Source organism: Pedobacter sp. ok626 (genome assembly GCF_900100435.1).
Lineage (GTDB): Bacteria > Bacteroidota > Bacteroidia > Sphingobacteriales > Sphingobacteriaceae > Pedobacter.
Genome location: NZ_FNEX01000003.1, coordinates 115,344 through 230,686, shown reverse-complemented (window position 1 = coordinate 230,686; position 115,343 = coordinate 115,344). Strand labels below are relative to the sequence as shown.

Annotated in this window: 98 protein-coding genes and 1 tRNA gene (2 of these 99 cut by a window edge); 59 read left to right on the top strand and 40 right to left on the bottom strand. The window is 39.3% G+C overall.

The genetic code is table 11. From position 1 onward, the window contains the following. The 3 genes in view from BLS35_RS05320 to BLS35_RS05310 are tightly spaced (at most 26 nt apart) and all read left to right on the top strand, a layout consistent with a single transcriptional unit that may run on beyond the window. On the top strand, nt 1–2,289 hold the 3' portion of the coding sequence (locus BLS35_RS05320; RefSeq protein ID WP_165973224.1) for a polysaccharide lyase 8 family protein. Its footprint begins 69 nt before the window's first position; the window shows 2,289 of its 2,358 coding nt (coding positions 70–2,358); the start codon falls outside the window, past its left edge; the stop codon is at nt 2,287–2,289. Nucleotides 2,290–2,304: 15 nt separating this feature from the next. Further along, entirely contained in the window at nt 2,305–3,207 is a 903-nt protein-coding gene (locus BLS35_RS05315; protein ID WP_090778538.1) for an alpha/beta hydrolase, read from the top strand. A gap of 26 nt (nt 3,208–3,233) precedes the next feature. After that, the gene (locus tag BLS35_RS05310; RefSeq protein ID WP_090778536.1) at nt 3,234–5,111 is read left to right on the top strand and encodes an FAD-dependent oxidoreductase; all 1,878 of its coding nucleotides are present in this window, start codon (nt 3,234–3,236) and stop codon (nt 5,109–5,111) included. A gap of 56 nt (nt 5,112–5,167) precedes the next feature. On the opposite strand, the gene BLS35_RS05305 is transcribed toward BLS35_RS05310, so the two are convergent. Continuing rightward, nucleotides 5,168–5,623 carry a GNAT family N-acetyltransferase gene (locus BLS35_RS05305; protein WP_090778534.1) on the bottom strand — a complete coding sequence of 152 codons (456 nt, stop codon included), beginning with the start codon at nt 5,621–5,623 and terminating at the stop codon, nt 5,168–5,170. Nucleotides 5,624–5,746: 123 nt separating this feature from the next. Here BLS35_RS05305 and BLS35_RS05300 point away from each other — a divergent pair, with 123 nt between their 5' ends. The 7 genes from BLS35_RS05300 (at nt 5,747) to BLS35_RS05270 (ending at nt 17,195) form a co-directional block, all read left to right on the top strand. Then, the gene (locus tag BLS35_RS05300) at nt 5,747–7,255 is read left to right on the top strand and encodes a MocR-like pyridoxine biosynthesis transcription factor PdxR (RefSeq protein WP_132225936.1); all 1,509 of its coding nucleotides are present in this window, start codon (nt 5,747–5,749) and stop codon (nt 7,253–7,255) included. 63 nt (nt 7,256–7,318) lie between these two features. Beyond that, on the top strand, nt 7,319–7,786 hold the full coding sequence (locus BLS35_RS05295; RefSeq protein WP_090778980.1) for a DinB family protein: 468 nt from the start codon (nt 7,319–7,321) through the stop codon (nt 7,784–7,786). 107 nt (nt 7,787–7,893) lie between these two features. Beyond that, a complete protein-coding gene (locus BLS35_RS05290) occupies nt 7,894–8,976 on the top strand; it encodes an efflux RND transporter periplasmic adaptor subunit (protein ID WP_090778529.1) in 1,083 nt (360 codons plus the stop codon). Between the two features lie 21 nt (nt 8,977–8,997). Next, on the top strand, nt 8,998–12,174 hold the full coding sequence (locus BLS35_RS05285; protein ID WP_090778528.1) for an efflux RND transporter permease subunit: 3,177 nt from the start codon (nt 8,998–9,000) through the stop codon (nt 12,172–12,174). Further along, nucleotides 12,161–13,594, top strand: a complete 1,434-nt coding sequence (locus BLS35_RS05280; protein WP_090778526.1) for a TolC family protein — start codon at nt 12,161–12,163, stop codon at nt 13,592–13,594. The genes BLS35_RS05285 and BLS35_RS05280 overlap by 14 nt, the downstream gene beginning before the upstream one ends. Nucleotides 13,595–14,044: 450 nt before the next feature. Next, the gene (locus tag BLS35_RS05275) at nt 14,045–16,732 is read left to right on the top strand and encodes a non-ribosomal peptide synthetase (RefSeq protein WP_090778524.1); all 2,688 of its coding nucleotides are present in this window, start codon (nt 14,045–14,047) and stop codon (nt 16,730–16,732) included. A 22-nt stretch (nt 16,733–16,754) separates the two neighbouring features. After that, entirely contained in the window at nt 16,755–17,195 is a 441-nt protein-coding gene (locus BLS35_RS05270; protein WP_090778522.1) for a GNAT family N-acetyltransferase, read from the top strand. On the opposite strand, the gene BLS35_RS05265 is transcribed toward BLS35_RS05270, so the two are convergent. From BLS35_RS05265 to BLS35_RS05245, 5 genes are all read right to left on the bottom strand, one after another. Next, nucleotides 17,159–18,952 carry an amidohydrolase gene (locus tag BLS35_RS05265; protein ID WP_090778520.1) on the bottom strand — a complete coding sequence of 598 codons (1,794 nt, stop codon included), beginning with the start codon at nt 18,950–18,952 and terminating at the stop codon, nt 17,159–17,161. The two genes, BLS35_RS05270 and BLS35_RS05265, sit on opposite strands and share 37 nt — an antisense overlap. Nucleotides 18,953–19,041: 89 nt before the next feature. After that, a tRNA-Thr gene (locus tag BLS35_RS05260) sits at nt 19,042–19,114 on the bottom strand. 334 nt (nt 19,115–19,448) lie between these two features. Beyond that, nucleotides 19,449–19,943: an SRPBCC family protein gene (locus BLS35_RS05255; RefSeq protein ID WP_090778518.1), complete on the bottom strand. Its 495-nt coding sequence runs from the start codon at nt 19,941–19,943 to the stop codon at nt 19,449–19,451. Nucleotides 19,944–20,065: 122 nt separating this feature from the next. Then, complete coding sequence (locus BLS35_RS05250; RefSeq protein WP_090778516.1) at nt 20,066–20,530, bottom strand: MarR family winged helix-turn-helix transcriptional regulator; 465 nt, start codon at nt 20,528–20,530, stop codon at nt 20,066–20,068. Beyond that, the gene (locus BLS35_RS05245; RefSeq protein WP_175459571.1) at nt 20,527–21,018 is read right to left on the bottom strand and encodes a GNAT family N-acetyltransferase; all 492 of its coding nucleotides are present in this window, start codon (nt 21,016–21,018) and stop codon (nt 20,527–20,529) included. Before BLS35_RS05245 ends, BLS35_RS05250 begins: the two co-directional genes overlap by 4 nt. A gap of 224 nt (nt 21,019–21,242) precedes the next feature. Here BLS35_RS05245 and BLS35_RS05240 point away from each other — a divergent pair, with 224 nt between their 5' ends. From BLS35_RS05240 to BLS35_RS05215, 6 genes are all read left to right on the top strand, one after another. After that, entirely contained in the window at nt 21,243–22,751 is a 1,509-nt protein-coding gene (locus BLS35_RS05240; RefSeq protein WP_090778514.1) for a malate:quinone oxidoreductase, read from the top strand. 92 nt (nt 22,752–22,843) lie between these two features. After that, nucleotides 22,844–25,282 carry an AsmA family protein gene (locus BLS35_RS05235; RefSeq protein ID WP_090778512.1) on the top strand — a complete coding sequence of 813 codons (2,439 nt, stop codon included), beginning with the start codon at nt 22,844–22,846 and terminating at the stop codon, nt 25,280–25,282. Between the two features lie 105 nt (nt 25,283–25,387). Continuing rightward, on the top strand, nt 25,388–26,422 hold the full coding sequence (gene proB, locus BLS35_RS05230; protein ID WP_090778511.1) for a glutamate 5-kinase: 1,035 nt from the start codon (nt 25,388–25,390) through the stop codon (nt 26,420–26,422). A gap of 3 nt (nt 26,423–26,425) precedes the next feature. Then, nucleotides 26,426–27,673, top strand: a complete 1,248-nt coding sequence (locus tag BLS35_RS05225) for a glutamate-5-semialdehyde dehydrogenase (protein WP_090778509.1) — start codon at nt 26,426–26,428, stop codon at nt 27,671–27,673. A gap of 182 nt (nt 27,674–27,855) precedes the next feature. After that, nucleotides 27,856–28,932, top strand: coding sequence for a sensor histidine kinase (locus BLS35_RS05220; RefSeq protein WP_254778684.1), 1,077 nt, complete (start codon nt 27,856–27,858; stop codon nt 28,930–28,932). A gap of 49 nt (nt 28,933–28,981) precedes the next feature. Then, nucleotides 28,982–29,422, top strand: coding sequence for a response regulator (locus BLS35_RS05215; RefSeq protein ID WP_090778506.1), 441 nt, complete (start codon nt 28,982–28,984; stop codon nt 29,420–29,422). Between the two features lie 11 nt (nt 29,423–29,433). Here BLS35_RS05215 and BLS35_RS05210 read toward each other — a convergent pair whose 3' ends face one another. Further along, nucleotides 29,434–31,167, bottom strand: a complete 1,734-nt coding sequence (locus BLS35_RS05210) for a phospho-sugar mutase (protein WP_090778504.1) — start codon at nt 31,165–31,167, stop codon at nt 29,434–29,436. Nucleotides 31,168–31,396: 229 nt separating this feature from the next. Between BLS35_RS05210 and BLS35_RS05205 the strand changes: the two genes are divergently transcribed. Then, nucleotides 31,397–32,710 (top strand): aspartate kinase, encoded by a 1,314-nt coding sequence (locus BLS35_RS05205; RefSeq protein ID WP_090778503.1) that lies wholly within the window; start codon nt 31,397–31,399, stop codon nt 32,708–32,710. A 190-nt stretch (nt 32,711–32,900) separates the two neighbouring features. Further along, a complete protein-coding gene (gene lysA / locus BLS35_RS05200) occupies nt 32,901–34,055 on the top strand; it encodes a diaminopimelate decarboxylase (RefSeq protein WP_090778501.1) in 1,155 nt (384 codons plus the stop codon). Nucleotides 34,056–34,120: 65 nt separating this feature from the next. Here the strand turns inward: lysA and BLS35_RS05195 are convergent, their stop codons facing one another. Both BLS35_RS05195 and BLS35_RS05190 read right to left on the bottom strand, forming a co-directional pair. Beyond that, entirely contained in the window at nt 34,121–34,501 is a 381-nt protein-coding gene (locus BLS35_RS05195) for an SRPBCC domain-containing protein (RefSeq protein ID WP_090778499.1), read from the bottom strand. A gap of 5 nt (nt 34,502–34,506) precedes the next feature. Continuing rightward, nucleotides 34,507–35,697 carry an acyl-CoA dehydrogenase family protein gene (locus BLS35_RS05190; protein WP_090778976.1) on the bottom strand — a complete coding sequence of 397 codons (1,191 nt, stop codon included), beginning with the start codon at nt 35,695–35,697 and terminating at the stop codon, nt 34,507–34,509. Nucleotides 35,698–35,795: 98 nt separating this feature from the next. Between BLS35_RS05190 and BLS35_RS05185 the strand changes: the two genes are divergently transcribed. Next, complete coding sequence (locus BLS35_RS05185) at nt 35,796–36,167, top strand: dihydroneopterin aldolase (RefSeq protein WP_090778497.1); 372 nt, start codon at nt 35,796–35,798, stop codon at nt 36,165–36,167. Between the two features lie 2 nt (nt 36,168–36,169). Here BLS35_RS05185 and BLS35_RS05180 read toward each other — a convergent pair whose 3' ends face one another. After that, entirely contained in the window at nt 36,170–36,652 is a 483-nt protein-coding gene (locus BLS35_RS05180) for an acyl-CoA thioesterase (protein ID WP_090778496.1), read from the bottom strand. An 87-nt stretch (nt 36,653–36,739) separates the two neighbouring features. Between BLS35_RS05180 and BLS35_RS05175 the strand changes: the two genes are divergently transcribed. Next, the gene (locus BLS35_RS05175; RefSeq protein ID WP_090778494.1) at nt 36,740–37,174 is read left to right on the top strand and encodes an Hsp20/alpha crystallin family protein; all 435 of its coding nucleotides are present in this window, start codon (nt 36,740–36,742) and stop codon (nt 37,172–37,174) included. A gap of 88 nt (nt 37,175–37,262) precedes the next feature. On the opposite strand, the gene BLS35_RS05170 is transcribed toward BLS35_RS05175, so the two are convergent. The 6 genes from BLS35_RS05170 to BLS35_RS05145 all read right to left on the bottom strand — a co-directional run bounded on the left by BLS35_RS05170 (nt 37,263) and on the right by BLS35_RS05145 (nt 47,762). Beyond that, on the bottom strand, nt 37,263–38,807 hold the full coding sequence (locus BLS35_RS05170) for a serine/threonine protein kinase (RefSeq protein ID WP_090778492.1): 1,545 nt from the start codon (nt 38,805–38,807) through the stop codon (nt 37,263–37,265). A 9-nt stretch (nt 38,808–38,816) separates the two neighbouring features. Beyond that, the gene (locus BLS35_RS05165; RefSeq protein ID WP_090778490.1) at nt 38,817–39,611 is read right to left on the bottom strand and encodes an FHA domain-containing protein; all 795 of its coding nucleotides are present in this window, start codon (nt 39,609–39,611) and stop codon (nt 38,817–38,819) included. A gap of 7 nt (nt 39,612–39,618) precedes the next feature. Then, nucleotides 39,619–43,614 (bottom strand): FtsW/RodA/SpoVE family cell cycle protein, encoded by a 3,996-nt coding sequence (locus tag BLS35_RS05160; protein ID WP_090778488.1) that lies wholly within the window; start codon nt 43,612–43,614, stop codon nt 39,619–39,621. Nucleotides 43,615–43,618: 4 nt separating this feature from the next. Beyond that, on the bottom strand, nt 43,619–44,998 hold the full coding sequence (locus tag BLS35_RS05155; protein ID WP_090778486.1) for a PP2C family protein-serine/threonine phosphatase: 1,380 nt from the start codon (nt 44,996–44,998) through the stop codon (nt 43,619–43,621). A gap of 94 nt (nt 44,999–45,092) precedes the next feature. Continuing rightward, nucleotides 45,093–46,043 (bottom strand): hypothetical protein, encoded by a 951-nt coding sequence (locus tag BLS35_RS05150; protein WP_090778484.1) that lies wholly within the window; start codon nt 46,041–46,043, stop codon nt 45,093–45,095. A gap of 327 nt (nt 46,044–46,370) precedes the next feature. Next, nucleotides 46,371–47,762 (bottom strand): arginine decarboxylase, encoded by a 1,392-nt coding sequence (locus tag BLS35_RS05145; RefSeq protein WP_008246064.1) that lies wholly within the window; start codon nt 47,760–47,762, stop codon nt 46,371–46,373. Nucleotides 47,763–47,864: 102 nt separating this feature from the next. Between BLS35_RS05145 and BLS35_RS05140 the strand changes: the two genes are divergently transcribed. Both BLS35_RS05140 and argS read left to right on the top strand, forming a co-directional pair. Further along, on the top strand, nt 47,865–48,815 hold the full coding sequence (locus BLS35_RS05140) for an arginase (protein ID WP_090778482.1): 951 nt from the start codon (nt 47,865–47,867) through the stop codon (nt 48,813–48,815). A gap of 22 nt (nt 48,816–48,837) precedes the next feature. Then, a complete protein-coding gene (gene argS, locus BLS35_RS05135; protein ID WP_090778481.1) occupies nt 48,838–50,619 on the top strand; it encodes an arginine--tRNA ligase in 1,782 nt (593 codons plus the stop codon). A 58-nt stretch (nt 50,620–50,677) separates the two neighbouring features. Here the strand turns inward: argS and BLS35_RS05130 are convergent, their stop codons facing one another. Next, nucleotides 50,678–51,811 carry an AI-2E family transporter gene (locus BLS35_RS05130; protein ID WP_090778479.1) on the bottom strand — a complete coding sequence of 378 codons (1,134 nt, stop codon included), beginning with the start codon at nt 51,809–51,811 and terminating at the stop codon, nt 50,678–50,680. Between the two features lie 94 nt (nt 51,812–51,905). Between BLS35_RS05130 and mnmE the strand changes: the two genes are divergently transcribed. The 7 genes from mnmE (at nt 51,906) to BLS35_RS05095 (ending at nt 59,149) form a co-directional block, all read left to right on the top strand. Beyond that, the gene (gene mnmE, locus BLS35_RS05125) at nt 51,906–53,276 is read left to right on the top strand and encodes a tRNA uridine-5-carboxymethylaminomethyl(34) synthesis GTPase MnmE (protein ID WP_090778477.1); all 1,371 of its coding nucleotides are present in this window, start codon (nt 51,906–51,908) and stop codon (nt 53,274–53,276) included. Nucleotides 53,277–53,376: 100 nt separating this feature from the next. After that, nucleotides 53,377–54,474, top strand: a complete 1,098-nt coding sequence (locus BLS35_RS05120) for a helix-turn-helix domain-containing protein (protein ID WP_090778475.1) — start codon at nt 53,377–53,379, stop codon at nt 54,472–54,474. Nucleotides 54,475–54,606: 132 nt separating this feature from the next. Beyond that, the gene (locus BLS35_RS05115; protein ID WP_207909086.1) at nt 54,607–55,785 is read left to right on the top strand and encodes a hypothetical protein; all 1,179 of its coding nucleotides are present in this window, start codon (nt 54,607–54,609) and stop codon (nt 55,783–55,785) included. Nucleotides 55,786–56,028: 243 nt separating this feature from the next. Beyond that, nucleotides 56,029–56,313, top strand: coding sequence for a hypothetical protein (locus BLS35_RS05110; RefSeq protein WP_090778473.1), 285 nt, complete (start codon nt 56,029–56,031; stop codon nt 56,311–56,313). Nucleotides 56,314–56,329: 16 nt separating this feature from the next. Continuing rightward, nucleotides 56,330–57,211, top strand: coding sequence for a hypothetical protein (locus tag BLS35_RS05105; protein WP_090778471.1), 882 nt, complete (start codon nt 56,330–56,332; stop codon nt 57,209–57,211). 144 nt (nt 57,212–57,355) lie between these two features. After that, on the top strand, nt 57,356–58,144 hold the full coding sequence (locus tag BLS35_RS05100) for a hypothetical protein (RefSeq protein WP_090778469.1): 789 nt from the start codon (nt 57,356–57,358) through the stop codon (nt 58,142–58,144). Nucleotides 58,145–58,147: 3 nt separating this feature from the next. Continuing rightward, nucleotides 58,148–59,149, top strand: a complete 1,002-nt coding sequence (locus BLS35_RS05095) for a hypothetical protein (RefSeq protein ID WP_090778467.1) — start codon at nt 58,148–58,150, stop codon at nt 59,147–59,149. Between the two features lie 129 nt (nt 59,150–59,278). On the opposite strand, the gene BLS35_RS05090 is transcribed toward BLS35_RS05095, so the two are convergent. Together BLS35_RS05090 and BLS35_RS05085 are read right to left on the bottom strand one after the other, a co-directional pair. After that, on the bottom strand, nt 59,279–59,674 hold the full coding sequence (locus tag BLS35_RS05090; protein ID WP_090778465.1) for a hypothetical protein: 396 nt from the start codon (nt 59,672–59,674) through the stop codon (nt 59,279–59,281). Nucleotides 59,675–59,764: 90 nt separating this feature from the next. Continuing rightward, nucleotides 59,765–60,439, bottom strand: coding sequence for a hypothetical protein (locus BLS35_RS05085; protein WP_090778463.1), 675 nt, complete (start codon nt 60,437–60,439; stop codon nt 59,765–59,767). 219 nt (nt 60,440–60,658) lie between these two features. On the opposite strand from BLS35_RS05085, the gene BLS35_RS05080 reads away from it, so the two are divergent. Then, a complete protein-coding gene (locus BLS35_RS05080) occupies nt 60,659–61,150 on the top strand; it encodes a hypothetical protein (RefSeq protein WP_090778461.1) in 492 nt (163 codons plus the stop codon). A gap of 274 nt (nt 61,151–61,424) precedes the next feature. Here BLS35_RS05080 and BLS35_RS05070 read toward each other — a convergent pair whose 3' ends face one another. Both BLS35_RS05070 and BLS35_RS05065 read right to left on the bottom strand, forming a co-directional pair. Beyond that, a complete protein-coding gene (locus BLS35_RS05070; RefSeq protein ID WP_090778457.1) occupies nt 61,425–62,369 on the bottom strand; it encodes a polysaccharide deacetylase family protein in 945 nt (314 codons plus the stop codon). Between the two features lie 6 nt (nt 62,370–62,375). Beyond that, nucleotides 62,376–62,768 (bottom strand): DoxX family membrane protein, encoded by a 393-nt coding sequence (locus tag BLS35_RS05065; protein WP_090778456.1) that lies wholly within the window; start codon nt 62,766–62,768, stop codon nt 62,376–62,378. A gap of 93 nt (nt 62,769–62,861) precedes the next feature. Here BLS35_RS05065 and BLS35_RS05060 point away from each other — a divergent pair, with 93 nt between their 5' ends. Next, the gene (locus BLS35_RS05060; RefSeq protein WP_090778454.1) at nt 62,862–63,686 is read left to right on the top strand and encodes an AraC family transcriptional regulator; all 825 of its coding nucleotides are present in this window, start codon (nt 62,862–62,864) and stop codon (nt 63,684–63,686) included. A 29-nt stretch (nt 63,687–63,715) separates the two neighbouring features. On the opposite strand, the gene BLS35_RS05055 is transcribed toward BLS35_RS05060, so the two are convergent. Beyond that, entirely contained in the window at nt 63,716–64,900 is a 1,185-nt protein-coding gene (locus tag BLS35_RS05055; RefSeq protein ID WP_090778452.1) for a GAF domain-containing sensor histidine kinase, read from the bottom strand. Between the two features lie 177 nt (nt 64,901–65,077). Here BLS35_RS05055 and BLS35_RS05050 point away from each other — a divergent pair, with 177 nt between their 5' ends. From BLS35_RS05050 to BLS35_RS05035, 4 genes are all read left to right on the top strand, one after another. Further along, nucleotides 65,078–65,893: an SDR family NAD(P)-dependent oxidoreductase gene (locus tag BLS35_RS05050; RefSeq protein WP_090778450.1), complete on the top strand. Its 816-nt coding sequence runs from the start codon at nt 65,078–65,080 to the stop codon at nt 65,891–65,893. Nucleotides 65,894–65,968: 75 nt separating this feature from the next. Then, nucleotides 65,969–66,865, top strand: coding sequence for a helix-turn-helix domain-containing protein (locus BLS35_RS05045; protein WP_090778448.1), 897 nt, complete (start codon nt 65,969–65,971; stop codon nt 66,863–66,865). Nucleotides 66,866–67,070: 205 nt separating this feature from the next. Then, on the top strand, nt 67,071–67,640 hold the full coding sequence (locus BLS35_RS05040; protein WP_090778446.1) for an HdeD family acid-resistance protein: 570 nt from the start codon (nt 67,071–67,073) through the stop codon (nt 67,638–67,640). Between the two features lie 17 nt (nt 67,641–67,657). After that, nucleotides 67,658–68,497 (top strand): universal stress protein, encoded by an 840-nt coding sequence (locus tag BLS35_RS05035; protein ID WP_132225935.1) that lies wholly within the window; start codon nt 67,658–67,660, stop codon nt 68,495–68,497. On the opposite strand, the gene BLS35_RS05030 is transcribed toward BLS35_RS05035, so the two are convergent. Further along, nucleotides 68,453–69,004 (bottom strand): hypothetical protein, encoded by a 552-nt coding sequence (locus BLS35_RS05030; RefSeq protein WP_090778442.1) that lies wholly within the window; start codon nt 69,002–69,004, stop codon nt 68,453–68,455. The genes BLS35_RS05035 and BLS35_RS05030 overlap by 45 nt on opposite strands. 149 nt (nt 69,005–69,153) lie before the next feature. Beyond that, nucleotides 69,154–70,197 carry an AI-2E family transporter gene (locus BLS35_RS05025; RefSeq protein ID WP_090778440.1) on the bottom strand — a complete coding sequence of 348 codons (1,044 nt, stop codon included), beginning with the start codon at nt 70,195–70,197 and terminating at the stop codon, nt 69,154–69,156. A gap of 145 nt (nt 70,198–70,342) precedes the next feature. On the opposite strand from BLS35_RS05025, the gene BLS35_RS05020 reads away from it, so the two are divergent. The 7 genes from BLS35_RS05020 to BLS35_RS04990 all read left to right on the top strand — a co-directional run bounded on the left by BLS35_RS05020 (nt 70,343) and on the right by BLS35_RS04990 (nt 82,592). Next, a complete protein-coding gene (locus BLS35_RS05020; RefSeq protein ID WP_090778438.1) occupies nt 70,343–72,934 on the top strand; it encodes a cation-translocating P-type ATPase in 2,592 nt (863 codons plus the stop codon). Nucleotides 72,935–73,143: 209 nt separating this feature from the next. Then, a complete protein-coding gene (locus tag BLS35_RS05015) occupies nt 73,144–73,725 on the top strand; it encodes an RNA polymerase sigma factor (protein WP_090778436.1) in 582 nt (193 codons plus the stop codon). A gap of 69 nt (nt 73,726–73,794) precedes the next feature. Then, complete coding sequence (locus tag BLS35_RS05010) at nt 73,795–74,922, top strand: FecR family protein (protein WP_090778434.1); 1,128 nt, start codon at nt 73,795–73,797, stop codon at nt 74,920–74,922. Between the two features lie 439 nt (nt 74,923–75,361). Then, nucleotides 75,362–78,832, top strand: coding sequence for a SusC/RagA family TonB-linked outer membrane protein (locus BLS35_RS05005; RefSeq protein ID WP_254778680.1), 3,471 nt, complete (start codon nt 75,362–75,364; stop codon nt 78,830–78,832). Between the two features lie 26 nt (nt 78,833–78,858). Next, nucleotides 78,859–80,235 (top strand): RagB/SusD family nutrient uptake outer membrane protein, encoded by a 1,377-nt coding sequence (locus BLS35_RS05000; protein ID WP_254778678.1) that lies wholly within the window; start codon nt 78,859–78,861, stop codon nt 80,233–80,235. Between the two features lie 38 nt (nt 80,236–80,273). After that, nucleotides 80,274–81,401 carry a TlpA disulfide reductase family protein gene (locus tag BLS35_RS04995; RefSeq protein WP_090778430.1) on the top strand — a complete coding sequence of 376 codons (1,128 nt, stop codon included), beginning with the start codon at nt 80,274–80,276 and terminating at the stop codon, nt 81,399–81,401. A gap of 33 nt (nt 81,402–81,434) precedes the next feature. Continuing rightward, nucleotides 81,435–82,592: a TlpA disulfide reductase family protein gene (locus tag BLS35_RS04990; RefSeq protein WP_090778428.1), complete on the top strand. Its 1,158-nt coding sequence runs from the start codon at nt 81,435–81,437 to the stop codon at nt 82,590–82,592. 122 nt (nt 82,593–82,714) lie between these two features. Here BLS35_RS04990 and BLS35_RS04985 read toward each other — a convergent pair whose 3' ends face one another. Together BLS35_RS04985 and BLS35_RS04980 are read right to left on the bottom strand one after the other, a co-directional pair. Further along, a complete protein-coding gene (locus tag BLS35_RS04985) occupies nt 82,715–84,901 on the bottom strand; it encodes a response regulator (RefSeq protein WP_165973223.1) in 2,187 nt (728 codons plus the stop codon). A 103-nt stretch (nt 84,902–85,004) separates the two neighbouring features. After that, a complete protein-coding gene (locus tag BLS35_RS04980) occupies nt 85,005–85,595 on the bottom strand; it encodes a TlpA family protein disulfide reductase (protein ID WP_090778424.1) in 591 nt (196 codons plus the stop codon). A gap of 182 nt (nt 85,596–85,777) precedes the next feature. Here BLS35_RS04980 and BLS35_RS04975 point away from each other — a divergent pair, with 182 nt between their 5' ends. The 7 genes from BLS35_RS04975 (at nt 85,778) to BLS35_RS04945 (ending at nt 96,334) form a co-directional block, all read left to right on the top strand. Further along, on the top strand, nt 85,778–86,377 hold the full coding sequence (locus BLS35_RS04975; RefSeq protein WP_090778422.1) for an RNA polymerase sigma factor: 600 nt from the start codon (nt 85,778–85,780) through the stop codon (nt 86,375–86,377). Nucleotides 86,378–86,473: 96 nt separating this feature from the next. Further along, nucleotides 86,474–87,646 (top strand): FecR family protein, encoded by a 1,173-nt coding sequence (locus BLS35_RS04970; RefSeq protein WP_090778420.1) that lies wholly within the window; start codon nt 86,474–86,476, stop codon nt 87,644–87,646. Between the two features lie 195 nt (nt 87,647–87,841). After that, nucleotides 87,842–91,288: a SusC/RagA family TonB-linked outer membrane protein gene (locus tag BLS35_RS04965; RefSeq protein WP_090778418.1), complete on the top strand. Its 3,447-nt coding sequence runs from the start codon at nt 87,842–87,844 to the stop codon at nt 91,286–91,288. Between the two features lie 14 nt (nt 91,289–91,302). Beyond that, nucleotides 91,303–92,721 carry a RagB/SusD family nutrient uptake outer membrane protein gene (locus BLS35_RS04960; protein ID WP_090778416.1) on the top strand — a complete coding sequence of 473 codons (1,419 nt, stop codon included), beginning with the start codon at nt 91,303–91,305 and terminating at the stop codon, nt 92,719–92,721. 75 nt (nt 92,722–92,796) lie between these two features. Then, complete coding sequence (locus tag BLS35_RS04955; RefSeq protein ID WP_165973222.1) at nt 92,797–93,867, top strand: TlpA disulfide reductase family protein; 1,071 nt, start codon at nt 92,797–92,799, stop codon at nt 93,865–93,867. Next, entirely contained in the window at nt 93,864–94,904 is a 1,041-nt protein-coding gene (locus tag BLS35_RS04950; RefSeq protein ID WP_090778414.1) for a TlpA disulfide reductase family protein, read from the top strand. The genes BLS35_RS04955 and BLS35_RS04950 overlap by 4 nt, the downstream gene beginning before the upstream one ends. 17 nt (nt 94,905–94,921) lie before the next feature. Continuing rightward, nucleotides 94,922–96,334: a M16 family metallopeptidase gene (locus tag BLS35_RS04945; RefSeq protein WP_090778412.1), complete on the top strand. Its 1,413-nt coding sequence runs from the start codon at nt 94,922–94,924 to the stop codon at nt 96,332–96,334. Between the two features lie 87 nt (nt 96,335–96,421). On the opposite strand, the gene BLS35_RS04940 is transcribed toward BLS35_RS04945, so the two are convergent. Next, entirely contained in the window at nt 96,422–97,447 is a 1,026-nt protein-coding gene (locus BLS35_RS04940) for a helix-turn-helix transcriptional regulator (protein WP_090778410.1), read from the bottom strand. A 932-nt stretch (nt 97,448–98,379) separates the two neighbouring features. Between BLS35_RS04940 and BLS35_RS04935 the strand changes: the two genes are divergently transcribed. The 6 genes from BLS35_RS04935 (at nt 98,380) to BLS35_RS04910 (ending at nt 103,727) form a co-directional block, all read left to right on the top strand. Beyond that, nucleotides 98,380–99,474, top strand: a complete 1,095-nt coding sequence (locus BLS35_RS04935; RefSeq protein ID WP_090778408.1) for a slipin family protein — start codon at nt 98,380–98,382, stop codon at nt 99,472–99,474. A 34-nt stretch (nt 99,475–99,508) separates the two neighbouring features. Further along, nucleotides 99,509–100,270: a nucleotidyltransferase domain-containing protein gene (locus BLS35_RS04930; RefSeq protein ID WP_090778406.1), complete on the top strand. Its 762-nt coding sequence runs from the start codon at nt 99,509–99,511 to the stop codon at nt 100,268–100,270. Next, nucleotides 100,260–101,315 (top strand): DNA polymerase beta superfamily protein, encoded by a 1,056-nt coding sequence (locus BLS35_RS04925; protein ID WP_090778404.1) that lies wholly within the window; start codon nt 100,260–100,262, stop codon nt 101,313–101,315. The genes BLS35_RS04930 and BLS35_RS04925 overlap by 11 nt, the downstream gene beginning before the upstream one ends. Nucleotides 101,316–101,322: 7 nt before the next feature. Continuing rightward, nucleotides 101,323–102,738: an RtcB family protein gene (locus BLS35_RS04920; protein ID WP_090778968.1), complete on the top strand. Its 1,416-nt coding sequence runs from the start codon at nt 101,323–101,325 to the stop codon at nt 102,736–102,738. Between the two features lie 72 nt (nt 102,739–102,810). Beyond that, nucleotides 102,811–103,272: a hypothetical protein gene (locus tag BLS35_RS04915; RefSeq protein ID WP_090778402.1), complete on the top strand. Its 462-nt coding sequence runs from the start codon at nt 102,811–102,813 to the stop codon at nt 103,270–103,272. Beyond that, nucleotides 103,269–103,727: a DUF4112 domain-containing protein gene (locus tag BLS35_RS04910; protein ID WP_090778400.1), complete on the top strand. Its 459-nt coding sequence runs from the start codon at nt 103,269–103,271 to the stop codon at nt 103,725–103,727. Before BLS35_RS04915 ends, BLS35_RS04910 begins: the two co-directional genes overlap by 4 nt. Here BLS35_RS04910 and BLS35_RS04905 read toward each other — a convergent pair whose 3' ends face one another. Then, nucleotides 103,728–104,792, bottom strand: a complete 1,065-nt coding sequence (locus tag BLS35_RS04905) for a DUF2652 domain-containing protein (protein WP_090778398.1) — start codon at nt 104,790–104,792, stop codon at nt 103,728–103,730. A gap of 147 nt (nt 104,793–104,939) precedes the next feature. Between BLS35_RS04905 and BLS35_RS04900 the strand changes: the two genes are divergently transcribed. Continuing rightward, entirely contained in the window at nt 104,940–105,299 is a 360-nt protein-coding gene (locus BLS35_RS04900) for a DUF1801 domain-containing protein (RefSeq protein WP_090778396.1), read from the top strand. Between the two features lie 100 nt (nt 105,300–105,399). Further along, on the top strand, nt 105,400–105,993 hold the full coding sequence (locus BLS35_RS04895) for a dihydrofolate reductase family protein (protein ID WP_090778394.1): 594 nt from the start codon (nt 105,400–105,402) through the stop codon (nt 105,991–105,993). 1 nt (nt 105,994) lies between these two features. Here the strand turns inward: BLS35_RS04895 and BLS35_RS04890 are convergent, their stop codons facing one another. After that, a complete protein-coding gene (locus BLS35_RS04890) occupies nt 105,995–106,483 on the bottom strand; it encodes a helix-turn-helix domain-containing protein (RefSeq protein WP_090778392.1) in 489 nt (162 codons plus the stop codon). Nucleotides 106,484–106,621: 138 nt separating this feature from the next. Here BLS35_RS04890 and BLS35_RS04885 point away from each other — a divergent pair, with 138 nt between their 5' ends. Then, nucleotides 106,622–107,209, top strand: coding sequence for a hypothetical protein (locus tag BLS35_RS04885; RefSeq protein WP_090778390.1), 588 nt, complete (start codon nt 106,622–106,624; stop codon nt 107,207–107,209). Between the two features lie 56 nt (nt 107,210–107,265). Here BLS35_RS04885 and BLS35_RS04880 read toward each other — a convergent pair whose 3' ends face one another. From BLS35_RS04880 to BLS35_RS04830, 11 genes are all read right to left on the bottom strand, one after another. Continuing rightward, the gene (locus BLS35_RS04880; RefSeq protein WP_139205881.1) at nt 107,266–107,604 is read right to left on the bottom strand and encodes a hypothetical protein; all 339 of its coding nucleotides are present in this window, start codon (nt 107,602–107,604) and stop codon (nt 107,266–107,268) included. 53 nt (nt 107,605–107,657) lie between these two features. After that, nucleotides 107,658–108,203: a C40 family peptidase gene (locus BLS35_RS04875; RefSeq protein ID WP_254778676.1), complete on the bottom strand. Its 546-nt coding sequence runs from the start codon at nt 108,201–108,203 to the stop codon at nt 107,658–107,660. Continuing rightward, nucleotides 108,122–108,493: a hypothetical protein gene (locus BLS35_RS04870; RefSeq protein WP_090778386.1), complete on the bottom strand. Its 372-nt coding sequence runs from the start codon at nt 108,491–108,493 to the stop codon at nt 108,122–108,124. The genes BLS35_RS04875 and BLS35_RS04870 overlap by 82 nt, the downstream gene beginning before the upstream one ends. An 83-nt stretch (nt 108,494–108,576) precedes the next feature. Beyond that, on the bottom strand, nt 108,577–109,224 hold the full coding sequence (locus tag BLS35_RS04865; RefSeq protein ID WP_090778384.1) for a DUF6266 family protein: 648 nt from the start codon (nt 109,222–109,224) through the stop codon (nt 108,577–108,579). 157 nt (nt 109,225–109,381) lie between these two features. After that, nucleotides 109,382–110,068: a lycopene cyclase domain-containing protein gene (locus tag BLS35_RS04860; protein WP_090778382.1), complete on the bottom strand. Its 687-nt coding sequence runs from the start codon at nt 110,066–110,068 to the stop codon at nt 109,382–109,384. After that, a complete protein-coding gene (locus BLS35_RS04855) occupies nt 110,068–110,523 on the bottom strand; it encodes a sterol desaturase family protein (protein ID WP_090778380.1) in 456 nt (151 codons plus the stop codon). The genes BLS35_RS04860 and BLS35_RS04855 overlap by 1 nt, the downstream gene beginning before the upstream one ends. A 2-nt stretch (nt 110,524–110,525) precedes the next feature. Next, nucleotides 110,526–110,993 carry an SRPBCC family protein gene (locus BLS35_RS04850; RefSeq protein WP_090778964.1) on the bottom strand — a complete coding sequence of 156 codons (468 nt, stop codon included), beginning with the start codon at nt 110,991–110,993 and terminating at the stop codon, nt 110,526–110,528. A gap of 9 nt (nt 110,994–111,002) precedes the next feature. Beyond that, nucleotides 111,003–111,461 (bottom strand): hypothetical protein, encoded by a 459-nt coding sequence (locus BLS35_RS04845; RefSeq protein ID WP_207909085.1) that lies wholly within the window; start codon nt 111,459–111,461, stop codon nt 111,003–111,005. Continuing rightward, nucleotides 111,458–112,294 (bottom strand): phytoene/squalene synthase family protein, encoded by an 837-nt coding sequence (locus BLS35_RS04840; protein WP_090778378.1) that lies wholly within the window; start codon nt 112,292–112,294, stop codon nt 111,458–111,460. The genes BLS35_RS04845 and BLS35_RS04840 overlap by 4 nt, the downstream gene beginning before the upstream one ends. Beyond that, nucleotides 112,278–113,786: a phytoene desaturase family protein gene (locus BLS35_RS04835; RefSeq protein ID WP_090778376.1), complete on the bottom strand. Its 1,509-nt coding sequence runs from the start codon at nt 113,784–113,786 to the stop codon at nt 112,278–112,280. Before BLS35_RS04835 ends, BLS35_RS04840 begins: the two co-directional genes overlap by 17 nt. Before the next feature lie 26 nt (nt 113,787–113,812). Continuing rightward, nucleotides 113,813–114,484: a MarR family winged helix-turn-helix transcriptional regulator gene (locus BLS35_RS04830; RefSeq protein WP_090778374.1), complete on the bottom strand. Its 672-nt coding sequence runs from the start codon at nt 114,482–114,484 to the stop codon at nt 113,813–113,815. Between the two features lie 192 nt (nt 114,485–114,676). Here BLS35_RS04830 and BLS35_RS04825 point away from each other — a divergent pair, with 192 nt between their 5' ends. Next, nucleotides 114,677–115,343: the 5' portion of a potassium channel family protein gene (locus tag BLS35_RS04825; RefSeq protein ID WP_090778372.1), read on the top strand. 17 nt of this gene lie beyond the right edge of the window; 667 of the gene's 684 nt are visible here — the first part of the coding sequence; the start codon lies at nt 114,677–114,679; the stop codon falls past the right edge of the window.

Sequence of the window (115,343 nt, the reverse complement as noted above, 5' to 3'; positions counted from 1 at the left end):
GATTCTTTCAGCAATAAACAATTTAATTGCGATTCTTTGCGGATAAAATGGAGCAATTTTTTAATTGGTGGAAAGTATAATCCAAACGATCCACCGATAAAAAATAAGCTTTCAATTATCAATAAGAATTCAGTTTCTTTCTGGAAAAATGGCTTTGTTAATGATACAGTTAACCGAAAAGCCTTATGGCTGGATCTGAAGTATGTCAAATCCGCCGACATTACTACAAGCTATACCAGGTTATATAGTATGGCGATTGCTTATTGCTCACCTGGAACTACTGGTTATCAAAATCAGCAACTGAAAGGTGACATCTTATCTGCACTGGAATGGCTCTATACCAAAAAATATAATGAAAGAACAATTATCCCCAAAACTGGGGGCAATAACAATTGGTGGGACTACCGCATTGGGAGTCCGGAAAAGTTAAACAACATTATCGTTTTACTTTATGATGATATCAGTCCAGAATGGCGGGCGGCATACGTCCGCGCGATACAACATGCCACCCCGAGTGTTGAAGGGTATACAGGTGCCAATTTGGTCTGGATCAGCCGGGTAATCGCCATCTCGTCGATTGTAGCTCAGAATCCGTCAAAAGTATCTTATGCCATTAATGCCTTAAGTCCGGTATTTAATTACGTTACAGAGGGTGATGGTTTTTACGCTGACGGATCATTCCTTCAACACAACAAGCACCCTTATTCGGGTGGCTATGGGGTTAACCTTTTATCTTCTCTCGCAGAATTAATGTACCTGTTTCCAGAAATACCACAGCTGATACCTCATGCAACTAATCTTTATAGTTGGGTTTATGATTCTTTTGAACCGATAGTATATCGTGGAGGAATAATGAGTTCGGTTATGGGGCGTGAAATTGCTCGTAGCAATATTAGCGAACACAGCAAAGGCAGAGCATTAACTGAAGCATTGATCTTGCTTGCCCATCAGGCACCCGAAAAAGAAGCTCAACGATTAAAGTCTGTTGTGAAAAGTTATCTACTGGAAGATGGGAGTAAGACTGGTTTTTCGTCCATTGTGCTTACGCAGATGGCAACTGAGCTAATGAATGATAAAACTATTGTACCGCGGCCAACCTATACTACTTGCCGGCAACTGGCTAACATGGATAGAGCAGTACAGCAAGCAGACCATTATGCCTTTATGCTGAGTATGCATTCCGCCCGCATTTACAATTTTGAATCGATTAATCAGGAGAACTTAAAGGGCTGGCACCTTTCAGATGGCATGACCTATCTTTATAACACTGATAAAAAGCAGTTTGAAGATGATTTTTGGAGCACTGTAAACTACCAGCATTTACCTGGAACCACTACAGAGGAGGACTTAACAGCTTTGCCTAATAAATCCAGCACCAAAAGTTGGGTGGGCGGTACTGCACTAGGCAAATACGGTGTAAGTGGGATGGATTTATCTCCTTTCGGAACTACTCTTTCGGCGAAAAAATCCTGGTTTATGTTAGCTGATGGAATTGTTTGTTTGGGTGCCGGTATTACCAACCAGGATAACAGAAATGTATTGACCACAATAGAACAGCGTAAGCTCAGTTTGGAAAACAGTAATACATTTACGCTGGATGGCAAAATTATACCGGGTGATTTTGATATTAGTGATCGGCCTAACGTAAAATGGGCCCATCTATCGGGGAATGTAAAGGGGGCAGACATTGGTTACTACTTTCCCGAAGGTATACAATTAAGCATGAAACGCATGCCTCAGAGCGGCAAATGGAGCGAGGTACGGACCGGGACCGACAGTACCCTACAAACACGGAATTACTTAACGCTATGGAAGGCGCAGGGCAATCATAGTATTGATGATAATAATGCTGAGAACAAATATGCTTACTTGCTGTTGCCAGGCTATAGTGCTGATCAAGTAAAACAGTATGCCAAATCTCCATCCATACAGATATTAGAAAATACAACGACAGTTCAAGCTGTAAAAGATATTAAGCTGGGATTAACTGCGGCTAACTTTTGGAAGGATACATTGAGTTCTGTTGTGCTGGACCAAAAAATATATCTAACCTGCGATAAAAAAGCAGCAGTAATGGTTCTGGAAAATGGAGCGGGTATAAATGTTTCGTTAGCTGATCCTACTATGCTTAATGAGGGGCTTATTCATATACAGATCAATAGAGCGGTTTCGGGTCTTGTGACTTCAGATCCTGAAATAACTGTAAAGCAATTAAAGCCTGTACTTCAGTTTTCTGTAAATACGAAGGGATTGAAAGGCAGATCTGTGTCTGCAGTGTTTAAACAATAAATTTAATCCATAGATATGAAGATTTGTATTTTAAATATTTTACTGTTCATTACCTGTATTCCATGTGGCTTTGCACAACAGCCGATTTTTCTGTATCCTGAGGGCGTACCAAATTCGAAAAAAACACCATCTACCTACCTTGAGATCAATGAAAATAATAAGGTTGGCTTTGTAAGTATTCCAACTTTAACACCCTTTTTTCCTGAAAAGGTCAAAGCGAATGGCGTTGCGGTTATCATTTGTCCGGGAGGCGGTTATGCCCGATTAATGATGAGCAATGAGGGCTATGATATCGCTCGAAAATTTAATGAGATAGGTATTACCGCATTTGTATTAAAGTATCGTTTGCCAAGTGATGAGGTTATGGTTGATAAAACCATAGGACCACTGCAGGACGCTCAGCGGGCTATACAATTGATTAGACTGCGATCAGCAGATTTGGGGATCAATCCGGCTAAGATTGGAATTATCGGTTTCTCGGCAGGTGGCCATCTGGCCTCAACTGCGGGAACTCATTTTAATCATCCTGTTATTGAGAATAAATTGAATGTTAATCTCCGACCTGATTTTATGATGTTGATCTATCCTGTGATCAGCTTTGGAGCGGCGGCACATCAGGGATCAAAGCATAATCTGATTGGCATGCATCCAAGTCAGGAATTGGTTGATCTGTATTCGAATGAGAAACAAGTTGGGGGCAATACCCCGGTTACTTTCATTGTGCAAGCGCAGGATGATAAGACGGTAGCTGTTCAAAATAGCCTTTTGTTTTATAGTGCTTTAACGGAAGCTAAAGTAAGGGCCGAAATGGTGTTGTACCCAACTGGCGGACATGGTTTTGGACTGTATAACAAAGCAACGAAAGATCAATGGTTTGATCATGCTACAAATTGGTTAGAAGCCAATGGAATTTTATAATTGTTTTAATTTAATAAGTAAGAAATATGAAAATATTTAAGTGCCTTTTTATTGCATTCCTTTTTCCTGCATCAGCAGCTTTTTCACAGTATAATCTTGTTATTGTAGGGGGGAATCCCGGGGGGATTATGTGTGCCATTTCTGCAGCTAAATTGGGGAAGACATCAGTTATTCTAGAGCGTACAGGGCATATAGGCGGCTTGCCTGCCAACGGACTTGGTGCTACAGATATCGCTACCAGAGGTGCTACAACGGGTTTGTTTACCGATTTTACCGGACGTATTAAAAAATATTATATAAAAAAATATGGTGAAAACGCTGAGCAGGTGAGAATGTGTAGTGATGGTTATCATTTTGAACCTTCTGTTGCTGAAATGATATTCGAACAAATGCTTGCGGAATATAGCGACAAAATAAAAGTTTATAAAATGCGCCAGTTTGATGCTGAGGAGAAAAATGTAAGCACACAAAATAATAAGATAACAAAAATTAAGGTTATCAATCGTTTAACAAAACAAACCGAAGAATATCAGGGCGATGTTTTTATTGACGGAACTTATGAAGGTGACCTGGCCGCGGCGGCTAAAGTTCCTTTTCGTATCGGTCGTGAGGGGAAAGATGAGTTTGCTGAAGAAGGAGCCGGCAGGACTTATAAATATTGGGACGGACCTGTAGCTGAGGGCACTACCTATCAAGCTGATAATGCTGTACAGGCTTATAATTACAGATTGTGCTTGACAGATAATGCAGCCAATAGGTTCGTCGTTACAAAACCGATAAAATATGATCGGGATGAGTTTAAATCACTGGTTGATGATGTATGGGATGGGCGCCACACGGGGGTTGAAATGTTGAATGTATCTAGGGAAATGATGGCTACCAATCGTAAAAATATGGCGAAGGGTGATACCACAGGAATACCCGGCGATAAATGGGGCATCGCTAAAATAACCAATCGGGTATTTTTGCCAAATCATAAAACCGATGCGAATAACCAGCATTTGGCGTTAATCTCCACCGATCTTCCTGAAGAGAATTGGCCCTGGCCAACATCAGGCTGGGACTGGCGCGATCAATTTGCGGAGCGCCTTAAAAGCTATACGCTCGGTTTAATCTATTTTGCTCAAAACGATCCGGAACTTCCGGCCAACTTTAGAAAGGCTTCGGGTAAATGGGGCCTGGCTAAAGATGAATATAAGGACAATGAAAATTTCCCAAGACAGGTTTATGTACGGGAAGGTAGACGTATGGAGGGGACTTATTTTTTCACTGCCCAGGATGCCATTGGCGTAACTCCTGGCTCGAGGCCTCCTTTACATGCCAACAGTATAACGGCAAGCCATTATGCGCTTGACTCTCATGCGGTTCGGAAACGTGAATCGGGAAAAATACATCTGGATGGCTTTATCAGTTATCTTTCAGATGTTTATACGGTTCCTTTTGGTGTAATGGTTCCTAAAGAATTGGATAACCTGTTGTTCCCTGTACCTGTTTCAGGCAGTCATATTGGTTTCTCGACACTCCGTATGGAGCCTTGCTGGATGGCATTGGGACAGGCGGCGGGTATTGCCGCTTCGCTGGCTATTGATTCGAAATTAAAATTGAAGAATTTGGACTTGAACAAATTGCAGGACATCTTGGTGGATCAAAAAGCAACTTTGATTTATTACAAAGATAGCGCACCTGATGATCATGATTTTAAAATGGTACAATACATTGGCTTACGTGGTTATTTGCCAGGTTGGGAAGCCCAGTTATCAGGAAAAATGGATATTGAAACGGTTAAACTTTGGAAAGCTCTGTCTGGCATTCAACTGAACAATGATATTAAACAAAATCGTGGTCAGGTATTGACACAGATTTACCAGGTATTAAATAAGCGTTCAGCGTCTGCAGGATTTTAGTTTTATCTTTCAGATTAAAAACCCACTTTATTCAAGTAATAGAGTGGGTTTCTTTGTTATTTAATCACATCCTTCCACCAATTGTAATAATTGTGTTCTGCATCAACTTCAAATCCACATCTTGGATAAAGTTGGTTGCCAATATCATTTGTCTTTTCGGTTTCCAGTAATAGGCCACATGCCCCGGTTTCATAACAAAGTGTTTTGCATTTATCTATCAGCATTACGGATAACCCGCGGCCACGATAGTTAGGAGAAACAAAAAGATCACTCAACAACCATTGGCGTTGCAGGGTTTTGTAATGGTATAACGAATAAAGTTGTGCAAATCCAACGGCCTTTCCATCCTCAATAGCTAGAAAAGTATGGGATTCCTCATTGATTATTCTATCTCTTAAAAAAGCTTTTCCTTTTTCTAAATTAGACTCCTGGCGATAGAAGATTCTATAGCTGTTAAACAATTCTGCAAACTCATCGAGGTGTTTGATTTCTGCTTTTATTATTTTTTCCATCTGATAAAAATTATTTGATTTAAATGTTCTGCAAAGATTCAAAAGAGATGGACTAGGTTATTCATCCAGTTTGGAGAATCTTATAGGGCCAGTTGGCTAGAACGATATAAAAATCAAGTAAATTTGGACATCGTACACAAGCAGTTTAAACAAAAGTATTGGTGGCATATGATCAGACCTTGGAAGACCATTTTCAACATATCTTTCGATTCAGAAAAAACAATTGTTGAAGAAATTGCCTCCTCCATTAGAGAGGAGATTCTTAAAGGAAGACTAGAACGGGGCGCTTCATTACCTGGGAGCAGGGCTTTGGCTAAAGATTTAGGGGTAAACCGTAAAACAGTCGTATTTGCCTATGATGCGCTTATTGCAGATGGTTGGCTCGAAACCAGATATAAATCTGGAACGTTTGTTTCTGAGCATCTACCTGAAATGAAATCGTTGAGTGCTGAAAAACTAAAGGATACTGAAAGTAATTTCAATGTCAGGGAATTTGTATCCGCGCCTTTAACGGAAAAACCATTCTCTGGGAATGTGATTTTCTTTAATGAGGGTTCGCCAGATACTCGCTTAGCGCCATTGAAAGAGCTATCTCGGGCTTATAGGAGAGTTTTGGATAGACAAGGGAAATGGGGACTTTTAGGTTATGGGGACGAACGTGGAGATTTAAAACTCAGAGAGATGTTGTCTATGTTTTTATCCCGTGATAGAGGCTTTTATGCGGATCCTGGTCAGATTTGTGTCACTAAGGGCAGTCAGATGGCATTGTACCTTGCTGCTATGGTATTGATCTGTCCCGGAGATACGGTTATTGTTGAGAATCCTGGCTACCCGGCAGTCAGAACACTCTTTACTGAAATTGGGGCAGAAGTTAAAGCCATTGAAGTAGATCAGGAAGGTATTGATATAGATGTGTTGGAATCGATGTGTAAGAAGGAGAAAATTAAGGCTCTTTATGTAACTCCGCATCATCAGTTTCCGACTACAGTAACAATGAAAGCAGGCCGCAGAATACGACTTCTTGAACTTTCAATTAAATATGGTTTTGCAATTATTGAAGACGATTATGATCATGAATATCATTTTGGTGCAGGCAATAATCTTGCGCTTTCAAGTAGCGAAATGGCCATTAATGTGATTTACATCAGTTCCTTTAGTAAACTTATTGCTCCTGCGATTCGAGTTGGTTATATCACCGGACCACAAAAATTCATGAGATCATTAATTAGTTTACGTGCCCAAATAGATCGTCAGGGTGACAATATACTTGAACATGCTATCGCTGATTTGATGGAAGATGGAACCATCGGAAGGCATTCCAGGAAAGTTGTTTCTATTTATCGTGCTAGGAGGGATTTAATGGCACAGTATTTAACTGAATCCCTTGGTCCAATGATCAGTCATCATACTCCAGTAGGGGGATTGGCTTCCTGGATTGAATTCAATAGAAAAATAGATTTTAATAAATACATGAACAATTTGCAGAAGAAGCAGGTGCAAATTGTACCGCCTGGAACTTTTTACCAGGATGGCCATTCAAGGTTTGGTATGCGTTTAGGCTACGGTTCTCTAAATGACCAGGAGTTAAAAGAGGGGATTAAACTGCTGGCTGATGGAATCAGTAAATTATAGAATAATGAATCTAACATTTGTGTGAACTGTTTGTTTATGGTTAAATTAAATGAAGGGTATCAAATGAAAACTTTAATCGAAGAACTTGAACAGCTATTAGATGGGGGAACTGCCCATGTAGGATTAAATGAAGCCACGGCAGATATTCCCTTTGACCTGCTTGGCGAAAAACCACATAATTTACCGTACAGTATTTGGCAGTTGGTGGAACACATCAGAATTGCCCAATGGGATATGCTGGAATTTAGCATAGATGGAAGTCATAAATCGCCTAAATGGCCCGATGCCTATTGGCCAGAAGAAACTGCTCCGGCAGATAAAAATATGTGGGATAAAACGCTGAGGCAGATTGAAGATGATTTAGAGGCATTTATTGAACTGATTCAGACGAAGGATCTATATGAGCCTATCCCGCATGGGACTGGACAGAATTTATTGAGGGAAGCACTTCAAATTGCAGACCATGCAACTTACCATATTGCAGAAATTGTAATTATGCGTCGTTTGCTGGGTATTTGGAAAAACAGCTAAATCTTCATCATAACTTCATAATTCTCTTCTTACTTCGCGTCCAAATTGAATTAATGGACAATAGTAGTCCATTAAAGGACAGAATCTAGTTAAATATATCGAAGAAGATGAACAGAAATGTTGTATGCTTTGGCTTGAGCGTTTTGTTTTGCGTAACAGCTTGTACACAAAAAAAAGAAGAGAAAAAAGAAGAAGTAACTTATGCAGTAACCAGCCCGATCAGAATTGATACCTCCGTGACTAAGGAATATGTCTCGCAGATCAAATCGGTTAGGAATATTGAGCTGAGGGCTCAGGAAAAAGGTTATTTGCAGAATATTTATGTGGATGAAGGCCAGCATGTTCAGGCTGGCCAGCTTCTATTTAGGATTATGCCAAAAATGTTCGAAGCTGAATTGTTAAAAGCACAGGCAGAAACCAAAGCGGCAGAAATAGAGTTTCAGAATACAAAATTACTTACAGACAAAAATGTAGTTTCCAAAAATGAGCTGGCAATGGCTAAGGCCAAGTTGCAACAGGCCAATGCGGAAACTAGTTTAGCTAAGCTTCATCTTTCATTTACTGAGATTAGGGCTCCCTTTAGTGGTGTGATTGACCGCATTCCATTGAAAATTGGGAGTCTGGTGGATGAAGGTGCGTTGTTGACCAGTCTGTCTGACAATGCCCAGGTGTTTGCTTATTTTAATGTTTCTGAACCAGAATATTTGGATTATCAATCTTCAGCAAAAGCCAGTAAGCAACAACAGGCCGGTTTACTGCTGGCAAATAACGAATTGCTGAAGGCTAAAGGCAAGGTAGAGGTTATTGAAAGTGAATTTAATAACGAGACGGGAAATATTGCATTTAGAGCCCGGTTTGATAATGCAGACAACTTATTGAGAAATGGACAGACCGGTAAGGTACAAATGGTGGTACCCCTGAAAAATGCATTGATCATTCCGCAAAAAGCAACCTATGACATTCAGGATAAGACCTATGTTTTTGTGGTAGATAGAAATAGTGTTGTTCATGCTCGCCCCGTTACCATAGCTACGGAGTTGGCAGATTTGTATGTACTGTCGGACGGTATTGCAACGGGCGATAAGATTTTACTTGAAGGCGTACAGAAGGTAAAAGATGATGATAAGATTACCTATAAATTCCAGCAGCCGCAGGATGTAATCAAACAATTAAGATTGAAAACCGAATAGTCAACCTCCTATATATATTTTATGTTTGGCAAGTTTATACAAAGGCCCGTCCTTTCTATAGTGATATCGCTTATAATTTTGTTTCTGGGTGGATTGGCCATCACTTACCTTCCTGTAACCCAGTTTCCTTCAATTTCTCCACCTAAAGTAAACATTACCGCAGAATATCCTGGAGCGAACAATGAGTTGCTGATCAAGTCAGTTGTAATTCCACTTGAGCGTGCGCTTAATGGCGTTCCCGGAATGAAATACATCGCCTCTGATGCAGGTAATGATGGCGAGGCATCCATCCAGGTCGTATTTAACCTTGGTACTGATCCAAATCAGGCCTCTCTCAACGTTCAAAACCGGGTTGCTGCTGTAACCAATAAGCTGCCTCCTTTGGTTGTGAGAGAAGGAGTTAAAATCAGTCGTGAAGAATCCAATATGTTGATGTACATCAACTTGTATAGTAAGGATCCTAAGATGAATGAAAACTTCCTGTACAACTTTGCAGATATCAATCTACTTTCAGAATTGAAAAGGGTAGATGGGGTAGGTTTTGCTGATATTTTGGGTAACCGTGAATATGCCATGCGGATTTGGTTAAAGCCAGATCGTATGCAGGCCTATAACATTTCTGCCGATGAGGTGATGAAGTCGCTTGATGAACAGAGTCTGGAAGCTTCGCCGGGAAAAACTGGTGAGAGCTCTGGTAAACGTTCGCAGTCGTTTGAATATGTATTGAAGTATCCGGGGAGATTTAGCACCAAAGATGGATATGAAAATATCGTACTACGGGCAAACCCGAAAGGAGAGTTACTACGTTTGAAAGATGTTGCAGATATTGAGTTTGGTAGTTCGATGTATGACCTATACTCTAATTTGAATGGACGGTCATCTGCTGCAATTGTATTGAAACAGTCGTACGGAAGTAACGCCAGTCAGGTTATTAAAGATGTTAAAGCTAAAATGGCTGAGATAAAGGAAAGTTCTTTTCCCAAGGGACTGGATTATGAAATCAGTTATGATGTGTCTAAGTTTCTTGATGCCTCGATTGAAAAGGTAATACATACATTGATAGAGGCCTTTATTCTCGTAGGATTGGTGGTGTTTCTATTCCTTGGGGATTGGCGCTCGACCGTAATTCCGGCTATTGCAGTTCCGGTATCCCTTATAGGAACATTTGTGTTTATGCAATTTTTTGGCATAACCCTTAACCTGATTACCTTGTTTGCCTTGGTTTTGGCGATTGGAGTTGTAGTGGATGATGCAATTGTTGTGATTGAAGCTGTACACGCAAAAATGGAAAGCAGGCCTAAGTTGTCGCCATTAAAAGCTACACAACTAGCTATGAAAGAGATTAGCGGTGCCATTATTGCGATTACCTTTTTAATGGCCTCTGTTTTTATTCCGGTTACTTTTATGTCCGGACCAGTAGGTATTTTTTACAGGCAATTTTCGATAACCATGGCAACCGCAATTATCCTTTCTGGTGTTGTGGCACTTACCTTAACACCTGCATTGTGTGCCATTATGTTAAAAAATAATCATGGTAAACATAAAAAGGAAACTGGTATAGATAAATTTCTGGGCGCTTTTAATCGCTGGTTTGGTAGGTTGACTGGTCAATATAGTAACCTACTCACTAAGATTGTTAGTCGCCGTATACTTACGTTTGGTGTATTAGTAGCATTTTGTTTTGGCATCTGGTTCTTAAGTGGAAGTGTGCCGACTGGTTTTATTCCGAATGAAGATCAGGGGATGGTGTATGCCATTATTCAAACTCCTCCGGGTTCTACTTTGGAGCGCACAAACGAGATTTCAGAAAAACTGCAGAAAGTGTCTGAAGGTATTGAAGGCGTAAAATCGGTTTCCTCTTTGGCTGGATATGAAATTCTTACCGAAGGTACAGGGGCAAATTCGGGCACTTGTCTGATTAATCTTAAAGAATGGAGTGAGCGTAAAAACTCTGCTCAGGATGTGATAGAGGAGTTGGAAAAAAAGGCCAAATCAATCCCAGGTGGTACCATTGAGTTTTTCCAGCCACCAGCAGTACCTGGTTATGGAGCTGCGGGTGGTTTTGAGCTGCGTCTTTTGGATAAGGCTGGAAGTGGCGACTATAAAAAGATGGAAACCGTTAGTAGGGATTTTGTAAGGGAGTTAAATAAGCGGCCTGAATTAGCCTCGGTATTTACCTTTTACAGCGCCAGTTTTCCCCAGTATATGTTGCGTATAGACAACGATATTGCTCAGCAAAAGGGGGTAACGATTGATAACGCCATGAGTACGCTCTCTACCTTTGTAGGTAGTAATTATGAAACCAGTTTTATTAAATACGATCGACAGTATAAGGTAATGGTGCAGGCGCTCCCACAATATCGTGCTTTGCCCATGGATATTTTAAAACTATCTGTTAAAAATAGCCGTGATGAAATGGTTCCTTTCTCTGCTTTTATGCGAATGGAAAAGGTTTATGGTTTATCTGAAATTACCCGGCATAATATGTACAATGCTTCAGAAATTAGCGGGCAGTCGGCACCAGGTTATAGTTCTGGCGAGGCTATTAAGGCGATTAATGAGGTGGCAAAGGAAAAATTGCCGCGTGGATTTGGTATCGATTGGGCAGGGATCTCTAAAGACGAGGTATCGAGAGGTAATGAAGCAATCTATATTTTTCTCATCTGTTTAGGCTTCGTTTATCTTGTCCTTGCAGCGCAATATGAGAGCTTTATATTGCCTCTCTCGGTAATTCTATCACTGCCTGCTGGACTTTTCGGTGCATTCCTTTTTCTTAAAGTTTTAGGATTGGAGAATAACATTTATGCTCAGGTTGCGATGGTGATGCTGATTGGTTTGCTTGGAAAAAATGCGGTGCTTATTGTAGAATTTGCGGCACAACGCCACAGTCAGGGTGTGTCGGTGCTAAACGCTGCCCTTGAAGGAGCTAAAATCCGTTTCCGTCCGATTCTGATGACCTCTTTTGCATTTATTGCTGGGTTAATTCCACTAATGATTGCTACGGGACCAGGAAAGATTGGTAACAGAACAATTGGTTCTGCGGCTGCCGGAGGTATGTTGTTTGGTACCATTTTCGGGGTGGTAATTATTCCCGGTTTGTATTTTGTTTTTGGCAAAATAGCAGAAAAGCATAAGCTCATAAAAATTGAAGAAGAACATCCGTTAACTGAAGAAATTGAACACAATGTTAAAAAATAGTATCTATAAAAGCATAGGCTTTGTATTGATATGCACTGCTTACACGGCTTGTAAATTGCCTCAGCTAGCTGGACGTGCCGAAAATAAGGAGATTCCTTTAAGTTTTGCCGGATCAAAGGATACATTAAATAGTACCCAAATCAAATGGCAGGATTTTTTTAAAGATCAATATTTGGTCAACTTGATTGATACGGCTTTAAAGAACAATCAAGAACTGAATATTACACTTCAGGAAATTGAAATTGCCCGGAATGAGATTCGGATAAAAAAGGGAGAACTATTGCCTGTTGTAAACTACAAGCTAGGAGCAGGGATAGAAAAAGTTGGGCGTTATACCAGTTCAGGTGCTGGTGATGCTTCAACTGATATTACACCGGGTAGGGAAGTTCCTGATCCATTGCCTGATTACAATTTTGGTTTGCAAGCTAGCTGGGAAGCGGATATCTGGCACAAGCTGCGTAATGGTAAGCAAGCGGCTGTAAACCGTTATTTAGGCACTGTTGAAGGTAAGAACTTTGTGGTAAGTAACCTGATTGCCGAGATTGCCAATTCCTATTATGAGTTGCTAGCTCAGGATAATGAGTTGGAAATTGTAAGGAAAAATATTGCTTTGCAAAGCAATGCCTTGGAGTTGATGAAAATACAGAAGCAGGCTACAAGAGTGACCGAACTGGCTGTTAGAAAATTTGAAGCCGAGGTTTTGAACTCCAAAAGCCTTGAATTCGATATCCAGCAAAAGGTTATTGAAACAGAGAATAGAATTAATTTATTATTGGGTCGCTATCCACAGGCGATTGCGAGAGATAAAGGGAAATTTACTGATTTGGTTCCTCCAGTGGTTCAGGTAGGAATTCCATCTCAGTTGCTCGCCAATCGTCCCGATATTAAACAGGCAGAGTTCGAATTGTCAGCGGCTAAATTAGATGTTAAAATAGCAAAAGCACAATTTTATCCTTCATTAGGTATTTCGGCAAACCTTGGTTTTCAGGCTTTTAATCCGAGCTACTTATTGAGAACCCCAGAATCATTAGCCTATTCGTTGGCTGGTGATCTGGTTGGACCACTCATTAACAGAAATGGAATTAAGGCTGAGTATTTAAATGCCAATGCCAAACAGCTGCAAGCCGTTTACAACTACGAACGTAGCATTTTAACCGGTTATCTTGAGGTCGCTAACCAGTTGTCTAGCATCAGTAACTTACAGAAAAGTTATGAACTAAAAGCTAAACAGGTTAAAGCACTTACGGAGTCTATCGATATTTCTAATGATCTGTTTAAATCCGCCAGAGCAGACTATTTTGAAGTGTTAATGACACAACGTGATGCGCTTCAATCCAGACTAGAACTGATTGAAACAAAAAAACAGCAGCTAAATGCAGTTGTAAATGTTTACCGCGCATTGGGTGGTGGTTGGAATTAAGAACCATAATTATATAAAAAAGCGACCGGTTATTTTAAATAATCAGTCGCTTTTTTGTTAATTAATCGTATCTTACTGTCATAATCCATAGGCGGTGGCGCTAGTCAAGAGCAGCTTACGATCCCATTCAAAATTCAAATCTTTTTCGAGTATAAATTAGACTGGTAGCGTCGCTCGTGACAACGTCGTACCCAAGTCCACTTTGGTTCGACTCTGGTTCGGACCTTGTTCGGTAAATTGCAATCCATAATAGACGACCAGTAATAGTCAAGTAGGGCCATAGGAAAGTTTGCATATCACCTCAATTTCAAGCTCATGAAAATCTGAAAAAAATCTCGGGTCTTATTATTGCAAAATAATCTTACTCAAAAAAAACAGTTTGCTACTACACGATGTTATAATGTAAAACTTGTCGATTATTTAGGTTTTTTCATCTCTAAAATTGAACAAATGTCTGATAAATCGTCTCACGCGCTTCCCAAGCTTACGGATGAAGAATTGCAGGAGCTTGCGGTGTTTAATAATACTGTAACTCCTTACCCTATATATAAAACACTAAACATTCTGTTTGAAGAACAAGTGTCGAAAGCTCCGGATCATGTCGCCTTGCAGTTAGGCAGTAAATTGTTAACCTATAAGGAGCTGAATGATAAGTCAAATCAGTTAGCAAGGCGGATTATTGAGTTAGGTGTAAAACCAGGTGATAACATCGGATTGCTGACTGCACGGAACTTTGAAATGGTTATAGGTATGTATGCCATACTTAAAGCGGGAGGAGCCTATGTACCTGTTGATCCCGAATATCCAATCGAGAGGCAGCAATATATACTTTCCGATGCTGCGGTAAGTTTATTGGTCACAGACATTTCCTATCCGATAAATGCGCTGATGCCTGATTTAAGGTCCTTAGCGATAGGCACTGTTGCATTTGAGAAATACAGTGCAAGTAATCTAAATATATCCATTGATAGTCGCCAATTGGCTTATATCATTTATACCTCAGGTTCGACCGGGAAACCTAAAGGGGTAATGATCGAACATCATTCTGCAGTAAATCTGGTATTATGGGTAAACAATCGTTTTGATATTGGATCAAATGATCGTCTGCTTTTTATCACCTCTATGTGTTTTGATCTTTCTGTTTATGATATATTTGGAATTTTAGCTGCTGGTGGATCCTTAGTGATTGCAGCGCAGGCGCAGGTAAATGATCTGAATGAACTGTTGCGTATGCTCCAACATTATCAGATTACCTTTTGGGATTCTGTACCTTCTACAATTGACTATCTGGTTAGAGAATTGGAGTCAACGAACAATGATTATAGACAGGAATATTTAAGACTGGTGTTTTTAAGTGGCGACTGGATCCCATTGGATTTGCCTGATAGGATTAAACACTTTTTCACCAAAGCGAAGGTAATTAGTTTGGGAGGCGCTACAGAAGCTACCGTATGGTCAAACTATTTCCCAATCGAAAAAATAGAGGCCAATTGGAAGAGTATTCCTTATGGTCGGCCTATAGCAAATAACTTCTTTTATATTCTTAATGAGCAACTACTGCCCGTACCAAAAGGGGAAGTAGGTGAGTTGTTTATTGGGGGCGTAGGCGTAGCACGCGGTTATGCAAATAGTGCGGAAAAAACTGCCGATGCTTTCTTAGCCGATCCCTTTAATAAGAACTATGACGGTAAAATGTATCGGACAGGGGATCAGGGACGAATGCTGCCAGAAATGAATATGGAATTCATCGGTAGAAAAGATGATCAGGTTAAAATCCACGGATTTAGAGTAGAGCTTGGTGAAATTGAGTATTTACTGAATAAATCCCTGCATTTAAAGAGCGCTGTAGTGCTTGCAAAGAAGAATAAGAACGGACAGAAGGATTTGATTGGTTTTGTGGTTCCTTTCGAAAAATTTGATAAGGCTGTAATCATAGAGGATTTAAAACACGGTCTACCAGATTATATGATTCCATCCGTATGGGTAGTTATGGAAAAGTTTCCCCTCAATATTAACGGTAAAATTGATAGGAAAGCTTTATTGGAAATGGAATTACAAGAGGAGGTGGCTCGATCACATACCCAAGCCGTTACTCCAGTCGAAAAAACAATGGCAGCTATATGGGAAGAAGTATTTGGTATAGCGGATATTGGTATTGAAGATAATTTCTTTGAGCTTGGTGGACACTCCCTGATGGCCCTTCAGATTATGTCTCACTTTGAAAAACAAACAGGCACCAAGCTCCCTGCGGTAAGGTTATTTAAAAATCCAACCATTTTATCCTTACTGGCCTCTATAAGTGATACGGATGAAGTTCGAAAATCGCAATCGCTTATTCCGATCAAACCTACAGGAAATAAGATGCCCTTATATATCATACACGGAGATGGTCTGTATGTGTTGAGTTTTAATGATCTGGCTAAATATGTAGATGCCGAACAGCCATTATATGGCTTACAGCCTGCAGATCTGAATGGAGTGCAGCAGGATATTAAAACCATGGGCGATATTGCTGGTCATTATGTAGATGAAATTATAGAACATAATCCTAATGGCCCTTATGCCATAGCTGGCTATTCGTTTGGGGGCTATGTGGCGATCGAAATGGCCAGGCAACTGACTGCGCTTGGAAAAGAAGTGAAGATGCTGGGAATTTTTGATACAGATGCAGAAAATGCTTTTTACAACAAGTCATGGCGTGTAAAGCTACCAAGGAAAATTAAACGACAGATCCCCAAGCTACTCTGGATTTTGAAATCCTTCTTTAAAGATCCTTTAGACACTTTAAGTTACCAGTATAACTTGTTCTTAAATAGGATATATAAGGTTTTTTATAAGTTGGGTTTAAAAAAGGATCCCAAAAATGAGGGTGTTTACAGCCATATCAATGCAATTAATCAAAAGCATCAGGAAGCATTTAAAGCTTATTATATGGAACCATTTAACAATCGAATCTATCTCTTTAAAGCTGAAAAACGCGTCTATTTTGTGGATGATTTTAAATACCTGAGCTGGCATAAATATGCGAAAAATGGAGTGAAAGTCTTTGATGTTCCAGGAGACCATGCTACTATGCTACATCAGCCTCATGTTCGGGAATTTGGGAAAAAACTCCAGGAAGCGCTAAATAATTGTTAATTGATTACCCTAAATTGAGGTTATGACCATCCAGCCGATAACAGAAAAAGATATTGAAAATTGCGCAGAAATATTTGTTCAGACCTATAATGAAGCGCCATGGAATTATCATTGGGAACTTAAAGATGCTTTGATGTATTTGAAGGAATACTATTCTTCGCCTCAATTTAAAGGCTTTCTTTTATACGATGATGATGTTTTTGCAGGTGCAATGTTTGCGCATACGAAGACTTGGTGGACAGGCGGACAACTTTATATTGATGAGTTATTTATTGCGCCATATTCGCAAAAGAAAGGATATGGCAGAACTTTGATGAAATATGCAGAGCAATATGCACTTGAAAATGGGATAGGTACAATCACGTTAATGACCCACAAGTTTATGCCATCAATGAAATTCTATGAAGGTATTGATTATATGCATGCTCAACCGCTTGTTGTTTTATTTAAACCCCTTTTATAAAGGGATTTCCCTTCCTTTATGGTTTCTAATACCTTAATCTCTCTTATTTTTTCAGGATTTATGGTTAATGGATCTTGATCGAGAATTACCATATCGGCAAACTTGCCAACTTTTAGTGATCCTTTAGTGTCTTCTTCGTGGTATTGATAAGCTGCGTTAATGGTAATCGCTTTAAGCGCTTCTATCGGCTTAATTCGTTCGTTGGGACCAAGTATCCTTCCTGAACGAGTTTTTCTATTTACGGCAGCGTATACAGATGTAAGCAGATCCGGAGGGGTAACTGGTGAATCATGATGCATTGTGAAAATTATACCAGCTTTTAGTGCAGAATTTGCGGGGCTGATAAAAGCTGCTCTTTCAGGACCAAAAACGCTAGAATAATGCCAATCTCCCCATAAATAGACCTGCGTTGAAAAATAGGAAGGAATCACTCCGATGTCTTTGATTTTTTGAATATGGTCTGGGCGACTATTTTGAACGTGAATTAATGCTGCTCGCAGTTCAGGCTTATAGATGCCTTCATCTTTTAATTTTTTAATTACCCTGATCGCCTGATCTATCGCTGCATCGCCATTGACATGTAGCTGAGCGGTTATGCCGTTTGAAAAAAGTATTTTTAAGTCATTATACAAAACTGAATCTGTAAATATCGGGAATCCTTTGTAATCTGGTCTCTGGCCTGCAGGTGGAATCAGGTAAGGTATAGTTAACCAGGCAGTTTTACCTTGGGGGGATCCATCGTCGGAGAACTTAAAGCCACCAAGTTTTAAGCGGTTATTATACTTCATGTATTCCGGTTTGAATTTGTCAAAGTCTTTCTTGAAATATTCAAAATCAGGAAAATAAACAAGATCTGCTTTTAGCAGTTTTTTGGCTGCCGCTTCTTTTAAAAGGGAAACACTTTCACCCATTGTTCTACCGTCGCAAATTGTAGTTTGACCATAGCTTAACCATTCGTCCTGGGCAATCATCAGGTTTTTCATGGATTGAGTAAGATTGGTGTCTCCATCTAAAACATAAGTATCTTCCATCTTAGCTATTTTAGCACCCTGATCTTTGCTCATTTTTTTTGTCAGCGTTAGCAATGCTGTAAAACAGGCGTTCTCTTCTAATTTTCCATTTAATTTCCCTGTTTTTTGATCCCGGCCATAATGTCCACCTGCAGGGTCGTTAGCATTTTCTTCAATGCCAACAAATTTAAGCATAGCTGAATTCGCAACGGCGGCATGACCAGATGCATGTATAGTAATGATTGGGTTGGTTTCGCTGATGGCATCCAGTTCCTGCCGGGTTGGATGTCTATGCTTTATCATAATGGCATCATCATAACCATTGCCAATAAGGGGAAGGCCTGCTGGAATTTTATGGTCTTTGATGTATTTTTTTACTGTGTTTTGTAAATCCGGAATAGAATTTACTGTACCATAAGGGCTTGGTGACAAGTCGATAGCCTGAATCATTCCCGCGCGGGAAGTGATGTGGCCATGTGCATCAATAAAGCCAGGTAAAAGCGTTTTGCCTTTAAGGTCGTATGTTTTTGTTGAATCACCCAGATATTGGTCGGCTTCAGTTTTTTTTCCGGTAAATATGATTTTTCCGTCTTTTACAACAACGGCTTCTACAGTGGGATTTGCATCTTCCATGGTTATGATAGTTCCACCAAAATATATGGCATCGGCTTTATCTTTTTTTGTTTTGTTTTGACAGCTAAAAAGGAGAATGGCAACGATGAGCGGGAGCAAGTAGCCTGTTTTCATGGAGTCGCTTTTAGAGTATTTGGATAAGAACAACGTAGGCCGTCAATTGTTTGGATCAAGCGGAGTTCTTGGGGGGAAGAAAATTAAAGAGCCTCCTATCGGAATCGAACCAATGACCTACTGATTACAAGTCAGTTGCTCTACCAGCTGAGCTAAGGAGGCTTTTAATATTTTTGAGATTGCAAATGTATGACTTTATTGTTGCCCTGCAAATTATTTTCCATAAGTTTTTTAGGAAAGTAGGAGTGTCAACCCGTAATTTTCTAGCTATTAATATTTTGGCGTTTATTTTTTTTTTTAAAAATAATTAGAAGAACGATTAAAAGGTTGGCTTGTTCAAAAATACACATGGAAAGAGTTGAAAATAGTTACACGTTCTTCTGTACAGTTTGAAGAATGGCTACAGTTCTGGTATTTTGTGCAGATGTGTTTTTGTTGGCTTACTTTATTTCGGATATATTCAAAAGTCTTAAACTTGGCAGCTAGGATCAAATATTTAATTGTTTAGCATTGGTTTAAACCTGGTGTCTTTGTTTCTCAAATCAAGCCCCCCTTCATATACAGATTTTAAATTGATAAGGTAAAAAGACCAACCATTATGGCAACCTAATCTGGTATACTGTTTATTATAATCATCAGTAGGGATATCTTTTTGTGTCAGCTCTACTAAGACATACTCTTCCTGTTGCGTTAATGTAATTTCAACGAGGCAAGCACCAGCGAATGTAAATTGAATAAAGTCTTTTCCGTTGGCCTGATTGATATGGCCATGTTCTTTTTCTTCATAAATATGCCAAAGCCAGTCGTAAGTAAATCCTGGTTGTATTTGACTATCCCTTTCTACTTTTTTGCTATTGGTGTCGTGAAAAATGGCTTCCTTTAGAAACCATCTCTCAATTTCTGAGGGTCTTGTCCATGCGTCGTAAAGTGTTGGCATTTTCGCCTCTACCAATATTCTAATTGTAAATGATGTCCAGTCAAAATCTTTCATCAGTATATATTTTGTTATTTAAGAGTTTCATATTTATTGTAACTCAAATATAAATAAACCCTATGAAGGTGGGGTTTGTGTAAGCGGCAAAGGCTGGGGGTATATGCGACAAATGTGGATCTTTATTTTTTAGCCCTATCCATAAAGCTTTTGTGATTCAATTGCGCCTCTACTTCTTCGATAGCCTTCATGATGTTGTTGCTAGTATTCGTTAATTCCGTTAAAGCAACGACCATAGTTTGCCATACTGGCTGCATTTGTTGCAGTAGCTTTTTCCCTTTTTCCGTAAGTAATATTAGGCGTTTACGTTCGTCCTGTTTGTCTTTTTTTGAACGGATAAGCTTTTCCTTTTCAAGTTCTTTTAACAAGCTAATGGTGGATGGATGGGTGTAGCCAATTTCGGTAGCCAGTTCTACAACACTTAACACGGGTTTGAAATGAAGGGTGTAGATCACTGGAAACCATTTGGGTTCAAAGTCGATACCATTTGTTTTGTATATCTGGAAGCCATCTTTTCTCAATTGTTCGCTAAGGCGTTGAAGTCGTGTGGATATACCTAAAATACCCGACTCATTTATAACATTCATATGTGGAAATGATAAAATACATCATCGGCCTTCATTCTCGGAAAATAGGGCGGGAGCGCATCCGCGCTGATTTTAGTAAAGCCATTCTTTTCATAAAAACGATGAGCTGCTTTAAGCATAGTTACAGTTCCCAGATAAATATCGGTAATGTTATTTGCCGAGCAGAACTCAATCAGGTTATCTAACAACAGTTGCGCAATGCCATGTTCCTTTCCCCTGAACTCCTTTTTAACAAACATTTTTCGTAACGCACAGGCTTTATGGCCTGTATTGATCAGTGCGATAGTGCCTACCAGTTCATCTCCATGCTTTGCACCCAGGAAGCTGCCGCCATCCTGAAGATAATTTGTTTCAATATCCAAAAGGTCAGGCTGATCGGCTAAAGTTACGGGGACATTGAATTCAATTTGCTGTATCGGTAAAATCAGATTGATAATCTGTTCACAGTACGCATTATTTAATGGTTCTATAGTGATGTTGATGCTCATAATATATCTGGTTATGTACAAGTATACGTAGTTAGCTACATATATTAAATATTTAGTCCAAATATTTTTTAATCATATTTTTGTAATAAAATCGGCAGAAAAGAAGTACTTATTTCAAAACTAGCTAGTTGTTTTCAATAAAAATGTAAAAAATGTAGATTATATTTCGAGATTTCGTGCGAAATATAATTTTGTGTTGTACTTTTGCGGGAAATTTCAAATAAATGACTCGAAAAAATAGTAATCCGGATAAAACTGTGGATGTTGTGCTGATTGGGGCAGGTATAATGAGTGCTACTTTAGGTATGTTACTCAAGGAACTTCAGCCGGATATCACTATCGAAATTTTTGAAAGATTAGATGTTGCTGCAGCTGAGAGCTCAGATGCCTGGAACAATGCAGGTACAGGACATTCGGCCTTTTGTGAATTGAACTATACGCCACAATTGCCTGATGGGTCTGTCGATACTAAAAAGGCCGTTTCAATAGCAGAATCATTTGAGGTATCTAAACAGTTTTGGTCTTTCCTTGTGAAAAGTAAACTGGTAGATAAACCTGAAACATTTATAAAAAGCATCCCACATGTAAGTTTTGTATGGGGCGAAAAAAACGTTGATTTCTTACAAAAGCGTTTTGAAAAACTACAGCAAAGTGACTTGTTTAAAGGAATGATTTATTCTGAAGATACAGAGCTACTTAAAGAATGGATGCCTTTGGTAATGCAAGAGCGTAATTCGTCTGATAAAGTTGCTGCCACAAGAATGGAATTGGGAACCGATGTTAATTTTGGCGCCCTAACCAGGATGATGTTTAATAAACTTCAGACCAGACCTGACGTAAAGCTTCATTTTCATCACGATGTGAAAAAACTGAAGCAGAAAAATGGCTTATGGGATGTGAAGGTTAAGGATGAAACTACCGGGCAGAAAAGAGTAGTAAAAGCAAAATTTGTATTTATTGGTGCTGGTGGTGGTTCATTGCCATTGCTTGAAAAAGCAGGCATACCAGAAGGTAATGGTTTTGGTGGTTTCCCTGTAAGCGGACAATGGCTTAAGTGTGTAAACCCTGAAATTATTGAGCAACACAATGCAAAAGTATATGGTAAAGCTTCGGTAGGTGCGCCACCGATGTCTGTACCACACTTGGATACGAGAATGATCGACGGAAAGAAAGCTTTGCTTTTTGGACCATATGCAGGTTTTTCTACCCGCTTTTTAAAACACGGTTCATTGCTGGATCTTCCTTTGTCTATTAAAGCGAACAATATTCGTCCGATGATCTCTGCTGGATTAGATAATTTACCGTTAACCAAGTATCTGATCAATCAGGTTCGTCAATCTCCTGAAGATCGTATGGCTGCCTTGAGAGAATATTTCCCAGGTGCAAAAATGGAAGATTGGGAATTGGAAACAGCCGGTCAGCGTGTACAGGTAATTAAAAAGGATGAAAAACATGGTGGTATTCTTGAGTTTGGTACCGAAGTAGTAACTGCGGCAGATGGTTCTATCGCAGCGTTGCTAGGTGCTTCTCCGGGTGCTTCAACAGCAGTTTCAATTATGATTTCATTAATGGAACGTTGCTTTGCAGATCAAATCAATACACCTGAATGGCAGCAAAAACTTAAACAGATGATTCCTTCTTATGGTGAATCATTAGATGGTAATTCGCAATTAACCGATAACATCAGAGCTCAAACAACACATGCACTAGGATTAGACTACGGGTTAAACTAGTCCTCATCTTATACGGAAAGGCCATCTTGCAAAACAAGATGGCCTTTTTTATTGTATATTTAAGAGAAATGCTAAATCTTAAATAAAGCCGTATGCCCCGTTGGTCTAAAATTACACTCAAAGTTCTGGCAGCTCTTGTCGCACTAATCTTACTTATTTACGTTGGGTTGGCAATTTATGTAAGTGCCAATCAAAAAAAACTGTTGGCTACAATTACTGAGCAGCTCAATAAAAACATCAGTGGTACAATGACAATCGGTAGTATGAATCCTACCTTTCTTAAGGGCTTTCCGGGGGTGTCCTTGAGCCTTAAAAATGTAATTCTGAAGGATAGTCTCTGGGAAAATCATAAGCACAGTTTGCTGGAGGCTAAAGATTTCGATGTTTCCGTGAATGTAATTGGACTCTTAGGCGGTCATGTCGACATTGAAAAAATAGGCATTAACAATTCTACGATCTACTTATTTACAGATAGCAATGGCTATAGTAACACCGTAGCTTTGAAAAAGACATCGCAAAAAGATCAAGCTGCTAAAAAAGGATCAGTTCCTACTCAGATCGGACACATCATTTTGAACAATGTAAATTTTGTGGTCGACAATAAAAAAGGACATAAACTTTTTCATTTTGTAGTGGATGAACTGAGAGGGAAAATAGAATATCCATTACTCGGAGGCTGGGAAGCAAATATCAAAATGAAAACGCTAGCGAAAAGCTTAGCCTTTAATACAGCAAAGGGGAGTTTTGTTAAGGATAAGCTCTTGGATGGGACATTTGAGGTCAAGTATGATGATGGTACTCGTGTTTTTGATGTAGCACCTAATAAGTTGAACATTGGAGATGATTTATTTATCATCGGGGGCAGATTTGATACTTCAAAAGAAGGCACTGATTTTACTATAGATATTGAAGCTCCTAACATCCTATGGAAAAGCGCTGCAGGGCTCCTTGCTCAAAACATAACAACGAAGCTTAATATGTTTAATCTCGATAAACCTATCTATGTGCAATGTACCTTAAAGGGAAATATGGGGGCTGGGGGCGACCCACTGATAAATATTAAGACTTTAGTCAAGGATAATGTATTGACTACTCCTGGTGGAGTGGTTAAAGATTGCAGCTTTAACGGTACATTCAACAATAACTATGTAAACGGAAAGGGCTTAGGCGATGCGAATTCGATCATAAAGCTCTACCACTTTAAAGGTAGCTATGAAGAACTACCCTTTTTAATGGATACCGTATTTATCAATAACCTCGAAAAACCTATTGCCACAGGTATTTTTAAATCGCACTTTGATATTGCAAAATTAAACAAAGTAGTAGGTCAGGAAACTTTAAAGTTTGGCAAAGGAACCGCAGATGTAAATCTATCTTATGTTGCTGATGTTGTAGATTTTGAGTTGACAAAGCCTTTGGTTTCAGGATCGATAGCGATAAAAGATGCCGACATCAGTTATGTGCCTAGGAAGCTAAATTTTAGCAACACAGCTATTCAGCTAAACTTTGCAAATAATGATCTTTTTATAAAGAACATCCATTTGCAGAGTGGCAAAAGTGTTGTTTTAATGGATGGGGTAGTGCGTAATTTCTTAAACCTATACTATACCGCACCTGAAAAGATATTGCTGACCTGGCAGATTCGCAGTCCACAAATACATCTTGCAGAATTCCTGGGGTTCCTGGGAAGTAGAAATCGAGCGATAAAAGCAAGAGGTAAACATGGAAAGCGAACTACCTTGTCTGAAGATTTGAATACGGTATTCGAAAAGAGCAATGTGAATATGCATTTAAGCGTAGATAAAGTCTATTACAACAAGTTCTTGGCTACCAATGCTATAGCAGATTTACATCTTTCTGAATCTGGTATTGCTATTCAAAATGTGGGATTAAAACATGCAGGCGGGACGCTTAAACTCAATGGAAAGATTACCCAAAAAGGAAACCTGAACAGGTTTAATGTAAACACAGTTTTAAGCAATGTGGACATTAAACACTTCTTTTATTCTTTTGACAATTTTGGGATGAAGAGTCTTACTTCAAAGAATTTAAAGGGGTATCTCTTTTCTAAAGCAAGCATTTCTGGTGGCATTACTGATCAGGGTAAATTGGTAACCAGTTCCATGGTTGGTAACCTCGTATTTGACCTTAAGAAAGGGGCGCTCCTTGATTTTGAACCCATCATCAATGTGGGTAAGTTTGCTTTTCCTTTCAGGGACCTAAATCACATTACATTTGATAACCTGAATGGTAAATTTGATATCCGTGGACAAAAGATCACAATCAGCCCCATGCAGATTAACTCCAGTTTGCTAAATATGGATGTTGCCGGGGTTTATTCCCTGTCTACCGGCACAAATATAGCACTCGATGTGCCGCTCCGAAACCCAAAGAAAGATGCTGGTATTACCGATCCCGATGAGAAAAAAGCCAGACGTATGAAGGGGATTGTTTTACATTTATTGGCTACTGATGGGGAAGATGGAAAGATCAAAATTAAACTAAACAGGAACAGAGAACAAAGTAAGTAAGGTATTTTCTATAAAATCTATCAATTATCCTCCAGTTTATTTCACAGATAGGCGGATAATTGCCTATTTTCGGGTTTTCATTACAGATTTATAACCCGAACCACAATGAACAAGCCAATACTTGTTTTGAAATTAGGCACAGCCTCTATAACCACTGAAAAAGGAGAGCTTGATGAATTGGTAATTGCTGATGTTGCCAGACAGGTAGCAGATGTAGCAAAAGATTACCGGTTAATACTTGTTTCATCTGGCGCAGTAGGCGCCGGAAAAAAATACATCAAAAATTATAAAGGAAAGATTTCCGAGCGTAAAGCAGCGGCTTCAATCGGCAATCCGCTACTATTGAATACTTATTCCAAACATTTTCTACCCTATGGGATATGTATTGCTCAAAGTCTTTGTGAGCGTCAGCATTTCTCTAACAGGAAGCAATTTTTACAATTGAAAGAAACCTATGAAGAGCTTTGGAAAAATGACGTAATTCCCATTGCCAATGAAAATGATGTAGTCAGTAGTCTGGAATTAAAGTTTTCGGATAATGATGAACTGGCTACGCTGTTGGGAGTAGGTTTTGGTGCTTCATTAATTCTATTGGGAACTTCAGTTCCGGGGGTATTAGATAGAGAAGGTAAGGTGATAGATAAAATTGAAAGTATAAACAACGATATTTTCTCACTTGCTGATAAGAACAAATCAGATTTAGGCTTAGGGGGAATGATCTCTAAATTAACCTTTGCGCACCTGGCTTCGACTATGGGCATTAAGGTTGTCATATTTGGCGTACGCACTCCGGATGGTATCACCAAAGCCGTTCAGGAAAAAACGGGCACAGTTTGTATCCCTAAAGATTGCAGCATTTCGGCCAGAAATAAATGGCTGGCTAGCGGCAGTTTAGTTACGGGCCGCATTATGGTTGATGATGGTGCCTGTGAAGCCATTAGAAACCGCAAAAGTTTACTTGCGGTAGGTGTATTATCTGTTATCGAGCGATTTAGTGATGGAGAGATCTTTGAAATCACAGATGCTCAGGATAATATCGTCGCGGTTGCACGTGCTAAAACCTCGTCAGAAGCAATCGCTAAGGACTCAAAACAACGTAATCTGGAAATCGCAAACGCGAGTGATATTGTAATATTATAAATAATGGAATCGATTCAACAACAGTTAATTAATGCGAAAAAGGCTCAACACTCTATTTCTTCTTTAAGCGATAAAGGAAAGCAAGCCCTGCTCAATGATTTGTCTGTGCTGATTAAAGCGCAGTCTGCGGAAATTATTACCCAAAATCTAAAAGATTTAGAGAAAATGCCTGTATCAGACCCCAAATGGGATCGCCTGTTGTTGAACGAAGCCAGGATACTGGATCTTGCCACAAGTCTTATTGATGTTGCAAACCTTGACGATCCTACAAATAAAGTGCTTTCAGAAAATACATTGGCGAATGGCCTTTTTATTCAAAAGAAAACGGTCCCAATTGGTGTTGTAGGTGTGATTTACGAGTCGAGACCTAATGTAACTATTGATGTTGCAGCCTTGTGTATCAGGTCTGGCAATGTATGCTTATTGCGCGGTGGACAGGATGCTTATCATACCAATTTATTTATCGTTTCTTTAATTCAGCGTGTTTTAATTGCGCATGGTTTGGATAAGAATGTGGTACAGCAACTTCCAGGCGACAGAAAATATATCTTAGATATTTTACAGGCCGAAAAATATATTGATGTGATCATTCCGCGGGGCTCAAATCAGTTGATTGAGTTTGTGCGTAAAAATGCCCTGGTTCCCGTTATTGAAACCGGAGCTGGTGTTTGCCATACTTATGTCGAAAATACAGCAAAACTGGCGGAGGCAGCTGCTATTGTGGTCAACGCTAAAGTATCCAGACCATCGGTATGTAATGCATTAGATACCATTGTGGTGGATAAAGCTGTTGTGGAACCATTTCTAAATTTAGTAGCGCCTTTGCTATCTGGGTATAATGTAGAAATATTTGCCGATGAGCGTTCTTTTCCAATTCTGGAGCAATTGAATTATCCTCAGGTAAACAAAGCTACTGAAGAGGATTTCGGAAGAGAGTTCCTCGATTTCAAATGTTCGGTAAAGGTGGTGGATGATATGGATGAGGCTTTATCACATATTGCTAATTTCTCTTCAAAACATTCTGAAGCTATTGTTACAGAAGACCTGATTAAGGCTGAGCGGTTTTTAAATGAAGTTGATGCAGCGGTAGTTTATTTAAATGCTTCGACCAGGTTTACAGATGGACAAGTCTTTGGTTTAGGTGCTGAAATCGGTATATCTACGCAAAAGCTTCATGCCCGTGGACCTTTTGCACTTGAGAAACTGGTTACCGAGAAATGGGTAGTTAGGGGAGAAGGACAGGTTCGCTAATCTGCTAATTTTCAGTTGCATGCATGCGATATAATTCCCCTCTTTGGGAAATTTATGCATCGGTTAATTTGATGTTGTAACACGAAAATGCCTTAGTTTAATTGCTTTCAGCTGCCTTTGTTTGGCTTGAATTTTGAAAATACTTGTTGTGGATCCACCACAAATAAATTAAACACAAGTACTTGAGATCAGACAGCCTACTTAGAATGCTTGAAGTAATAGACGATTATGCTATTCTCTTTTTAGACAGGCATGGAAATGTTGAGAATTGGAATAAAGAAGCGGAGAAGATTAAAGGATACACGGCCGATGAAATTATCGGGCACAATATCAATGTGTTCTATAGTGAGGAAAGTCGAAGGAACAAATTACCTGAATTACTTATTGAAGAAGCCCGACTAAGAGGTAGAGCGCAACACGAAGGATGGCGCGTAAGAAAGGGCGGCGAGCTGTTTTGGGCATTCGTTACTATTTCTGCAATTTATGGGGACAAAAGTGAGGTGGTGGGTTATTCTAAATTCATCAGGGACCTTACTGCTAAGCGGCAGTTGGAAAAGACAACAGAAGAGTATGCCCGTGAATTGGAAATCAAAAACAAGGAACTAGAGCAGTTCGTATATATTGCTTCTCATGATTTACAGGAACCTTTGCTGACCGTTAAAAACTTCGTAGAGCTGTTTAAGGATGAGTATAAAGACGTTTTTGATGATAACGCAAGGTTGTACCTCCAATTTATAGATCGTTCTACAGAGCGGATGCGCAACCTGATCAAAGGTTTACTCGATTATGCAAGACTAGGAGGGCACCAGGTTAAAACACTTGTGGATTGCAACCTGCTTATGGATAGTTTACAGAATGATTTGTTTAGTAGTATAAATGCTGCTGGTGCTACAATTACGTACAAAAATCTGCCTATTGTTTATGGTTTTGAAACTGCGTTGAGACAGCTTTTTCAAAATCTATTGAGCAACTCTTTAAAATTTAAAATGCCAGGAATACCACCGCAAATTGACATCTCTGTAGCTGCTCATGATAACTTTTGGCATTTTGAATTTAAGGATAATGGAATCGGTATCGAGGCCTGCTATAAGGAGAAGGTGTTCGTTATGTTTCAGCGCTTACACAATGTAGCCGATTATGAAGGTTATGGTATTGGGCTGTCTCATTGTAAGAAGATTGTAGAATTGCATGGTGGCAGAATTTCAGTTGAATCAGTCTTAAACGAAGGAAGCACTTTCAGCTTCACGTTAAGGGTGTAAGAGAAAAGCAAGACAAAATAATTGATAAGAATAAAAGAAATATATATTAATGAAAAGATATAAAGATCTTGATTGTGTACTATTAGTTGATGATGATGTTTCTACCAATTTCATCCATAGGAGAATTGTGGAGAATACTAAGATAAATGTAGATGTGAAAGAAATTTCTTCTGCAAAAGAAGCATTGGATTATTTAACTTATTCCGGCAAGTATGAAAACATGGAACATGCACCAAAGGCAGGTATCATATTTTTAGACATCAATATGCCCGGTATGAACGGTTGGGATTTTATTGCGGAATACAAAAAACTGGATGAAAAGCATAAAGCCAGGATTGTGGTGGTGATGCTTACAACCTCTCTTAACCCAGATGATGAGCAACATGCTGCAAATGTTGAGGAGATTGCTACTTATCTGCATAAGCCCCTAAACATGGAGGCTTTTGCAAAAATCGCTGATAAGTATTTTGAAGTTATAAATGAAGAATGATCCTGAGGTAATTAAACCTCAAGATCATTCATTACTGCTTTAATTTTATCGCCAAGTTTGGCATCAGCTTCTTTAAAGCCTGCTTTATTTTCTAATGCTGCATTTACACTGCAATAGAACTTAATCTTAGGTTCTGTTCCAGAAGGTCTTGCAGAAACGATACTGCCATCCTCGGTTATAAACTGCAATACATCAGATTTAGGCAATTCCAAATCTGTTTTTACACCAGATTTAATATCTGTTTGCACACCAAGTTCATAATCTTTCAGGGTTTTAATTTTCGAACCACCTAAAGTAGCTGGAGGGTTATTTCTAAACTTCTCCATCATGGCTTTAATATCTTCCGCGCCCGTCTTACCTTTTTTAGTGATAGATACCAGTTCTTCTTTATACAATCCGTACTCTACGTACATGTCCAATAAGGCGTTGTATAGACTGCTACCTTTATCTTTATAGAAAGCGGTCATTTCCGCGATAAAAGCACAAGAAACTACTGCATCTTTATCTCTTACTAAATCACCAATCAGGTAGCCATAGCTTTCTTCACCTCCACCTATAAAGGTCTTTTTGCCTTCTAGCTGAGTCATCACCTGGCCAATCCATTTAAAACCAGTCAATGTGTTGTAGTAAGTCACATTTTTAGCTTCAGCAATGGCTTCGATTAAATTAGACGTGACAATGGTTTTTACAATGTATTCGTTACCTGTAAGTTTACCTTTTTCTTGCCATGCAGTTAGCAGGTAGTTAATCAGTAAGCTGCCGGTTTGGTTTCCGTTTAACAATACAAACTCGCCATCGTTATTTTTTACGGCTATACCTACGCGGTCGGCATCAGGATCTGTAGCCAATACTAAATCTGCATCTATTTCCTGCGCTTTTTTCAAAGCAAGGTTAAGTGCGTCTTTTTCTTCTGGATTAGGATAAACCACAGTAGGGAAATTACCATCTGGTTTACTTTGTTCCTCAACAACTGTTAAGTTGGTAAAGCCAAATTGCTCCAATGCTTTAGGCACCAGCGTAATTCCGGTTCCGTGAATAGGAGAGTATACAATTTTAAGGTCTTTCTGACGTGCAATTGCATCCGGAGATACAGATAGAGCAGTTATTTTGTCCAGGTATAATTGATCGATTTCTTCGCCAATCAATTCAACATTGCTATCCACACGGTCAAATTTAACAGCATCAATGCTTGTGATTTTTGCCACTTCATCCATTACCATGCTGTCGTCTGGCGAAGTAAACTGTCCACCATCTGCACCGTAGGCTTTATAGCCATTGTATTCTTTCGGATTGTGGGAAGCGGTAAGCATTACTCCACTCTTACAGCCTAAATGACGAATAGCGAAGGACAACTCTGGAGTAGGTCTTAAAGCCGAAAAGAAATAAACATGTATGCCATTTGCCGAAAATACATCAGCTGTGATCTTAGCGAAATAGTCAGAATTGTTACGACTGTCGTGCGCTATAGCTATTTTAATCTTTTCTCCTGGGTATTTATTGTTCAAGTAATTAGACAAGCCCTGTGTTGCAGTACCAATTGTATATTTATTGATTCTGTTTGATCCTGGGCCCATTATTCCTCTTAAACCACCAGTTCCAAATTCCAAACTTCTGTAAAAAGAGTCTGTAAGATCAGTAAAGGCTTCCTTGTCTAAAAGGCTCTTTATCTCTTCTTTGGTGTTTTTATCGTAATTACCGTTAAGCCATTCATTTATTGTGCTTAAAGTAGCTTGTTCTAACTGCATATGTTGTCGTTCCAAATTTTATTTTGTCTATTTTGCCTTTATTATGCGTGTTTTACTTAAATTCACGCCCAATTACAAGTATATGACCATTTTGGCTAAAATTAAAATACTTGAGGCAAATAAATATAGCTATTTATACAGCTTTTAACCTTTAAAAATTAAATAAACCGAAAATGAGACAGTTAGGCTTTGCCTGAGGTTTCAAAATTATTAACAACAACAACGAATTATGAAAGTATTAAAGTTTGGAGGTACTTCTGTAGGAAGCCCTGAGCGCATGAAAAAATTGCTGGATATCATCAATCCAGCAGAAGAACAAATTGTCGTATTGTCGGCCGTGTCCGGTACTACCAATAGTTTAGTAGAGATTTCAGCCAAACTTTTAAAGGAAGATAAACAGGTTGCGTTAAGCTTAATTAACGCATTACACCAAAAATATAATGAGTTTGTAATAGAACTTTTAACTGAAGGGGAGTTTCGTGAGCAAGGACAAGAAGTTGTAGATTACCACTTTAACTTTTTAAGCTCTTTAGCTAATGATATCTTTACACCAGTTGAAGAGAAAGTAGTATTGGCTCAAGGCGAATTGTTGTCTACCACCTTATATCACATCTATTTAAAGTCTATCGGCGTACCATCGGTATTGCTTCCTGCATTAGATTTCATGAAAATTGATGAGGATAACGAACCAGATGTACCTTATGCAACTAAACATTTGCAACCGATATTAGATCAGCATAAAGACAATAAATTATTCATTACCCAAGGTTTTATCTGTAGAAATAGCTTTGGCGAAGTAGATAACCTGCGTCGTGGTGGTAGTGATTATACAGCATCTTTAATCGGAGCTGCAATTTTAGCTGAAGAAGTCCAGATCTGGACAGACATTGATGGTATGCACAACAATGATCCCAGGATTGTAAAAGGGACCAAACCAATTTCACACCTTTCATTTGATGAGGCCGCTGAGTTGGCTTATTTCGGTGCTAAGATCTTGCATCCGCAATCGGTTTTCCCGGCACAGAAATACAAAATTCCGGTTAGGTTACTCAATACCATGGAGCCAGGCGCTGCTGGAACATTGATCTCAACAGAAAGTGAAAAAGGAAAGATCAAATCTATCGCTGCAAAAGATGGGATTACTGCTATTAAGATTCAGTCGAGCCGTATGTTATTAGCTTACGGATTTTTAAGAAAGGTATTTGAAATCTTCGAAAGATATAAAACGCCAATTGACATGATTACTACTTCTGAAGTAGCCATCTCATTAACGATTGATTTTACCGAGAATTTGGATAAGATCGTTGAGGAGCTGCATGACTTTGGGTCTGTGGAAATAGATACTGACCAGTCGATTGTTTGCGTGGTTGGTGATTTTAGTGCGGAGAAACATGGTTATGCTGCTCGTGTATTGGATGCGATTAAACACATCCCATTAAGAATGATCTCTTATGGTGGAAGTAACTATAACATTTCATTGCTGATCAATACCACCGATAAAACAGAGGCTTTAAAAAGTTTGCACAACAGGTTGTTTGAGTAAGAAAAGATAGGATTACCTTTTCTTTATCCATACCAGGATACCAATAGCAATAAAGATGAGTACGATAAAGAACCTGATTCTTCTGTCGTACTCTTTTTTACTGATCTTATTGTTGCGAAGATCTAAATTGTTACCGATGTAAATCAAGCTGAGTACAACTAAAAAAAAAATAACAAGATATTTGAACATTATGTTTTCTAATAAAGATATATCACAATTCGCAAATTTAGAGACACCTTTCTATTATTACGATTTGAATTTGCTGCAGGATACTTTAAACGCCTGCGCAGACACCGCTAAGTTATACAATTTTCATGTGCACTATGCCATGAAGGCGAATTTCAATCAAACCGTTTTACAAAAGATTAAGGCTGTTGGTTTTGGTGCCGACTGTGTAAGTGGTGGGGAAGTAACTAAAGCGATTGAACTAGGTTTTGGTAAGAACCAGATTGTTTTTGCTGGTGTTGGCAAGTCGGACAAGGAGATTAATTATGCTTTAGATCAGGATATATTCTGTTTTAATGTGGAATCTGTTCAGGAATTGGAAGTGGTCAATGAACTGGCGGCAAAAAAAGCTAAAGTAGCAAGAGTGGCCATCCGTATCAATCCAAATGTTGATGCACATACACATCATAACATTACTACCGGTTTAGATGAGAATAAGTTTGGTGTGAATGCCTGGGATTTGCCACAATGCGCGGAAACCTTGAGAGCTTCAGCAAATATCGAATTTATTGGTATACACTTTCATATAGGCTCTCAGATCACTAATCTTGATGTTTATAAAAACCTTTGTGTACGCGTAAACGAATTTGCGTTGTGGTTCGAAGAAAGGGGCTTCACCGTTAAGGTGTTAAATGTTGGCGGTGGTTTAGGTATCGACTATCATAACCCAGATCATCAAATCCCTGACTTTAAGAGTTATTTCAAAATATTCTCTGAATTTTTGGAAATTAAAGCTGGGCAGGAAGTTCATTTTGAACTGGGAAGAGCTTTGGTTGGTCAATGCGCTTCATTGATCAGCAGGGTTTTATACGTAAAGAACGGAAAGAAAAAGAACTTTGTGATCTTAGATGCAGGTATGACTGAATTGATGCGTCCAGCTTTATACCAGGCGTACCATAAAATTGAAAACCTAACCAGGGGTAACGTAACTGCTTTAAAATATGATATTGTAGGACCGATTTGCGAAAGTACGGACTGCTTTGGAAAAGAAGTAGAACAACCTGAAAGTTTTAGAGGCGATTTTTATGCCATTAGAAGTGCAGGTGCCTATGGAGAAGTTATGGCTTCAAAATATAATCTGCGTGATGAAATCAGATCGGTTTATAGCGAAGAGGCTTAATCTCCAGACATGAAAAAAAGCGAGCATTTCAATTAGAGATGCTCGCTTCTTTTATATGGTAAATTTTAGTCTTCAAAGAAATCAAGTAAGCCACCTAGGTAATACTCATCCAAACCTTGAGTAAAATCTTCGAAATCTTCGTCAGGAATATTGGTTTGTGCAAACTCCAATGATGTTCCTCTTTTATCCTCATGCAACTTGATGGTTACGATAGAAGGTTCGCTTTCTTCACCAAAATACCATTGTTGCACTATTTTCTTTCCGTATTCAAATTCCAGGTTCTTGCCCACAATATCGCCGTCCCAAAAAGAAAACTCCGTTCCCGGTTCTTCTGTAAATTCAACCTCAGCACCAGTCCACAACTTAATGCTTTGTGCCTTGGTCATCGCTAGATATACTTCTTCAGGACAAGCAGGGATCTGATAATATTTTTTAAAGTTCTTCATTAATCTTATTTAAACGCATTTAATCCGGTTACGTCCATTCCGGTTATTAGTAAATGTATATCATGTGTCCCTTCATAGGTCACTACTGATTCTAAGTTCATCATGTGGCGCATGATTGAGTATTCGCCTGTTATACCCATACCACCCAGCATTTGTCTGGCGTTTCTGGCAACATCCAAAGCAATTTCAACACTGTTTCTTTTAGCCATTGATATTTGTTCTGGTGTAGCCCTATTTTCACTTTTAAGCACACCTAAGCGCCACACTAAAAGCTGAGCTTTTGTAATTTCAGTGATCATCTCAGCCAGCTTTTTTTGCTGTAACTGAAAGCCGCCAATAGGCTTACCAAATTGTATACGCTCTTTAGAATAGCGTAAAGCCGTATCGTAGCAATCCATAGCCGCACCCAAGGCCCCCCAGGCAATACCATACCTTGCCTGATTTAAGCAACCTAATGGCCCCTTTAATCCAGTAATGTCTGGGAAGACGTTCTCTTTTGGAACCTTCACATTGTCAAACACCAGCTCGCCAGTAGCCGAAGCCCTTAAACTCCATTTGCCATGTGTTTCAGGTGTGGTAAAACCTTCCATGCCACGCTCTACAACCATTCCTCTTATTTTGCCCGACTCATCTTTTGCCCATACCACTGCGATATCAGCAAAAGGAGCATTAGAGATCCACATTTTTGCACCATTCAACAGATAGTGATCACCCTTATCTTTAATATTGGTTACCATTCCACTTGGGTTCGAGCCATGGTCAGGCTCAGTTAAGCCAAAACACCCCATCAGTTCACCTGTGGCCAGTTTTGGTAAGTATTTGCGACGTTGCTCTTCTGTACCATAAGCGAATATAGGGTACATCACCAACGAACCTTGTACAGAAGCAGTAGACCTGATTCCAGAGTCACCACGCTCAATTTCCTGCATCAATATACCGTAAGCCATATAATCTAAACCAGCGCCACCGTATTCAACAGGAATAGTGGGACCGAAGGCACCAATTTCTCCCAATCCATTGATGATATGTTTTGGAAACTCAGCTCTTTGGGCACAGTCCTCAATAATCGGACTTACTTCTTTTTTTACCCAATCTCTGGCTGTTGAACGAATGAGTTTATGCTCTTCAGATAGTAGCTCATCTATAAAATAGTAATCAGGGGCTTCGTAAAGATCTTTTTTCGCAGATTTGTTCATTGTTTCCTCTATATTTGGTTTAGTAACCGGCCATATATTCAAAGGTACTAATTTCAAGGTATGGCTGTTAATACCTTATTAAAATTAATATTTGCCATATGCCCCAAGATCGTAATTATATTCAGACTGTCGCACTTAAAGATGTTAAATGTTTTGCCTTACATGGCTACTATCCGGAAGAGCAGTTGACTGGTATTTATTTCATGGTTGATGCTGTGGTAGAATTTACACCTTTTGGCGATACCGAGAATTTGGAGCATACCGTAAATTATGAGGTGTTGAATACCATTATATTAGAAGAAATGGCCAATACGCAAAAAATGCTCGAAACAGTAATCAAAAACATAATCGATCGAACCATTGATGCATATCCATTTGTGCTAACTGCTACTGTAGGCATAAGAAAGTTAAATCCTCCTATGCCCGGGGAAGTAGGTCACTCATTTGTGCAGTTGAGTTATAAAGCTTAAGGCTACAGCTGTTCAAAAGAAATCATTCTTTCCCGTTCGTCTTTTGGTATTGGGAATGAGCTTTTGGTCGCATAATTGAAAGCTACGCAGGTTGTTTTACCTCGGTTACAGATTTCTTCTTTACCGTGTACCAGTTTTACGAGTATATATTCCAGGTCGAAACTACTGTTTCCAATTCTGGACGTCCGTACATACGTGCTGATTTTATCTTCTATAAAAACGGGTAAAATATAGTCTAACGAAGCCTGAGCGATTACAACTCCGGTTTTTTTCCAGTCCCACTGAATTGCATGGTTCCAGTATTTAGCTCTGGCTATTTCCATGTAGGTAAAGTATACCGCATTGTTCACATGGCCCATCATATCGAAATCTGCAAAACGGGTTTCCAATGCAGTTTTATACTTAAAACTGTCTAAAGTTTCGGCTAGCTCTGCCTTTTTGTCTTGATGTTTAGTTTTTTTACGCCAAAATGTCTTAAAAATCATAATAAATAGGGTTGGTACAGGAGTTGAATAAGGATTTATATATAAAAAACAAAAACTTATAAAAAGCTTAAGATAGGAGAAATAAACATGACACTAGTAAAATTTAATAACAGAACCAGAAACACCGCACCTTATTTTAACAATGTTTTCGATTCATTGTTTAGCGAAGCATTGAATAAAAACTTGACCGTTAATAAAGTGCCGGGAGTCAACATCTTAGAATCTGATGTTGATTACAAGATTGAATTAGCTGCACCAGGATTAACAAAAGAAGATTTTCAAATTAACTTGAAAAAAGATACGTTATCAGTTTGGGCAGAGAAAAAGGTTAGTGAAACCGAAGAGAAAAAAGACTACACAAGAAAAGAATTTGAATACTTTTCTTTCGCAAGATCATTTGTGTTGCCAGAAAGTGTAGATGGAGATAAAATTACAGCTGAGTATATCAATGGTATTTTAAACATTACCATCGGTAAAAAAGATGATTCACAATCAGCTGCTAAAGAAATAAAAGTTTCATAATTGGTTAGTTTGTTTTTAAGGTGATAAGGGCATGTCGAAAGACTGCCCTTATTTTTTGCTACATCCGTCATCACGACGACCGTACTATTTATTCCTTTACTTCTTTAAGATCATTTTTATTTAACCAGCCCTTAGTAACCTGACCATCTTTATTGGTATGTGTCACGTAAATAAAGCCGTTATCTTCTTCAATTACATTAAACTTCGCATTGTTCCATAAGCCCAATACACTATTTTTAGCGGAGGTACTATTCGCGGCTTCATAGAAAACAACTACTCCTTTAGGTAGTTGATATTTCTTTCCTTCACTCACAATTACAGTTCCTGCCTCTTTAGCTTTTGCTTCCGCCTGCTTAGCAGCAGCGGCCATTTGTGCTTCGTATTCCTTTTTCAGACTGTCTATCTCCGCTTTTTGTGCTGCTGTATCAATAGCCACAGGCTGAATCTGTGTAGTGGTATCGGTATGATGCTCTTGCACAATACTGCTGGTGTCTACTTTTGCAGGGGCTACTGTATCCAGCATGGCTTGATGTTTCTCACCATCGCTTTTCATAAATAATCCGTAGGCAGAAAGCATACCTAATATAACGATGGACAAGATCATGATGGCAAATACCGGTTTAGATAAGCTAACACTATCCGAAGCAGGTACAGGCGCTACCGCAAATTTGCCTTCTTTCTGATAAAAAGGGGTGGGAGCCGCAATCACGTCTGCAGGCGCTACTAAGTCTCCACCACGGTGGATAATGGCATCTTGCAAGGCTGCACCATTGGCATATCGCTTCTCAGGACTCTTCTCCAAACATTTCTTGATCACCTGCAACAACCATTGCGGAACGTTCATTTCTTTTTTCTTCTTTTCCGCATCCCAGCTTTCTGGTAAACGGTTTCTGCGTAAAGCCATCAAATCAGGAACTGCAGTTTCCATGTGCGAAAGCATAACCTGATTACGTGAGCTCTCGTTCTTATTGATTAGCGGGAAAGGAACGGTACCAGCAAGCAATTCATAAAGGATAATGCCATAGCTGTATATATCCGTCTGGAAAAACATTTCACCATCATGCTGTTCTGGAGCCATAAACTCTACAGCACCAGCATGTCGTAAGCTTGTTCTGCGTTGCTCATCAGACATAACAGCCAAACCAAAATCTAACAAAACATAATTGCCAGTATCGGTATTGAACTTTACATTGTTACTTTTTATATCACCATGTTTAATACCTACACGGTGACAATGGGCAAGTGCATTGGCCAATTGCTCGGCCAGCTTAATTACCTCATGGATGGTAAAGATAGGGCTGTGTGGCGGCATCAAAAGCTTTTCCAGGTCGGGGCCTTCAATGTATTCCATTTCTATAAAAGGGAAGGAGCCGCTCTCAGTAAGCCCCGAACCTAGTATTTTTACCACATTTGGATTGGGTACCTCATTTACCTTTTTCAGCTTCTCAACCTCATTTTTAAATTTGATGAAGTTCTTATCGTCCTCACTTTCTGTATGTATAGGGGTAGGCATAATCTTCACAGCTGTGATGATGGTACCCACACGTTTACCCTTATAAACAGAACCCTGACCACCTGTACTTAAAGCGCCAAGATTTTCTAATCCTTCCGTTATCGTAAAAACTTTACTCATTATACAATATTAATTATTATCAACGTCATTATAACTAAATTCTAAAACTGCAAGCTCACCCAGAATAATCTGATCACCTTCCAATAAGGTATGACCTAGTTCTACTACATTCAATTTCACAGGGTTATGGTCGCCCACTGATCTGATCTTTACCTTGTTTCTTGGCGGTATGCCACCTTCATCTGCGAATAAAAGAAAAGAACCAGTATTGCTGTCCCATTCAATATGTGCATGCTGCCTGCTAATGAATTTATTAGCTTCATTTGCACTCGCATCCGGAAAAGCAATGTGATTGATGCGGAAAAAGCCATCGCTCACCTGCACCTTATGCTCTCTGCCGATATTGATTTTACCGTTTTCCGGACCAATCTTATAAAGCATTTTCTCTGATTCGCCATTCAAAGTACGAATGTATGCAGTTTTTGATTTGGTAACCACTACGTGCTCGGGAGTTCTGATGTAAAGAGAAGCATTGATGCCGGTCAACTTTATAGCATCAGTAGGCAGCTCCTCCACAAAGTTGATTTGCATGGTCCAGTTTTGTGGCAGATCAATAGCGAAATCATCCACTATACGTTGGATTTCATTCTTAAACCTACCTTCATCTTCTGCAAACACAGCTGATTCATACATAAATTTTTCTGCCGGTAAACAAGCAATCAGCAATGCTAAGCCCTTAATATGTTTGCCTTCGCCACCTTCAAGCTTTTGCAATTCCTGTTTTATAGCCGTTAGCAATTGCTCCCTAATGGCCTTTACGTCCTGTAGTGGCTCTGGATTACGTTTGTTAAATAGATTAAACATATAATATCTACTTTAAAGTATTTACTTCTTTCTTTTCCTTACTCAAATACCCTAGTTTCAATAGGGCAGGGATCACGTGCTGCCCCGCTAGCTTTACTGCCTTACTGGATCCGCGTGTCGATTCTATCCGGATACAAACAACCACATTACCTTTTCCATTTGCTCTTGGTGCAAAGAAGGTATACCAGCCATCGTTGATCTTTTCATCTTTCCAGATTCTTTCCGGCGTTCCTGTCTTTCCAGCAACCTTTAGGCCAAGTGTGTAAGTTTTGTTTTCACTTTGCTTAAGCATATAACCAGAGATCAGCTCTGCATATTGTGGATCATTGGCAATTTTTATAACAGGATTAACAGCTGTAACTGAATCGCTGATTTTTAGTACGTATCGGTTGGCAATCATTTTACCTTTATTGGCTACGCCAGATATTAACCGGGCCATCGAAGCAGGAGTGGCAATCAGTTCGCCCTGTCCCCAGGCCATTCCCGATATTCCTTTGGCTCTTGTCCTACGAATACGCGCAGGATCATATTTAGGCTTGGTATTAAATTCCGTCTTCTCCCATAATGCTCTCCATTTCTCTTCCTGCTTAGCATTATTCGGATTTCTATCATAATAATAACCACCAACTCCCCTTAAAAACATACCTGTTTGCAAGTATAAAGTTGCCATTTCATTTTGAAGATGCTCCTCATTAGCAATTTTAATGAAATAGACATTGTTCGATTTTACCAATGCGCTTTCTAGATTAATACGACCAGTTTCATCAGGTTCAATCCCTTTAGTCCTGATACGCTCAGCCATACTTACCGTATACACCTTTTTAGCGGCATCAGGGCCTAATTTGTTAAATGCTGCCATTGCCGTCACTACTTTAGCCGTTGATCCCGGAGGAGTGGCTGTAGTAAAACCTAAATCTGCAGTAGTATACCAACCAGCCAATTTATTTTGCTCGGTGATGGGCATGTTCAGTAAATCCCAGTTTTTAATAGGAGGAAGGGGGTACACTGCCGAAGCCAATACGTCACCAGTTGCATCTTCCATAATCACTACCGATACTCTACTTTTTTGAATAGCTGTATCCTGAGCCATGGTATTTTGAATGCTGGTTTGCAAGCTAGCATCAATGGTCAGTTTTACATCTCTATTCCGTTTTTTAAATAACTCTACTTCAGTACTATTAATGCCTGATAGTAAAAGTGGTGCAAGAGCTCCATAATCCCTTTTGCTTACCGTCATTTCCTTTACCCCTCTAGGTAAGAAACGGTCTTCATGATACTTATTCGCATGGGTATTAAAGGAGACTGTTGGCGTTTTAAAACCCCTTAGTTCTGCGGCATGCTCATATTCTGCAAAGTAACCATTGGTGCTACCATTAAATACCCCCGTATTGTTGTCCCCAACCCAAAAGAAGAGTTGTTCTTCAAAAGGGTAATAGCGGTCAACACGCTTATGCTCGGCCGAATCCAGATCATAACTAACACCTGCTGCATGAAGCACTCTTTGTTGTTTTCTGATATGTTCGGGTTTGCTTGTTGCCAAAATACGCCCGTTTCTGTCGTATAAGTCACCTGCGGCTAGCTTGTTCATCAATATCGCAATACGTGGATTATAGCTAAACATACGGGCGCCACTTTTGTCGGCCACCAATGCAGGTTGAACTACCCATTTTTTATTGTCAACAATGTAGTTAGATACAGTTATACCAAGTAATACTATAGCTACAGTGGCTGCAAGTAAGGCCGGAACAAGGTTCTTATCTTGTTGCTTGGTGATATAGGCCATTTGCACTTCTGTGCCTTTAACCATAGATACCGCGAGTAAAAATCCTGCTGCCAACATATTGGCGACTAATGATGAACCGCCATAGCTGATAAATGGCAATGCAACACCAGATAGTGGTAACGCACCAGTTGAGCCCCCAGCAATCAATAAAAACTGTATAAACAAACTGATGCCTACACCTGCACTTAAATAGAATAGGAAAGGCATCCCCGTTTGTCGACCAATCAGAATGGATCGATGTAAAAATATCAGGAACAATATAAATATGCCTATAATGCCGGCGCCACCAAACTCTTCACCTATGGCTGGTAAAATCATATCGGTATGTGCTTCGGGAATGGTTTTCGCAAAAGCCTGACCAACACCCTGACCACTCATACCACCACTGGCCATTGCCCAGATACCATTAGCCACCTGATCTCCGCCATAAACCTCATTGTTCCAGGGATCTTGCCAAATTGACTTACGTTCAGTAAGTCTGTTTACAGGACCTGGAATTAGCTTACCAAGATAAGGCACCTGGTCGATCAATAAAAACGCAGCCATTACCATCACAATCATCATGGCCGATTCGCTGGTCTTTTTATTGATCACCATAATCAACGCTACCGATAAGGCAGTTACCAGCGTGGCAATCCAAACATTCAAGAACCAGGCACTAAATACATAAATGATGATAGCAGTAAGCATCATCATAAAATCGCCCCTTGAGAACGAGAACAGGATGATAAAAGTAAAACAAACCACCATAGCTGGTCCCAAATCGCCTAGTAGCAAATACATCAATATGGCAATCACCATTGCGATCAAAGCAAAGGAGAAAAAGAACCAACGCTTACGCCAGCTACTATATTCGGTGATAAAGCGTTCGTTGGAGGCAAAAAAGCCAGCCAGAAACAAGATAATTGAATATTTTACGATCTCACTGGGCTGCACACTAAACAAGTTTACTTTCACGCCGCTGCCTTCTGGTCCGGAGCCGAAAACAATGGTCAAGCCTAGAAGGCATAGCGCCATTATTGCCCATTGCCAGCCTTTAGCCTTGCTAAACACATTTTTTACCAGCAACATCCTGTACCAGCGCGAATCTACATTGAATTTGCGCATCGGAATAGCGAGCATGATGCAAATACTCAAAATTCCTAAGCCATAAAAAATAAGGCTGTCTCTGGCGAGGAAACGATCCCTTAAGGGGTCCTGCAGACTTAACAGGGTAAGGAAGGAGATGCCCGTCATCAGCATGATGATGGGTAGAATCAATTGATCGGCTTGTGGATATTTAGCAGTCATTAAGAAATGCAGGAAAAAGAAGCCTGCAAAAAAAGAAACAGCAATGATCCAATACCATTGGTTATAAACCTCTGGTGTCCGTACAATCAGCGATTTTTCTTTCTTAAGAATTTTAAAGTCTCTGGTCGAAAATAGCTTGATGCTATGCGGCGATTGTCGGAAGTTTAAGGTCGCATCTTTGTCCAATTCTTCTAATCCTTGAGATCTTCCGAACTGAAAGCCTGGCTTTAAGGGAAGTACGCCATAGGCTTTATTATCAGGTAGATGTTGGAAGTTAAAAGTGCCATTTACATCAGTTCGTAGATAGGCAATAAAATCATTAACCACTTCTACTTCGGTATATGCGGTGTCTTGTGGTAAGATCATTTGCAACCTTACCAATACGCCAGATACGGCCTTTCCTGCAGTATCAATAATCTTTCCGCTGATCCCGTAGCTACCTTTAGCAAAATCCTTTTGGGCAGGTAGTTGTTGCGGTCGCTTTTGTTCCTCTTTATATTTTAAAGAATCTGTTCCGGTAAAACCCAACAATAGGCGCGAAGCAATCACCCGTTCTTTAAAGTTCTTTCCACCTTCGGCAAAGGCAATGTCGGCAGGGACAAAAAACTTACGTTTATTTAGCTCGCCAATGTTGTCAATTTCGCCCTTATACAAGGGAATACCGTCAGTAACCACATCTTGAATCAGGTCGATATCCCTTTTATCTTCAAAATAATAACCCTTATTCAGCAGGTTTTTAATTTGTTTTCCGGGCTCAGCGTCATTAATGTTGACCATTGTACCATCAGCCAGTCGCTTATGTACATCCTCGAAGTTTTGCTGCTGAGCAAAGTATAGCGTAACAAACAAAGCACCCAATACCAGGGTAATGAGCAGTAAGAAAATACGCTCAACCTTTCTATTGGGGATGGTAATTGATTGTTTGTTCATATAGCTATTTAATTGGTTTTAATGCCACCGGAGCCTCTGTCCTGATGAATTGTACATTTTTTAGCAATATGCCTTTTCGTTGCAGCTCGCTCACATCATCAAAATTCTCTAAAGTAAAGTTCTCCAGTAAAGTGCTTTTATTGCCGGGCGCAATTAAAAAAGGCTGTCCATTATATCCAGAGTCACTTTTTATAGTGATGTTGCCAGTCGCTTTCAAATACAAGCTATCCCTGTTTATTTTGATCGGTTCGGTAATCAGTATGGGCGATTTAAAAACAGAAGTATCCAGGATCAAAATATTTCCTGTCAATTTGTTTAAGGTATCCTGCAATTTTATGGCTTGTGCATTTTTTGCATAAGCTGTAGAATCTACAGTTGGAGAAGGTTGGTTGCCCATATCTCCAGATGATTGCTTGAAGAAAAGATAAGCTATGGCTGCCAGCGCCACAAAAGCGATAAAAATAAGTAGAACGGTCTTGCCACTCATTTTCTTTGAGCCTGCTTGCTTAAGCTTTGCAACTTTACTTTCCTGCGCTGTGATTTGTTCTTCCCGAATTATTGTCTCTGGAACGGTTGGTATTACTTTCTTTTTTTTAGGAAGCGCTACAGGTTTGGTGACTTCATGCACAAATGATGCTTTATCATTTTTAACCAGCACGACCGTAATATTGTCCTTACCACCGTTATTGTTGGCCGCATCAATCAGCTCGACGCCTTTTACTTCTAGCTCAGTTTCTTTTAAGAGCAGCTCGGTGATGCTTTGTTTATTCACCATATCCGATAAGCCATCGCTACAAAGCAGGATCAGGTCACCGGGTAAAAATGGAGAGTTCCCTGTTTCTATGTAATCTTCCTGCAGGTTAATGTTTCCAGGAAAGCCTAAAGCTTTATTGATTTCATTGCGTTTTGGATGTTGCATGGCCTGTTCTTCGGTTAAGCGGCCCGAATCTTCCATAAAACCTACAAACGATTGATCTTTAGATATTTTGATTAAAGAGCTGTCGCGAAGCAAATACAAGCGCGTATCACCAACATGCGCATAGTGGAATTGGTTGTTTTTAAGGTCTGCTAGTGCCATTGTAAGTACGCAGGCCATATCTTCATGCTCCTTGTTCTGCTGCTTTGATGCAATGATCTGGTCATTCGCTTCGGTAATTGCAGTCCGCATTAATAACGATAAGTCGCCAGTAGGGTTGTCAATCAGCTTTAATATCGTATCTCTTGCAATGGCTGCAGCAACTTCACCGCCTGTATACCCACCAACCCCGTCTATTACGCAGGCAAGCACAAAATCTGTTCCTGCTATCTTTTTAGCAATAAAGGTATCTTCATTATTGCTACGTATTTTTCCAGTATCTGTTATTCCAAAATAATTTCTATCCATTCTTGCTGGTCGAATTTTTAATAGCCACAAAGTGAGCGATCAGTAAGATCACACAGATAAGCAATAACGCTACAGATAGGATTTGCGACATAGGTTAGGCTTTAAATATATTAACACCAATAATTCCGTTCAATATGATTCTTGAATTTACCGGCAGTTCAGTCCATTTTGGATCCTCTGGGGTACTTCTTTCTACCAGATTTTCGTTCAGGATTGTTTTCTCTCCGAAAGAAGCCAGGAAGAATTTCTCCTCTGTCTTACGATAGCGAATTTGAAGATGCGGTGAGTTTACCCATTCAGACGGGATTTTAAATACATTCGCATCCGTTCTTGTTTCCTCATTGCCAGAAATCGTGATGTCGTTACTCTTCATCAGGTATTCCAGCTTTTGCCCCGAGTAAGCTTTATCTGGCAGTGTGGTTTCAAATCTTGCCAATAATACATTTTCCTCAACCACTTCATTTTTCGCCTTAAACTTCAAATTAGCCAGATAGGGGATCTCATAGTATCCCTCGCTATAGAAGATGAAATCCTTCAGGACATCGTTGCTGATGTCAAATGTTTGTGCCATTCCGGTTTGTCGCGGTATAAAAGTAACCCTTAGGTTCTCCTGTTTTTGAGCGCCATCCGGCATTAATTTACCAATAAAACCCTTATCGCCGGATTTGTAATCAGGATGGGAGACAAAGCGAAAAACCCATTTGTTGCTTGATGGTTCTACGCTCTTGCCAGTAGCAGCATAGTCGCTCAATATTTCGTAGAATTTTTTTACAGATTCCTGGGCAATCAGACCGAATAGGCCGTTTTTATTGTCCATAAATGTACGGTAGTCATCGGTATTCAGGCAAATGATAAACTCATGGTAGAAAACGATACGCTCCGCAAATGAAAGCTCAGCAATAGATTCCTTAAATTTATCTATGATATATTTATAAACTGTATCTGGTGTAAGTGGTTGTGATTTAGCGGTTGGTGCAGATTCATTGCTGCTTAAAAACCAATCCTGTATTCCTATTCTTTGCCAAAAAGAAGGTTTTTCTTCCATCTATAAAAGGTTAATGTTCTTGAACGATTTCTATATAACGGTAAAGCTAGTTAATTCAATACAAAGATAACATTCTAATATAGCGAGAACAGCTGTTTGAATATGCTTAAAAAAAATAAAACATATTTATCATTTTACTGTTCACCATTGGATTTAATACAAAAAACAATTCGAATGGGATAAATCATCGCATTACAAATGCATTGGGGCACAAACTTTTATGTCAACCCCGAAAGATAATCGCCTCGCATTATGTGCCGGCGGTTAAAAAAGCAGCCCCGAAAGTGGCTAGACGATCGGGGCTGTAATTTTATAAGGTAGCTAATCCTAGGTATAACCCAGGATCTTCAATACTTGTTTACTGTTCTGCTCTTCACCAAACACCTCAAAGTTGAATGTCTCATCGCGATTACGACGTATGATCACATGTTTAGGACTAGGTAGCAAGCAATGGTGTATACCACCGTAACCACTCAATACCTCTTGATAAGCTCCAGTGTTGAAGAAACCTAAATATTGAACTTTACGGGTTTTAGGCATAAACACACTGTTCATATGCGCTTCCTGATTGTAGTAATCCTGTCCGTCGCAAGTAATACCACCAAGGTTTACCCTTTCGTACTCTGCGTCCCAGTTGTTGATCGGAAGAAGGATGTATTTTTGGTTCAATGCCCAAACATCTGGCAGATTGGTAATAAATGATCCATCAAGCATCAACCATTTCTCTCTGTCGTTCTGTTGTTTACGCCCCAATACTTTGTATAAGATACCAGAAGCCTCAGCAACAGTGTATTTACCAAATTCAGTAATGATATCCGGTTCTACAACATCATGCTCAGCACAGATTTCTTTAATCCTTTTTACAATTTCGTTTACCATGTATTCGTAATCGAAATCAAATACCAATGAATCTTTAAATGGCATACCACCACCGATATCCAAAGTATCCAATTCAGGATTGATCTTTTTAAATTTGCAATACAAGGTTACATATTTCTCTAGCTCATTCCAGTAGTACGGAGAATCTGTAATACCCGAGTTGATGAAGAAATGCAGTAGTTTAACCCTGAAATTAGGATTTGCAGAGATTTTATTGTTATAAAAGTCGATTACATCTTCCATACGGACACCTAAACGGGAAGTATAGAATTGTGAATCTGGTTGTTCCTCTGCTGCGATACGGATACCCAGATTACAAGGTGTGTCCATTTCTACCTCATCATCAAAAAGGTTAAACTCCTCTTTGTTGTCCAAAACCGGAATGATGTTTTTATAGCCATCATGCAACATATCAATGATATATTGTTTGTACTGATAAGTTTTAAAACCATTACAAATCACGGTAATATCCTTGGTTAGGGCACCTTTTTTTTCCAGGGCCTCAATCATCGGCATATCAAATGCTGAAGATGTTTCCAGGTGGATACCATTTTTAAGGGCCTCTTCAACAATATGTCTGAAGTGGGAACTCTTCGTACAATAGCAGTACTTGTAATCGCCACGGTAGTTGTTCTTGATGATTGCTGTCTGGAACAACAACTTGGCCTGCTGAATTTTCTTACTGATCATAGGAAGGTAAGTGAAACGCAATGGTGTGCCATAGGTTTCAATCATCTCCATCAGATTGAGGTCTTGAAAATATAATTCGTCGTCTATTACGCTGTAACCTTCCTGAGGGAAACCAACACTTAGATCAAGAAATTCGGAGTAACTCTGCATTTTTTTATTTTTGAACTATTATTTATAAGGTTTGGCAAATTAAAATAAGTTAATTTTGGGCTCAAAGATAAACACTTTATAAAATACACCCGTATTTTTTTTATGACTAAGACTTTAAAAATTATTGAAGTAAAATCTGAGATCGGCGCAGGCACACGTGGAGCGAGTTTAGGGGTGGATGCAATTAAGATTGCAGCGCTTGATTTTGGGAGCCGTTTTTTCAAAAAACATAAATCTGTAGAAGTACCTACGGAGAACCATTTGTTGCTTGAAAGTACCGGTAGCCCCTTTGCAAAGCGGATTTCAGGAATATTGACGATGGTGGAGCGGGTGAGTGACGAAGTGAGTTCGACCTTAGCAAAAGGTGAATTTCCCATCGTGTTGGCTGGCGATCACAGTACTGCGGCTGGTACAATTGCTGGTATAAAAGCGATGTATCCTAAGTCTAAATTAGGTGTAGTTTGGATCGATGCACATGCAGATTTACATTCACCTTACACAACTCCCTCGGGAAACATGCACGGAATGCCGCTTGCGATGGCGCTCGATGAAGACAATTTGGAGGCGAAAGTGAACAAGCTGGATCAGGAAACAATTAACTATTGGTATCAGCTTAAAAACGTAGGCAAGATTGCACCAAAGATCAGTTATCGCGATCTGGTGCTGATTTCGGCAAGGGATATGGAACGGCCGGAAGCAGCATTACTTAAAAAACATAAAGTACAAATATTTACTACTGCTGAATTGAGAAAAAGAGGAGTAGAGCGGACCGTAATCGAGACGCTTAAATATCTAGATCATTGTGACTTGATTTATGTCTCTTTTGACGTGGATTCACTGGATCCCACAGCTTCCAGAGGTACAGGTACACCAGTAGCGCAAGGCTTGACGGAAAGAGAGGCCGGCAAACTAATGTCGGGCTTGATTACCAACCAGAAAGTTTGCTGCTTTGAAATCGTAGAAGTGAACCCAACTTTAGACCGGGAAAACCAAATGGCAGAGCATGCTTTTGAAATTTTAATTAAAGCGACCAACGCTTTCAGAAACGAATAGTAGATTTGGGGATTATTAGCATATGAACATCGAACATAAGATTATCGCTGCAACTGTAGCGGCAGTAAAAGAGTTATATCAGCAGGATTTGCCTGAAAATCAGGTTAATTTACAGGATACAAGAGCTGAATTTGAAGGACAGATCACTATAGTGGTATTTCCTGTTGTACGTTTCTCAAAAAAATCGCCAGAGGCTACGGCTACCGATCTGGGCGAATATTTAGTAGCAAACATTGAAGAAGTTACGGCTTTTAACGTGGTTAAAGGCTTTTTAAACTTAAGTATTGCTGACGCTTATTGGGTAAATCTGTTTAATACAGACCTCCTAAATCCATCATTTGGTGTGTTTAGTCCGAATGGCAAAAAGGTAATGGTTGAGTATTCATCGCCAAACACGAATAAACCATTGCATTTAGGTCACGTAAGAAATAACTTATTGGGTTATTCGGTAGCGGAATTGCTTAAAGCGAGTGGCTATGATGTGGTAAAAGTGAATCTGGTAAACGACAGAGGTATTCATATCTGTAAATCCATGTTGGCCTGGCAGAAATGGGGTAATGGCGAAACGCCAGAAAGCTCGTTGATGAAAGGTGATCACCTTGTAGGTAAGTACTACGTAATTTTCGACAAGGAGTATAAGAAAGAAATTGAAGCCTTAAAGCTGGAAGGTCAGACTGAGGAAGAAGCCAAGAAAAATGCACCTTTAATTAAAGAAGCACAGAAAATGCTTCAAGATTGGGAAGCTGGTGTTCCGGAAGTGATTGAGCTTTGGAAGACCATGAACGGTTGGGTATATGATGGCTTTGCCGTTTCGTATAAAAACCTAGGTGTTGATTTTGATAAGTACTATTACGAAAGCAATACCTATTTGTTGGGTAAGGGTACTGTTGATGAAGGCTTGGAGAAAGGCGTGTTCTTTAAAAAGCCTGATGGTTCGGTATGGATTGACTTAACTGCTGATGGTTTAGATCAGAAGTTGGTTTTACGTGCGGATGGTACATCTGTATATATTACTCAGGATTTGGGTACTGCCCAAATGAAGTACGACGATTTTAAAATGGATGAGTCGATCTACGTGGTGGGTAACGAGCAGGATTATCACTTTAAAGTACTTTTCTTGATTTTGGAGAAGCTAGGTAAAAGCTGGGCTACTGGTCTGCACCATTTATCTTATGGTATGGTGGATTTGCCGAGTGGAAAAATGAAATCTCGTGAAGGGACTGTTGTAGATGCGGATGACCTGGTTGCAGAGATGATCGATACCGCTAAGGCAAAAACAGAAGCTTTAGGTAAGGTAAATGATTTCGACGAGGAAGAGAAAGAGCGTTTGTACTATAATATTGGTATGGGCGCATTAAAGTACTTCTTGTTGAAAGTAGAGCCTAAGAAAAGATTGTTATTTGATCCTGCAGAGTCTATCGATTTCCAGGGAAATACTGGTCCATTTATTCAATATACACATGCAAGGATTAAATCGTTATTGCTCAAAGCAGGTTATGATTTTGCGCATGCAGGTGTTGCTGATGCAGAGATTACCGCTACAGAGAAAGAAATGATTATGCTGTTGGCTAAGTATCCAAATGAGATTCAGTCGGCAGCGAAAACACATAGTCCGGCAGTTTTAGCCAATTACTTATACGAAGTGGCTAAGATGTTTAATAAGTTTTATCATGAGACTCCGCCGATTATTAAGGAGGAAAACGAGGCTGTTAAAAAGCACCGTTTGAACTTGAGTTTTGTAACGGCAGAAGTATTGAAAAGAGGGATGCGTATTTTAGGAATCGCGGTTCCTGAAAGAATGTAAGGTATGTAATCCTGAGTTTGTATCAGGATCTCGCACTACAAAAAACAAAAGAGAAGGATTAATCCTTCTCTTTTGTTTTTGATGTACCTGCCTTTACAGTTACCGCGCTCCTTTTCCTAAAGGAAGCAAATGTCAAAGGGCTTTTTTCAGGCCTTTCATCACCCAATAATACTCCCCATTGTCTAAAAGTATCCGTTCTATCAAAAATAACTTTTAGTACTGCAATAATAGGCAGCGCCAGGAACATTCCAGATACCCCAGCAATACTGCCACCTATAATTACTCCGAGAATGGCAAACAGCGCATTGATCTTTACTTTAGAGCCAACTATCCTTGGCATCAATATATTATTGTCCAGGAACTGAACTGCCGCTATAACACCTAAAACGGTAATCACTGGCCAAAGTTCTGTCGATGAGGTTAGTGTAAGCATTACCCCAATAATGTTTCCAATTAATGCGCCAACGTAGGGGATCAGGTTTAATATGGCGAAAATCACACCTATCAGTAGCGCATGTTTTATACCAATCAATAACAATATACCTCCTAATAAAATCGTCATGTAGCTCACTTGAATCAGTAATCCTACCAGGTAATTCTTAATGATGGCCTCTGTTTCAAAAATGGCCTCTTTCACTCTAGGATGGTGATCTGTTTTAAACCACATAAAAACGAAGCGCAGTAGGATATCCTTATAGAAAAGCATCAAATAGATGTAAATTGGTAATAGACCCATAAATACAAATACCGAGCTTAGCGTTACAGCGGCTCCACTGGCAGCTTTTCCGGCCATTCCCAGCAGATCGTTACTTTTATCGTTTATAAATTTTACTTGCTCTTTGGTAGAGAAATCACTGATGCTGTTGATCCAGGCACTTATTGAATTCAGGTGCGAGCTCACATTTTTCTTAATATCAGGGAAGTCGTTCACCAAAATTCCTATCTGGGCGGAAAAAAACCAAACAATGAGTCCTAATAAAATGGCTAATAATAGGATGGGCAATATGATTGCCGCGATCTCTGGGAATTTTTTTCTTATTAAAAAACGGTAGACTGGGAGTAGCACTATGGTAATAAAGAAGGCCATGATTACAGGCATAATGATGTCATTACCAATAACAAGGAGGGCGCCGAGCAATGCGATTCCCAGTAATTCAATAGACCGTCTAACGGTGAGTGGCATGTCTTTCATTCGCAATATGTTTGTTTTTGTGGTGGTAATAACTAAAAGGTACGGAATGTTTGGCTAATTTTGTGCCAGAAATCAAACTTAACAAAGATTGCCCATGATTACGAATGAGACTATAGTTGCCTTATCAACCCCACCGGGAATCGGTGCTATAGGTGTAATCCGCCTTTCCGGAAAAGATGCTATTGCCATTACCAACTCTGTTTTTAGTGGCAAAGATTTGCTTGCTCAAGACTCACATACCATACATTTTGGTTTAATTAAAGATGGAAATGTGGTTATAGATGAGGTGCTTGTCAGCTTATTTGTAGCGCCAAAGTCCTATACTAAGGAGAATGTGGTGGAGATCTCCTGTCATGGTTCTAATTATATCATTCAGCAGATTATTAGTTTGCTGATTAGAAAAGGAGCTTCTGCGGCAAAGCCCGGAGAGTTTACTTTAAGGGCGTTTTTAAATGGTGGCCTGGATCTTTCTCAGGCTGAGGCTGTGGCTGATTTGATTTCTTCGGATTCAGCAGCGGCGCATAGTGTAGCTATGAACCAGTTAAGGGGTGGTTTTAGTACGGAATTGAATGTCTTGCGCGAACAACTGATTCATTTCGCTTCGATGATTGAGCTAGAACTTGATTTTGCTGAGGAGGATGTAGAGTTTGCCAATAGAGATCAGTTACAGGCATTGATTGAGAAGATCACTGTTGTATTGAATAAGCTGATCCGCTCTTTTGAATTGGGTAACGTGATCAAGATGGGTATCAACACGGTAATTGCTGGCAGACCAAACGCAGGTAAGTCGACTTTGTTGAATGCTTTACTGAATGAAGATCGTGCTATTGTGAGTGAAATTGCAGGTACAACCAGAGATACGATCGAGGAGGTGCTAAATATCAATGGTATCAACTTCAGGCTGATTGATACTGCAGGTATTCGTGAAGCTACAGATACGATTGAAGCGATAGGTGTGGAGAAAACCATGCAGAAAATTAATCAGTCGGCAGTGTTGGTCTATTTGTTTGATGTGGTAAATCTTACCGCTGAAGAAATTAAAGAAGATATTTTACGTTTGCACAAACCGGGGATTGCATTTTTGGCTGTCGCCAATAAAATGGATCTTTCCTACAGTGACAGATTGAAAGAACTTAAATTACCTGCTGATATTAGTTTTATTGCTATTTCGGCAAAGGAACAACAACATATTGAGGAGCTGAAGCAGTTATTATACGATACAGCAGTAGGAGATAAACTGTCGGACAGCCATACCATGGTTACCAACATTAGACATGTAGAAGCACTACAAAGGACCAGGACGGCTTTAAATAGTGTTGCCGAAGGGTTGGTTAATCCAGTGACTTCTGACTTCCTAGCAATGGATATTAAGCAAGCGCTTCATTATCTGGGCGAGATCACAGGCCAGGTTACTACGGATGATTTGTTAGAGAACATTTTTAGTAAGTTCTGCATAGGCAAATAATCGGTGATAATTACTGCATCCTGTGAGACTCCATTGGGATCCCACTGATTTGATATGCCTGTTTCGAATACCTTAATTCCGGATAAGCCGGTATACAAATATGGAAAATCTGCAAAAATTGATTCTGGTGTTGTTATATGGTAGCCTGATCCTGCAATCGTTCATCGTTTTGGTGAACCCAATGAACGTCAACAAAAAAGCCAATCTGTTTTTCGGCCTGTTTCTATTCTTCTGGTCTACCTATTGGATTTTAGACATACTCGCGATATGCATGTTACCAGTAACTGAGCACGCCGCCAAATTTGTTTATTTTCTACAAATCTTCACACCGATATTGTTGTACGCAAGTGTCGTGCTTTTTATAAACCCGAATCGTAAGTTTAAAAAAATCGATTTGTGCTGTTGTGTTATTCCAGTTGTTTATCTGGTCTTGCTCCTGTTTTTCTGGGAAAATGAGGTTTGCCGTAAATTGGCTTTGTTTATCAATATTTCTCAGAATTTACTGTACCTGAGCTTTATCTATTATAAAATACGCAAGCACCAGAAAAGAATTGAAACCATATCCTCCAATACAGAAATCAACCTGCAATGGCTGATTAAACTGACCTTCTTGCTGTTGATCACCATTACGATTACGGTAGGCTACGAACTGTATAATATCTTTATCCAAAAAACTCAGGATAATTTTCTGATGGATCTGTTGTTTCTGTTCATTGTATACATCACCACTTATTATACCTTGAGACAGAAAGAAATCTATCCGCTGGATGAACAACAAAGAAAAGAGCTTTTAGCAGTTGAATTGGAGGAAGAGATGCCTGGAGATAAAAAGAAATTGTTAACGGATGCGGAATTTGAAGTTTTTAAAGAGAAGCTGCTTGCCCTTATGGAAGCTGAAAAGCCATACCTGGACGGGGAATTGAACCTGATTAAGCTGGCAAAGCAAATGAGCATGAACCCGCATCAGCTTTCTTACCTCATCAATAACGGTTTTAATGAAAACTTCTTCCAGTTTGTGAATAAATATAGGGTGGAACGCGCCAAAGCACTTTTATTGGACGAGAACGAGAACAAGTTCTCTTTGGTTGGCATTGCCTATGAAGCTGGTTTCAATTCCAAAACCTCTTTTAATACGATTTTCAAAAAAGTAACCCATCAAACTCCTTCCGAGTTTAGAAAAAAGCATTCGACTTTATAAGTTCGAATATTGTATTTCGGTTAATTGGTTGATTTTTAGTAGTTAAAAATTCACCAACAAAAAGGGTTCGACTCTATAACCTCGAACTTTCAGGCTATGTATTGCCCATATTTTTGTTTCAAACTTATTTTTATGGACAAGAATATGATAGGGAGAATGCATCTGCATGAGGTCAGCGGCAGGGCGGATGCGTCTTTGTTCCTGGATCTGCCAAATCGGATTCACAGTTCAAATCCGCAGTACATTCAACCTTTGAATAAGGACATAGCAGCTGTTTTTGACGAAAAGAAAAACAAATTCTTTCAGCATGGTAAATGTTCGCGCTGGTTGCTTTTTGATGAAAATAAAACTGTAATAGGCAGAATTGCAGCTTTTATCAATCACAACTATGAGCAGGATCAGCCCACAGGAGGGATCGGTTTTTTCGAGTGCATTGACAGTACCCATGCGGCAAACTTTATGTTCGATGAATGCAAACGCTGGTTGCAACGAGAAGGAATGCAGGCAATGGACGGGCCAATTAATTTTGGAGAACGGGTAAATTGGTGGGGCTTATTGATGGAGGGTTTTGATGCACCGTTGTACGGGATGAACTATCATCCACCTTATTATCAGCGTTTGTTTGAGCAGTATGGCTTTAAAGTATATTTTTATCAGGATTGTTATAGCATGAACCTGGCGCAGACACTTCCTGAGAAGTTTTATAGGATCAAAGATAAGATTGAATCTTATGATGGGTACCGGGTGATCCCGTTTTGCAAGCGCAGGCTAAAACAGTTTGCGCTGGATTTTACCAGCATTTACAATAAGTCCTGGGAGACCCATGGAGAGGGAAAGACCATGGAAGAAAATGAAGCCATAAAATTGTTTAGCGAAATGAAGGCGGTTATCGATGAAAAAGCCATCTGGTTTGCTTACCATCATGATCAGCCTATTGCCTGTTGGTTAAACCTTCCTGATCTCAATTACCATTTTAAATCATTGAAGGGGAAATTCAGCCTGCTGCATATATTGAGATTTTTATGGTTGAAGAAATTTCGGCCAAGTCCAAAGCTGGTGGGGATTTTGTTTGGGGTGATCCCGGAATATCAGGCCAAGGGGATAGATGCGTTTATGGTGGTCAGTGCGCTATCTGTCCTTAAGTCTCAAACCCGGTATAGCCATTATGAAATGCAGTGGATTGGAGATTTCAATCCTAAGATGATCAATTTTGCGAAAAATATGGGCGCAGAACGGACGCGTCGGTTGGCGACGTACCGTTATTTATTTGATCAGAACCAGATCTTTCATAGACATAGAATGCTCGGATAAGATGGTTATACTCTCGGCAGCATTTCCTGGTATCTCACCATATTCAACTAACTGCCGTCCGATTTTATTTCAAACTGGACTAAGGGTATGGTTCTGTTTTTTGGGACTATACCTACAGATCTGCTTGGAGATACAAGTTCATTTAGCAGGGCAGTTTAAGTAGAATGTTCTACTATTAGCAGTTTAAAATCACCGGTTTATCACGCCGATTAATGGCATAATTTTAGTAAACAAATTGAATATATGTCTGAACTAACCAAAATCATACTCGGACTCGCCATTGGATTGAGTTCAGTATACAGCCTGTTGATCTGGTCATCCCTTAAGGGGGGAAAGGACATCAGTATTTACCTCATCGGAATTGCGATAAATGTTTTGATTGCACTTTGGTTCTGGTACATGGCGACCAGAAGGACAGGCGATCCGCAGGATGGAATGGGCTTAGGGCCGATCATGCTGATCTGTGGATTGATCACGATCCTCATCCCACTGATCTGCGTGATTGTCTATTTCATCCGAAGATTTTAATTTGATAACCAATAAGATGACTAATTTAAAAGCAATGATCAGATTCTACTACATTTTATTACTGTTTATTATGGCACAAAATACCGTTTATAGCCAAGCCACAAGTGTAAAAACGAGTCAGACAAAACAAAACAAAGCAACTGGTAACAATGACCATTTAACCTATACGGTTAAAGTCTCTGAAGGGGATGCAAGATGTCAGATCTTAATTAATGATGTTCCTTTGATGTACTATGAGGGTAGAGGGGATAGGAGTTTTTATGCCAATGGTGCAATCCTGAATAGTGGTTCCCAAAGCATTAAAATCGTTACAGAGGGAAAAACACCTCTGGTAACCATCACTGAAACTAAGAATGTTCCAAGGGAGTACAGGCAAAAAGAGATATGGAAAAATGAAGGTTCATTGCAGGGTAGTTTTATTGCAGCCGTTCCATATGACATTGCGGGATGGAAGTATAATAAAGCACTTCCTAATGATAAAACCATACAAACCGAAGCTTTAAAGTGGTTTGAACAAATGGGGGAGCTTTTGAAAAATGGGAAGGGTAGCGAATTTATGAGCCAACTTGTGCCGGCTGAAAAAACAGCGGCTGTGCTTTATAACCTGAAAGAAGAAGAAATGACCCAATTTCATAATGGCTGGACTGGTTATATCAACAAGAAGAATTATACCATGATTCCTGTGTCTGAATGTAAGATCGAAATCGTTGGAAATGGGAAGTTGGTTCATCTTGTTAATAAATTAAAAGAAGGCGGATTTGTCTTAAAAGCCAACAATGGTCAAATGGTGTTTCTTGACATCTATTTACATCTTCCAGAGCATAAAACCAAACTGGAGCCAATCCTGGCAAACTTTAAAGAGATAACAACAGATTTTAAAAAAGCAAGGAATAATTAGATGAGAGCATGTCGATGTACCATTTTTCCAGTAGGTAAATACTTTGAATATGCGGCGGATGAAATTGTCGAGAAGATTTGGGGGCAGAGTATTTAGTGAGATAGTAGCTAGCCATTGAATTATAAAAAAACAAACGATATACTCATGAAAAAACTGGTATTTGCATTCCTATTAACCTTACTCGCTACATCAGGAGTACAGGCACAATTAAACGATTCTCTGGTAGCCTGTAGAAGAAACATCAGTTTGCTGGTGATCAAAACAGATCAGGCTAACTTTTTTAATCCGGAGAACACCGATGTGAAGGTGTCCTTTTATTCCGGGTTCAACGCTTTCAGGGCACATGATAACAACCGTTCAAGTACTACGGGTTTATTCAATACGAAATACCAAAGGCTGGAACTTAAGGATGAGCTTTCGATGAGCTTACCTGCATTGCGTTATTATCGGATTGTTTATAACAAGGTGGTGGTTTATGTGGGCAGTGATCAACTGAACGACTTTATTGCAGCGGTGTTGAAGAAACCCAAGGACATATCATTGACGCGGATCTTTAGCTCGGTTGCCTATCATCGCTTTGCTGCGGATTATAAGAAGGATCAGGATAATGTTGATAACAATTGTTGTTTTCAGGATTTGGTAGTGACGGCTAAGCCTGATATACAGGCTGCTGTGGCGCTGAAAAACATCCTTTTGCAGCTGCCTAATACTGGTAAAATCACAAAGGTGACAGGAAATAGCATTACGCTTTCGCCTATTGGTAAGGCTGATTTTATGGAGGATGTTGATTATTATATATTGGGAAAACCGGATTTGAGGGTGAAAATTACCAATGCTTCGGGAAGTAATTTTAGTGCTTTGGTGTACGATAGGAATGAGGGCAATGCCAGCGGTTTGACGGCTAAGGATGTGGTGACCAATTTAATTCAATAGCGTATGGAACTGGAATTGATTCGAAAAATAAACATTACGGCGAATGCTGATGTGCAATATCATCGATTGATGCTACTGCAGAGTGGGATGGTGGTTGCGTTTTATTCGGATGATAACGAAGGCTGTTATTACCTGGACTGGTATACGAATTCTGGTGTCGAAAATGTCCGGATCGCTGATTTTACTTATGATGTTTTTGATCCGCCAACGCTGTTTCAGTTTCCCGGTTATGTGGGCATATACGCTACTTCGGGGAATATGTTGTATCTGTTTACTGAAGAGGAGAAAACTCAGCCGATTAGGATTTCTATATCCAATATGCTTCCTGGCATTCAATATCCGGAGTTCAAGAAGGAATTGAGTAATTATGTTTATGCGGGTAGTACGGATTCGGATTTTATTCCTTTTCTGTTCAAGGATAGTGGTTTGCTGCCGGTGTATTTTGCGGAGCTGAAGATTGATGTTGCTGATCGGTCGGCTCAATGGCTTACCTTGAATCATTGGAATCACAGGCATGAGCTAAGTGATGGGGCAGAGGTATTGCAGAAGCCTTCTCAGAAGCCTTTTACCTTGTTGCATGCGCTGAATAAAAATGAACAGACCTATATTTTTAGTATTGGTGACCGGGATGGTGGTTACCTGAAATATGGAATGGATTATAGTGATTTGTGTTTACTTGGTGCCGATGGGAAGATTAAAGAAAAATTGTTCTCTTTGGGTGCCTTGAATAAGGGGGCAAAGAAAGGAGGGAAGGAATGTTTGTTTAGTTCTTCGGGATCTTATGCGATTCTTACGCCTGCTTTTGGTTCAGACGATTGGAAGGGTAGCCAGAAATTACTGGATATAGACCGTCGTGAACTGATTGATGTGGTACTGCCTAAAGGTTTGTCTGGTGACAAAATCATTGATCACCATAACGGATGTTTTCTGCTGATTGGTGGGATAAGTAACCAGATCACTACCGGCACAACAAGTTTTGTGATTTGTATAGAGAAGAGGACCTAATATATTATGTATCGGCCTACAGCGCGCGATCATTCAGATCTCCAAAATTCCTTGGTCATCGCAGGCTTGTACTTCTATCCTGACGATGTGGTAATCATCGTATGTGAAGCGCTGGGAACACAGCTTGTTTTATCTGCGCGCTCTGGTAAAGCTCTGTCTATCCCAGGTGGATGCTTTTCCTGCTCCAATCGATTTGGTCAGGTAGATCAGCCTTTGATCTTTTGCTATGATTTCACTATAGGCTGCGTGATGTTCTCTGTCTTCAGGCATGATGAGTTTTCCATTTTTGAGGAATGCCTTATAGCTATCACCGCTTTCCCGCTTTTGAAACTTGCTGGTCCAGTCTATAATTGTTGCATAACCGTCTTTAAACGATATCTCCAAATGCCTGGTCGTTTTTTTATCCACCCATAAGCCTTCATAATGCCTTTCCGTCTGTTTGGGTTTGGACGACTGTGCCGGGCCGGTTCCATTTAACAATAACAGGACCATGAAAAGGATAAAGGAATTGATATAGGTTGCCATCTGATTGTTCTTTAGTAAATTATTGCTGTTTGCCTGAACTCACCCATTAGGGTGTAGAGCTCTTCAGTTGACACCAGGTAACAGTTTATTTTAATCGCAATACAGGAGGTCGCCGCTACTCATTTTACCAATTACCTGGTCTGCATAATGTTTCTTGATAATATATATATATGCTTTTAAATAGGTTTCCTTCTTTCCCTCTTTTATGGTCTGGTGGTCCTTGTCAGCAATAACTTTCAAGGTGTTGCTTTCCTCCTCACTTACCACACAGTATTTAATGATCCTGTCTTTTAATTGCCAGGTATAAATATCAAATGGTTTAATGAACTCGCCCTTAGTTTTAGCTGCCTTCCCATATTTGTCATTCAATAGCTGCACGAAGTCTTGGGTTTCTTCCAAAGAAATCTTTCCCGCAACGCCGTTGAAGACCATTAGTTGCCCGGTTATTGTTGTAGCAAAATTGATGGCATTAAATTCAAAATCACCGAATCTTGCAATAACATCTTCGTAGGAAAACATTTGCTGTTTATAGTCAATTCTTATGGGCTGCTCGCTTCCTATAAATTCGCCATCTGAAACAGTGTCCGCGCCGATTACTTCAGATTTTATCTGATAATAATTAGTATAAGTTTTGTACTTGTTTTTGTCCGATACAAACGTCGATACCTTGCTGTCCAGGTTAAAGTCTTCCAGTTCTATAGCTGGTTCCTTTTTACAACCTATTAGCAAAAGCGCTAAAAGTAACAATCGATATTGTTTTATCATTTCAATAGGGTTATGTCTGTTATTTGTATTGTTCGTTGCGGTAAGAAATCTTAAATTCGTTAATTTACATGAATTAATCTATGGTTTTGTTATTTCAAAAATTCTTCCTCGCTAATTAATTCTCCATTTTTGTAGAAATTGTCTGTATACACGCGGATAGCGAAAATACTTTATAATTAACCATATTCGGTAATAATTACTCAGCAATATTTTATAATCATGGAAAGAAAACAACCTTTTTGCATTGCCTTAGGAGAAAATCTTATCGTCGCAATTTTCAATGATGAACTTGCAGAATTGCAAGATTATGCCATGGATGCAGGCGATGCATTGTGGTATATTATGGGGACGGATGCTTGGCTGGAATTGCAAACAAATGGGGCCAGAGCCGCACTTGTGGCCAGAAGCTACGACAAAACTTATTTTACTTGTTTTGTAGGTGATGAAATTGTCGAAAAAATAAAACACCTTGAGGAGAGTGGCATTATTGTCCTTTCGTCAAATGTAGAATTAAGACCGGAAGAACTATTGAAAGACTTTAAAGAAGATTCAAGTCTTGATGATATTGGATACTGGATTGAAGACAAGAGCAAAAAGAATGGTGTGGATATCGGAGGCCTTATATTTTGTTATTACTCGGTAGAGGCAAGAAAAAGGCTTCATGGAAACGATGGTTTTTCTTGTATCCATCGGGATTGTTCTCAACTATAGTGGCAGTTTGGGCCGGCGTTCCATCCGGGGTTATCGCTGGACTATTATTTATGCTATTTAATTTTCAGTTTATTAAAGATGAAAACCGATATATATTATTCTTTAAAAGGCTGATTTCCTACTTGGTAATTTTAGGTGTCGTTTCTATTTTATTTCACAAAGGTGGAGATTGGATTTTTGATATTTCGGAGTATTTTAAGCCTAGAAAGTAGTCTGTTTGTACCATATTTCTCAATGGCATGCGGATAAAAAGAAGAAAACAAAAGAGTGTTAATTATTCACGAATGCTTGTGCTGTCTCCCAGTGTTAGTTCGGCTATTTCGTCTTTCCTTTTAAAAGAAATACCTTCGTGCTGTTGAATGTACTGTATTAGATTTTTTGTTGCCCTTACCATTTGAGGCGTTCCTCCAATTCGGTCATGAAAACTTATAGACAATTGTCGTCTTTTAAATTCACTTTCGGCATATAGCTGTTCAAACTCCAGTTTTACCTGATTGAAAAATTGATCGGCTGAAAAGTTTTTTCCTTCAATCAATAAAATATCATTATTTCGCAGGGTGTAAGGAACGACCGCAAAGTCTTTTTGATTGATTTTGATGATAAACGGTTCATCCCTGCTCAAATCATCAATGTGATACTTAAATCCCAGTTCCTGCAGTATATTCAGGGTATTTTTACCTCTGCGTAACCAGTTGGCATTATAGCCAACTGGATTAAAATCTGTTGTCAGTTTGATGGCATCGACACCATCTTTTATAAATTTCTTTTCTTCTTCATATGGTAAATTATACTGTGAACTCCAGTTCATGCCATGGGCTGCCGCTTCGTGTCCACGGGCCACAATTTCCTTTGCCAATTCAGGATTCTTTAAAACCGCCGAGCCTACCATATGTGAGGTTACTTTTATTCCCAGCTCATCCCAGTTATCCAGCATCCTTGGAATTCCTTCTTTATAACCATACTGGTACCAGGTAGATGCTGGCAGGTCGATAAATCCTTTTTCTAGGTTTTTGGGAAAAGGGCTTTCTGCGTTATCAGGTTGTCCACCGGCTTCAAACTGCATCGATATTGAAACCACCAATCGTGAGCCATCGCTCCATTTTGTTCTTGTATCCATTTTTTTATTTTTTTTATTTTTGGCCAACAGATTCCCAAATGGCATCATGCTTGCCGCACTTAGCATTCCTGCCTGTTTTATAAATGTTCTTCTTGAATTCATATCGTTTTACTTAGAAAATATTTTGTCCAAAGCGAAGCTGTTGCTATCAATAAACTGAAGCAAGATGGCAAAGAAAATAATGTGAATCAGCTGGGATGGCAGGGCTTCCCAATTTTCGGTCATTGTGGTACCGAAAATTAACATAAGCATAACTACGGCTCCCGCAACTGCAGCAGGCTTGGTAAGCAAACCCGTTAGCAACAGTAATCCTATGGACAATTCAGCAACAGGCAAGATATAGCTGAAGGGGACTACCAGTGCTTTGGGTAACAGCGACTTTTCAAAGCTTCCCACCATCCATTGGCTGAATGCGCTGAGTTTAGGTAAACGTACGATTCCGTGACCTAACATACTGATGGCAATAGCCAGACGTACGATCAAAAAAGCAAGTGTGTTCATGATATTTATTTTTAATGTTGTAATACCGCAAATTTCGTCCTCAATTTTTTGATCTATTTGTATAACTATTGGAAATATCGGTATATTTAAAGGATGAAAATTAGGAATCTCTATTTACCCTTTGAAGCCGGGCTGATAGAAACAGATGAATATGTGAGCCAGGAGCACAGAAATACATATTTTGAAATGGTTTTTATCTTTAAAGGAAAAGGGATTCAGGTGATTAACGAAAATCAACTGGAATATGCTCCTGATAAGCTTTTTTTGCTTTTCCCCAGGGATTTACATGATTTTAAAGTACAGGAAAAAACGAGCTTTTTTTTTCTTCGGTTTAATGAGAGCTACCTGAAGACCCAATCTAAGGAGTGGCTGCAGAAGCTGGATTACATTTTCTACAACCACGATCATTTACCCGGCTGTATTCTTAAAAATGTGGAAGACAAACCCTTGATCCGAACTTTGGCAGAGGCTATCCTTAAGGAGCAGAAAAGGAAAAATGTATATCAGCAGGAGGTATTGCAACAGCTGATCAACACAATCATTACCATTGCCGCCAGGAATATTGTTTTACGGGAAACAGCAAGAGGGTATCATCCCTCACAACGGCTGTCGGTATTGGGTTACATACATCAAAATATCTATTCTCCCAATCTGTTAAAGACAGAAGTCATCGCTGAACATTTTCACATATCACCAAATTATATGAGCGAGTTTTTCAAAAGACAGACGGGTGAAAGTATGCAGCATTACATTCAGTCATACAGAATAAAATTGATAGAAAACAGGCTTTTGGTGACTAACTTCGGGTTGACCGAAATCGCCATTGAATTTGGGCTAACCGATGTCAGCCATCTCAATAAACTATTCAAAAAATTTAAACAAATGAGCCCTTCTGATTATAGAAGAGCAGGGAGATGATGAATTGTAGAGACTGCAGCATTACGCGATTATTCTACAGGCAACATTAAGCTAAATATTGTTTCTTTTTCATTTGAGCGAACTTGCAATTTCCCGCCATGTCCCTTTGCAATTTCCGAACAAATAAATAAGCCTAGTCCTAAGCCTTCGCTACCATTTTTATCTTCTCCACGCACGTAGGGTTGAAATAAACTTTTTAACCTTTCCTTAGGGATAGCAGTTCCGCTATTTGTTACCGAAAGGTTGAAATAACCGTTGTCCGTGGTTGTCCTCACCTTTATAGGCCCTGATTTATCTCCATGGGTTATTGCATTGCCCAGTAGGTTGGAAAATAATTGTGCAATCCGATTCGCATCACATTTAACTGGTGCAGATAGATCTTCGGTAAGTTCGATTTTTATGTCAGGCCAAACGGTTTGTAGTTCAATAATTACTTCTTTTAATAGATCTGATACCGGCTGATTTTTCTGAATATTTAAAGAGATTCCTGAACCCTGGTCTGTGCGTGCTAAATCTAAAACGTTATCAATAAGTTCTTTCATTCTGAAAGAGCTGTTTTTAACTATTTCAGCTAGCTTTCTGGTTTTATCATCTAAATTCTGTCTAAGGATCAGTTGTGTGCTACTTGATACGGCACTTAAAGGATTACGAAGATCATGGCCAAGGATTGCGATAAATTGTTCTCGGAGTTTCGAAGCTTTTCGTTCTTCGATTAACGCTGTTTCAGTCGAATCCATATGGTCTAAGGCATTTAAATGAAAAGCAATCAAATCGCTATACAAATGAAATGAATCAACAATTTCTGTGTCTTTCAACTTAGCAGGCCTTGGGTCAATGGCACAAAGGGTTCCAAAAAAGTTTCCGTTTTTGAGGTAAATTGGAATAGAAATATAACTTTGAAATCCATACATCTGTGGCGTATGATGGTTGCGAAATTGAACATCTTCTGCTACATGATCAATAACAACTCCATATCCAGTTTGACGGATTTCGTGACATATTGTGGTCTCCAAAATAAGTTCTCCACCTGGAATTAGTCCAAAATTTATTTCATCTCTGACACTGCATGCAATCCACTTTTCATCAGTAACACGTGCTACGGCAGCAAAACCCATTCCTGTTGTCCGGCAAATCACCTCCAGGATTTTGGGAATTACAGAGATGCGGGAAATAGCATCTATATCAGCTTGAATTTCTGGTGAAAATATGGACATAAACTTGAATTATTTCGAACAAGATAAGCAATGTAATGGTAATTAGTCCCTGGATCTATTAATATAAAGTCTTTCGGGGCTAGCCTAAACGGAAATTTGTATCAGACAATCCGCCTTTTGTATAAAGGTTGGCCTGCTTTGCCTAGGTACCTTTACTTCATCAAAAAAATTATACTAATGAAAAAGACAATTTTAATAACCGGAGCTTCACGTGGATTCGGAAAAATATGGGCAGAAGCCTTTTTAAAACGTGGCGAAAATGTAATTGCTACCGCCAGAAATATTGAATCGTTAAAGGGATTAGCAGAAACTTACGGTAGCTCAGTGCTTACTCTTGAGTTGGATGTAACCAACAGGACACAAACCTTTGATGTTCTGAATAAAGCACATGCTCATTTTGGAGTACTGGATGTGGTGATTAACAATGCAGGTTATGGTCTGTTTGGTACGATTGAAGAGGCCTCAGAACAAGAAGCCCGTGAACAGTTTGAAGCCAATGTTTTTGGTACTTTATGGGTTAGTCAGGCTGCGATACCGTTGATGAGAAATCAGGGACATGGACACATCATTCAGGTGTCTAGTGTCCTGGGAATAGCTTCAATTCCGAATCTGGGTCTGTACAATGCTTCGAAGTGGGCTGTTGAAGCTATCAGTGAATCGATGGCTGCAGAGATAAAGGGTTTTGGAATTCATACTACCTTGGTAGAGCCGATTGGTTATGCTACCGACTGGTCTGGCGCTTCGGCCGTACATAGCAAACCTATCGATGTTTATGATGGATTGCGGGCTGTGGTGTACGAAGAATTAAAAAATATGCCTTTCGGAAATCCAGAAGCGACTGCTGATGCGATCTTAAAAGTTGTGGATGCACAAGTGCCGCCACTTCGAGTTTTCTTTGGTAAAACTGCATTGCCATGGATAAACCAGGTTTATGCTGATCGGTTAAACCAGTGGGAAGAATGGAATGAAGTATCGGTGGCAGCACACGGATAAGAATATTTAAAGACAGTTTTAAGGAAAACCTATGTGCTTTGACGTAGGTTTTTCTTATTTTGTAAATATAGAGCTATGAAACATTTTAAAACCATCAGTGAATTATATAGTTTAAATGGCTTTCCTCCACCGGAAAACCCTTTACTAGGCTTATTTTTGTGCTCTCAGTTAACTATGTGTACGCTGGCCTATACAGAGTTTACGAGCGATTTCTATATGATTGCGCTTAAAAAGATGAAATCTGGTACCTTTCTTTATGGTAAAACAAAATATGACCATGACAACGGTTCGCTATCATTTGTAAAGCCAAGGCAAATTATTAAACTCGAAAATATTGAACTGGAAGAAGAAGGTTTTATCATTTATATCCATGAGGATTTTTTGTTGAATCATACGCTCCATACGGAAATCAAAAAGTATGGCTATTTTGATTATGAAGTCAATGAAGCTTTGCATTTGTCGCCCAAAGAAGAGGAGATCATCTGGGATTTATACTACAAAATACAATCCGAATACAACAACAATCAGGATGAATACAGCAAGGACATTATGATTACTCATATCGATTCTATCCTGAAATATGCACAACGCTTCTATAAGCGGCAGTTTTTAAACCGTAATGTATTTTCTGGGACTATCATTTCTAAGTTCAATGAAACCTTGAAAGTGTATTTTGAAAGCGGGAATTTAGAAAAGAAAGGACTACCAACTGTTAAATACATGGCGGACCAATTGAGTATTTCTGCCCGTTATTTAAGTGACCTGCTCAAACAGGAAACTGGTAAAGCGGCTTTGGATCACATCCATCTTTTCTTAATTAATGAGGCTAAAAATATACTGATGAGTACCGATAATACAGTTGCACAAACTGCTTATCAATTGGGCTTTGAAAATCCGCCTTATTTTTCAAGAATGTTTAAGAAAGAAGTCGGTCTTACTCCGGTTCAATACAGAGAACAGTTTTTGAATTAGATAGGCAAGTTTAAAAGGCATATCAGTTCCAAAGACTGAGTTATATGATTTTGATACCAAAGCTAAAAGTACTTATGTTTTTTATGTAGATTGATACCGTGTTGACTGTCATTTGTTTGAGTGATCTTGGTCATAGTTTTTCTTGAATGTTTTCTGAAACTTTGGATTGGAATTATAGCGTATTATTAATTTAATTACTAATAGGATGACGAAAGCAAAGTATTTCAATGAGCGTGATTATGCTGCACAATATTGGTGGTTGATGTTTTGTGCAGGTATTTTATTCCTGGGCTTGGGGGCGTGGATATTGGCATCTCCTGTATCTTCATATCTGTCTCTAAGTTTATTATTTGCCTTCGGAATGATTTTTTCTGGATTATTCGAACTCGTATTTTCAATTGGTAACCGCAAGCGGCTTCATGGTTGGGGATGGACTATGGCAGGAGGCCTTATCGATGTAATTTTAGGTAGCTATCTTTTAAATTATCCATTGTTGACGATGGTGGTGATGCCAGTAATCATTGGGTTATGGATGTTATTTAGAGGATTTATGGCTATTGGCAGCTCAATTGAATTGCGCGCTTATGGTGTTTTGGATTGGGTTTGGCTACTGCTAACGGGGATACTAATAGTTGTTTTATCATTACTTATAATTGGTCATCCGCTATTTGCAGCAATAAATATTGTGATGTGGACAGCATTTGCATTTATTTTATCTGGAATCTTTAGAATCTTTTTGTCCCTACAACTCAGAAAGTTTAAGAAATATAGTTGACACTTAATATTTTAATTATGAAAAAGATACTCGCTGTTTTTGATGGATATAAATTGAGTGAAAGTACACTTAGATATGCCATAGAAATTACTAAACAAAGTAAAAGTCATTTAACCGGTATATTTTTAGATGCTTTTTTTTACCATAATTATAACCTTAATAAGGTTCTGAGAACCTCATTACACCCCGATATGACCATGGAGGAGTTGAATAAACAGGATGAGCAACAAAGAGGTAAATCGGCTTATGAATTTGAAAAAGCCTGCCAAAATGCAGGCATTAGTTTTTCCGTTCATCGCGACCATAGTGTTCCTTTGCTGGAACTTCAGTATGAAAGTATGTTTGCCGATCTGATTGTTATTAATGAACGTGAAAAATTCACAAGGTTGGATCTCCAGGAACCTAACGACTTCATTAAAGATTTATTGAGCAGTTTACATTGTCCAGTAATGGTAGTTCCGGATAGTTATAAACAAATTGACAAAATTGTATTTCTTTATGATGGTGAACCTTCTTCGCTTTATGCTATAAAAATGTTCAGTTACCTCTTTAGTTACTTGCAAGATGTGCCAATTGATGTGCTTACTATAATTGAAAAAGATATCATAGACCCTCAGCTTCCCGGTACCATTTTGATGACAGATTTTTTAGGCCTGAGGTTTTCAAATTTCAGGTCTAAACTGCTGAAAGGAAATGCCGAGGAAATGATTATATCACATTTATTAGCAGGAGGCGAAAACCAATTTGTGGTTCTAGGTGCCTATAGAAGAAGCGGATTTTCACGATGGCTGAAACCTAGTATGGCTGATACTTTAATGATTGGATTGGACCTGCCATTGTTTATCGCACACGATTAAATTTAAGCTTGTGAACCGATCATGCGTAAGTCTAAGATAGCTTATGTTTGGATTTAGCTGGTGTGGATCCGAACCAATTTCAGAATGACGAATTTTCCCGCCAAGGTAAGCGGTTCTGGCGGCCAGGCCAAAACATACTATAGCAATTAACAGGATAAGTATAGCTAGTTCATTAAGATATTTTTTCAATTTATAACTAAAAACCAGTGTAATGCTGCAAGCTATTCCCAGGATAGCTAATGCAATTATAGTTAACTCAGCAGACTCTTCATGGGCTTCAATGTTTCGTTCTGCTATTCCCAGGACGTGTTCGACAACCTCTTCTGCGGATTCACCGGTAAGATAGGCAATGCCACCGCCAATGCTTGACAGGATGAATACCAGGTAAGCTGCATCGATAGTAGCTTTGGATTTCGTGAACAACCCATATGCTAAAACGACCATGCCGAGAAAGCAACCAAAAACCGGTAAATGGGTAATGATGAGGTGTAAATGTGCGGGATCCATTTCGTGTTTTTTTAAAATGAAGGAATCAAAAAAATTCTACACTAAAATACCATAGAAAACTTTAGCAAACAATGACGACGATCACTACTATGTAGTTATATTTTAATTTCTTTATGAAGTTTACTGCCCTAGCATCCTGAGGCAACATTTTATTGTTCCTTTCGGTTTAACAATACATACAATGGTTTCCAGGACGGAATATTCTGAGCTATAATCTTTAAAATAGCTAGTAGTGGTATAAATAAGATCATTCCCGCAACTCCCCAGATGATTCCCCCTGCAACAATGGATACTAAAGTTGCCCAGGTGCTCAAATCAAGCTGTCGACCAACAACCTTGGGAAAAATAATATTGGCCTCGAGATATTGAACAAAGACAAAGACAACGATTACACCAATAGGGTACCATATCGAGTCTTTGGTGATGAATGCAATGCATATAGGTAATAAAGAACTAAGAATGATGCCAACATAAGGAATGATGGTCATGATTGCCGTTAGCATGCCGAAAAGCACGGCATGTTTTATACCCAATGTACTCAGACCAATACTGTTCAAAATGCCAACTATAATGTAAACCATTACCATGCCTTTGACAAAACTGGCATAGGTAAAAACCACTTGCTGCAGTACGCGTCTTATTCTTAATTCATGATATGTGCCAAGTAGCAATATAAGAACTTTTACAAAAACAGAACGGTGATAAAGAAATAATATCGCATATACAGGCGAAAGGAATAACATGAATAAAGTGTCTACAGTAGCAGAAAATGTTTGGTTTATAAGGGTAGCTATTTTATCTCCGCTGTTTAAGGCAAAGTTATGGATCCATTCATCTTGCATTTTTGTTGTAAAATTTAGACTGTGCTCCAACCAGTGTTGTAACTGCAATAATGCAGTCTTAAGCTTTTGACTTATTTCTGGAATTTCCTGGTTAAAAAGCTGCAATTGCCAAGCCAATAAATAGATGACACTAAAAAACAAACACAGTACAATAGTTATACAAATCGTTATGGCCAGATATTTTTGTATACCATGCTGCTCAAACCATAAACAAAGCGGATACATCACAAATGCAATTAATAACCCAAATAACATTGGTATAAATATTAATGCTCCGAGATATAATAACATAGCAGAGAGTAGTATGAGCAGCAGCCACTTCAGTAAACTGTTTGTGATTAATCCTGACATAGTTAAAAGTTAATATGATGTGGAATGGTAAATCAAAAATAGAAAACATGACAAACCATTCAGATGACGATAATCACTAAAATGGCTGACTATCGTCATGTTTATAGGGGCTGGCAATTAGTAAGTTTATTTTATAAAATAGAGAATGATAAATACGGTAGAGCTTAAGACGCGCAGATGGCATAGTATACCTGTCTCTGATATTTATGAACTTCTTGAAACTAATAAGAACGGATTAAATAACATTGAAGCCGAATTACGCCTTTTAAGTAATGGACCAAATGAATTGTTAGAAAAGAAGAGGAAAACCAAACTGCAATTATTTGTTGGGCAGTTTAAAGATGTTATGATCTTGATATTGCTCGGCGCCGCAATTATATCTGGGATAATTGGTGACATGGCAGATACAATTGTTATCCTGGTTATAGTTTTTTTTAATGCTATAATTGGCTTTTATCAGGAATATAACGCGGAGAATGCTGTTTTAGCACTTAAAAAAAAGTCAGTTAATGAAGTCGCAATACTGAGAAACGGAGAAGTAACAAGCTTACCTGCCACGGGGCTTGTAGTGGGAGATGTTATACTTCTTGAAGCTGGAAATGAGGTTCCTGCTGACCTTAGGATAATTGAATCTGCTAACCTTAGGATTGAAGAGGCGGCATTAACAGGAGAGTCCGTATCCATAGATAAAGTTTCTGAAGCTCTGGAGTTTCCAGATTCTTTACTGGCTGATAGAAAGAATCTAGCATACCGAGGTACGTTTGTGGCTTATGGACATGGCAGAGGGGTTGTTGTAGCAACCGGTATGGATACTGAAATAGGTAGGATAGCTGCTATGTTACAGCTTGATCCAGCTCTAACTCCATTGCAGCAGCGAATGTCCAGATTTAGTAAAAAGTTATCCCTACTGATTACTTTTGTCTGTATCATTTTTTTTATAGCAGGTTGGTTAAGAGGGGAGGATATCATGAAAATGCTGTTAACCAGTATTTCTCTTGCTGTAGCCGCTATTCCCGAAGCCCTACCTGCAGTAATTACCATTTCTTTGGCATTGGCTGCACATAAACTGATCAAACTTAATGCCCTTATAAGAAGACTACCAGCTGTGGAAACGCTTGGATCTGTTAATTTCATTTGTACGGATAAAACTGGCACATTAACACAAAATAAAATGTCGGTTATAGAAATCTGTATTGACAAAAGTCATTACGCCAAGCGCAATTTCAAGTCTCTAAGAAAAGATCCGGATGGGCGCTTATTGCTATACGCCTTTGCACTAAATAACGATGTTGTTATAGATGCAGATAACCATTTCAAAGGCGATAGTACAGAAGTTGCACTCATGGAAGTTATAATGGGGGTAGATCCTGGGCTGCTAAATTGTCCGCGACTTTCGGAAATCCCATTTGATGCAGATAGAAAAATGATGACGACTTTTCATGAAGTTGATGGTAAGATCATTTCCTTTACTAAAGGAGCGCCTGACATTCTATTGAAACATTGTAAAGAAGTTGATGCTATAAAATGGCATAAGCATATAGATCTTATGGCACGAAAAGGCGAAAGAGTATTAGGATTTGCCTACCGATACTGGAAAGAAAGACCTGTAAATCCCCGGAGTAAAATCCACGAATCGGATTTGCATTTCTTAGGACTTTGCGGATTGGTTGATCCTCCAAGGGAAGATGTGTTAGCTGCAGTTGCCCAATGCAAAACGGCTGGTATAGTTCCTGTTATGATTACCGGAGATCATCTCGCAACTGCAAGACACATAGCTAAGCAAGTTGGAATTATCGAAAATGATGATGATCTAGTGATTACTGACACAGAGCTTTTAGCAATGGATGAGGATAACTTCCGTAATTGTGTTACGAAAATAAAAGTTTATGCCCGGGTAAGTCCTGATCAGAAGCTTCGAATTATCACCGCACTTCAAAATGCTGGTAATTATGTGGCAATGACCGGAGATGGGCTAAATGATGCGCCCTCATTAAAGGCGGCAAATATTGGTATTGCCATGGGAATCAGTGGTACTGATGTGGCAAAAGAAGCTGCTGATATCATTTTACTGGATGATAATTTTACTTCTATAGTAGCTGCAATAAAGGCCGGCAGACAGGTTTACGATAATATCCTTAAACTAATATCGTACTTGCTAACTACTAATTCAAGCGAGGTTCTAATACTTCTGCTTGGCCCCTTGCTAGGTATGCCCATTGCATTTTTACCTATTCATATCTTATGGATAAATTTAATATCTGATGGATTACCCGCCATCTCGTTATCATTTGAACCTGCAGAAAAAGATCTCATGACAAGGCCCCCACGCCCTTTAAATGAAAATATTTTTTCCGGCGGAAGAGGGCTACATATGGTTTGGATTGGAATATTGATGGCTGGAATTGCTTTATTTCTACAAAGTTGGGCTTATAAAAATGGATTGGCCTGGCAAACGATGGTATTTAACGTAACTTGTTTAAGTCAAATGGGGAATGCCATTTCTATTCGCTCCTCTAGTTCCATATTTAAAATGGATTTCTTTTCTAATAGAACAATGATTTTATCAGTATTGTTGGTTCTGATTTTGCAACTGGTGATTACCTATACTCCCGTATTTCAATCGATATTTCATACTCAGCCGCTTACCGTTAATGAATTTTGCGTAGTCGGAGCCACTTCATTACTGATTTTTTTTATAATTGAATTTCAGAAAGTCGTCTTTAAAAAACGAGAATAAAGAGCATGATGCTAAAAATGTGATAGCGTGTGCGGAATCTTTTTATGTTAACTTTGGCTAACGATTGGTTTTAAAGATATTAGCGAGAGAAGAAACCTCGACAAAATAATAGTATTGATTATTTTATACTGTTTTAATAACAAAATGGCAAATTTTATTTATCATTGAGGCTAATTTTCAGTAAAATTAGAGCTGAAAAGAGGTGTAAAATGACTGATTGCAAATTAATTTCTGAACCAGAGCTTTTCAGCCTATTTAAGGGTGGAAATCGTGCGGCGTTTGCAGAGATTTATAACCGGTTTTATTCCCTGCTTTATATCCATGCATTTCGCAGGCTCAATGATAATGAGGTGGCGAGTGACCTGACGCAGGATATTTTCATCGAGCTTTGGGAGAAGCGAAATGATCTTGTATTGCGCAGTAGCCTTTCTTCATACCTTTATGCAATGGTTCGCAATAGGATCATTGACCGATTCAGCCACCGTAAGGTTTCCGATAAATACCTCTCTTCTTTAGCTGCCTTTTTTGACAAAGATCAATATGAGACAGACTTTAAAATAAGGGAGAATCAATTGCGCATATTGATAGAAAGGGAAATTGCGGCCCTCCCGGAGTCTGAACGTAGAATTTTCCTAATGAGCCGTTCAGATGATATGAGCTATAAGGAAATAGCCGAAAAATTGAATACGACCGAAGAAGCTGTAAAATCTAAAATGAAGCGCACGCTTAAGCTTTTGCGTAGCAGACTTGGCCTCTATGGCTATCTGACATTGCTTTACAATTTTTTTTAAAATATTTTGCCCCCCGTCCCCCTTCATCTCGTCTTATCTATAAAGACAGTGATAAGAGAACTTTAAAAAATGGACAAGGAGGAACTAAAGGTTTTATTGAATAAGTTTAAGGCAGGTACTGCGACTGAGCGGGAACAAGCCATCGTAGAGGAGTGGTACTCATTTCTTCCCTTGGAGGTAGAGGCACCATCGCATGATCAGATTCTGGAATCTAAATCAAGAAGCTGGAGTTTTATTGCTGCGAAGATGCAACCGAGCCGTTCTCATTCTTTACAACCATGGCCCCGTATCGCTGCAGTAGCCGCAACTGTTGCACTGATCGTATTAGGTGTCTATTTCCTTAATTATAATAAACAATCCGAAAATAAGAATTTAGTTACGCAGGATGTTGCGCCTGGTACTATGGGCGCAACACTGACTTTAGCCAATGGCAAGAAGATCAAACTGTCAGGTGCAGTAAACGGGGAGCTTGCTAATGAGGCGGGTGTCACGATTACCAAGTTGGCTAATGGACAATTGGTGTACCAGATTAAAGATGCAGCCGCAGGTCCTGGTAAAATCAATACTCTATCTACAGCCAAAGGCGAAACTTATCAGTTGAAGTTGCCGGATGGGTCTAGGGTTTGGTTAAACGCGGCTTCTACACTGACCTATTCAGCTAACCTGCTGGAAGATGGAAAGCGAAAAATCATATTACGGGGTGAGGCTTATCTTGAAGTGGCCAAAGATAAGACCCATCCTTTTGTCGTGAAAACTGATAAACAGGAAGTTGAGGTGTTGGGAACTCACTTCAATATTAATGCATATGAAGATGAACCTGTAACCAAAACTACATTATTGGAAGGCCGTGTCAGGGTTTCAGCTAAAGCGCAAACCAAGGTTTTGAAGGCGGGCCAACAGGCTGTTCTTACCAATAAGGAGATAATTCTGAAAGAGGTAGAGACCGAGGATGCTATAGACTGGAAAAGCGGTTATTTCATGTTTAACAGTGAATCTCTGGAAAGCGGACTGAAGCGAATTGCACGCTGGTACAATGTCCAAATTGTATATGAAGATGAAAGCTTAAAGCAAGAGCCATTCTTTGGAAGGATCAGCAAATTTGAGAAGATCTCCAAAGTATTAAACATGTTGGAAAGGACGGATGTTGTTCGGTTCAATATAATTGGAGATAAAATCATTGCCTGCAGAAAGAAATAAAAATATGGGCTAACCATCCAATGAGAAATCATCTCGTGAATTAATCAATTAACCCAAATAAACAAAGAAAAAATGACAGACCAGAAACGAATTCCATAGCCTGTTTGATCAGAACTGAGAAATAAAGGACTCCGATTTGCCGTCGAAGCCCTTAATATCTGATTTCTGGAAACATTGACTAAACAACAATTTCTTGAACCTGGTGACGTGCTTACCCTTCTAAAAGCTTGCACAACACCATAACAGACAAGTAAACTTAGACAATATTGCCGTAAAAAGCAATGTTGACGGTCTCTTCATCGCCAGCTAAGGATACTGTCATAAATTGATGAATATGTATAAAACATATACTAAACTTTGTTGTACGCCATTACCTGGCTACATATCTAGACTGCTATTAATTGTGAAAATCACCACGTTTATATTAATAATCACTCTGATGCAGGTTAGCGCATCTACCTTTGGTCAGAGGATAACGCTAAAAGAAAACAACGTTACCCTGGAAAAGGTGTTTCGTGAAGTCATGAAACAAACTGGATATGATATTTTCGTATCTACGGTAAAATTTAAGCCTTCTGATAAAATTGACGTGGACTTTAAAGAAGCTTCGATAAAGGAGGTGATGGGAAAAATCCTGGCAGGTACGGGCTTGACTTATACAATTGAGGATTCGAATGTGGTGATCAAGGAGTTGCCTCATTCTCAAAAAAGGGCATCCGTTTTAACGCGATTACAGGATGTCAAAAGCATTTCCGGCTATGTGCGCGATACACTCGACAAAGCGATACCCGGAGCAACGGTAAAATTAAGTCCTGGTAATTTTAAAATGGCTACCGGTAAAAACGGACTATTCCTTTTTAACGATGTTCCAATTGGCAGTTATACCTTAACCATTACCTGCATAGGATATAAGCCCTTAAGCATGGAGGTCGAGGTGACCGAGGATATGAAGCAAAATCATATGATTTTAATTTTGAAAGAAGCTGCTTCATCGCTTAATGAAGTGTTGGTCAATACAGGTTATCAGCTGATTAAGCCAGAACAGAGTACGGGCGCTGTTTCTCGCATCGGTGCCAAAGCATACGATTCAAGGATCAATACCGATTTCCTTTCCGGCCTGGTCAATAGGATCCCCGGACTGCTTATTGATAATAACATCCAGTTTGAAGGGAACGACCTTTTCCAGATCCGTGGTATCTCTACTATAAATGGAAACAGGCAGCCATTAATCGTAATCGATGGTTTTCCTACTGAGCTTACTTTAGATATGATCAATCCCTATGAGATCGAATCTGTTACCGTTTTAAAAGATGCCGCCGCCGCAACAATTTACGGTGCCCGTTCTTCTAACGGGGTAATTGTGATTGAACGGAAGAAAGCGAAAGTGGGTAAAGTGAGCGTAAACTTTCAGGCTACAGCAGGCTTTACACCTAAAGAAAATTACAACCGCTATCGCTGGGATAAGAATGCTTCTAGTACGATTATCAACAGTGATAAACTGGTTTATGAAAATGTGAGCCCTTTGGGATGGATGCTGATGACAGATCCGCTTTACAGCGACCAGTATTATTCTTATCCGGTTCCAGCCCAGATCATGGCGCATTGGAGATCTTCTACCAATCCGATTACATTAGAGGAACGGGACAGGCAGCTTACCGAACTGGGCTCTTACAATAACACCAAAGATTATGGCCGTTTATTTTTACAGACAGCTTCTACCCAAACCTATAATCTGGGCATTTCGGGCGGCACAAAGGATGTTCTTTATTACATTACGGCCAATTACCTCAATAATGCTGGTACACAGATAAAAAGTAACAATCATCGTTTCAGCATTTCGGGGCGCATGATGTTGAATTTTACGAAGCGTTTTTCTTTGGACCTGACTACTGACTTTCAACAAGCAAGATCAGGTTCAACCCTAGTGCCGGATATACACACCATTTATCCGTACGAAAGTTTACAGGATGAGAACGGGAATCCGCGTCCCATATTCAACAATTCTTTTTCAAACTCATATTACAGCAATTACTTGTTATCTAAAGGGTTGCCGGATAACAGGTATTTCCCTTTACAGGATATTAAGGAGGTAAGTGACAAAACCAGCACACTCAATAACCGCATTACTGCCAACTTGCGGTATAACATAGGAAATGGTTTTAACGTTAATTTTGGAGGGGTTTATGAAATTTCTCCTTCAGATCTGCGTCACCTCGCCAGTAGCAACTCAGCAGAGGTAAGGCAGTTTATGAATCGATATACCACTTTTGACGCAGTAAATAACCGGTATTCATCCATGGTGCCTAAAGGTGGTATTTTAAAACAACAGTCAAATAGCATATCTAGTTATACCCTGCGCAGCCAGTTAAACTATAATAAACTTATTGCAAAAGATCACTCGCTCAATCTGATATTGGGGGGCGAAATCAGGAGTATTCTTGGCAAGTCAAGTTCAGGTGCTTACCTCGGTTATGATGATCAGACGCTACTGCACCAAGGCATAGACTACAGGGCTTTACAAGCATTTACGCCATCTTTTTCCAGATCAAATCCTGCCTTGTCTTACGAAAGTTTATTTAACATTACGGACTCAGAAGATCGTTTCGTCTCTCTTTATTCGAACTTGGTGTATTCTTACAAGGGCAGATATTCCTTAACAGGTAGCATTCGTATGGATCAATCCAATCTGTTTGGTACTGATCCTAAATATCGCTACAAGCCTTTGTGGTCTGCGGGCGCTGCGTGGAACATCCAGAAAGAAGACTTCATGCAAGATATGGAATGGCTCAGATCGTTAAAACTTCGTATGGCTTATGGGTTTAATGGTAACGTAGCCAAAAAATCGCTTCCCCAAGTCATCGCACAGGCTGGTTTAACAAGCAGCATTAGCGCAGTTTATGCACTTCCGATGCTTAGCTTGTCGTCAATGGCTAATAGCGGTCTGCGCTGGGAACAAACCAATAATTTCAATGCTGGTTTAGATTATGAGATCTTCAAGGGCATCAATGGCAGCATTGATTACTACATTAAAAAAAGTATGGACATTCTGGCAACTAACCAAATTGATGCCACAAAAGGCGGGATAAGCGCACTCATTAACCGCGCTTCCATTCGTAACAATGGATTGGAACTTAATTTGCAAGCGGACTGGATTACCCGGAAAAAATTCAATTGGAATACTGGTTTTGTGTTTTCTATAAACAACAGTAAAGTACTGGATGTATATAACGGGAAGGTAGCAGGAACCAATAATAAATCATTTAATTATGTATTTGGTACCAATTCCAACTATATAAAAGGATATGAAGTGGGGGCTGTTTTTAGCTATCGGTATGCTGGAGTAGACGCAGCAGGGCATCCCTTGGTTTACGATAAAGATGGCAATGCCAGACGTTTCGCAACTGGTACCGACAATGGGATTGATGATGTGAAGTACATGGGCAGCAGTATACCGACACACAACCTAGGACTAAGCAATAGGATAGATGTTGGACGGTTTTATTTTTATTGTATGATCAATTACTATGGCGGATTTAATGTGAAGGTGGCGGTACCCAATGCAAGAGCTACCCGGCCATTGGCGGGATCTGACAATTACTGGAAGAAGGCCGGCGACGAAGCGATCCCGAATATATTACCAGCCGTTGGCAATACCTATTATTCTTATCTCCAATACACCGATAGCTATATAGTGAGTGGTAATTATTTTACTTTAGGGGACCTTACAGCTTCCTATAGCTTCAAGCCCGGCAAACCAGGGAAAGACGGGATGAGTTTCGAACTGAGGGGGCAGGCTTCCAATTTATATACTATCGGCCTGAACAAATATGACTATAGTATAGCCACAGGGAATTATGAAAAGCCCTATATGACGCCAACCTATACGCTTGCCCTCCGTGCTAATTTTTGATCTTCATTAAGTTAAAATTATTAATCATGAAAAGAAATATCCACCAAAGAATGATCATATCCCTGCTGCCGGTACTATTTTTGGTAGCCTGTGATAAATATCTGGATCTGACCCCTAAAGGCGTGAAAACCCTGAAAAGTACTACTGATTATGACCAATGGTTGAACAATACCTCTCTTGCAAATAGTATTCCAAATGCACTGAATACGCTGGCAGACAATGTGGACGCCCCAACTATTCCAACCCCGGCTACCAGTGTCGATGACTTTATATATACCTGGCAACCCCAGTTTTCTGTAGATGTGACCGCTACTCCCCAGTTTTGGGCTAAATTTTATGCGGATATCTATTATTACAATACCGTGCTCCAGGGCATTGATCAGGCATTGGGCACCTCAGAAGAGAAAAGAAGCCTGAAAGCAGAAGCCAGGCTTGGCAGGGCCTTTTACTATGTTTACCTCGTAAACTTGTATGGTAAGCCTTATAATGTCAATACAGCCGGTGAAGATTTGGCGGTACCTTTTGTAACGTCGAATGACGTTGAAGATGCTGTCCCTGCACGCAGTACAGTAAAAGACATCTATGAGCATATCATTTCTGACATAGAAAGCGCTATTCCAAGCCTGCCGAAGAACAATAACAATAACCGGTTTCGCGGCAGTGTAGCTGCAGGTTACAGTATTTTGGCCAGGATTTACCTGTACATGGGTAATTTTCCAAAAGCGGCCCAGAATGCCCAGCTGGCATTGGACAATGGTCCTAATGTAATTTTCGATTATTCGACATTGGCTAATCCGAACACCATTGCTTTTAATGCCTACAGGCCGGATGCCATTTATGCAAGGCAGGCTATTTCACCTGCCAATCAAGCGATTCCAACACTTGCATTTCTGAGATCTTTTGACATTAAAGATCAGCGCTTAAAGTTCTTTTATACCAATCTCGGCAATTATACCTTTCCAACAAGAGGAACTACAAGATTTCAGCCAAGTCCTTTAAGTTATACCGCCCATGCCAATTGGGGAACTTCGGTTGCTGAAATGCGGTTGATCGTTGCCGAGGCTGCCGCCCGTTCTGGTGATCTTCCCATGGCTTTGAATGAATTGCATCAGGTCCGTAAATGCCGCTTCGTTCCCGCTGATTATGTTAGATATGAGTCTTCAGTTCAGGCAGATATATTGAATAAAATATTAGCCGAAAGGACCTTTGAGTTTTCTTACAATGGTCTCCGCTGGTTTGATATGCGCAGACTGGATGCTGAGGGCCGGATGCTGGATGTAAACAGGTACAATGGCCAGGGGACCATTATTGCCACATTGCCCCAGCACAGCAACAAATACACACTTCAAATACCCATGCAGGTGATGTATTACAATCCCGGCTGGCCGCAAAACCCACAATAAATCAATTATTTATTAATCATTTACATAAAATAATCAAAATGAAAAAGATTCTTATCCTATTAATACTGATATTTCCCATCTTATTACACGCTCAAAATGCAAGTTATATCTTAAAAGGGAAAATAGCTCGTGTTGATGCGCCCGCAAAAGTTTATATGTCAACCGAAAAAAGGTCAGGCACCTATATTGATTCTGCAACCGTACAAAAGGGTCAATTTGAACTCAAAGGGACAATTGCTGACCCATATCCGGTTAGACTTGTTCTTAAATATGAAGACTCCGACAAACAGGAATATTTAACAAATTTTTATTTAGAACCCGGTATAATCACTATCAGTAGTGCCGATTCATTTAAAAATGCAATTATCAAAGGTTCTAAACTCAATGCAGATAACGAAAAACTTAAAAATGCGGTAAAACTTAATGAACAAAAATTGCAAACCTATTTGTCAGAATGGAGATCAGCGCATCCCGGTCAGAAAGAGATGGATAGTATCGATAGGGCTGATTATAGTCTGAAATTAAAAGAAAATAAAAAAGCATCAATGCAGATATATTTTGATTTTATCAAAGAGAACCCGAACAGCTTCATAAGCCTTGATGCAATAAAGTATGTCGGCGGCCCCATTCCTAATTATGCAGAAATAGCCCCCTTGTTTAATTCATTGTCGCCAGATATAAAGAATACGATTACTGGTAAAGAACATGCCAAGTTCTTAACGACAGTGAATGCTACTGCAATTGGAAAAATGGCGCCAGAGTTTACACTATATGATCCGGATGGCAAACCTGTAAAGCTATCGGATTTCAAAGGTAAATATGTGTTGGTTGACTTCTGGGCTTCATGGTGTATGCCATGCCGGGCGGAAAACCCTAATTTAATTAAAGCCTTTAATAAATTTCACGGAAAAGGTCTGGAAATACTGGGTGTTTCATTTGATGATGAAAAAAGGAAAAATGATTGGTTGGCAGCGATCAAAAAAGATGGCTTACTCTGGAAAAATGTATCTGATTTGAAAGGATGGAATGCTGAAAATGTAGTTGCTGGCCTGTATGGCATAAGAGCGATCCCTCAGAACGTACTTTTAGATAAAACAGGTAAAATTATAGGAAAAAACCTAAAAGGTGAGGCCTTAAACAAAAAGTTAGAGGAAATATTCCATTAAACCATTTTTAACTATTATTAAATAATCAAAAAAATGAAAAAAAAAATCATCGTTTTAATACTGATGTTTCCTATATCATTACTAGCTCAAAATTTAAGTTACACGTTAAAAGGAAAAATAGGTAATTTGAATGCTCCTGCAAAAGTTTATCTCCTTCGCGGAAATACTGATGTTGATTCAACTCTCCTAAAAGATGGTCAATTTGAATTTAAAGGTGTAGTCACTGATCCAGTTAAGGCATCACTTTTTATCAATTCTAAAGGCACTGGCATACGAACCCCCGCTCTTCAACATTTAGATTTTTACCTGGAATCGGGACTAATCAATATTAATAGTCCCGATTCATTAAGCAATGCAGCAATTGAAGGTTCAAAAGTCAATGCAGCTAATGAAAAGCTAGAAAGGGGGCTAAGACTTAATGAACAGAAATTGCAAACCTATTATTCGGAATGGAGATTAATGCATCCCGGTCAGAAGGAGATAGATAGTATTCTTATGGCTGATTTTGTGACGACATATAAAGAAATTACTAATGAAAAAAAGCAGATGTACATAGATTGTATCTATGCAAATCCTAATGGATTTATAAGTCTAATTGCATTAAAGAGCCTGGCAACAACAATAATTCTTAATGGTGAGGTTCCTAATTATTCGGAATTCTCACCATTGTTTAATTCATTGTCTTCCGATGTGAAAAATACAATTACTGGTAAAAAGTACGCCAAAAGTTTAGCGATAATGAAAAATACATCAATAGGTGAAATGGCTCCGGAATTTACACAAAACGACCCGGATGGTAAGCCTGTAAAACTATCGGACTTCAAAGGGAAATATGTGCTGGTTGACTTTTGGGCTTCATGGTGTGGTCCGTGTCGTACAGAAAATCCTGCGGTGGTTAAAGCCTATAATAAATACCATGAAAAAGGCCTGGAAATCCTTGGTGTTTCATTAGATGATGAGAAAGGAAAAAAAGACTGGTTAGCTGCTATTCAAAAAGATGGGTTGATATGGACAAATGTTTCTGATTTGAAGGGGGGGAAGAACGAAGTTGCGATGTTATATGGTATAAATAGGATTCCCCAGAATTTCTTTTTGGATAAAACAGGTAAAATCATTGGGAGAAATTTAAAGGGTGAGGCCTTAAACAAAAAAATGAAGGAAATATTTAATTTGTCGCCTATAAAGAAGTAGTCATCTGAACAATATTTAGTAACAGTTTTTAATTGTCATAGCCCGCTGGCCCAACCGCCAGTGGGCGCATGTTTTGTTGTATTTATAATACATCTGAGCAATAGCTGGAATTTTAATGAAAATTATAAACTATTTGCTCTATTACCGGACTTAAGCCATTTTTCAATCTTATCCATCAAGTCTTCCAAACGAATAGGTTTACCAATATAATCGTCCATCCCAGCGTCTAAGCAATCTTGTTCATCACCTTTTAGTGTATTGGCTGTTAGCGCAATAATAACCGGCTGTTTCGATTGCTTTTTTCTGATCAGGCGAGTTGCCTCTAAGCCGTCCATTACCGGCATTTGCATATCCATTAAGATAATGTCATAGTCTTTTTTATTAACAGCTTCAATGGCCTCTTTTCCATTTTTCACCAGGTCGGGTTTATAGCCCAATCGATCAAGAATATTAACAATTACCAATTGGTTTATTAATTTATCCTCTGCTACCAGCAATTCGCAAGGGTGATTTGTTGCAAAATCAGCAGACATTTTCTTACGAAATACCTCTTCTTCTGTTTCTGCATACTTTCTTGTTTGCAATGCATTGGAGACTTGTTTACTAAGGACATGCTGGCGGATAGGCTTTGTCATGACCGAATAGAACAAACCACGTTGACGCTCTTCAAATTCTTCGCCAATAGAACTCAGCAAAAGGATTGGAATAAATGGGTAGCGTTGCTTAATCAAATTGGCCAGCATTACACCGTCCATTCCAGGCATTTGCATATCTGTAATTACTAATTCAATTGCCGGATCGAACGATAGTATTGACAATGCCTCTTTAGCCGAGCTGGCCGATATAGGTTGTAAGTTCCAATATTCAAGCTGCTTACTTAAAATGCTCCGGGTTGTAGCATTATCATCAACAACGATTACCTTTTTGCCAGCATGTTCAGTCATGCTATAATTGGGGTATGGCAACAGTACCTTAGTCCCAATTTGCGTATGCACTGTAAATGAAAAAATCGATCCCTGATCCAGCTTACTCTCTACCTTAATTTCGCCGGCCATAAGCTTGACAAGCTTTTCTGAGATGGCGAGGCCCAAACCAGAACCCCCATACTTACGGGTTGTAGAAGAATCCAATTGCGAAAAAGCGTTAAATAAATTATCCAATTTATCAGCTGCTATTCCAATACCTGTGTCACGTACGGCAAATTTGAGCTCGAACTGTCCATTTCCTAAAGTACTCCCCATAGAAACCGCTACAAAAACCTCACCCTGTTCAGTAAATTTCATGGCATTTCCAACCAAATTGATCAATACCTGCCTCAACCGTAGCTGATCACCAACAATTTGCAAAGGAACATCTTCTTCAATATGATAAACCAAATCCAACTGAAGCTCAGCAGATTTAATTGCAAATATATCAAGGACATCTTCAATACATTTACGCAAATTAAAATCTTCAGCCTCCAATTCCATATGGCCAGATTCTATTTTAGAAAAGTCCAGTACATCGTTGATCACATTAATCAATGCTTCGCCGCTATTCGCAATCACATCCGCAAACATATACTGCTCTTTGTTCAGGTCAGTTTCCTTTAAAAGCATCGCCATTCCCATTACGCCATTCATCGGGGTGCGGATCTCATGACTCATGGTAGCCAGAAAGATGCTTTTGGCCTGGTTGGCCCGATCGGCTTCAGCTCTGGCCTTTTCCAATTCTAGATTAGTTAGCTTAAGCTTCTCGTTTGCTTTTTCCAATACTTCTTCATTCTGCTTCCGAACCTGTGATAGTTGAGCTTCTTTTTGTAGTTCGGCCATTTCTAAGGTCTGGACAACGTGCCTTTCATTAGATTTTCTTAGCAAGTAGGCCCATAATCCACAGATAAAAAAGATCATGTCGGCCAGCAATATATGGATGATAAAAGTCTGCAAATCAAAATTATCCAGGCGTGTAAAATAGATATCGTTTACCCCACTATTCTGCAAATAACCAAATACCGCATGATGAACCATCACCACAATCAATATAGGTAGCTGTAATTTCCATTTCTCATAGGTGATGAGCAGTATGCTACCAATAAAGGCAAAGAAATGCATTTCGAATAATCCATGCATCTGGTAAATATACTGTGCCATAAAAATGCCCAGCACTGCACTTAAAACGTATTGATAAAGATTGGATGAGGGCAAAAAATATTTCGCAGAATAATAAGCCAGCAAAGAGAGACCGCCTACGCAAAATGCAATTAGCCAGGTATCATAAAATTGGGCAAAGATTAGCCCTACGATGAAGTATCCCCATAAAAAATAGTTCATTAAACGATCTGTTCTTTGCTTAATGCCCAAGAAAAGTAAACGGTTTTGGTTATCAGAAATAGCTATGCGATTGGTTGGTGTCATTACTTAAATCATTCAATAATTATTTACAATCAGGCAGAGTACAACCATAGGATTTTAATGCTGCGCTACCGAAAACCAGATCAGTTTGTTTTTGCAACAAACCCTTCAGCGCTATTTTTGCGAAGCTGGTTTTTTCGTCTGTACAATAACGAGTGGTGTTGTAGTTCCCTCTATAATATAAATGTTGAGCCTGATCTAATAAAACTGCCTGAGGTGTAGAATACACACCACAAGCTGTGGCAAGGGCTTTATCAAATAGGATAGGGATTTGGAGATCAAACTTATTTTGGATGCTTTCTTGGGTAAAAGTTTTCGGACTCAATACCACTACTCTAAAATCAACACGGTTGCCATATTCTTTAACCAGTGATTGGAAGTGCTTTATGTTAAAGCGCGAACAGGGGCAGTCTGGATTAAAAAAATGCAGAAAAATAGGTTTGCCATGCTTATTGTTCAAAGCGTCATTAACGATCAAACTACCAGTCTCAACTGATTTGTAGTCTTTAGGGATGGGAGTTGGCAATCTGTAAATGAGGTCGTTGTACCAAAAGAGATATCCAATAACAGAGAACAAAAATATTAGCCAAAAAAACACGAGAGCTTTCTTCATACTGAAATACAGATTAATACTAGGTTGTGCTTTGTTATACTAATAACGGCATTTATAATGTTAAAAGGAAGAAAATATAAAATTTAGGTTTATAGGTATGTGAGACGAGAAAGGTCTTATCTGCCAATTTTTACTTATTATTGGCCAGATTTATCTATAATTTTGTACAGGCATAGCACATTATGACAATCAAACCCATTCCGGAAGAGCGTGAATTACTGGCAAAAATTGCCAGTGGGGATGAGCATGCATTTAGGGTTTTGTTTGAGAGCTACTATCACAATTTGGGTAAATATGTATATCAATTGACTGGTTCTATTGCCGTTGCAGAAGAAATCGTTCAGGATACTTTTATTAAAGTCTGGCTAAAAAGAGAATTCCTGGTTGAAGTGAAGAATTTCAGTAATTACTTATTTATTCTTTGCAGAAACCATACTTACAATGAAATGCAAAAGAAGGCTACAGAACGAAATTTCATAGATCGCCTGAGCCATCGGATTAATGATCAGCAAAACAATGAAAATCCGGATACCTTATCCGAGAGGTACCGTGAACTGGTAGAGCAGGCGATAGAGAAATTGCCACCTCAGGCGCAGAAAGTGTATTTGATGAGTCGGGATGAGCGTATGAAATACGAAGAAATTGCCCAGGCCTTAAAAATCTCACCTGTGACGGTAAAAAAGCACATCCAATATGCGAATAAATTCATTGCAGCAGAACTCAGTTCAAAGCTGAATCTGGCTATTGTAGGCGTTTTAATGACTACATTAATCCTATCTTAATAATTATTTTAAAATTTCATGATCTGCACTGACCCTTTTTAGGGGGTGTTCCGGTCTTTAGCTTAAATAGGGATTTTGAATACCCTAAGAAACACTATGCAAGACACTAGATTTAATTATTTATTTGAGCAGTATTATAAAGGGCTGGCAACACCTGAAGAGTCTAATGAGTTTTTAAACATCGTCGAAGATGATCTCAATAAGAATCAGGTGCATGAGTTAATGGAAGTGTATTGGAAAAATGCTGCTGCTGAGGATGTGGAATTCTTTTCGGAACGGCAGCGAAATCGCATGTTTGAGGCTGTTCTTGATACTGATCAGGATGTCAAGAAAAAAGCCGGCTTTAAAATTTGGCCTCGTTTGGCTGGTATCGCCGCTGCAGCTGCCATCATTATTGCAGGAACATATCTCATTTTTAACAATAATAAAACTAAAGATACTGAATCAATTGCACAGGTAAGTGATATCGCGCCAGGTAAAGTAGGGGCTACATTGACGCTTGCCGATGGTAAAAAGATTAGTCTGGAAGATGCACAGAATGGAGAACTGGCTAATGAAGCAGGAATTAGTATTAATAAAACTGCAGATGGACAGGTTGTCTATCAAGTGAAAGGAAATTCTGGTGCATCAGATAAGATCAATACTTTAACCACAGCCAAAGGCGAAACCTATATGCTGACCTTGCCGGATAAATCAAAAGTATGGATAAATGCAGCCTCAAGTTTGAGTTACAGTGCCTCTTTAAATAAGCAGGGACTTCGCAAGGTAAAACTCCAGGGAGAAGCATATTTCGAGATTTTCAAGGATAAAGCTCATCCCTTCATTGTGCAAACTGATAACCAAGAAGTTGAAGTATTGGGTACTCATTTTAACGTAAATAGCTATAACGATGAACCTGGAATTGCCACTACTTTAATGGAAGGTTCGGTTAAGATAATTTCTGGGGGCACTCAGAAGATTATCAAACCAGGCGAACAGGCGATTAATAGAAGCGGTGCAATTACTGTAAATCTTGTCAATCTGGAAACTGTAACGGATTGGAAAAATGGCGACTTCAATTTGGATAAAGTCAACTTTAAAGTTGCTATGCGAAAAATTGCCAGATGGTATAATGTAGAGGTCATTTATGATCCCTCAATTACTGATGATATGGAAGCGGGAGGCTGGGTGTCGCGCCAAAGTAACTTATCTTCAATTTTAAACGTAATTGAGTCTTCAGGATTGGTTCGGTTCAAAGTTGATGGTCGTAAAGTATTCGTTTACAAATAATGATTTCTACTGAATAGATAGGGTAATTTACAAAATTATGGAAAGGAATATGAACTAAAAAACTACAAAAAAATAACCAGGCCTTAAAGTAAGACCTGGTCGTATTTGGCTCAAGCTAATATAATTATCAACTAGAAACAGCAGTTGCCTTCTCCGTCGAAAGTTCAGGCATTCTGCATAAACCAACTTAAACAAATGTATAAAAATTATACTAAGAAACTTGGTATGCCCAATAGGCTATGCCATAAAATACTGCTAATTATGCGATTAACCGCCGTGATATTGATAGCATCCCTAATGCAGGTCACAGCCTCGACCTTTGCCCAGCGAATCACTATAGATCAGAAAAATATGCCGCTTAAATCGGTATTGAAAGAAATTCGTAAGCAAAGTGGATTCGATTTCTTTTATGATGGAAAGATCATAAAAGACGATCAAAGAATAGACATCAGCATCCACAATGTAACCATCGATGAAGCCTTGCATAGTACATTTAATGGGCTCAATTTTATTTACGAAATTGAAGGGAAGAAAATTGCAGTTAAAAGGAAGCCTATATCTTTGATCGAAAAAATCAAGGAGTATCTCGTTGATATTAATGTTACTGGCCTCATTACAGATGAAGAGGGAAGACCGCTTAGCGGAGCCACGATTAAAGTAAAAAATGGGAGAGGACTTACTAAGACCAATAAAGACGGTTCTTTCATATTAAGCGGGGTTAATGAGAAAGCATACTTAATTATTTCATTCATTGGGTATGCCGACAAGGAAATAAAAGCCGCAGAAAACCTAGGGTTCATTAAGCTTAAACTGAGTGATAACCCTTTAGATGAAATCCGTGTTATTGCTTACGGTACCGATTCCAAACGTTTTAGTGTCGGCTCTGTGTCTACCATATCGGCTAAAGATATCGAAAAGCAGCCTGTATCCAATCTCTTATTGGCACTGCAGGGACAGGCGCCGGGATTGGCTGTAACCTCTACCAGCGGCATCCCAGGCTCACAGGTGTTGGTTCAGGTAAGGGGGCAAAATACCTTAAATGCTACAAATCCCAACTTATTTCTTAAGAAACCTTATGATCAACCACTATTTATAGTTGATGGTGTTCCATTTGCTACCCAGAATAATAACGTAAACCAATTTGCGTCGCTTCTAAATGCACAAGGTGGTTCCACAAACCTTAGCCCAAATGCGGTAGGTGTTAGCCCTTTTAATAATCTAGATCCGGCAGATATTGAAAGTATTAGTATTTTGAAAGATGCCGATGCAACCTCTATATATGGTTCGCAGGGTGCTAACGGCGTTATCCTGATTACAACAAAAAAAGGAAAACCTGGGACCACTACTTTTGATGTGAATGTAAACACAAGTTTTAACTCCGTTGGTCGCCCCGTTCAATTGCTCAATACAGAACAATACCTGCAGTTGAGAAAGGATGCTTTTGCTGCAGACGGCTTTACGCCAAGCAATAGTCCCAGTAATTTTACGGCTTATGCGCCCGATTTGACTATTTACGATCAAAACAAATACACCAACTGGCAAAAGGTTATTTATGGGCAAAATACCTCAAATACAGATGTGCACGCCAGCCTATCGGGTGGCTCAGCTAATAATACTTTTCTCATTTCAACCGGCTTTAACAAATCAACCTACAACTATCCCGGTGATTTTAACAATCAACGATATTCATTGCACAGCAGTCTGCATCATAACTCAAATAACTCCCGCCTGACAATTGATTTAACCACCGATTTTGGATATGGAAAGAATAAGTCTGCCGGGTTTGGCGGTGCACAAAGTGTGATCTTTTCGCCGAATTTGCCGGATTTATTGAGCCCTTCGGGTAGTCTAAATTGGAGTTACCAGGGTGTGGATTTAACTTCCTATCAGTTTTACGCGTCTCTGCTGAAGCCTACTTCTGTGCAGAATTATAATTTCAATACCGTATTGCATATTTCCTACAAACTGCTTGAAGGATTAACAATTGGTGCTAATGCAGGTTATAACCGAAATACGACCAACGAAAATTCTCAGGAGCCAGGAGTATCACAAAACCCAGGAAATATTAACAGAGTAGCAAATTTTTCGACTAACAATGCGCAGGCTATTAATATAGAGCCACAAATTAATTACAACAAGACTATCGGTAAAGGTGTTTTTACTGCCCTTGTAGGTTCAACTTATAAAGAGAACCCAACCTATTCAACCTACATGACTGGTACGGGCTATTCAAACGACAATTTCCTTGGCTCAATTAACGGTGTTTCCGTAACGGCCAGTGATAACACGAGTAGTTATAAATACATCGCAGCTTTTGCCCGGTTTAACTACATCTATGATAACAAGTTCATTGTTAATTTATCGGGAAGGCGCGATGGCTCAAGTAATTTTGGTCCTAATAACCGGTTTGGTAATTTTGGCTCTATTGGCGCAGGATGGATCTTTTCGGAAGAGAAGATTATCAAAAAATTACTTCCTGTATTGAGCTACGGTAAGATCTCTGGAAGTTACGGTAATTCGGGCTCCGATGGTATAGCGGCTTACCAGTATCAGTCTTTATATAAAGCTATTCCTTATGTGCCAACTTACCAGGGAATTGGACCAAGTTATCCATCTAATCTTTACAATCCTGACTATAGCTGGGCATCAAAAAAATCGCTGAACATCGCCTTAGATCTCGGCTTTTTCGATAACCGCCTTTTTTTGAATGCTACTTATTACAGAAACCGGGAAAGCAACCAGCTGGTTTATTATCCATTACCGATACAATCTGGTATATCATCAGTACTGGGTAATTTAGATGCAACTGTTCAAAACAAGGGCTTTGAATTTTCCGCATCTTCAACCAACCTCAAAACGAAAGATTTTAGCTGGAGAACCACTTTCAATCTGTCGTTTAACCGTAATAAACTACTTTCATACCCTAACCTGGCATCCTCTTCCTTTGCCAACCAGTACGAAATCGGCCAGCCAACTTCTACGATATATGGATATCGATACAAAGGGGTGAACCCGACCACCGGGCTCTTTGAGTTTTACAAGAAAGACGGAACTGTCAGCTCAAATCCAGCATACGGATTGGCCGCAACTGGTGGAGATCAGGTAGCCATTGCAAACCGGGAAATAAAATATATGGGTGGCTTTGGCAATACTTTTACCTATAAGCAATTCAGTCTGTATGTTTTCTGCCAGTTTGCGAGCCAGAATGCGCCTAATTACCTGTTTCAGATATACGGCAGCAACCAGCTTGGTTTCATGTACAACCAACCTTTGGCGGTACTTGGTAATTATTGGAAAGCGCCGGGAGAGGTTGCCCAACTGCAGCGATTGGCCAGCGGTTACAGCAGTCCAACTGTAGCCGGCACTGGTACCAACGCTGTAAACACCGCGTTGAAATTTGCGCAATCAACCGGGGCTTATGGTGACGATACCTACCTGCGTGTAAAAACAGTATCCTTGGCTTACCAACTGCCTGCTGCATTGCTAAATAAGGTGCACATAAAAGGGGCAAATGTTTTTATGAACGCCCAAAACCTGTTCACGTTTACCAACTATGAAGTGGGTGATCCGGAACAACCCGGTTTATTTACCGCTGTTCCTGTGCAGCGTGTGGTCGCATTTGGTTTAAACCTCAAATTTTAAGCAACAAAAAGAATATGAAAACGATATCCAAAGTATATATATTAATGACCGGCCTTTTGGTAGTTGTCACATCATTTACATCCTGCAAAAAATTGATAGAGATCCCTAACCCACCTTCTGCGATTACACAGGAGGTACAATTTGCCGATAGTTTAACCACATTATCCGCTGTTACCGGGGTTTATGCATTAAACAGTAATGGGAGTGGTTTCGCTTATAGCAATGTGGCTTTTACGGCTTTTCCCGGACTTTCGGCCGACGAATTAACCTATGTGCCGGTTAACGACTATCAGCAGTTTTATAACTATTCCCTGACCCCGGTAAACAGTGGGGCAGCCATCTTATGGGGAAATATTTATCAAGGGATTTATCAGGTAAATGCGGTATTGGGAGGTATCACCAACAATAGTAATCTATCGGCAAGCTTCCAAAATCAAATTACCGGCGAAATGGAAGTGCTGCGTGCATTGTATTATTTTAGCCTGGTTAACTTTTTTGGCGATGTGCCGCTTGTTACCACAACAGACTATAATACAACAAGCCGTTTACCAAGAAGTCCGGTTGCAGCTGTTTATAGCCAGATCATGTCCGACCTGGCAGATGCCCGTAAAAAATTAACGATAAGCTACCCCTCAGCAGGGCGGGCAAGGCCAAATTTATATACGGCAATAGCCTTGCAGGCAAAAGTTAATTTATATCTGGGTAACTGGCAAAGCGCTTATAATGGGGCCGATTCGGTTATTCGGATGGGTGGTTACAACCTGGTCCAAACGGGTCTCACTAAAGTATTTTTGAATGGAAGTACCGAAGCTATCTGGCAAATACCCGGAGCTCAGGCATTTAGCAATGGAGTGCCAGATGCAGTAGCTTTTGTTCCCGCTTCCGTTAATTCGTTTCCGAATTATATCATAACACCATTTTTATTAGGTGCTTTCGAAGCTACCGATCAGCGCCTTGTAAATTGGACTGGTTCAAAGGTAAGGGTTGTTAACGGGGTAAACCAAACACAATATTACCCTTATAAATATAAAAATCGCTTGTCAACCGTTGCACCTGCAGAAGATCAAATGGTATTAAGATTGGCTGAGATGTACCTGATCCGTGCCGAAGCTGCTGCACATCTTGGCGGCGCCATCAATCTTGGGAAAGCTTTAGCAGATGTAAATATCATTCGTCTCCGTGCTGGTTTATTGGGTAGTACCGCTGATGTTACATCGCAAGCTGCTGTACTCAATGCGATTATGAAAGAAAGACAAACAGAGCTTTTTTGTGAATGGGCAAACAGGTGGTATGATCTGAAAAGAACAGGTACAGCCGCCGCAGTTCTTGGTGCAATAAAGACGGGGTACATACCTGATGCTGCGTTATACCCGGTACCGCAGGCGCAAAGAGATTTGAATAATCAATTAAGCCAGAATCTGGGATATAATTAAGCATTCTTTTACCAACCATTCACATACAAAAAAATAGGGTGGGAAACCATCATCACAAAATTTAAACAGATAAAAATGAAGTTATTTAGCAATACCTTGCTCGTTTTACTGTGCCTGTTAGGCACAGTAGCTCAGGCTCAAAATACAACGCTTACAGGCCAGATCAAAGGTTTGTCCGGGACAACCGTTAAAATCAACACCAATAACAATGGTGTATTCAAAGCCGATTCAGTAAAAGTAATCAATGATGTTTTTACCTGGAAGACAAACTTAACCGGACCGCAACTAATTTCACTGGTTATAGAAAACCACAGTTACTCCTATTTTATAGGGCCGGGTCATAGTAAGCTTACAGGGACTAAAGAAGCTTCAGAAGCGTACAAATTAACCGGATCTCCTATGCAGGATGACGCAAAAGCATTTGGCGAATTTATCAAAGATCTGACAGATCAGGAAGCGTTCCTATCTACTGCATATGGTAAGGCATCTGCACAGGAAAAAGAGGAATTAAACAAAAAAAGGGAAGCGCTTAAAACAAAAAAGAAGGCGAGGGCAAACCAATTTATAGCTGATCATCCCAAAAGTTTTTTCAGCATATACCTGATAGCAGGTCGTACCTCGTATGGTTATGCTGAGGTCAAACCCCTGTATGATAAGCTTGATGAGTCGGCTAAACGGACCGAAGCGGGTAAAAAGCTTAGCCAAACACTGGAAACCTTAAAAAAAAGCCTGATAGGAAACCAAATGGCCGATTTTATACAGGCTGATACGAGCGGGAAACAGGTAAAGCTAAGCAGTTTTAGAGGGAAATATGTGCTGGTAGATTTTTGGGCCAGCTGGTGCGGACCATGTCGCGCAGAAAATCCCAATGTGTTAAAAGCTTACAATGCCTATAAAGACAAAGGATTTACGGTTGTTGGGATTTCACTGGACGATAAAGCAGCCAATTGGAAAAAGGCTATCCGTGATGATAAAATGCCCTGGACACAATTGTCAGATCTAAAGGGTTGGAAAAATGAGGTATCTACCAGTTATGGTATCGAAGGTATCCCAAGTAACCTGCTGATCGATCCCACAGGGAAGATTGTCGCCAAAGACCTTAGAGGGGAAATGCTTGAAAGTAAACTAAAACAATTACTGAAATGAAGAGAATAATCATAAGTCTTTTAGTTTTATGCCCGGTGGTATTGTCTGCACAAAGCAATTTTACCATCAAAGGCAAGGTTAGCGGTCCGATGACTGCGCTAAAAAAAGTTTACCTCAATTATAACGACGGAACGGCTGGCCGTACCGATTCTGTGGAGATCAAAAACGCTGAGTTTGAGATCTCGGGTACAATGAAGGATGGAAACTATAATTCTGCAACTTTGGCTATTGGAAATAGCCAAAGCAGGAGGCCAGATCGGCAACTGACACTTTTTATAAAAAAAGGAGAGCGAATTACGGTAGATGTGCAAGGCGCGCTCCCAGATTCAAAGATTACAGGTTCTGTTCAAACTGAGCTTTATCAAGTGATGAGGGATAGCTTATCAGGCACAAAAGATGTAGATCAATCTCTGTTGATCCTAAAAAGGTTAATTGTGCAATACCCGGATTCTAGAATGGCGTTTAGAACTTTTTTAAATATTTTTGGTACTGGCCAGGTACAACGTTTCCCGACCAAATTTCCTGAAATAGCGAATTTGTTTAGTCTATTCTCGCCTCAGATTCAGGGCTCGAAGGAGGGACTGGCTTATAGCAAATATCTGGAAAACGTTAGGCATTTGGTAATTGGTGGTACACTTTCTGATTTTACCTCAAAAACTCCGGAAGGGAAAGTCGTTAAGCTTTCCGATTTAAGGGGCAAATACGTACTGGTTGATTTTTGGGCTTCCTGGTGTATACCTTGTCGCGGCGAATTTCCATATCTAAAGAAAGCTTATACTCGGTTTAAAGACAAAAACTTTGAGATACTAGGTTATTCTATTGACCATGATAAATCCTTGTGGATTTCTGCACTGGAAAACGATGACGTTCCCTGGATCAACGTATCTAATATACTAGGCCCGGAAGATCCCATCGCGCGTGAGTATCAGATTTATGCAGTTCCTGCCAACTTTCTGATCGATCCGAATGGAAAAGTGATCGCGACTAACCTTCGTGGCGAATTGCTGGAATCTACATTAGAAAAATTCATTAAATAACCTGAAAATCATAGAATATGAAAATGAGAAATTATAGCATTGTAATGCTATTGCTGAGCCTTGCTTTTTTCTGTAATCAGGTATTTGGGCAATCCAGAATTAGGGAATTGCTTAAAACAAAACCTGCGATAATTGAGAAAACAAGACCCCAGATGTACAAGAATTCGCAAATCAAGTTCTACGAATATACCATGGCAAACGGTCTAAAGGTGGTAATAAGGGCCGATGACAGTCGTAAAGATATACAGATGAGTGCCATCTGTCCTGGCGGTGCCTCCTTAGTAGATGATCAGGATTTTCAATCAGCTATACATGCAGGAGCTATTATTGGCAACAGTGGCGTGGGGGATTTTAGCGGATCCGAAATCAGTCAGTTTTTTAAACAAAAAAATATCAGTTTAACTCCTGATATCGAAGAAAACTATAGCACCTTAAAAGGCAGCTGTATGCCTGCCGATTTGGAAACCTTTTTGCAAGCCATTTACCTGTATTTCACGCATCCTAAAAAGGATAAAGTTTATTTCGATACGTATATCAAGAATCTTAGCAAGAGCGCTGCGATTTATTATAAAAATCCGTACAATGTTTTACAGGATACGGTTAATGCGTTAGTAAAGACGAATAAAAAAAGAGTCAATACCCTCAGTGCGGCTAATATCAAAGCAATTAACCTGGATAAAGCATTTGATATTTTCAGCAAATGCTTCGGTAGTATCAAGGGCTATACTTTTGTGTTTACCGGAAACTTCAAAGTGGATGATTTTAATGAGCCATCCAATGAGGTTATTGATCTGATGGCTCAATATTTCAATGCATTACCTTCAAAGGCAGCTATGCAAGCACAAGTTGACAGGAACAACGAGATTCCGAACGGCAAGATTTATAAAAAAGTCTACAATGGCCATTTGCCATTGGCAGCGGTGCAATTGGTTTATAGCGGGAAGTACCAACACAGCGATTCTGTAAACTTGCAATTAAAGGTTTTGTCTTATTTATTGGAGAAAAATTTGGATACCCTTAAAGCCTTTAGCGGCGCAAGTAAAGCCTCGGTGACACTTACCTTAACTAAGTTTCCAAAGCAAAGCTATTCCATAAATATTGGGTTTAAGTGTTTGCCACAGCAGGTTGATGAATTGTTGGCTATGGTTAATCGAACGATAGCCGATTTGAAACAGGGTATAAAACCTGAGCAGCTGAAGCAATACGTGACCTTGAGAAAAAGCGAACTCAAAAAACAAACTTTCGATTATATTTTTTGGCGCGATTACCTAGCCTTACAATACGTGAATGGCGACGATCCATACGAAATTGTACATTATCCTTATTACTTTTATAAGGCTAGTACAGAAACGGTAAAACAGGCTGCGAATGAATTTTTAACCGGCAGTAATTACATTCAAGCAGTTTTGTTGCCTGCCCCAAAGAAATAGTTAAAATAGAAAGGGTAAGATGATCCTTCCGATCATCTTACCCTTTCTATTTATGATTGATGAATTTAATTCTGATTTTTTTAATCATTACTCGGAGTAATCCGTTTCGTATTGTTTGGCAGATTGAAAAAGCCTATTTTTTATTCTGGAAGCCAGGTTTCGTGGCGCCAGTACTTTCATACATTCGCCAAAGCCAAGAATTTCCCTTTCCAGCTCAAAGTTTAATACCACATCAATTCTAAAGATCAAACCATCAGGCTCCTCTTTCAACACTTGCTGACTATGATGCAATGGTTTAGTTAGTATATAGGGCGCAGTTCGTTTATCTATTTTTAAGATAACTTTATGTGCTCGATCTCTTTCTGATTTGGTAACGCCCAGTAAATCTTCAAAATAGCGTTCAAAGTCAACTCCTTTATATTCAACATAAGGTTCATTTGGCAGTTCCTGAAATTCGATGATCCGATCAAGAGCGAGCGTGAGCAATTGGGCACCTTTTTTTGCCTTCACAATCACAAACCATCTATTCCTGTATTCTTTCAAAAGATAAGGAAAATAGATACTCTGACTGGCTTGCAACGCTTTAAATGACCGGTACACAATCAGTAGTGATTTTTGCTGAAGAATAGCCTGATAAAGTGGGTTAATGTATTCCAATCCCCGCAGTTGCTTATTACTTTCAAATTGAATGTAGTTTTTACTGGGGTTGGTGGATTTATATAGGTTGTTTTCCAGCTTGGCAATCATGTCGCTCATCTCATCAAAGTAATTAAAGCCATTAAACTGTTTAAGCACACCAACAATTTCTTTCATTTTCTCTACATCACCATCATTGATTGGAACTTTAGTAATGCTATAATCTAAAGCACTATAACTGTAGAATTTCCTGTCAGAAACTACAATAGGGGCGTTGTATCCCAATTTATCACTGCGCATCAATTGAATGTCAGCTTGAATGGTACGCTTGCTTACCCCAGATGTAATCCCTTCGTACTCGTATAGTCTGGAAGCTACTTTTTCAATGATATCATCCAGCGTCCATTTTCTAAACCTGTTTTTGAGGCATTCATCAATGGTTTTATATCGAATTAAGGCAAGTTTATTTACTGACATAGCGCATTTAAGGGATTAATAAATCAAAATCGGCATTAGATAAAGATATGAAATGAAATTCACTACGCAATAGAATTGCGTAATTGAAATAGAAATTAGTAAAAAAGCGAATAGTGTAAATTAATTGCGCTGAATTACAGTGGTATATAAATAATTCAAAATTTATTTTTTATTGCGCAAATCTGCTGCGTAGTACCCCATGCATCTTTGTAATGTCAACAATAAGACAGGTTCTTTGAAAAAATAAAACGTACGAAAGTACTTTAAGATATTCCCGAAAGGGAATGGCAATCGAAAGGATAAACATCCACAGTTGCGAGTCTCTGATGGCTCCATAGTATTGCGCTGTTCAGCGACAATATTCTGATGTTTAAAATGGCTGATTGTCCAATTTGTGGGTCGCAGGTTCGAATCCTGCTCCTGGTCAAACAGGATAACTCAGGGGTAGAGTAACAAATCAATTGCAGGTTCGAATCCTGCCTCCAGCGTATGGAGTAGCAAAATGGTAATGCACCGGATTTAGGTCCCGAAAAAGAAGGAACACTTTTCAAATGTTCCATTGCCAAAAGCACCAAGAAAGACATTCCGCTCTATGGAAATAATGCTCCATGCCATAAAGCAGTTTGATTTATGCTTTGCAGGTACAATATAGAAAGGCAGATTTTATTGCTGCTATCGGTTCTTCGAAAGATCAAAACGCGCTCAACGCGCTCAACGCGCTCAGCGTGTTCAACGAGATCTTTAAAGAATAGAATAGCTGCTTTAAAAAGAAACCGAGTATCATTTGTACCTCCGCATAAAACAGATGAATGTCTTTTGAACGTGCTTATTAAAAAAAATAACAGCGACGCAGGAAGGAGCAGATCAATAAAGCGGATATCTCTCCTTCCTTAAGTCAGGAATAATTATAGCAACCCAAAAAAATAGAAAATATGAAAAGAGTAATGATTAATACCAATTCTGTGGGGTTGGTTTACAGAAAAAATGAATTTAAACGTGTATTGACTGTCGGAAACCATTGGTTGGGTTTTGGAGAATCAGTAATCACTTACGATATGGCAAAAATATTCATTGCCACTACAGAACTAGATATTCTGTTATTGAATAAAGATTTTGAAGCATTGGTAACTACCGTAGAGGTGGCAGACAATGAATTGGTACTGGTTTATCAAAACAAGAATTTCAAACAGGTATTGACTGCAGGAAAATATGCATTCTGGAAAGGTTTAAACAACTATTCATTTGTTACTACCAATTTGGATAATTACGAAATTGCAGCAGATATTGATAAAAATACGATAGAGAAGCCTCAGTTGGCAGGTTATATCAGAGTTTTCAAAGTAGAAAATTATGAGAAAGGCTTGCTGATGCTGGACGGGAATTTTGAAAAAGTGATGGAACCAGGTAATTACATATTCTGGAAGAACAGAACTGCAATTCAGGTTTTAAAGACAGATATGCGTCAATTGAACATGGAAATCATCGGACAGGAAATCCTGACGAAAGATAAAGCACAGTTGCGTATCAATTTCAGCATGCAATACAAGGTTACTGAGCTGATGAAAGCTTTATTGGAAAATAAAGAGTTTGACAAGCAATTGTATGTCAGCATTCAATTGGGTTTAAGGGAAATCGTTGGAAAAATGACTTTCGATGAACTCATGGAAAATAAAGAAAGGATCTCTGAAAGCATCTTGAACATTTGTGCAGGCAAAGCTGAAGGTTTAGGCGTGAAACTGGTAGACTGTGGGGTAAAAGACATCGTATTGCCAGGAGATATCAAGGAAATCATGAACCAGGTTTTGATTGCCGAGAAAAGAGCACAAGCCAATTTAATCACACGCAGAGAGGAAACTGCGTCGACCAGAAGTTTGTTAAATACGGCAAAGTTAATGGAAGATAATGCGATGCTCTACAAATTGAAAGAAATGGAATATGTAGAAAAGATCGCAGAGAAGATCAACACGATCAGTTTGTCCGGAAGCGGGCAGATCGTTGATCAGTTGAAACAAATATTTGTAAAATAGGTAGGGCCCAGGCCTTACCTTTAAAAGAACGAAAATGAAAACAAGAATACTTAATCAATTGCAGGAAATAGAAAATACACATCAGCTAAGGATACTTTTTGCCTGCGAATCTGGAAGCCGGGGCTGGCAATTCCCATCTCCGGACAGTGATTTTGATGTACGATTTATCTATGTAAGGTCAGCAGATTTCTATTTATCTGTCGCAGAAAAACAAGATCACCTTGGGTTTCCGATAAATGATGAACTTGACATCTATGGCTGGGACCTAAAAAAGGTTTTACAATTGACTGGAAAATCAAATACGACGCCTTTTGAATGGCTTCAATCTCCTATTGTTTATCGGGAAGTAGAGGGGTTTAGATCCAATCTATGGGCATTGAGTCAACATTTCTTTTCTCAGAGAATAAATGCTCATCATTATCTTGGCATAGGAAAAGCTGCGCTGAGCACCATGGCTAACAACAATGAGATCAGCATAAAGAAATTATTTTATGTGCTGCGTCCACTGCTTGCAGCAAAATGGTGCCTCGAGAAAAAGGGGATCGCACCAATGACAATAGATCCTTTGCTGGAATTAATGCCCCAAAACTTGCAGGATATCGTTAAGGATCTGGTTATATTTAAGACGACTGCTGTTGAAGCTTTGGCGGTAAAAATTGACGAGGACTTGAAAAACTGGATCGAAAGGGAGTTGGAACTTTGTAGTAAAGCAGTTAAAACAATAGAAAAAGCAAAATTCGATTTCGCGCTACTGGACACATTCTTTTTAAAAATGATCAAAGCTTATGACAATTAAAGAAATAAAAGATAAAGGATTACTACTTTTTGAGTGTATCAGTGGAAGTCGTGCTTATGGCCTTGCTACTTCAAAATCAGATACCGATTTAAAGGGAGTGTTTTATTTGCCACGCTCAGAATTTTATGGCCTCAGTTATATCCCTCAAGTCAGTAATGAAAGCAATGATGAGGTGTATTATGAGCTAGGCAGATTTATGGATTTGTTGATCAAAAGTAATCCTAACATCCTCGAAATGCTAGCTAGTCCGGCAGACTGCATACTGTACAAGCACCCATTAATGGATAGGCTAAACATCAATATGTTTCTGTCAAAAACCAGCAAAGAGACCTTTGCTGGTTATGCAATAACACAGGTAAGAAAAGCAAAAGGCTTAAAAAAGAAAATCGTAAATCCAATGCCTCAAAAAAGGGCTGCTGTATTAGATTTCTGTTATATGTTGGAGGGCTATACTTCGGTAGCCCTCAAGTTCTGGCTAGAGAAAAGAAACTATAGCCAGGAGCGATGCGGTCTGGTTAGTATTCCCCATGCAAAGGGATTGTTTGCCCTATTTTACGATGCTGAAAGCAAATTTAACTATAAAGGGATAGCCGTAAATGAGGCTGCAAATGAAGTCTCGCTATCGTCGGTACCAAGAGGAGAGCAGGAAATTGGTTATTTATCTTTCAATGCAGAAAGCTATTCGATGTACTGCAAAGAATTTAAGGAATATTGGGACTGGGTAGATAAACGAAATGAAGATCGATACATGGACAACAAACAGCATGGCAAGGACTATGATTCGAAAAACATGATGCATACGATCAGGCTTCTTCAGGTTACAGAAGAGCTTTTGAAAACCGGAGAATTACATGTAAAGCGACCAAACCGGGAAGAATTACTAGCTATCCGATCAGGAGAATTTGAATATACTGCCTTGCTTGCACAGTCTGAAGCGCTTATACAAAAAATAGATTTAGCCTACGAACAGACTATGCTTCCTGAAAGCATTGATCATCAAAAACTAGAAAACATCCTTATCGAAATGAGGAATGAACTTTATTAAAGAAATAATGACAACAAAAATAAACGGAAATGACCTGCTAGAAGCTGGTTATACTCCAGGCAAAATACTTGGTATTGCTTTAGCAACAGCAACGTATTTACCAGAACTATCAATCAAGGAGCTTAAAGCTTTACTTAAAACAGTAAAAGACAACCCAGAGGATTTCCTAAATGATGAAATCATGAAAAACCTGGCGACAGAAATTATAGAAGAAAACAAGATTGAACCCGGGATCTCATTAATGGAAAACGCGCTGCCTTATACTTTATATGGAGCTGAGCATATTGAAGAGGGGGCAAGAAAACAGATGAACATTGCGATGCGTCTACCAGTAACTGCTGCAGGTGCATTAATGCCCGATGCGCATCAAGGTTATGGCTTGCCAATTGGCGGTGTTTTAGCGACGCGTAATGCGATTATTCCATATGGTGTGGGCGTTGACATCGGTTGCCGAATGGCGCTCTCTATATTTGACATCACCGAGGCTCACTTCCATGAAAATGAAGCGAAATTTAAAAGGGAACTGATTGCCCATACCAAGTTTGGTGCAGGACATGGATTTCACGGGCGATACAAATCTGATCATGAGGTCTTAACCAGGGATGAATTTAATTTAACACCCTTTATCAAGAACCTTCATGATAAAGCCTACTCGCAACTGGGAAGCTCCGGAGGTGGAAACCATTTCGCGGAATGGGGGATTATTGAGTTTGAAAAAAGAGATGAGGTCTTGAACATTGAGAAAGGTAGCTATCTGGCGCTGTTAACCCACTCCGGATCACGTGGATTTGGTGCAACATTAGCCGGTTATTACACCAAGCTTGCTAAAGAAAACTGCAAATTACCTGCTGAAGCTGCTAACCTGGCTTACCTGGATCTAAATTCCGAAGCTGGTCAGGAATATTGGTTAGCGATGAATCTGGCTGGGGACTACGCTTCCGCCTGTCATGAAATCATCCATAACAAACTCAGCAAGGCAGTAGGCGCCGAAGTATTGGCAAAGGTTGAAAATCACCATAACTTTGCATGGAAGGAAACCTGGAACGGCGAAGAGGTTATTGTCCATAGAAAAGGTGCTACACCAGCGGGCAAAGGTGTGATGGGAATTATTCCGGGCTCGATGACGGCCCCAGGCTTCCTGGTTAGAGGTAAAGGTGTTTCTGATGCGATTAACTCAGCTTCACATGGTGCCGGTAGACAAATGAGTCGTTCAAAGGCCATCAAAAGTATCACTAAAGATGAAATGAGGACTATATTGAAAGACCATAACGTAACCTTAATCGGTGCAGGCCTGGACGAGGCTCCAATGGCTTACAAAGATATCAATCTCGTGATGGAAGCTCAAAAAGAGCTGATTGATGTAGTCGCTAAATTTACGCCTAAAATGGTAAGAATGGCCGATGATGGTAGTCGTGAGGATTAACTGGAATTATGTTTAATTATCCGTACCTTAAAAGGTAATTTATGAATAGTCAACAGACGCGGAATCTCCATTATGACTGCTAACACCACAGAATTAACCGTTGTACAATTTAAAAAACATAAAGTTGCATACACTGTTGCTGCTGTAGTATCATTGCTATTGGGGGGCATGCTTTATTTCGTTTTTAAAGACGATGGAAGCGTCTCCTTGGCTTGGTTTTTCTTGGCTGCAGGGATACTCTTGTCTGCTTATTGCACCTGGAATACATTTAGCAATGCAGTAGTATTGGAGCTGAATCCCGAGGGTATTAAGTATAAACAGTATTTCTATAGCTGGAATAGATTGCGCAGTTACGCAATCCGAAAGGAAGAGGATGAGGGTGGTACGTTTAACTATTTGGTGTTGAATCTAAAAAATGCTAAAGTTCCCCTGGAGATCCAGTTGGACTGGATCAATGACCAGAAATCGGTAACCGAGAATATGGCTATTTTTACTAAAGCTTTCCAAATAGAATTTGAAGGGGTGTTAAAATGAACGACAATAGCAACAAATTTCCATTACTCAGCAGGATTTCATATTTAATGGATGAGCAGTTTAGATTCCCAGGCACGAAATTTCGTTTTGGGCTAGATCCTATCCTTAATTTAATTCCTATTGCAGGCGATATGGCCGGACTGGTAGTTTCAGCTGGATTGCTACTCGCGATCGTTAAAAAAGGAGCAAGTAGTAAACTTGTCGTATTAATGACGCTAAATATTTTACTCGATGCAACAATAGGTGCTATACCTATTGTTGGTCAAATTTTCGACTTCTTTTTTAAAGCCAATTCCCGGAATATTGAATTGATGAAAGCACACTATTTGGAGGGCAAGCATCAGGGCAGCGGCAAAAACACGGTTCTAGTTGTCATTGTTGTGCTTATTCTGGTGTTGGCTTTACTGTGTTATGGTTTGTACAAGTTAGCTGTATGGTTATGGACATCGATTTGATTATAAAGGAATCTCTTTTAACAACGGAATGATATTCTCTAATGACTTATTAAACATAGATTCCAGTTTTTTCTGAGCTGATGATCCTGAAATAAAATCTGTAAACCAATTTCTGGTTTTATAAACATCTATAGTAAGTTTTGTTTCATTCTCCGCCACTTTTAAGAGCGTGAAGTAAGTCACTTGATCACCTTTTTCATCCGTTTCACTAAATTCAACCTTGTCATCAGTATAAGAGTAGCTGCTGGAATAGTAAAGCATTTTTCCATTAGCTAATGTCCATATACTCTGCATACCTACCCTCGGTAAAGAGTGATTAACTTCCTCAACTTTTTCTACACCTTCCCACCAGAGATGGCGATATTCAAATGCACCTGCAACATGAAATAGCGTAATGATGTCAGTTTCATATACTCTTGACGCACTGAGTATTTTTCTTTTACTGGAGAGGTCTAACTGAGGTAGAGGGTCATCATGTATTTCATTTTTTAATTCGCTCAGTTGTGTATAATGAAAGTGTATTTCCCCAGATTCAGTCTGCTTTATACTGTCATTCCAATTCATCCATGTTGTAAAATCAGCAGGAGGGTGATCCTTCAGTAGCTCTCTCGTGACCAACCAATATTCATGTTGCGCGATGTCGTTTTTCAAAAGTTGATGTGCAACGATAACATCCTTACCGATCAGCTTGCTGAAATTCTTTACATTGTACTCCGTAAACTCACCGTAGTGTGTAATTACTTTTAAGGAGAGGTTCGATGCGGAAATACAGGCCTGGCATTGGCAATACTTCCTTCGGTCATAAGCCATTAGACTCTTGTGAAATAGGCAAAACATCTTCTCCACCTGCTTGTACAGTTCTTTTAGCTGTGGAGGTTCGCCAAATTTGTAAAAAAGAATGGCATCGCCTTCCACTTCGGAGACTTCAAGCCCTATTTGATTTGCATTAATGAGCAATTCGAGCAATTCCTGTATGATTATGCGGCTGTGGTTAATTTCTGATTCTGATACAAATCGAGTAAAACCGCTAATGTCAGGGATAAAAAGCAGACCTTTTGTTTCCATTTGGTATTAAAGTTACAAACAATAAAATTGATTCAAATGAAACGGTTGGTATAATGTCGTGTTCACCCATTATGATTGTCGTATTTACACCTCCTTTGAAGCACAAGAGATCTCGATATTTGATACTAACATTAAAAACTAAACAAGATGAGTAATACGAAGAAAGTAGATGAGTTTATGTCCAAGCTCGAACACCCATTGAAAGCCGAAATGGCAGCAGTAAGAGCAATCATTGTCAATGCAAATTCTAAAATAGAAGAAGATGTAAAGTGGGGAGGCCCGAGCTTTTTCTACAAAGAGGATCTGGCCACTTTCAACCCCAGGATTAAAAATTATGTGGCGCTTATCTTCCATAAAGGGGAATTACTCAATATAAAATCTGACTTCCTTGAAGAAGCCACAAAAGGAAAAGTTTATGCAAAGTTTTATTCTATGGAACAAGTGACAGCAAATAAAGAGCTGATTGAGAAAATGGTGAATAAGTGGATTGAGTTGATGGAAAAATAAGAACGGAGAATTCTAGGTATAGATATAGAGTGTCAGCCAAACATCAGAATAACTTATGGGTTTTATTTGGGAAGTTTATATCCACTAAAAGATCAATATTATGAGAAAAATAACTGTTTTATCATTTATCACCCTAGATGGAGTGATGCAGGCACCTGGGGGACCTGAGGAAGATACATCCGATGGTTTCAATTATGGCGGTTGGACTGCACCTTATCAGGATGAAGTTTCTGGTAAGCTTATGCAAAAACAGATGGAACCCGCAGATCTACTTCTTGGCAGAAAAACCTTTGAAATATTTGCGGGTTACTGGCCCGAGCATGCTGATTATTGGCCAGGTGTAAACGAGGTTACAAAGTATGTGATATCCAATACCATGAATAAGTCAGATTGGAAAAATAGCGTGTTCCTTACCAGCGTGGCAGACATTGAAAACCTCAAGAATTCAGATGGTCCCGACCTCAAAATCTGGGGTAGCAGTGAGCTCGTTCAGCTGTTATTAAAGCATGATCTGGTAGATGAATTTTGGCTGAACATTCACCCTGTGCTGCTTGGTAAAGGAAAAAAGTTGTTTAGTAATGATGCGATTCCGGGAGCATTTACATTAGTGGAGAGTGTAGTTAGTCCAAGCGGAGTGATTATGGCCAATTACAAGCGGGCGGGAGAAGTTCAAACAGGTACTGTTAGTGCTTAATTTACATTATCGGTTTCTGAAATGTTCTGGTAACCAGATCAGTATCCATATATTCATCTTTAGGATTATTCATGACATTGGAATTCCGCAAATGAGTATTTGCTGGAAATATTAATTTGTGTGGCCTATTGAATGCTTCTTGCCTTACTTTAAAGTAATTAGCTAACTTTCTAATTACGTCTTTTGAGAGTCCCTTTTTGTAATTTAGGATGTCTGAAACATACCCTTTGCTAATTCCTAAAATTATTGTCATGTCTTGAGGTTTTAAATGATGATCTGACATGAATGAACGGAGGAGAGATATAGGTTCTGATTCTTGAAAAGTATTGTTATTCTCGTCATATTTCTCTATCAATAGGCTAACTAAATCAATTTCATCCTGGAGGTCATTAGTGATATCTTGAGTTACCAGAACCTCTAATTGTTTGCAATAGTCATCATATTGACTTTTGGTTTTTATTATAGTGTATTTTAATTCTGCTGTTTTCATACCAATATATGTTGATTGTACGTGTGACATTACAAACTTCTCTAATTATTTTACAATAACCTCTAAGGAGTTCTGCATTTTTGTTTCTACCTATATTTATTTTAAGTATTATTGGTATGAATTAATGCTTAGATAAAAATGAAAAAAATACTACTGATTGCGCTTTCAACACTTTCTTTATTGATTTTACAGGTTGATCCTGTTTATTCTCAGGATATTTATACAGATATAGTAGGGAAGAAGATGAGCTTTTTTAAAAAGCTGGAAGAGAAAAACAATGGAAAATTGTATGAAACAGATGGCGATATTATAATTCCTGGCGGTATGGCAATGCCTATCATGTACAGAAGGGTACAAAAAGATAAGCCGGATTTGATTGTGAATTATGTGTTTACTGAAAAGGATTCTTTGATCCATACAGTGGAGTACGAATGGGATGTAACGAATTATGGAGATCAGAAGGCCAGCGTTAAACCTTTAGTGATGCAAAAAGCCTTTATACAGAAGTATAATGAACTTTTGAAGTTGTTAACGGCTAGGTACGGCGCTAGTACCTCTAAGGGCGAACTTGCTGATTTTTTAAAGGGTGATGGGCCGGAAGAACTAAGTAAATCTGATAGTTGGGTTACCAAGGAAAATACGGCGATAGAACTGTATGCTTTTAAGTCTAGTGAATATAAACCAGTTTTTAAAATAAAGCTTTACGTTAGCCCTAAAAACTCTTAAAAAATTATAGAAGAAACACTCGATAATGACCAATTATAGAGTGTTTCTTCTATAATCTAACGCTTCCAATAAACAACCAGTCCACCAATCAGTAATAATCCTATCCCTGTATAAATCCATAAAACAGGTGGCTTCGATTCCTTTACCACCAGATTCTTTTTGGTAATAGCCTCATCAGTTATTTTTAACCCTGCAGATTCCGCCTGATCTACTTGTTCACGGATGTTTTGATACTGGTAAACCATACCGCTATCCCAATAGGTATAAACGTTGGTTTCTTTATTCGCTGTTTTAATATTCAGCCACTTAAAGTCGCTAGATTTCAAGCTGCTTTGACTGTCATTTACGGTCGTTTTAGTTGTTTTCTTAAATAAGCTACAGCTTTGAGAAATCATTAGTGTTACCATTGAGATAAACAGAAACACCTTTAAAAAGAATCGCATATTCCTCATCGTAAAACTCCTTTCTTCTTTTTATTATTCATCCAGTTTGCATAACGGTAAATGGTTTTCACATGCCTGAGCTTTCTGTAAACACCATCACCCTCTCTAGAACCATTGATATTTGTATTCCCCTCGATGCAGACTAGCCAGGATCCTTTAAGCCGCTCTACCATACCACAATGCGCTATGCGTTTTAAAGCGGGAAAGTAGATGCCAAATACCAAACCTCGCGAAGGGGCTTTAACCCATCTAGCTTCTGGAAAGAGGGCTGGCGACCAGCCAGTTCTCGGTTGCTGGTATCCAGCCTGTTTAAAAATCCAGCTCAGAAAAGCTGCACACCAGGGTTCTCCTTTCTTCAAATCTGCAACAGCTAAATAAGCTTCTACTTCAGGACCGTCATTGTTGCCATTGACTTCTCTAACTCCAATTTGCGATTGCGCTATAGCAATCAGTGTTTCTGTGTCGTTCTTTACAGTATTGCTACCAGGCAGCCCACTCCGGCCAACAAAAGCAAGGAAAAACATGCAAAGTAAAATCCTAGCTGTTGCCATACCTCCAAAAATTTAAATTGTGAAACCATTAATGCTAAAGCGGGTAGTCCCAAAGCCATCCAGAACCGCTGCAATAACCACCAGCATGTCGCTACTAATACCAAGAAGGTAATTAGCGACAGTAGGATCAGCAACCAAATTGAAGGGTCTATGTACCCTGTTGTTTCATCAAATCCCATTAACTTAGGCAATGCAACCCATAAGGTTAATAGCAATCCCAACAACAGGTACTTGCCCAGCTGCTTAAACTCTGGTAAAAGCACTGACTTTTTAATGTATATCGTATTCATGTCTTTTTTGTTTTTAGATTGTTCCTAATGGGAAAGAGCAGGCAGCCATATAAGCTACATACGCTTTCCCTAAAAGGAAGTGATTAAACGATTGGAATGTTGCCTATGTAGGCACTGTTGCTTACCGCTTTACCGTCTGCGCTTACAAACAAGATGTAGCATTCTACTCTGTCTTCGCTAAAGTCAAGCGGCATTGGCATGGTGTATTTTAGCGCGGATCTTGGGATTTCACCAGCTAAACATACATATTGATTCTTTGTAGGATTGTAGGCTATAAATGTCCCCAGGTCGGTAGGATGACTTTTCCCGTTACCTTCGATTTCTAAGCCCCATTCAAACCGAACCTCAGCATCGCCATCTACTACAACTGCACGAGAAATTGGTAAAGCCAGTTTTCCCTTGCTAAACATCAGCTTAGAAAAATCAAGCGTGTAATCTGGCGCCACGCCGGTAACAGCATTTTTTAGATTGTGAGATACTGCTGCGTTCATTGCCGACTGCCCATTTACGGCTGCTTGTTTATAGCCAATCTTGATGATTTCACTAAACATGGCTAGGAATGAAGTCATTAGCGTCCAACGCAGTTGCACTTGTTGTTGCTTTTCGGTTGGTGCTCTTTTTACTTTGCGAGGCATCGCCTTAACTAAGTCCATCAGCCTCCAGAAACAGCCGTATGCTGTTCCTAATTGTCCCTGAAATCCGCCCAGGAATCCTCTTGATAATTTTCCCATAATAATGGTTTTTAAAACATTAATAAATCTGTGAATTCGTTGTTCCTTGCAAGTCAACGAGACAAACATATTGCGTTAAAAACCAGATTCCTAGCACTTGGGAGGCACTTGCCGCATATTGCCGAAACATTGCCGGGGGTATAGAAAGGAACTCGGTCTAAATTTGTTTTTGAAACATTTTAAACAAGTAGATATTCAGTAAAAACTGGGTGTAGCCATACACAGCATCTTCTATTGGAATAGTAAGGATCCGAATATTTAAGAAACTCTTCGGATTGTAATTTACAATTGGCGACTCCAAGCCTGTACCAGTCAAAACGCCATTAACAGGGAAAAATCCCAGCATCAGAATAGCAAACACAAAAGATGCCTGACCAATCCAGGCCGCCCTGACTACAAAATGTAGATAAATTAGCGTTGCAGCTGTTACGATAGCGGTTACAAAGGTGTAGGACTTATCATAATGCAATAATGCTATCACCGTGCATACGATCACACTTACAAAAACAATGATGTTGTTAAAGCCACTTAGCCAGGTCAGATTGAAGAATTTGTCGAGGCAGAAATAGGTAAACACGCATGAAAATGGGATACAGATAAAAAAAAGCCACTCTTCAACAGGCAATCCCAAAAGCATCAAGCCTGTAGTATAATCTGTATTGAACCACCATACCTGATGAGCGGTAAACCATACATCCCAGGCAATAAAAGGAATAGCCACTAAAATACTCGCTTTTAGAAAGGCCGGAAAATGCTTATTGAACTGGATTCTTTTGTCAAAAGAGAAAATAAAGCAAATGCTGATGGTCAGTAAATTGATTAACAAGTAAGTGTAGGGTTTCATTACTTATTCTTTTTATAATACATCTTGAAATATTTCATTGGGACATACAAAAAACCAAAGCATTCGCCTTCTTCTTTGCCCAGGTGTTTGTGATGTTGTTTGTGTGCCCTGCGAATAGCCAGTAAGTAAGGATTTTGGGTATCTGCCAGATATTTAATACGTTGGTGAATAAAGATGTCATGCACAAAGAAATAGGCCATTCCATAAAGCGTAATAGCCAGTCCTATGTAAAACAAGTAATTGAAATGATTTAAGAAACCGAAATAGATCAAAGCAATAGCCGGTAAAGCAAAAATCACAAAGAAGTAGTCATTTTTCTCAAAAGAACCCTCAGTACTGTGGTCGTGATGGTCGTGATGCAACACCCATAAAAGACCATGCATGATATACTTATGGATAAACCAGGTGGCAGCCTCCATCAATATAAATGTGATCAGTAGGATAATGAAATTCATCTTTAATGTTTTAACGGTTTAAATATCGCTTCCAAAACCTGATTGCGGTAGTCGAAAATATGTTCCAGTTTTTTCTTTACCATCAAACTGTGCACCATCTTGCCAATGACACCAAATGGCAATTCATAATCCACAGTATCTACCATCAAAACGCCATTTTGGTTTGGGATAAATTCATGATGATGTCTCCACAACTTGTAAGGACCTTTTTTTCGAAAATCGGTGAAGCTTTTTTGGTAGTTAACCTCCGTAATTTCAGTCTGCCACTTCAGCGGAATACCCAGCACAGGGGAAACGGTATAATCGATAATCATTCCTCTATATATATCGCCCTCAGGTAGATCGCTTAATACAACAAAGCCCATTTCTTTCGGCGTGATACGCGAAAGATTGTGTGGCGAAGAAAAGAAATCCCAGGCACTTTGCATATCACAATATAGTTGTTGCGCTCTTTTAAGTTGATAAATCATTTTTTTCACTTAGATAAGGTCTTCCAGCATATTTCTCAAATGCGTAGATGTAATATTTTTACTGTTGGCTTGAATAAACTTCTGGTCCTCCGTAATGTTTTTTTTGTAGCCCAAAAATGCAGGGCTGTTTTTCTGGATCGATAACCGCAGGATTCTGATTTCTACATTGTTAGCATCTACCATTACCGCATCCTCGATCTTCTTTTTGCCTGTGTTGAAAGTCTTGAGTTTTGATATCGGATTGATAATGTGTTTTGCCCATATCATTTGAAATGCACCCAGGTAGCTTAAGTGTACTGAACTTTCGGTACCGGTATTCAATTCTTTAATCATGGTATGACAATTTTTTTTGTCCGAAACAGCTTTTTTGTAATTGGCCCTAATGCTTTCTAAATCCATACTTTGCCCATAACAAGCCATGCCAAGCAGGGAAAAGATAATCAGAATCATTACTTTTTTTAAAATCATAGTATGGCCATCTTATACTGTACATAGCTACTCATTGCCAGAGAGAATTTTTGACTGTTTGGAATCCGTATCCTTTGGTTCATAATTTTATCCGCTGGCGTACTCTTTATTTTTTTAAACAATGATAGGTAATATTTGTACGCCAGGTATACCCCAAATTTAGAAGAAACCGGCAATTTTTTTATTCCAATTAATGCTTCTTTAAACTCTGCTTCAATCTCATTTTCAATTTCTAACTTGATTTTGTTGTTGAAGGTTTTCATATCAATATTGGGGAAATAACTGCGGCCCAAAACATAATAATCGTCCTTCAGATCCCGTAGAAAGTTTATTTTTTGAAAGGCCGAGCCCAATTTCATGGCATAGGGTTTTAGGTTATCAAATGCTTCTTTATTACCCTCTACAAATACTTGAAGACACATCAAACCTACCACTTCAGCCGAACCTAAGATGTATTCATTATACAAATCAGAATTGTAATCTATCTGCTGCAAATCCATTTGCATACTGTGCAGAAACTGCTCAATCAAGGATTTGTCGATGGCAAAATGATTGACCGTGTCCTGAAAGGATTGTAAAATAGGATTAAGGGAAATACCCTCTTCCAGGGCAGTCCAGGTTTCTAATTTAAAACGTTCCAGCAGACAAGCTTTATCATACTCGTGAAAGCTGTCTACAATTTCATCGGCCAGACGCACATAACCATAGATCGCATAAATGGCATGACGAATGGACGGTTTTAACGCCAGAATTCCCAATGAAAAACTGGTGCTATATTTTTCCGTAACCGCTTTGCTTACCTTGTAAGCCAATTCATCAAATAGTTTTTTCACGCCTTGTTAGTTTAAGCTTATTTACTTCTTTTGCTACTATTTTACCGGAGATAATGGATGGGGGTACACCAGGGCCAGGCACGGTCAACTGTCCGGTATAAAATAAATTCGACAAATGCTTGTTTTTAATGCCAGGTTTCAATACTGCGGTTTGCGATAATGTATTGGCCAGACCATAGGCATTACCGCCGTAAGCATTGTAATCGCTGATAAAATCATCCACACAATAGCTTCTTTTGTAATCTAATTTTGATAATAAATCTCTTGCTCCGGTGTGTTTTTCTAAACGTTTAATCATTTCCTGAAAATAGTGCTCACGTGTGCTTTCCTCATCATTAAGTCCCGTTGCCAGTGGCATAAGGAGAAACACATTCTCATGTCCTTCGGGTGCTACCTCAGGATCTGTTTGGGATGGACAGCATGCATAGAACAATGGTTTTTCAGGCCATTTTTTTTCTTCGTAAATGCTCTTAATGTGTTCATCCAGATCATTTTCAAAAAATAAGGTATGGTGTTTAAGCTTAGGAAGCTTTTCTTTAAATCCTAAATAGTAAATCAGGCAGGAGGGCGCAAAGGTTCGGCTTTTCCAATACTTTTGATCGTAGTTACGCAATTCGCTGTTTAGCAGTGTTTCGGTATGGTGATAATCTGAAGAGGCAATAATGGCATCAAACTCCTTAAATTCCCCATTTACGACTATCCCGCTGGCAACTCCTTCTTCAGTAACGATCTTTTCTACGTTTTGATTAAAATGGAACTGAGCACCTTGCTTTTCCGCTACTTCTTTCATCCCCAATACCAACTGGTAAAATCCGCCCATGGGATACCAGGTCCCCAAAGCGTAACCGCCATAGTTCATTAGGCTATAAAGTGCCGGAATATTTTTAGGGGAAGCACCCAGGAAAATAACCGGAAACTCCATTAAGGTCTTTAGTTTTGGGTGTGAAAAATACTTGCTAACGTAGGTTCTAAAATTTGATAGCAGGTCAAGTTTTAAAGCGCTGCCGGCAATTTTAGGGGAGACAAACTCCAGCCAACTATAACAAGGTTTGTTCACAAAATCCTGCATTCCAACTTCGTACTTGTACTTTGCAGCGCTCATGAAGGCATCCAGTTTTTTACCCGCCCCTATTTCTAGCTGCTCAAACAATTTTTTTAAATCCTCGTAAGATTCCGGAACGCTAAGCAGTCCGTCTTCAAAAACCATTTCAAATTGGGGGTTAAGGGGAATCAGCTGGTAAAAGTCGCTGGCTTTACAACCAAAATCGAGGAAGAAATTATCAATAATATCGGGCATCCAGTACCAACTTGGCCCCATATCAAATACATAGCCATTTTCTGTGCTGAACTGCCTGGCTCTTCCTCCAGGTTGAGCATGCTTCTCGTAAACATGCACTTCATTACCAGCCTGAGCAGCATAAGCCGCAGCGGAAAGACCGGAAATTCCGGCACCAATTATAGCTATCGTCTTTTTTGAATCTGGCGCTTTCATGGAGGAGTTTTATTTATGGGCTAGCTTTAATTGTTTTTTAATAAAAAATCATTGTAAGCGATAGGGATCAGCTGATCGGGTTCTATATTTTTAGCATATATAGCTTGATGAAAGCGGTCCAATTTCTGGAGTAGTTTAATCAAATCCATTTTTTCAGTCGCGCTGAGGTTTCCAGTCACAATCTGACTGGCCTGCCTTATTTTACCCATAATCTCTTCCAGTGCATCAATTCCTTTAGTGGTAATCGAAATAATTTTACTTCTTTTATCTGCTATAGAATCGCTTTGGTCTATCCAACCTTGCCCAATCAGTCGGTTGATAATCTGCATCCCTACAGGTTTTTCCTGGAGGTTCCTTCTGATCAACTCCATTTTGGTCATAGATCCAAAGGCTTTTAGATTAATTAAGTATATAAAATCTTCCTGGGTACTGAAGGGCGAATCGTATATGGCCGACCTTGAATAGGTTTTTGCATATCTATTCATATGAACAATTAAGGTATTGATCTCGCTATCCGGACTTCGGCCATTTTCTTTTCCCTCCCAATCGATATCATTGGAGGGATGCTGAGTTTCTTTTTCAGCGTCATAAATCCAGCGTTTGAAGCCGCTCAAATCTTTTGTATAAGATTTGGAATCTGCGCTAAGCTCAAAACTCTCCATGAGCTCAATAACTTCTTTGATCAGTTGATAGTTCATAATGAAATAATTGCTTATATTAGTATACAAATATACTATAAATGTTTAATATGGTATATTATTGATACTAATAAATTCATATGAGGATATTTGTTGCGTTCGGGGAGTTGAGGTGGAAAATCAATCGTGTTTTTTTATCGTTTGCAGAATTAATTGATATACATTTAGTTCTATTTCTTAAATAAAACATCAATGAAACGGATCATCAATAAAGTAAAGGATTATTGGCACTCAGACACCAGCTTTATCACATTACTGGTAATGCTCTTTTTTATGGTATTTATTATGCCTGTTTTATTAGAGGGAGCTGTAGTAGACATTTTGGTTTTAAATATTTTGTTCCTGACGCTCTATTTTATTGGGATTTTTTCTAGCGAAGACAAGTGGAACATGTATTTATCGTCATTTCTCTTCTTAGCACATTTGATTTTGCTGATGGTCAGATTTGACGACACGCCTAGAGAATACTATTTGTTAGAACGTTTAGTTGGGCTTGTGAATATGAGTTTGTTCATTTTTGTCAATCTTAGATTGTTGTTTCGAGATGCAGAAAGTAATATTTTCAGAGTGATAGGGGCGGTAAATGTCTATCTCTTATTTGCCTTGATGGGTGCTTTTGCTTTTGAGATTTTAAAAATCCAAACTGGTAAATCAATAGCAGGGAATATAAGTCTGCATAATAACGATACTGACTATGCAGTTTATGTTTATTATAGCCTGGTATCGTTAACGACTGTGGGCTATGGCGATATATATCCGGATGGAATGGCTTCGCGTATGCTTTCAGTTTTACTTTCTGCAATTGGTATCCTGTATCCTGCTGTAGTTATTGCAAGGTTGGTTACAAATAACATTGTAA

What these genes read in the sequence shown, in the direction of transcription:
- BLS35_RS05315 (WP_090778538.1), top strand. Translation starts at nt 2,305, where the DNA reads ATGAAGATTTGTATTTTAAATATTTTACTGTTCATTACCTGTATTCCA.
- BLS35_RS05310 (WP_090778536.1), top strand. Translation starts at nt 3,234, where the DNA reads ATGAAAATATTTAAGTGCCTTTTTATTGCATTCCTTTTTCCTGCATCA.
- BLS35_RS05305 (WP_090778534.1), bottom strand. Translation starts at nt 5,623, where the DNA reads ATGGAAAAAATAATAAAAGCAGAAATCAAACACCTCGATGAGTTTGCA.
- BLS35_RS05295 (WP_090778980.1), top strand. Translation starts at nt 7,319, where the DNA reads ATGAAAACTTTAATCGAAGAACTTGAACAGCTATTAGATGGGGGAACT.
- BLS35_RS05290 (WP_090778529.1), top strand. Translation starts at nt 7,894, where the DNA reads ATGAACAGAAATGTTGTATGCTTTGGCTTGAGCGTTTTGTTTTGCGTA.
- BLS35_RS05285 (WP_090778528.1), top strand. Translation starts at nt 8,998, where the DNA reads ATGTTTGGCAAGTTTATACAAAGGCCCGTCCTTTCTATAGTGATATCG.
- BLS35_RS05280 (WP_090778526.1), top strand. Translation starts at nt 12,161, where the DNA reads ATGTTAAAAAATAGTATCTATAAAAGCATAGGCTTTGTATTGATATGC.
- BLS35_RS05275 (WP_090778524.1), top strand. Translation starts at nt 14,045, where the DNA reads ATGTCTGATAAATCGTCTCACGCGCTTCCCAAGCTTACGGATGAAGAA.
- BLS35_RS05270 (WP_090778522.1), top strand. Translation starts at nt 16,755, where the DNA reads ATGACCATCCAGCCGATAACAGAAAAAGATATTGAAAATTGCGCAGAA.
- BLS35_RS05265 (WP_090778520.1), bottom strand. Translation starts at nt 18,952, where the DNA reads ATGAAAACAGGCTACTTGCTCCCGCTCATCGTTGCCATTCTCCTTTTT.
- BLS35_RS05255 (WP_090778518.1), bottom strand. Translation starts at nt 19,943, where the DNA reads ATGAAAGATTTTGACTGGACATCATTTACAATTAGAATATTGGTAGAG.
- BLS35_RS05250 (WP_090778516.1), bottom strand. Translation starts at nt 20,530, where the DNA reads ATGAATGTTATAAATGAGTCGGGTATTTTAGGTATATCCACACGACTT.
- BLS35_RS05245 (WP_175459571.1), bottom strand. Translation starts at nt 21,018, where the DNA reads ATGAGCATCAACATCACTATAGAACCATTAAATAATGCGTACTGTGAA.
- BLS35_RS05240 (WP_090778514.1), top strand. Translation starts at nt 21,243, where the DNA reads ATGACTCGAAAAAATAGTAATCCGGATAAAACTGTGGATGTTGTGCTG.
- BLS35_RS05235 (WP_090778512.1), top strand. Translation starts at nt 22,844, where the DNA reads ATGCCCCGTTGGTCTAAAATTACACTCAAAGTTCTGGCAGCTCTTGTC.
- proB (WP_090778511.1), top strand. Translation starts at nt 25,388, where the DNA reads ATGAACAAGCCAATACTTGTTTTGAAATTAGGCACAGCCTCTATAACC.
- BLS35_RS05225 (WP_090778509.1), top strand. Translation starts at nt 26,426, where the DNA reads ATGGAATCGATTCAACAACAGTTAATTAATGCGAAAAAGGCTCAACAC.
- BLS35_RS05215 (WP_090778506.1), top strand. Translation starts at nt 28,982, where the DNA reads ATGAAAAGATATAAAGATCTTGATTGTGTACTATTAGTTGATGATGAT.
- BLS35_RS05210 (WP_090778504.1), bottom strand. Translation starts at nt 31,167, where the DNA reads ATGCAGTTAGAACAAGCTACTTTAAGCACAATAAATGAATGGCTTAAC.
- BLS35_RS05205 (WP_090778503.1), top strand. Translation starts at nt 31,397, where the DNA reads ATGAAAGTATTAAAGTTTGGAGGTACTTCTGTAGGAAGCCCTGAGCGC.
- lysA (WP_090778501.1), top strand. Translation starts at nt 32,901, where the DNA reads ATGTTTTCTAATAAAGATATATCACAATTCGCAAATTTAGAGACACCT.
- BLS35_RS05195 (WP_090778499.1), bottom strand. Translation starts at nt 34,501, where the DNA reads ATGAAGAACTTTAAAAAATATTATCAGATCCCTGCTTGTCCTGAAGAA.
- BLS35_RS05190 (WP_090778976.1), bottom strand. Translation starts at nt 35,697, where the DNA reads ATGAACAAATCTGCGAAAAAAGATCTTTACGAAGCCCCTGATTACTAT.
- BLS35_RS05185 (WP_090778497.1), top strand. Translation starts at nt 35,796, where the DNA reads ATGCCCCAAGATCGTAATTATATTCAGACTGTCGCACTTAAAGATGTT.
- BLS35_RS05180 (WP_090778496.1), bottom strand. Translation starts at nt 36,652, where the DNA reads ATGATTTTTAAGACATTTTGGCGTAAAAAAACTAAACATCAAGACAAA.
- BLS35_RS05175 (WP_090778494.1), top strand. Translation starts at nt 36,740, where the DNA reads ATGACACTAGTAAAATTTAATAACAGAACCAGAAACACCGCACCTTAT.
- BLS35_RS05170 (WP_090778492.1), bottom strand. Translation starts at nt 38,807, where the DNA reads ATGAGTAAAGTTTTTACGATAACGGAAGGATTAGAAAATCTTGGCGCT.
- BLS35_RS05165 (WP_090778490.1), bottom strand. Translation starts at nt 39,611, where the DNA reads ATGTTTAATCTATTTAACAAACGTAATCCAGAGCCACTACAGGACGTA.
- BLS35_RS05160 (WP_090778488.1), bottom strand. Translation starts at nt 43,614, where the DNA reads ATGAACAAACAATCAATTACCATCCCCAATAGAAAGGTTGAGCGTATT.
- BLS35_RS05155 (WP_090778486.1), bottom strand. Translation starts at nt 44,998, where the DNA reads ATGGATAGAAATTATTTTGGAATAACAGATACTGGAAAAATACGTAGC.
- BLS35_RS05150 (WP_090778484.1), bottom strand. Translation starts at nt 46,043, where the DNA reads ATGGAAGAAAAACCTTCTTTTTGGCAAAGAATAGGAATACAGGATTGG.
- BLS35_RS05145 (WP_008246064.1), bottom strand. Translation starts at nt 47,762, where the DNA reads ATGCAGAGTTACTCCGAATTTCTTGATCTAAGTGTTGGTTTCCCTCAG.
- BLS35_RS05140 (WP_090778482.1), top strand. Translation starts at nt 47,865, where the DNA reads ATGACTAAGACTTTAAAAATTATTGAAGTAAAATCTGAGATCGGCGCA.
- argS (WP_090778481.1), top strand. Translation starts at nt 48,838, where the DNA reads ATGAACATCGAACATAAGATTATCGCTGCAACTGTAGCGGCAGTAAAA.
- BLS35_RS05130 (WP_090778479.1), bottom strand. Translation starts at nt 51,811, where the DNA reads ATGAAAGACATGCCACTCACCGTTAGACGGTCTATTGAATTACTGGGA.
- mnmE (WP_090778477.1), top strand. Translation starts at nt 51,906, where the DNA reads ATGATTACGAATGAGACTATAGTTGCCTTATCAACCCCACCGGGAATC.
- BLS35_RS05120 (WP_090778475.1), top strand. Translation starts at nt 53,377, where the DNA reads ATGGAAAATCTGCAAAAATTGATTCTGGTGTTGTTATATGGTAGCCTG.
- BLS35_RS05115 (WP_207909086.1), top strand. Translation starts at nt 54,607, where the DNA reads ATGGACAAGAATATGATAGGGAGAATGCATCTGCATGAGGTCAGCGGC.
- BLS35_RS05110 (WP_090778473.1), top strand. Translation starts at nt 56,029, where the DNA reads ATGTCTGAACTAACCAAAATCATACTCGGACTCGCCATTGGATTGAGT.
- BLS35_RS05105 (WP_090778471.1), top strand. Translation starts at nt 56,330, where the DNA reads ATGACTAATTTAAAAGCAATGATCAGATTCTACTACATTTTATTACTG.
- BLS35_RS05100 (WP_090778469.1), top strand. Translation starts at nt 57,356, where the DNA reads ATGAAAAAACTGGTATTTGCATTCCTATTAACCTTACTCGCTACATCA.
- BLS35_RS05095 (WP_090778467.1), top strand. Translation starts at nt 58,148, where the DNA reads ATGGAACTGGAATTGATTCGAAAAATAAACATTACGGCGAATGCTGAT.
- BLS35_RS05090 (WP_090778465.1), bottom strand. Translation starts at nt 59,674, where the DNA reads ATGGCAACCTATATCAATTCCTTTATCCTTTTCATGGTCCTGTTATTG.
- BLS35_RS05085 (WP_090778463.1), bottom strand. Translation starts at nt 60,439, where the DNA reads ATGATAAAACAATATCGATTGTTACTTTTAGCGCTTTTGCTAATAGGT.
- BLS35_RS05080 (WP_090778461.1), top strand. Translation starts at nt 60,659, where the DNA reads ATGGAAAGAAAACAACCTTTTTGCATTGCCTTAGGAGAAAATCTTATC.
- BLS35_RS05070 (WP_090778457.1), bottom strand. Translation starts at nt 62,369, where the DNA reads ATGAATTCAAGAAGAACATTTATAAAACAGGCAGGAATGCTAAGTGCG.
- BLS35_RS05065 (WP_090778456.1), bottom strand. Translation starts at nt 62,768, where the DNA reads ATGAACACACTTGCTTTTTTGATCGTACGTCTGGCTATTGCCATCAGT.
- BLS35_RS05060 (WP_090778454.1), top strand. Translation starts at nt 62,862, where the DNA reads ATGAAAATTAGGAATCTCTATTTACCCTTTGAAGCCGGGCTGATAGAA.
- BLS35_RS05055 (WP_090778452.1), bottom strand. Translation starts at nt 64,900, where the DNA reads ATGTCCATATTTTCACCAGAAATTCAAGCTGATATAGATGCTATTTCC.
- BLS35_RS05050 (WP_090778450.1), top strand. Translation starts at nt 65,078, where the DNA reads ATGAAAAAGACAATTTTAATAACCGGAGCTTCACGTGGATTCGGAAAA.
- BLS35_RS05045 (WP_090778448.1), top strand. Translation starts at nt 65,969, where the DNA reads ATGAAACATTTTAAAACCATCAGTGAATTATATAGTTTAAATGGCTTT.
- BLS35_RS05040 (WP_090778446.1), top strand. Translation starts at nt 67,071, where the DNA reads ATGACGAAAGCAAAGTATTTCAATGAGCGTGATTATGCTGCACAATAT.
- BLS35_RS05035 (WP_132225935.1), top strand. Translation starts at nt 67,658, where the DNA reads ATGAAAAAGATACTCGCTGTTTTTGATGGATATAAATTGAGTGAAAGT.
- BLS35_RS05030 (WP_090778442.1), bottom strand. Translation starts at nt 69,004, where the DNA reads ATGGATCCCGCACATTTACACCTCATCATTACCCATTTACCGGTTTTT.
- BLS35_RS05025 (WP_090778440.1), bottom strand. Translation starts at nt 70,197, where the DNA reads ATGTCAGGATTAATCACAAACAGTTTACTGAAGTGGCTGCTGCTCATA.
- BLS35_RS05020 (WP_090778438.1), top strand. Translation starts at nt 70,343, where the DNA reads ATGATAAATACGGTAGAGCTTAAGACGCGCAGATGGCATAGTATACCT.
- BLS35_RS05015 (WP_090778436.1), top strand. Translation starts at nt 73,144, where the DNA reads ATGACTGATTGCAAATTAATTTCTGAACCAGAGCTTTTCAGCCTATTT.
- BLS35_RS05010 (WP_090778434.1), top strand. Translation starts at nt 73,795, where the DNA reads ATGGACAAGGAGGAACTAAAGGTTTTATTGAATAAGTTTAAGGCAGGT.
- BLS35_RS05005 (WP_254778680.1), top strand. Translation starts at nt 75,362, where the DNA reads ATGCAGGTTAGCGCATCTACCTTTGGTCAGAGGATAACGCTAAAAGAA.
- BLS35_RS05000 (WP_254778678.1), top strand. Translation starts at nt 78,859, where the DNA reads ATGAAAAGAAATATCCACCAAAGAATGATCATATCCCTGCTGCCGGTA.
- BLS35_RS04995 (WP_090778430.1), top strand. Translation starts at nt 80,274, where the DNA reads ATGAAAAAGATTCTTATCCTATTAATACTGATATTTCCCATCTTATTA.
- BLS35_RS04990 (WP_090778428.1), top strand. Translation starts at nt 81,435, where the DNA reads ATGAAAAAAAAAATCATCGTTTTAATACTGATGTTTCCTATATCATTA.
- BLS35_RS04985 (WP_165973223.1), bottom strand. Translation starts at nt 84,901, where the DNA reads ATGAACTATTTTTTATGGGGATACTTCATCGTAGGGCTAATCTTTGCC.
- BLS35_RS04980 (WP_090778424.1), bottom strand. Translation starts at nt 85,595, where the DNA reads ATGAAGAAAGCTCTCGTGTTTTTTTGGCTAATATTTTTGTTCTCTGTT.
- BLS35_RS04975 (WP_090778422.1), top strand. Translation starts at nt 85,778, where the DNA reads ATGACAATCAAACCCATTCCGGAAGAGCGTGAATTACTGGCAAAAATT.
- BLS35_RS04970 (WP_090778420.1), top strand. Translation starts at nt 86,474, where the DNA reads ATGCAAGACACTAGATTTAATTATTTATTTGAGCAGTATTATAAAGGG.
- BLS35_RS04965 (WP_090778418.1), top strand. Translation starts at nt 87,842, where the DNA reads ATGTATAAAAATTATACTAAGAAACTTGGTATGCCCAATAGGCTATGC.
- BLS35_RS04960 (WP_090778416.1), top strand. Translation starts at nt 91,303, where the DNA reads ATGAAAACGATATCCAAAGTATATATATTAATGACCGGCCTTTTGGTA.
- BLS35_RS04955 (WP_165973222.1), top strand. Translation starts at nt 92,797, where the DNA reads ATGAAGTTATTTAGCAATACCTTGCTCGTTTTACTGTGCCTGTTAGGC.
- BLS35_RS04950 (WP_090778414.1), top strand. Translation starts at nt 93,864, where the DNA reads ATGAAGAGAATAATCATAAGTCTTTTAGTTTTATGCCCGGTGGTATTG.
- BLS35_RS04945 (WP_090778412.1), top strand. Translation starts at nt 94,922, where the DNA reads ATGAAAATGAGAAATTATAGCATTGTAATGCTATTGCTGAGCCTTGCT.
- BLS35_RS04940 (WP_090778410.1), bottom strand. Translation starts at nt 97,447, where the DNA reads ATGTCAGTAAATAAACTTGCCTTAATTCGATATAAAACCATTGATGAA.
- BLS35_RS04935 (WP_090778408.1), top strand. Translation starts at nt 98,380, where the DNA reads ATGAAAAGAGTAATGATTAATACCAATTCTGTGGGGTTGGTTTACAGA.
- BLS35_RS04930 (WP_090778406.1), top strand. Translation starts at nt 99,509, where the DNA reads ATGAAAACAAGAATACTTAATCAATTGCAGGAAATAGAAAATACACAT.
- BLS35_RS04925 (WP_090778404.1), top strand. Translation starts at nt 100,260, where the DNA reads ATGACAATTAAAGAAATAAAAGATAAAGGATTACTACTTTTTGAGTGT.
- BLS35_RS04920 (WP_090778968.1), top strand. Translation starts at nt 101,323, where the DNA reads ATGACAACAAAAATAAACGGAAATGACCTGCTAGAAGCTGGTTATACT.
- BLS35_RS04915 (WP_090778402.1), top strand. Translation starts at nt 102,811, where the DNA reads ATGACTGCTAACACCACAGAATTAACCGTTGTACAATTTAAAAAACAT.
- BLS35_RS04910 (WP_090778400.1), top strand. Translation starts at nt 103,269, where the DNA reads ATGAACGACAATAGCAACAAATTTCCATTACTCAGCAGGATTTCATAT.
- BLS35_RS04905 (WP_090778398.1), bottom strand. Translation starts at nt 104,792, where the DNA reads ATGGAAACAAAAGGTCTGCTTTTTATCCCTGACATTAGCGGTTTTACT.
- BLS35_RS04900 (WP_090778396.1), top strand. Translation starts at nt 104,940, where the DNA reads ATGAGTAATACGAAGAAAGTAGATGAGTTTATGTCCAAGCTCGAACAC.
- BLS35_RS04895 (WP_090778394.1), top strand. Translation starts at nt 105,400, where the DNA reads ATGAGAAAAATAACTGTTTTATCATTTATCACCCTAGATGGAGTGATG.
- BLS35_RS04890 (WP_090778392.1), bottom strand. Translation starts at nt 106,483, where the DNA reads ATGAAAACAGCAGAATTAAAATACACTATAATAAAAACCAAAAGTCAA.
- BLS35_RS04885 (WP_090778390.1), top strand. Translation starts at nt 106,622, where the DNA reads ATGAAAAAAATACTACTGATTGCGCTTTCAACACTTTCTTTATTGATT.
- BLS35_RS04880 (WP_139205881.1), bottom strand. Translation starts at nt 107,604, where the DNA reads ATGATTTCTCAAAGCTGTAGCTTATTTAAGAAAACAACTAAAACGACC.
- BLS35_RS04875 (WP_254778676.1), bottom strand. Translation starts at nt 108,203, where the DNA reads ATGGCAACAGCTAGGATTTTACTTTGCATGTTTTTCCTTGCTTTTGTT.
- BLS35_RS04870 (WP_090778386.1), bottom strand. Translation starts at nt 108,493, where the DNA reads ATGAATACGATATACATTAAAAAGTCAGTGCTTTTACCAGAGTTTAAG.
- BLS35_RS04865 (WP_090778384.1), bottom strand. Translation starts at nt 109,224, where the DNA reads ATGGGAAAATTATCAAGAGGATTCCTGGGCGGATTTCAGGGACAATTA.
- BLS35_RS04860 (WP_090778382.1), bottom strand. Translation starts at nt 110,068, where the DNA reads ATGAAACCCTACACTTACTTGTTAATCAATTTACTGACCATCAGCATT.
- BLS35_RS04855 (WP_090778380.1), bottom strand. Translation starts at nt 110,523, where the DNA reads ATGAATTTCATTATCCTACTGATCACATTTATATTGATGGAGGCTGCC.
- BLS35_RS04850 (WP_090778964.1), bottom strand. Translation starts at nt 110,993, where the DNA reads ATGATTTATCAACTTAAAAGAGCGCAACAACTATATTGTGATATGCAA.
- BLS35_RS04845 (WP_207909085.1), bottom strand. Translation starts at nt 111,461, where the DNA reads ATGATTTTAAAAAAAGTAATGATTCTGATTATCTTTTCCCTGCTTGGC.
- BLS35_RS04835 (WP_090778376.1), bottom strand. Translation starts at nt 113,786, where the DNA reads ATGAAAGCGCCAGATTCAAAAAAGACGATAGCTATAATTGGTGCCGGA.
- BLS35_RS04830 (WP_090778374.1), bottom strand. Translation starts at nt 114,484, where the DNA reads ATGAACTATCAACTGATCAAAGAAGTTATTGAGCTCATGGAGAGTTTT.